This is a genomic window from Agrobacterium sp. LMR679 (genome assembly GCF_027157905.1).
Lineage (GTDB): Bacteria > Pseudomonadota > Alphaproteobacteria > Rhizobiales > Rhizobiaceae > Agrobacterium > Agrobacterium leguminum.
Window position 1 is genome coordinate 732501 of sequence record NZ_JAPVOJ010000001.1, and the last position, 115343, is coordinate 847843.

Annotated in this window: 101 protein-coding genes, 1 tRNA gene and 2 pseudogenes (1 of these 104 only partly in view); 47 read left to right on the top strand and 57 right to left on the bottom strand. The window is 60.5% G+C overall.

Annotated elements, in window-relative coordinates:
- Positions 1-265: 265 nt before the first annotated feature.
- A complete protein-coding gene (locus O3W47_RS03455) occupies positions 266-2212 on the top strand; it encodes a M23 family metallopeptidase (protein ID WP_269312996.1) in 1947 nt (648 codons plus the stop codon).
- Between the two features lie 87 nt (positions 2213-2299).
- Here O3W47_RS03455 and clpB read toward each other — a convergent pair whose 3' ends face one another.
- From clpB to O3W47_RS03485, 6 genes are all read right to left on the bottom strand, one after another.
- Positions 2300-4924: an ATP-dependent chaperone ClpB gene (gene clpB / locus O3W47_RS03460; RefSeq protein ID WP_269312997.1), complete on the bottom strand. Its 2625-nt coding sequence runs from the start codon at positions 4922-4924 to the stop codon at positions 2300-2302.
- A gap of 367 nt (positions 4925-5291) precedes the next feature.
- Positions 5292-6080 (bottom strand): DUF4167 domain-containing protein, encoded by a 789-nt coding sequence (locus tag O3W47_RS03465; protein WP_269312998.1) that lies wholly within the window; start codon positions 6078-6080, stop codon positions 5292-5294.
- A gap of 396 nt (positions 6081-6476) precedes the next feature.
- Complete coding sequence (gene prmC, locus O3W47_RS03470; RefSeq protein ID WP_269312999.1) at positions 6477-7346, bottom strand: peptide chain release factor N(5)-glutamine methyltransferase; 870 nt, start codon at positions 7344-7346, stop codon at positions 6477-6479.
- Entirely contained in the window at positions 7343-8422 is a 1080-nt protein-coding gene (gene prfA / locus O3W47_RS03475) for a peptide chain release factor 1 (RefSeq protein WP_065657303.1), read from the bottom strand. Before prfA ends, prmC begins: the two co-directional genes overlap by 4 nt.
- A 130-nt stretch (positions 8423-8552) precedes the next feature.
- Positions 8553-10820: a phosphoenolpyruvate--protein phosphotransferase gene (gene ptsP, locus O3W47_RS03480; protein WP_065657304.1), complete on the bottom strand. Its 2268-nt coding sequence runs from the start codon at positions 10818-10820 to the stop codon at positions 8553-8555.
- Between the two features lie 174 nt (positions 10821-10994).
- Positions 10995-12272: an aspartate kinase gene (locus O3W47_RS03485; RefSeq protein ID WP_003522538.1), complete on the bottom strand. Its 1278-nt coding sequence runs from the start codon at positions 12270-12272 to the stop codon at positions 10995-10997.
- 390 nt (positions 12273-12662) lie between these two features.
- On the opposite strand from O3W47_RS03485, the gene O3W47_RS03490 reads away from it, so the two are divergent.
- Positions 12663-14510, top strand: a complete 1848-nt coding sequence (locus tag O3W47_RS03490) for a DEAD/DEAH box helicase (protein WP_080820071.1) — start codon at positions 12663-12665, stop codon at positions 14508-14510.
- A gap of 101 nt (positions 14511-14611) precedes the next feature.
- Here the strand turns inward: O3W47_RS03490 and O3W47_RS03495 are convergent, their stop codons facing one another.
- Entirely contained in the window at positions 14612-15061 is a 450-nt protein-coding gene (locus tag O3W47_RS03495; protein ID WP_269313000.1) for a hypothetical protein, read from the bottom strand.
- Between the two features lie 104 nt (positions 15062-15165).
- Here O3W47_RS03495 and O3W47_RS03500 point away from each other — a divergent pair, with 104 nt between their 5' ends.
- Positions 15166-15669, top strand: coding sequence for a TetR/AcrR family transcriptional regulator (locus tag O3W47_RS03500; protein ID WP_269313001.1), 504 nt, complete (start codon positions 15166-15168; stop codon positions 15667-15669).
- 201 nt (positions 15670-15870) lie between these two features.
- Here O3W47_RS03500 and O3W47_RS03505 read toward each other — a convergent pair whose 3' ends face one another.
- Positions 15871-17109 (bottom strand): saccharopine dehydrogenase family protein, encoded by a 1239-nt coding sequence (locus O3W47_RS03505; protein ID WP_135398514.1) that lies wholly within the window; start codon positions 17107-17109, stop codon positions 15871-15873.
- A gap of 60 nt (positions 17110-17169) precedes the next feature.
- Entirely contained in the window at positions 17170-18267 is a 1098-nt protein-coding gene (gene nspC, locus O3W47_RS03510) for a carboxynorspermidine decarboxylase (RefSeq protein WP_080820065.1), read from the bottom strand.
- Between the two features lie 273 nt (positions 18268-18540).
- Between nspC and O3W47_RS03515 the strand changes: the two genes are divergently transcribed.
- From O3W47_RS03515 to galE, 3 genes are all read left to right on the top strand, one after another.
- On the top strand, positions 18541-18885 hold the full coding sequence (locus tag O3W47_RS03515; RefSeq protein WP_120947720.1) for a DUF883 family protein: 345 nt from the start codon (positions 18541-18543) through the stop codon (positions 18883-18885).
- 10 nt (positions 18886-18895) lie between these two features.
- Positions 18896-19333, top strand: coding sequence for a hypothetical protein (locus O3W47_RS03520; RefSeq protein WP_003508754.1), 438 nt, complete (start codon positions 18896-18898; stop codon positions 19331-19333).
- Between the two features lie 181 nt (positions 19334-19514).
- Positions 19515-20498 (top strand): UDP-glucose 4-epimerase GalE, encoded by a 984-nt coding sequence (galE, locus tag O3W47_RS03525; RefSeq protein WP_269313002.1) that lies wholly within the window; start codon positions 19515-19517, stop codon positions 20496-20498.
- 103 nt (positions 20499-20601) lie between these two features.
- Here the strand turns inward: galE and O3W47_RS03530 are convergent, their stop codons facing one another.
- The gene (locus tag O3W47_RS03530) at positions 20602-21174 is read right to left on the bottom strand and encodes a PRC-barrel domain-containing protein (protein WP_269313003.1); all 573 of its coding nucleotides are present in this window, start codon (positions 21172-21174) and stop codon (positions 20602-20604) included.
- A 236-nt stretch (positions 21175-21410) separates the two neighbouring features.
- Here O3W47_RS03530 and O3W47_RS03535 point away from each other — a divergent pair, with 236 nt between their 5' ends.
- Complete coding sequence (locus O3W47_RS03535; RefSeq protein ID WP_269313004.1) at positions 21411-23135, top strand: sensor histidine kinase; 1725 nt, start codon at positions 21411-21413, stop codon at positions 23133-23135.
- A 293-nt stretch (positions 23136-23428) separates the two neighbouring features.
- Here the strand turns inward: O3W47_RS03535 and O3W47_RS03540 are convergent, their stop codons facing one another.
- Both O3W47_RS03540 and O3W47_RS03545 read right to left on the bottom strand, forming a co-directional pair.
- Positions 23429-24412: a sensor histidine kinase gene (locus O3W47_RS03540; RefSeq protein WP_269313005.1), complete on the bottom strand. Its 984-nt coding sequence runs from the start codon at positions 24410-24412 to the stop codon at positions 23429-23431.
- Between the two features lie 101 nt (positions 24413-24513).
- Positions 24514-25308 carry a response regulator gene (locus O3W47_RS03545; protein ID WP_003522529.1) on the bottom strand — a complete coding sequence of 265 codons (795 nt, stop codon included), beginning with the start codon at positions 25306-25308 and terminating at the stop codon, positions 24514-24516.
- Positions 25309-25445: 137 nt separating this feature from the next.
- Here O3W47_RS03545 and O3W47_RS03550 point away from each other — a divergent pair, with 137 nt between their 5' ends.
- Positions 25446-25652, top strand: coding sequence for a NepR family anti-sigma factor (locus O3W47_RS03550; protein WP_080820056.1), 207 nt, complete (start codon positions 25446-25448; stop codon positions 25650-25652).
- Positions 25652-26218: an RNA polymerase sigma factor gene (locus O3W47_RS03555; protein ID WP_003508744.1), complete on the top strand. Its 567-nt coding sequence runs from the start codon at positions 25652-25654 to the stop codon at positions 26216-26218. The genes O3W47_RS03550 and O3W47_RS03555 overlap by 1 nt, the downstream gene beginning before the upstream one ends.
- Positions 26219-26278: 60 nt before the next feature.
- Here O3W47_RS03555 and O3W47_RS03560 read toward each other — a convergent pair whose 3' ends face one another.
- Positions 26279-26749 (bottom strand): Lrp/AsnC ligand binding domain-containing protein, encoded by a 471-nt coding sequence (locus O3W47_RS03560; RefSeq protein ID WP_003522526.1) that lies wholly within the window; start codon positions 26747-26749, stop codon positions 26279-26281.
- A gap of 176 nt (positions 26750-26925) precedes the next feature.
- On the opposite strand from O3W47_RS03560, the gene putA reads away from it, so the two are divergent.
- Entirely contained in the window at positions 26926-30600 is a 3675-nt protein-coding gene (gene putA, locus O3W47_RS03565) for a trifunctional transcriptional regulator/proline dehydrogenase/L-glutamate gamma-semialdehyde dehydrogenase (protein WP_269313006.1), read from the top strand.
- Positions 30601-30641: 41 nt separating this feature from the next.
- Here the strand turns inward: putA and O3W47_RS03570 are convergent, their stop codons facing one another.
- The 4 genes from O3W47_RS03570 to amaB form a co-directional block, all read right to left on the bottom strand.
- Positions 30642-31463 (bottom strand): ABC transporter ATP-binding protein, encoded by an 822-nt coding sequence (locus O3W47_RS03570; RefSeq protein WP_269313007.1) that lies wholly within the window; start codon positions 31461-31463, stop codon positions 30642-30644.
- Positions 31464-31471: 8 nt separating this feature from the next.
- Entirely contained in the window at positions 31472-32251 is a 780-nt protein-coding gene (locus O3W47_RS03575) for an ABC transporter permease subunit (RefSeq protein ID WP_269313008.1), read from the bottom strand.
- A 21-nt stretch (positions 32252-32272) separates the two neighbouring features.
- Positions 32273-33226 (bottom strand): aliphatic sulfonate ABC transporter substrate-binding protein, encoded by a 954-nt coding sequence (locus O3W47_RS03580; protein WP_269313009.1) that lies wholly within the window; start codon positions 33224-33226, stop codon positions 32273-32275.
- 240 nt (positions 33227-33466) lie between these two features.
- Complete coding sequence (gene amaB / locus O3W47_RS03585) at positions 33467-34996, bottom strand: L-piperidine-6-carboxylate dehydrogenase (RefSeq protein ID WP_269313010.1); 1530 nt, start codon at positions 34994-34996, stop codon at positions 33467-33469.
- A 202-nt stretch (positions 34997-35198) separates the two neighbouring features.
- Here amaB and O3W47_RS03590 point away from each other — a divergent pair, with 202 nt between their 5' ends.
- Positions 35199-36101 (top strand): LysR family transcriptional regulator, encoded by a 903-nt coding sequence (locus O3W47_RS03590; protein WP_269313011.1) that lies wholly within the window; start codon positions 35199-35201, stop codon positions 36099-36101.
- A gap of 12 nt (positions 36102-36113) precedes the next feature.
- Here the strand turns inward: O3W47_RS03590 and O3W47_RS03595 are convergent, their stop codons facing one another.
- Both O3W47_RS03595 and O3W47_RS03600 read right to left on the bottom strand, forming a co-directional pair.
- Positions 36114-37094, bottom strand: coding sequence for a glutathione S-transferase family protein (locus O3W47_RS03595; RefSeq protein ID WP_269313012.1), 981 nt, complete (start codon positions 37092-37094; stop codon positions 36114-36116).
- A gap of 104 nt (positions 37095-37198) precedes the next feature.
- On the bottom strand, positions 37199-38086 hold the full coding sequence (locus O3W47_RS03600) for a DMT family transporter (RefSeq protein ID WP_065116377.1): 888 nt from the start codon (positions 38084-38086) through the stop codon (positions 37199-37201).
- A 383-nt stretch (positions 38087-38469) separates the two neighbouring features.
- Here O3W47_RS03600 and O3W47_RS03605 point away from each other — a divergent pair, with 383 nt between their 5' ends.
- Complete coding sequence (locus tag O3W47_RS03605) at positions 38470-39801, top strand: UDP-glucose dehydrogenase family protein (protein WP_269313013.1); 1332 nt, start codon at positions 38470-38472, stop codon at positions 39799-39801.
- Between the two features lie 86 nt (positions 39802-39887).
- Positions 39888-40910: an NAD-dependent epimerase gene (locus O3W47_RS03610; RefSeq protein WP_269313014.1), complete on the top strand. Its 1023-nt coding sequence runs from the start codon at positions 39888-39890 to the stop codon at positions 40908-40910.
- 2 nt (positions 40911-40912) lie between these two features.
- Here O3W47_RS03610 and O3W47_RS03615 read toward each other — a convergent pair whose 3' ends face one another.
- From O3W47_RS03615 to O3W47_RS03625, 3 genes are read right to left on the bottom strand one after another with little or no spacing between them, the layout of a single operon-like run.
- The gene (locus O3W47_RS03615) at positions 40913-41959 is read right to left on the bottom strand and encodes a glutathione synthase (RefSeq protein WP_269313015.1); all 1047 of its coding nucleotides are present in this window, start codon (positions 41957-41959) and stop codon (positions 40913-40915) included.
- A gap of 10 nt (positions 41960-41969) precedes the next feature.
- Complete coding sequence (locus tag O3W47_RS03620) at positions 41970-43847, bottom strand: flavohemoglobin expression-modulating QEGLA motif protein (RefSeq protein ID WP_269313016.1); 1878 nt, start codon at positions 43845-43847, stop codon at positions 41970-41972.
- Complete coding sequence (locus tag O3W47_RS03625; protein ID WP_125146731.1) at positions 43844-44674, bottom strand: N-formylglutamate amidohydrolase; 831 nt, start codon at positions 44672-44674, stop codon at positions 43844-43846. Before O3W47_RS03625 ends, O3W47_RS03620 begins: the two co-directional genes overlap by 4 nt.
- Before the next feature lie 292 nt (positions 44675-44966).
- On the opposite strand from O3W47_RS03625, the gene O3W47_RS03630 reads away from it, so the two are divergent.
- From O3W47_RS03630 to O3W47_RS03655, 6 genes are all read left to right on the top strand, one after another.
- A complete protein-coding gene (locus O3W47_RS03630; protein WP_078052649.1) occupies positions 44967-45188 on the top strand; it encodes a hypothetical protein in 222 nt (73 codons plus the stop codon).
- Between the two features lie 18 nt (positions 45189-45206).
- Positions 45207-45767 carry a type 1 glutamine amidotransferase domain-containing protein gene (locus tag O3W47_RS03635; RefSeq protein WP_269313017.1) on the top strand — a complete coding sequence of 187 codons (561 nt, stop codon included), beginning with the start codon at positions 45207-45209 and terminating at the stop codon, positions 45765-45767.
- A gap of 62 nt (positions 45768-45829) precedes the next feature.
- Entirely contained in the window at positions 45830-46270 is a 441-nt protein-coding gene (locus O3W47_RS03640) for a PPC domain-containing DNA-binding protein (RefSeq protein WP_078052647.1), read from the top strand.
- A gap of 53 nt (positions 46271-46323) precedes the next feature.
- Entirely contained in the window at positions 46324-47184 is an 861-nt protein-coding gene (locus O3W47_RS03645; protein ID WP_078052646.1) for a TIGR02587 family membrane protein, read from the top strand.
- 7 nt (positions 47185-47191) lie between these two features.
- Positions 47192-47602, top strand: a complete 411-nt coding sequence (locus O3W47_RS03650; protein ID WP_269313018.1) for a TIGR02588 family protein — start codon at positions 47192-47194, stop codon at positions 47600-47602.
- An 18-nt stretch (positions 47603-47620) separates the two neighbouring features.
- On the top strand, positions 47621-48847 hold the full coding sequence (locus O3W47_RS03655) for an NAD(P)/FAD-dependent oxidoreductase (RefSeq protein ID WP_269313019.1): 1227 nt from the start codon (positions 47621-47623) through the stop codon (positions 48845-48847).
- Between the two features lie 6 nt (positions 48848-48853).
- On the opposite strand, the gene O3W47_RS03660 is transcribed toward O3W47_RS03655, so the two are convergent.
- Positions 48854-49339, bottom strand: a complete 486-nt coding sequence (locus O3W47_RS03660) for an MgtC/SapB family protein (RefSeq protein WP_035239298.1) — start codon at positions 49337-49339, stop codon at positions 48854-48856.
- A gap of 172 nt (positions 49340-49511) precedes the next feature.
- Between O3W47_RS03660 and O3W47_RS03665 the strand changes: the two genes are divergently transcribed.
- On the top strand, positions 49512-50012 hold the full coding sequence (locus O3W47_RS03665) for a YciE/YciF ferroxidase family protein (RefSeq protein ID WP_065657331.1): 501 nt from the start codon (positions 49512-49514) through the stop codon (positions 50010-50012).
- Between the two features lie 71 nt (positions 50013-50083).
- Here the strand turns inward: O3W47_RS03665 and O3W47_RS03670 are convergent, their stop codons facing one another.
- From O3W47_RS03670 to O3W47_RS03725, 12 genes are all read right to left on the bottom strand, one after another.
- Positions 50084-52420, bottom strand: a complete 2337-nt coding sequence (locus tag O3W47_RS03670; RefSeq protein ID WP_269313020.1) for a glucose/quinate/shikimate family membrane-bound PQQ-dependent dehydrogenase — start codon at positions 52418-52420, stop codon at positions 50084-50086.
- Between the two features lie 103 nt (positions 52421-52523).
- Entirely contained in the window at positions 52524-52865 is a 342-nt protein-coding gene (locus O3W47_RS03675) for a hypothetical protein (RefSeq protein ID WP_174022516.1), read from the bottom strand.
- 491 nt (positions 52866-53356) lie between these two features.
- On the bottom strand, positions 53357-54400 hold the full coding sequence (locus O3W47_RS03680; protein ID WP_174022517.1) for a helix-turn-helix domain-containing protein: 1044 nt from the start codon (positions 54398-54400) through the stop codon (positions 53357-53359).
- Between the two features lie 118 nt (positions 54401-54518).
- The gene (locus O3W47_RS03685; protein ID WP_080820020.1) at positions 54519-55304 is read right to left on the bottom strand and encodes a 3-hydroxybutyrate dehydrogenase; all 786 of its coding nucleotides are present in this window, start codon (positions 55302-55304) and stop codon (positions 54519-54521) included.
- A gap of 4 nt (positions 55305-55308) precedes the next feature.
- Positions 55309-57261 carry an acetoacetate--CoA ligase gene (locus O3W47_RS03690; protein ID WP_269313021.1) on the bottom strand — a complete coding sequence of 651 codons (1953 nt, stop codon included), beginning with the start codon at positions 57259-57261 and terminating at the stop codon, positions 55309-55311.
- A complete protein-coding gene (mmsB, locus tag O3W47_RS03695; protein ID WP_269313022.1) occupies positions 57258-58142 on the bottom strand; it encodes a 3-hydroxyisobutyrate dehydrogenase in 885 nt (294 codons plus the stop codon). The genes O3W47_RS03690 and mmsB overlap by 4 nt, the downstream gene beginning before the upstream one ends.
- 13 nt (positions 58143-58155) lie before the next feature.
- On the bottom strand, positions 58156-59751 hold the full coding sequence (locus tag O3W47_RS03700) for a GMC family oxidoreductase (protein ID WP_174022520.1): 1596 nt from the start codon (positions 59749-59751) through the stop codon (positions 58156-58158).
- A 74-nt stretch (positions 59752-59825) separates the two neighbouring features.
- Entirely contained in the window at positions 59826-60833 is a 1008-nt protein-coding gene (locus tag O3W47_RS03705; protein ID WP_269313023.1) for a branched-chain amino acid ABC transporter permease, read from the bottom strand.
- Position 60834: 1 nt separating this feature from the next.
- Positions 60835-61722, bottom strand: coding sequence for a branched-chain amino acid ABC transporter permease (locus tag O3W47_RS03710; protein WP_003522496.1), 888 nt, complete (start codon positions 61720-61722; stop codon positions 60835-60837).
- 2 nt (positions 61723-61724) lie between these two features.
- A complete protein-coding gene (locus tag O3W47_RS03715) occupies positions 61725-62426 on the bottom strand; it encodes an ABC transporter ATP-binding protein (RefSeq protein WP_269313024.1) in 702 nt (233 codons plus the stop codon).
- A 1-nt stretch (position 62427) separates the two neighbouring features.
- Entirely contained in the window at positions 62428-63213 is a 786-nt protein-coding gene (locus O3W47_RS03720; protein WP_269313025.1) for an ABC transporter ATP-binding protein, read from the bottom strand.
- A gap of 25 nt (positions 63214-63238) precedes the next feature.
- Complete coding sequence (locus O3W47_RS03725; protein WP_059756891.1) at positions 63239-64447, bottom strand: ABC transporter substrate-binding protein; 1209 nt, start codon at positions 64445-64447, stop codon at positions 63239-63241.
- A gap of 231 nt (positions 64448-64678) precedes the next feature.
- Between O3W47_RS03725 and O3W47_RS03730 the strand changes: the two genes are divergently transcribed.
- The gene (locus O3W47_RS03730) at positions 64679-65596 is read left to right on the top strand and encodes a LysR family transcriptional regulator (RefSeq protein ID WP_080820005.1); all 918 of its coding nucleotides are present in this window, start codon (positions 64679-64681) and stop codon (positions 65594-65596) included.
- A gap of 134 nt (positions 65597-65730) precedes the next feature.
- On the top strand, positions 65731-66753 hold the full coding sequence (locus tag O3W47_RS03735; protein WP_269313026.1) for an LLM class flavin-dependent oxidoreductase: 1023 nt from the start codon (positions 65731-65733) through the stop codon (positions 66751-66753).
- 189 nt (positions 66754-66942) lie between these two features.
- Here O3W47_RS03735 and O3W47_RS03740 read toward each other — a convergent pair whose 3' ends face one another.
- On the bottom strand, positions 66943-68061 hold the full coding sequence (locus O3W47_RS03740; protein ID WP_269313027.1) for a mandelate racemase/muconate lactonizing enzyme family protein: 1119 nt from the start codon (positions 68059-68061) through the stop codon (positions 66943-66945).
- A gap of 231 nt (positions 68062-68292) precedes the next feature.
- Here O3W47_RS03740 and O3W47_RS03745 point away from each other — a divergent pair, with 231 nt between their 5' ends.
- Complete coding sequence (locus O3W47_RS03745; RefSeq protein ID WP_269313028.1) at positions 68293-68967, top strand: GntR family transcriptional regulator; 675 nt, start codon at positions 68293-68295, stop codon at positions 68965-68967.
- 109 nt (positions 68968-69076) lie between these two features.
- The gene (locus O3W47_RS03750) at positions 69077-70546 is read left to right on the top strand and encodes a mannitol dehydrogenase family protein (protein WP_137453358.1); all 1470 of its coding nucleotides are present in this window, start codon (positions 69077-69079) and stop codon (positions 70544-70546) included.
- A 50-nt stretch (positions 70547-70596) separates the two neighbouring features.
- Here O3W47_RS03750 and O3W47_RS03755 read toward each other — a convergent pair whose 3' ends face one another.
- The 8 genes and pseudogenes from O3W47_RS03755 to O3W47_RS03790 form a co-directional block, all read right to left on the bottom strand.
- A complete protein-coding gene (locus O3W47_RS03755; protein ID WP_269313029.1) occupies positions 70597-71442 on the bottom strand; it encodes an ATP-binding cassette domain-containing protein in 846 nt (281 codons plus the stop codon).
- Complete coding sequence (locus tag O3W47_RS03760) at positions 71439-72278, bottom strand: ABC transporter ATP-binding protein (protein ID WP_003522485.1); 840 nt, start codon at positions 72276-72278, stop codon at positions 71439-71441. The genes O3W47_RS03755 and O3W47_RS03760 overlap by 4 nt, the downstream gene beginning before the upstream one ends.
- Positions 72279-72281: 3 nt before the next feature.
- A pseudogene (locus tag O3W47_RS03765) lies at positions 72282-73197 on the bottom strand (ABC transporter permease subunit).
- Positions 73194-74201 (bottom strand): ABC transporter permease subunit, encoded by a 1008-nt coding sequence (locus O3W47_RS03770; RefSeq protein WP_003522483.1) that lies wholly within the window; start codon positions 74199-74201, stop codon positions 73194-73196. The pseudogene O3W47_RS03765 and the gene O3W47_RS03770 overlap by 4 nt, the downstream one beginning before the upstream one ends.
- Positions 74202-74262: 61 nt before the next feature.
- Positions 74263-75867 (bottom strand): ABC transporter substrate-binding protein, encoded by a 1605-nt coding sequence (locus tag O3W47_RS03775; RefSeq protein ID WP_080819995.1) that lies wholly within the window; start codon positions 75865-75867, stop codon positions 74263-74265.
- 119 nt (positions 75868-75986) lie between these two features.
- A complete protein-coding gene (locus O3W47_RS03780; protein WP_269313030.1) occupies positions 75987-77174 on the bottom strand; it encodes a M24 family metallopeptidase in 1188 nt (395 codons plus the stop codon).
- 552 nt (positions 77175-77726) lie between these two features.
- A complete protein-coding gene (locus O3W47_RS03785; RefSeq protein WP_003522480.1) occupies positions 77727-78476 on the bottom strand; it encodes an SDR family oxidoreductase in 750 nt (249 codons plus the stop codon).
- Entirely contained in the window at positions 78473-79087 is a 615-nt protein-coding gene (locus tag O3W47_RS03790; protein WP_269313031.1) for a nucleoside 2-deoxyribosyltransferase, read from the bottom strand. Before O3W47_RS03790 ends, O3W47_RS03785 begins: the two co-directional genes overlap by 4 nt.
- Positions 79088-79263: 176 nt before the next feature.
- On the opposite strand from O3W47_RS03790, the gene O3W47_RS03795 reads away from it, so the two are divergent.
- The 4 genes from O3W47_RS03795 to O3W47_RS03810 all read left to right on the top strand — a co-directional run bounded on the left by O3W47_RS03795 (position 79264) and on the right by O3W47_RS03810 (position 83363).
- Positions 79264-79890 carry a ribonuclease D gene (locus O3W47_RS03795; protein WP_137453363.1) on the top strand — a complete coding sequence of 209 codons (627 nt, stop codon included), beginning with the start codon at positions 79264-79266 and terminating at the stop codon, positions 79888-79890.
- Positions 79891-79974: 84 nt separating this feature from the next.
- Positions 79975-81204 carry a hypothetical protein gene (locus tag O3W47_RS03800; RefSeq protein ID WP_137453364.1) on the top strand — a complete coding sequence of 410 codons (1230 nt, stop codon included), beginning with the start codon at positions 79975-79977 and terminating at the stop codon, positions 81202-81204.
- Positions 81205-81252: 48 nt separating this feature from the next.
- Positions 81253-81561 (top strand): hypothetical protein, encoded by a 309-nt coding sequence (locus O3W47_RS03805; protein ID WP_080819987.1) that lies wholly within the window; start codon positions 81253-81255, stop codon positions 81559-81561.
- A gap of 254 nt (positions 81562-81815) precedes the next feature.
- A complete protein-coding gene (locus O3W47_RS03810; RefSeq protein ID WP_269313032.1) occupies positions 81816-83363 on the top strand; it encodes a hypothetical protein in 1548 nt (515 codons plus the stop codon).
- Between the two features lie 96 nt (positions 83364-83459).
- Here the strand turns inward: O3W47_RS03810 and rpsA are convergent, their stop codons facing one another.
- Together rpsA and cmk are read right to left on the bottom strand one after the other, a co-directional pair.
- Positions 83460-85160: a 30S ribosomal protein S1 gene (rpsA, locus tag O3W47_RS03815; protein WP_003522474.1), complete on the bottom strand. Its 1701-nt coding sequence runs from the start codon at positions 85158-85160 to the stop codon at positions 83460-83462.
- Between the two features lie 171 nt (positions 85161-85331).
- Positions 85332-85991: a (d)CMP kinase gene (cmk, locus tag O3W47_RS03820; protein WP_167857113.1), complete on the bottom strand. Its 660-nt coding sequence runs from the start codon at positions 85989-85991 to the stop codon at positions 85332-85334.
- 199 nt (positions 85992-86190) lie between these two features.
- Between cmk and O3W47_RS03825 the strand changes: the two genes are divergently transcribed.
- Together O3W47_RS03825 and O3W47_RS03830 are read left to right on the top strand one after the other, a co-directional pair.
- Complete coding sequence (locus tag O3W47_RS03825; RefSeq protein ID WP_269313033.1) at positions 86191-86577, top strand: TIGR02300 family protein; 387 nt, start codon at positions 86191-86193, stop codon at positions 86575-86577.
- 152 nt (positions 86578-86729) lie between these two features.
- Positions 86730-86805, top strand: a tRNA-Ala gene (locus O3W47_RS03830).
- A 76-nt stretch (positions 86806-86881) separates the two neighbouring features.
- Here O3W47_RS03830 and O3W47_RS03835 read toward each other — a convergent pair.
- The 3 genes from O3W47_RS03835 to O3W47_RS03845 form a co-directional block, all read right to left on the bottom strand.
- Positions 86882-87382, bottom strand: a complete 501-nt coding sequence (locus O3W47_RS03835; protein WP_059756926.1) for a hypothetical protein — start codon at positions 87380-87382, stop codon at positions 86882-86884.
- A 74-nt stretch (positions 87383-87456) separates the two neighbouring features.
- Entirely contained in the window at positions 87457-87699 is a 243-nt protein-coding gene (locus O3W47_RS03840) for a PAS domain-containing protein (protein WP_331283556.1), read from the bottom strand.
- Positions 87621-88058, bottom strand: coding sequence for a hypothetical protein (locus O3W47_RS03845; RefSeq protein ID WP_269313034.1), 438 nt, complete (start codon positions 88056-88058; stop codon positions 87621-87623). The genes O3W47_RS03840 and O3W47_RS03845 overlap by 79 nt, the downstream gene beginning before the upstream one ends.
- Here O3W47_RS03845 and O3W47_RS03850 point away from each other — a divergent pair.
- The 7 genes from O3W47_RS03850 to O3W47_RS03880 all read left to right on the top strand — a co-directional run bounded on the left by O3W47_RS03850 (position 88038) and on the right by O3W47_RS03880 (position 93444).
- Positions 88038-88940: an NUDIX hydrolase gene (locus tag O3W47_RS03850; protein ID WP_003522469.1), complete on the top strand. Its 903-nt coding sequence runs from the start codon at positions 88038-88040 to the stop codon at positions 88938-88940. The two genes, O3W47_RS03845 and O3W47_RS03850, sit on opposite strands and share 21 nt — an antisense overlap.
- Positions 88941-89009: 69 nt before the next feature.
- Positions 89010-89981, top strand: a complete 972-nt coding sequence (nadA, locus tag O3W47_RS03855; RefSeq protein ID WP_269313035.1) for a quinolinate synthase NadA — start codon at positions 89010-89012, stop codon at positions 89979-89981.
- Positions 89978-91549: an L-aspartate oxidase gene (locus O3W47_RS03860; protein ID WP_269313036.1), complete on the top strand. Its 1572-nt coding sequence runs from the start codon at positions 89978-89980 to the stop codon at positions 91547-91549. The genes nadA and O3W47_RS03860 overlap by 4 nt, the downstream gene beginning before the upstream one ends.
- A gap of 1 nt (position 91550) precedes the next feature.
- Positions 91551-92408, top strand: a complete 858-nt coding sequence (gene nadC, locus O3W47_RS03865) for a carboxylating nicotinate-nucleotide diphosphorylase (RefSeq protein WP_137453369.1) — start codon at positions 91551-91553, stop codon at positions 92406-92408.
- A gap of 150 nt (positions 92409-92558) precedes the next feature.
- Entirely contained in the window at positions 92559-92810 is a 252-nt protein-coding gene (locus tag O3W47_RS03870; RefSeq protein WP_003522465.1) for a GlsB/YeaQ/YmgE family stress response membrane protein, read from the top strand.
- A gap of 12 nt (positions 92811-92822) precedes the next feature.
- On the top strand, positions 92823-93233 hold the full coding sequence (locus tag O3W47_RS03875; protein WP_127757849.1) for a DUF3597 domain-containing protein: 411 nt from the start codon (positions 92823-92825) through the stop codon (positions 93231-93233).
- Positions 93234-93255: 22 nt separating this feature from the next.
- Positions 93256-93444, top strand: a complete 189-nt coding sequence (locus tag O3W47_RS03880; protein WP_003522463.1) for a hypothetical protein — start codon at positions 93256-93258, stop codon at positions 93442-93444.
- A 148-nt stretch (positions 93445-93592) separates the two neighbouring features.
- Here the strand turns inward: O3W47_RS03880 and cydX are convergent, their stop codons facing one another.
- From cydX to O3W47_RS03915, 7 genes are all read right to left on the bottom strand, one after another.
- Positions 93593-93715 carry a cytochrome bd-I oxidase subunit CydX gene (cydX, locus tag O3W47_RS03885; protein ID WP_003508602.1) on the bottom strand — a complete coding sequence of 41 codons (123 nt, stop codon included), beginning with the start codon at positions 93713-93715 and terminating at the stop codon, positions 93593-93595.
- Between the two features lie 22 nt (positions 93716-93737).
- On the bottom strand, positions 93738-94895 hold the full coding sequence (cydB, locus tag O3W47_RS03890; protein WP_269313037.1) for a cytochrome d ubiquinol oxidase subunit II: 1158 nt from the start codon (positions 94893-94895) through the stop codon (positions 93738-93740).
- 6 nt (positions 94896-94901) lie between these two features.
- The gene (locus O3W47_RS03895; RefSeq protein ID WP_269313038.1) at positions 94902-96479 is read right to left on the bottom strand and encodes a cytochrome ubiquinol oxidase subunit I; all 1578 of its coding nucleotides are present in this window, start codon (positions 96477-96479) and stop codon (positions 94902-94904) included.
- 67 nt (positions 96480-96546) lie between these two features.
- On the bottom strand, positions 96547-98238 hold the full coding sequence (gene cydC / locus O3W47_RS03900; protein ID WP_269313039.1) for a thiol reductant ABC exporter subunit CydC: 1692 nt from the start codon (positions 98236-98238) through the stop codon (positions 96547-96549).
- The gene (gene cydD, locus O3W47_RS03905; protein ID WP_269313708.1) at positions 98235-99941 is read right to left on the bottom strand and encodes a thiol reductant ABC exporter subunit CydD; all 1707 of its coding nucleotides are present in this window, start codon (positions 99939-99941) and stop codon (positions 98235-98237) included. The genes cydC and cydD overlap by 4 nt, the downstream gene beginning before the upstream one ends.
- Before the next feature lie 17 nt (positions 99942-99958).
- On the bottom strand, positions 99959-100537 hold the full coding sequence (locus O3W47_RS03910; RefSeq protein WP_003522458.1) for a GbsR/MarR family transcriptional regulator: 579 nt from the start codon (positions 100535-100537) through the stop codon (positions 99959-99961).
- A gap of 508 nt (positions 100538-101045) precedes the next feature.
- Positions 101046-102077 (bottom strand): L-idonate 5-dehydrogenase, encoded by a 1032-nt coding sequence (locus O3W47_RS03915; RefSeq protein ID WP_269313040.1) that lies wholly within the window; start codon positions 102075-102077, stop codon positions 101046-101048.
- Between the two features lie 220 nt (positions 102078-102297).
- Between O3W47_RS03915 and O3W47_RS03920 the strand changes: the two genes are divergently transcribed.
- From O3W47_RS03920 to O3W47_RS03930, 3 genes are all read left to right on the top strand, one after another.
- Positions 102298-103053, top strand: a complete 756-nt coding sequence (locus O3W47_RS03920) for an SDR family oxidoreductase (protein WP_137453373.1) — start codon at positions 102298-102300, stop codon at positions 103051-103053.
- Positions 103054-103141: 88 nt separating this feature from the next.
- Positions 103142-104035, top strand: a complete 894-nt coding sequence (locus O3W47_RS03925) for an NAD(P)-dependent oxidoreductase (RefSeq protein WP_127757892.1) — start codon at positions 103142-103144, stop codon at positions 104033-104035.
- A gap of 158 nt (positions 104036-104193) precedes the next feature.
- Positions 104194-105177, top strand: a complete 984-nt coding sequence (locus O3W47_RS03930) for an aldose 1-epimerase (RefSeq protein ID WP_269313041.1) — start codon at positions 104194-104196, stop codon at positions 105175-105177.
- A gap of 18 nt (positions 105178-105195) precedes the next feature.
- On the opposite strand, the gene O3W47_RS03935 is transcribed toward O3W47_RS03930, so the two are convergent.
- Positions 105196-105657: an Lrp/AsnC family transcriptional regulator gene (locus O3W47_RS03935; protein ID WP_003522155.1), complete on the bottom strand. Its 462-nt coding sequence runs from the start codon at positions 105655-105657 to the stop codon at positions 105196-105198.
- Positions 105658-105824: 167 nt separating this feature from the next.
- Between O3W47_RS03935 and O3W47_RS03940 the strand changes: the two genes are divergently transcribed.
- The 7 genes and pseudogenes from O3W47_RS03940 to O3W47_RS03970 all read left to right on the top strand — a co-directional run.
- A complete protein-coding gene (locus tag O3W47_RS03940; protein WP_269313042.1) occupies positions 105825-106538 on the top strand; it encodes an aspartate/glutamate racemase family protein in 714 nt (237 codons plus the stop codon).
- Positions 106539-107308, top strand: a pseudogene (locus O3W47_RS03945) (class II glutamine amidotransferase). It abuts the gene before it with no gap.
- 453 nt (positions 107309-107761) lie between these two features.
- Positions 107762-110224, top strand: coding sequence for a glycogen/starch/alpha-glucan phosphorylase (locus tag O3W47_RS03950; RefSeq protein ID WP_269313044.1), 2463 nt, complete (start codon positions 107762-107764; stop codon positions 110222-110224).
- Positions 110224-112431 (top strand): 1,4-alpha-glucan branching protein GlgB, encoded by a 2208-nt coding sequence (gene glgB / locus O3W47_RS03955; protein ID WP_080819957.1) that lies wholly within the window; start codon positions 110224-110226, stop codon positions 112429-112431. The genes O3W47_RS03950 and glgB overlap by 1 nt, the downstream gene beginning before the upstream one ends.
- 21 nt (positions 112432-112452) lie before the next feature.
- Entirely contained in the window at positions 112453-113715 is a 1263-nt protein-coding gene (glgC, locus tag O3W47_RS03960; RefSeq protein ID WP_003522150.1) for a glucose-1-phosphate adenylyltransferase, read from the top strand.
- 5 nt (positions 113716-113720) lie between these two features.
- Entirely contained in the window at positions 113721-115163 is a 1443-nt protein-coding gene (glgA, locus tag O3W47_RS03965) for a glycogen synthase GlgA (protein WP_269313045.1), read from the top strand.
- A 4-nt stretch (positions 115164-115167) separates the two neighbouring features.
- Positions 115168-115343, top strand: the start of a protein-coding gene (locus O3W47_RS03970) for an alpha-D-glucose phosphate-specific phosphoglucomutase (RefSeq protein ID WP_127757840.1). It continues 1453 nt past the right edge of the window; the window shows 176 of its 1629 coding nt (coding positions 1-176); its start codon is at positions 115168-115170; the stop codon falls past the right edge of the window.

Consider the following 115343-nt stretch of genomic DNA (forward strand, 5'->3'; position numbering starts at 1 on the left):
GCAAAAGACCCCACAGCGCTGCCGGTTTTGCACAGGAGAACGGAGCCCGCGACATCAAGTCGAGCCCCGCGCCTTCTTTTGGCCCGGTTCCTCACTAATTGCTTTGCCAACGAAGCGTTAATGCGGGCATGCGTGCGCGTGTCCTTATGTAGGCTGTTGCGACATATCTTTCGATGCGTCGATCAAATTTGACTCATCGCTTTGAAAGTTGCACACCTTCGCCTGAAGTTTCTGGAGAGCGCATGACCGACGGGGCACAGCTGGTATGACTGCGGATCGCAATGTGATCCGGTCGCTAGGCACGGAACCGCCAATTCTGGCGGAAGGGCGCCGTGCACCCGATCGTCGCGAAATTTCGCTGCGATGGCTTTCCGGCACGTTTCTCACCGGCATTACCTCTTCCATATTGATGGGCGTGGCTCTTTTCGCGGCCCTTGACGGCCGCCAGCAGTTGGCCATTCCCGCCGAAGCCTTCGCCAAGGCGGATATGGGCAACAATGCCACGGAAGCCGCCCGTCGCGGCACGCGCCTCGTCGCACCGAATATTGCAGCCCGGCCGTCCGACCGGTCGATCATGGAAGTCTCCACCGTCATCAATGAAGGCGACAAGGAAGTGGTCCGCAAGGTTCCCTTCTCCCACGTCAAGATTCCGCTGGCGTCAAATTACGCCAAGCAGGATGACTATCCCGCCTTCGATCCCCTGAATATTTTTGCCAGCAACGAGGACAAGGACGCATCGGCACCCGCACCAAGCCGGACGGGAACGATCTATGGCTCCGAGGTTGAATCCGAAGTCAGCCTGAAGACTGTCGCCTTTCCCGTCCAGCACTCCAAATATGCCTTCGCCGGCTCCTTGAGCTTCGACGAGGTCGAGGAGGCGGTTCGCTCGAACGGTTCGATCCTGACGGATGGCAACGAGCAGCTGGCCGCGCTCTATTACATCGACCCACGCCGTTTCGATAATGACGACGGCGATGTCGACATTACCGCTGGCCTTGCCGCCCGTGTCGTCGAACAGAACATGTCGGTCTCGACGCCGCAGTCCGCCTCGGTGCCTGCCAAGGAATATGCCGACGACGTGATCCCTGCCCGCCAGACCGAAACCATCGAAGCCGCCCTCTTCGGCGCCGGCTATTCGAAGGTGCAGTCCTCGGAGATCGCCGGGCTGCTATCGCCGCAAATCCAGTCGAACAATGTCGAAAGCGGCGATGTGCTGCGCGTCGGCATTATTCAGGAAGACGAGAAAAGCGACATCGTGCGCGTCAGCCTTTATCGCAAGGGCCGGCACATGGTCACCATGGCCATCGATGACAGCAAGCGTTTCATCAAGGCCAGCGAACCGCCGAAGCTCGATGCCGTGGCGACCGCCTTCGACAGCACCCCGGCGCCTGCCGCCGGACGCGATCTGCCGAGCGTTTATGACGGGGTCTACCGTGCGGCTCTGGCCTACGGCATGAACCAGGGCATGGTTTCGCAGCTCATCAAGCTTCTGGCCAGCAGCGTCGATTTTCAGGCGCAGCTCAAGCCGGCGGATACGCTGGAGGCCTTCTTCTCCGTGGAAGACGCGGATGGCAAGGCGACGGACAAGTCGGAACTGCTCTACGTCAATGCCAAATTCGGCGACAACGAGACACGCTTTTACCGGTTCCAGAACCCGGACGACAACAGCATCGATTATTTCGACGAGAACGGCAAAAGCATCCGGCAATTCCTGTTGCGCAACCCGGTTCCGAACGGCCGCATGACATCCGGTTTCGGCATGCGCCGCCATCCGGTTCTGAAATTCAGCCGCATGCATACCGGCACTGACTGGGCCGCCGCCCGCGGCACGCCGATCATCGCGACGGGCAACGGCACTGTCGAGAAGGCCGGATGGGCCTCCGGTTACGGCAACCAGACGCTGATCCGCCATGCCAATGGCTATGTCTCTTCCTATAACCACCAGAGCGCCATCGCCAAGGGTGTCACGGAAGGCGCAAAGGTCCGGCAGGGCCAGGTCATCGGTTACGTAGGATCGACCGGTCTTTCGACCGGCGCGCATCTGCATTACGAGCTGATCGTCAATGGCACCAAGGTGGATGCGATGAAGGTGCGCCTGCCGGGCGGCAAGTCGCTTTCCGGCGAGGCGCTGGCGCGTTTCTCCGACGAGAGAAAGCGCATCGACAATCTGCTGAATATTGACGAAAAGCCCAATCAGGTGGCGAGCCGCTGATCTGCGGGCAGACCCGAACGATAATCCCGGTCATGTGAAAAGGGCCCGGTCATATGAAAAGGGCTCCGTTTCCGGAGCCCTTTCATTTTATGCCGCATCGGCTGTTTCAGCTTCGGCCTCACTCTTCGCGGGCTTGACCTTGAACAGCAGCCGGTCCGTGCCCGAGGTCACCTTGACCCGCGATCCATCCGGCACTTCGCCGCCGAGGATCATTTCGGCAAGCCTGTCCTGAACCGCTTTCTGGATCACCCGCTTCAGCGGACGCGCGCCGTAAGCCGGATCATAACCCTTATTGGCAAGCCAGCTGCGGGCATCCTCATCCAGTTCGAGCGAAATCTTGCGATCGCCGAGCAGCGAGATGAGACGCTTCAGCTGGATTTCGACAATTGCACCCATTTCGTCGCGCCGCAGGCGGTGGAAGAGGATGATATCGTCGATACGGTTGAGGAATTCCGGCCGGAAATGCGACCGGACCCGCTCCATCACCAGATCGCGAACCGAATCCACATCGTCATTGTCGCCCATCTGCGTCATGAATTCCGAACCGAGGTTCGAAGTCATGATGATGATGGTGTTCTTGAAATCGACGGTGCGGCCCTGGCCATCCGTGAGGCGGCCATCATCCAGCACCTGCAAGAGGACGTTGAACACATCCGGATGCGCTTTCTCGATCTCGTCGAACAGCACGACCTGATAGGGCCGGCGGCGAACCGCTTCCGTGAGCGCCCCGCCCTCTTCGTAACCGACATAGCCGGGAGGCGCACCGATCAGCCGGGCAACGGAGTGTTTCTCCATATATTCCGACATGTCGAGGCGAACCATCGCGGTTTCGTCGTCGAACAGGAAGCGGGCGAGCGACTTGGTCAGCTCGGTCTTGCCCACACCCGTCGGGCCAAGGAAGATGAACGAACCGATCGGCCGGTTGGGATCCTGAAGACCGGCGCGCGAACGGCGAACCGCCTTGGAAACCGCCTGAACGGCCTCGCCCTGCCCGACAACGGACTTGGCGAGCTCGTCTTCCATGCGCAGCAGCTTTTCGCGCTGGCCTTCCAGCATCTTGTCGACAGGAATACCGGTCCAGCGGGAAACGACATGGGCGATATTGTCCGCCGTCACCACTTCCTGAACCATCGAGCCGGCACCGCTGCTATCGCGGGCTTCCGCCGCAGCCAGTTCCTTCTCGAGACCGGGAATGATGCCATAGGTCAGCTCGCCGGCGCGCTGGAACTGACCGTTACGCTGGGCAATTGCCAGTTCGTTACGGGCTTCGTCCAGCCGCTTCTTGAGGTCGGCGGCATGGCCGAGCTTCTGCTTTTCCGCCTGCCAGCGGGCCGTCAGCGCATCCGCCTTTTCTTCCGTATCAGCCAACTCGTCCTCGAGCTTCTTCAGCCGGTCGGCGGAGGACTGGTCCGTCTCCTGCTTCAAGGCTTCGCGCTCGATCTTGAGCTGAATGATGCGCCGATCCAGTTCGTCCAGTTCTTCCGGCTTGGAATCCACCTGCATGCGAAGACGCGAAGCGGCCTCATCCATCAGGTCGATTGCCTTGTCGGGCAGGAAGCGGTCGGTGATATAGCGGTTGGAAAGCGTCGCAGCCGCAACCAGGGCCGAATCCGAGATACGGACCTTGTGATGCTGTTCGTATTTTTCCTTCAATCCGCGCAGGATCGAGATCGTGTCCTCAACGGTCGGCTCATCGACGAGCACCGGCTGGAAACGGCGGGCAAGGGCCGGGTCCTTTTCCACATGCTTGCGGTACTCGTCGAGCGTGGTGGCGCCGACGCAGTGCAGCTCGCCACGGGCAAGCGCGGGCTTCAGCAGGTTGGACGCATCCATCGCGCCGTCGGCCTTGCCGGCACCGACCAGCGTGTGCATCTCATCGATGAACAGGATGATGCCGCCATTTTCGGCCTGCACTTCATTGAGCACAGCCTTCAGACGCTCTTCGAACTCACCGCGATATTTCGCACCGGCGATCAGCGCGCCCATATCGAGCGCCATCAGCTTCTTGTCCTTCAGGCTTTCCGGCACGTCGCCATTCACGATGCGCAGCGCAAGACCTTCGGCAATCGCCGTTTTACCGACGCCCGGTTCACCGATCAGCACGGGATTGTTCTTGGTGCGGCGCGAGAGCACCTGAATGGTGCGGCGGATTTCGTCGTCGCGACCGATCACCGGATCGAGCTTGCCTTCGCGGGCCTCTTCCGTCAGGTCGCGCGCGAACTTCTTCAGCGCATCGAAGCCCTGTTCGGCATTGGCGCTGTCAGCCGTGCGGCCCTTGCGGATATCGTTGATGACCTGATTGAGCGCCTGCGCCGTTGCGCCGGCCTTCTTCAGGGAAGCCGAAGTGGTGGCGGAACTTTCAATCGCAAGCGCCTGCAGCAGACGCTCGACAGTGACAAAACTGTCGCCGGCCTTCTTGGCGAGATCTTCCGCAGTCGAGAACACTTTGGCGAGCGGCGCGGTGAGCGAAAGCCCGCCATTGCCGCCGGAAACCTTGGGCAATTTCGCAAGCGCCGCATCATTGGCAAGACGCGCTTCCCTGGCGTTGCCGCCGGCGCGCTCGATCAGCGATGCCGCCATGCCCTGCTCGTCATCGAGCAGAACCTTCAGAACGTGTTCGGGCGAAAACTGCTGATGGTTCTCCGCCAGCGCAAAGGTCTGCGCCGATTGCAGAAAACCGCGAACGCGCTCGGAGTATTTTTCAATATTCATAGTCGAACCTCCATAAACCGGCCCGCCCGCTTTCGGCACGGCTCCGGGTGTTAGGGTTGAGGCTCCCTCAAAGGCAAGCCCCGCTACGACAGTCGCGTTTTAAAAGGATTTCACGATCGTCGCCTCTTGAAGATCGGTTGCCGGCGAATGCGGCTTCCGTCCTTCCTGCACGAATATGGGAGGCATTTTCATCGGTTTAAAGGGGAGAAAATCCACCGTCCGGGAAATTTTCACATGATTTGACAGGCATCAATTCGACATCTGAAATCACGTGGATTGCTGGCGGAATGTTCATAACCAAGTGCCAAAAGCAAAAAACTCCGGCAAGCCGGAGTTTTTCGATCACAGAGTGATTTGCAGAAGCTGCTTATTCGGCAGCATTCTCAAGCGTGGCAGGTGCAGCGTCTTCACCGGCCGGCGCATCTTCGCCTTCGGCGCCTTCCGCAGCGGCGGTCCGGCGCGGGCGGCGCTGGCGCGGTCCGGTCGCACGGCGCGTCTTCGGTGCGCGTTCGCCCGCCGGAGCTTCCGCCTGCTGCTGCTCTTCCTCGACGGCCACTTCCATGGGCGTGCCTTCGATGACGGGTTGCGGCGCCTGGCTGGCGTCATAGACCGGCGGCTGCTGTTCGGCGGCTACCTGCGGCTGGCGCGGCTGACGCTCCTGCCGCTCGCGGCGGTCCGGACGCTCACGACGCTCCTGGCGCTGTTCGTTCCGCTCAGTACGCTCCTGACGTTCCGGCTGCTGCGCGCGCTCGGCCTGCTCGGCCTGCTGCTGCGGTGCAGCGACGCCTTCATCGCCGTCGTTCACATCCATATCGTCGCCATCGGCAGCATTGTACTCGCCGCGGTCGTCGCGCTGGAAGCGTTCCTGCATCTGGGCCTGAGCCGAAGCGATGATGCGGTTATAGTGTTCAGCGTGCTGCAGATAGTTCTCAGCGATCACGCGGTCGCCGGAACTCTGCGCGTCGCGCGCCAGAGCCGCGTATTTTTCCGCTATGTGCTGGGCTGTGCCACGGATTTTAACATCGGGGCCGGAACTGTCATAAGTCCTGGTGAGCGGGTTGCCGCCCTTGCGGTTGAAGTTGTTGTTACCGCCACCATTGTTATTGTTGTTGTTTCCACGCCCCCGGCCGCGCTTGTTTTGCTGTCCTGGCCTCATCAATTGCTCACCTGAATTCTGTTTTGCTGACAATCTGGTTGTTTTCATGCAATTCCGGGCGGAAAACCGCTGGAAATTTTTCCTGAAATTGCTCCATCACGCGTCTTGCCGAAGATAACCCTTGGGCAAGACCTCGCGTATGACGACCGGCTGCGCAAATGCTGCACCGAGCCGCCTGCGAACAAAGTTTACTGATTCACATGCCGGAAACGCCCAGCCTTTCAGGGCTCTTTAAAGAACCCGCTTCGGGACTGACCCATACCCTGACGAATCTGTGTTCGTCCTCAGCCACCCGGCATGTGGCCGCAAACTATCCCGCTTCCCGCGGAAATCCAAGCCTTTTCTTTTGCTGTGCAAAATATCCTTGCAAAAAATCCGTAGACATATCGCGAACAACTATCTCCGGAAGGTCAAAACTCTGTCGTTACCGCCATAATCCTTCACGGCGTCCAGAAGAGAGAAGCCGTGGGAAACAAATATAGCGGAAACATCAAGCCTTTGATCGAAACCGATCTCCACACCGACAATCCCGTTTTCCACAAGAAAGCGGCCTGCATCGGCAGCGATGAGGCGGTACGGTGCAAGGCCGTCCTGACCTCCATCCAGCGCCGCCATCGGGTCGTGGTTACGAACCTCCTGGTCAAGCGTTGCGACGATATCGGTCCTTATATAAGGCGGATTCGACACAATTATGTCAAAGCGGCCGGCGATTTTTTCAAACCAGTCGCTGTGGATGGCCTCGAAGCGCCCGCCGAGATCGTTTCGGGCCGCATTCCGGACCGCCGTTTCGAGCGCATCGGCGGAAATATCGCTGCCGATACCGGTTGCTTCGGGGCACTCCTTCAACAGCGCCAGACAGATCGCGCCGGTCCCCGTGCCCATATCCAGAATGCGGGCGCTGCCCTTGGCGGAAACGGCTTTTTTCAGCGCCGGCAACAGGGTATCAACAAGAACTTCCGTGTCCGGCCGAGGCTCGAGCGTCTCCTTAGACAAAAGAAGGTCGAGGCCATGAAATTCCCGGTGGCCGAGAATGCGGTGCGCGGGCTCGCCATTCGCCCGCCTTTCGATCATGACGGCGATACGGGCGCTTTCTTCCGGCGTAACGGCACGATCAGGTTTCATCACGAAATCGGTCAATGAAAAACCGACGACCTCCGCAATCAAAAGCCGCGCATCGAGAAGCGGATCGGCGATCCCCGCCGCCTGCAGCCTTTTGCGGGCTGCGGCAAGCGCACTCACAACACTCGCTTCAGCGGCCGTGCTCAAAGCTGTTCGCCGAGCTGTGCAAGCTGCCCCGCCTGATAGTCGGCGATCAGCGCATCCACAAGCTCATCGATCTCGCCTTCGATCATCCGGTCCAGCTTGTAGAGCGTGAGGTTGATGCGGTGATCGGTAACGCGGCCCTGCGGGAAGTTATAGGTGCGGATGCGCTCGGAACGGTCGCCGGAACCAACCTGGCTCTTGCGGTCGGCCGAACGTTCGCTCTCCACCTTCTGGCGCTCGATGTCGTAGAGACGCGAGCGCAGGACCTGCATGGCCTTGGCGCGGTTCTGATGCTGCGATTTCTCCGAGCTGGTAACGATCAGGCCCGTCGGCAGATGGGTGATGCGAACGGCGGAGTCGGTGGTGTTGACGTGCTGGCCGCCGGCACCCGAAGCACGCATCGTATCGATGCGAATGTCTTCCGGGCGGATTTCGATATCAATATCTTCCGCTTCCGGCAGGACCGCAACGGTGGCAGCAGACGTATGGATGCGGCCGCTCGCTTCCGTTTCCGGCACGCGCTGCACCCGGTGCACGCCGGATTCGAATTTCAGCTTGGAGAACACCCCTCGCCCGCTGATCGTCGCGATGATTTCCTTGTAACCGCCCGCTTCGCCCTCGCTTGCGGAAAGCACTTCCACCTTCCAGCCCTTGGTCGAGGCGAAGCGCTCATACATGCGGAACAGATCGCCAGCGAAAAGGGCTGCCTCGGAGCCACCAGTGCCTGCGCGAATTTCGAGAATCGCGCTTTTTTCGTCCGCCGCATCCTTCGGCAGCAGCAGAACCTGCATGTCCTTTTCAAGCTCACCGATGCGGACCTCGACATCCGGCAGCTCCATTTCCGCCAGGTCGCGCATATCCTTGTCGGTCGACTTGTCCGCAAGCAGCGCCTCCAGATCGGCGGCTTCGGAAACCGCCTTCTCGTAGTCGCGGATTTTCTTCACCACCGGCTCGAGTTCGGAATATTCCGAAGCCAGTTTCACATAGACATCCGCAGCGGGCCCGGCCGACATACGCGCTTCGATCTCACCGAAACGCCTTTCCAACTCGCGCATTTTTTCGACGGGAAGCTTCGCCACCAGTCACTCCAATAATGAAACAGGTCTTTTAGAGGGTTTTCGCTTTTCTTCGAAACGCGAAAACGCTTTAACCTTTTGCTTTAACGCATTTCCGGACGGAAAACCGGGATCCACTTTTCCTGGAAATGCTCTAAATGGGGATGGAATGCGTCGCGGCAAAGCGTAACAACACCTCGCGCGCGCTTTCCAGCGAATTATGGTCGTCCAGCGCCGCGTTCAGCTCTTCGGCGAGGCGCGCGGCATCGAGCCCGAGCAGCATGGCCTTGACCGGACCGATGGCCGTCGGCGACATGGAAACAGAACGGAAACCGAGGCCGATCAAGGCCATGGCCGAAAGCGGCTTGCCCGCCATTTCGCCGCACAGCGTGACCGAGGTGTGGTGCCTTTCGCCAGCGCGGACGATATCGCGCAGAATGCGCAGAAACGGCTTGCCGAGATTGTCGAAACGATCCGAAACACGCGCATTGCCGCGGTCTACCGCCATCGAGAACTGGAACAGGTCGTTCGAACCGACGGACACGAAATCCACCTCCTGCATCAGCTCATCGAGCTGCCACATCAGCGATGGCACTTCCAGCATGGCGCCGAATTGCAGCTTTTTCGGCAACGCATGGCTGAATTTCGAAAGATGCTGCACTTCCTTCTGCAAAAGGTCGCGAGCGGCGCGGATTTCCGACACTTCCGTCACCATCGGCAGCATCATGCGCAGTTCGGCACCCGAGGCGGCGCGCAGCAGCGCGCGCATCTGCGTTCGCATCAGGCCCGGCCGGTCCAGCGACAGGCGGATCGCCCGCCAGCCCAGCGCCGGATTTTCCTCTTCCTGGCCGCGCATATAAGAAACGACCTTGTCGCCGCCGATATCGAGCGTGCGGAAGGTGACGCTCTTACCCTTCGCCTGCCGCAGGACGGAGCGATAGAACGCCTCCTGCTCCTCGCCCTTCGGCATGTTGGAGGCGATCATGAATTGCAGCTCGGTGCGGAACAGGCCAATGCCGTCGGCGCCGGATTCGTCGAGCTGCGGCAGGTCCACCAGAAGGCCCGCATTCATCTTCAGATTGACCTTCTGGCCATCCTTGGTGATCGGCTCGACATTGCGCAGCGCCCGGAACTGCTCCTGCCGCCGGGCCCGCAGGCGCACCTTTTCTTCATAAGCACGCTGCAAATCCGACATCGGGCGCAGATGCACCTGGCCGTCATCGCCATCGATAATGATGGGATCGTTGTTTTCCGCCAGAGCGACGATACCGGTCGCCTGTCCGATGATCGGAATGCCCATGGCACGGGCCACAATGACGACATGGCTCGTCACCGCGCCATCTTCCAGCACCAGACCACGCAGTTTTTCACGCGGGTAATCCAGCAGTTCGGCAGCACCCATGGCGCGCGCCAAAACGATGGCGTCGAGCGGGAAATCCTGCTCCGGCCCACGACCGCCAAAACCGATCAACTGCCGCAGCAGCCGGTTGGCGAGATCGTCGAAATCATGCATGCGCTCGCGCAGATAGGGATCGGTCAGGCGCATCATGCGCGCCTTGGTGTCGCTCTGCACCTTCTCGACCGCCGCCTCCGCCGTCAGGCCGTTTCGGATCGCCTCTTCCATGCGCCGCACCCAGCCCTGGTCGTGAGCGAACATGCGGTAGGTTTCCAGAACCTCGCGGTGCTCACCCTCGGTCGGCACATCGCGACGCTGCAGCATGTCGTCGATGGACAGACGCAGCGAACCGATGGCATCGGCAAGACGCCGGATTTCCGTATCGGCATCTTCATTGAGCAGGTTGGTGACGACGATGCGCGGATCGTGTAGCACGACATGGCCAAGACCGATGCCTTCGCCATAGCCGTCACCATCGATGGAAACGGCGCGCGTCAGGTCCAGCTCCACCCCGGGGCGGGTGATCTTCTTCAACTCGCCGCTCGCCACTATTTCGGCAATGAGCATCGCGGTTGTCTCAAGCGCTTCCACTTCATCCTCCCGGTATGTTCGGCTGGCCTTGTTCTGGACCACAAGAACGCCAAGAGTGCGACCGGAACGCAAAATCGGCACGCCGAGGAAGGAATGATAAATTTCCTCACCGGTTTCAGGAAGATAGCGGAAAGCGGGATGCGCCTGCGCATCGGAAAGATTGAGAGGTTGGGCGGAAGCGGCGATGGTGCCGACAAGACCCTGCCCCATTTTCAGCTGGGCGAGATGCACGGCATCCTTGTTCAGACCTTCGGTCGCGTAAAGCTCGAGCACGCTGTCGGAGCGCAGCACATAGACCGAGCAAACCTCCGCCACCATGTTGCTGGCAATCTGACGGACGATCTGGTCCAGACGGTCCTGCGGTTCAAGGTGCTCCGCCATCATTTCGCGCAGCCGCTTGAGCAGGACGCGCGGACCTGCGGAAAGGTCTCTCATCGCGTTTGCTCCCCGACACTTCCGATCCGAATGTCATAATATTCGGGAATCAAAAGGTCATTTAAAAATTTATAGCGCGAGAAGCGCGTCCCGCAAGGGACACGCTTTCATGAAACGCCACATCGGAAGAACGCAACTCCGAAGAATCGGAGCATCGGGAACCGATGTCTCGGCTTAGCTCTTATCGAGACCGTAGGCGGAATGCAAAGTGCGAACCGCAAGTTCGGCATAGGCGCCGTCGATCAGGATCGAAATCTTGATCTCGGAGGTGGTGATCGCCTTGATGTTGATGTTCTTCTCGGCAAGCGCCTTAAACGCGCTGGCGGCAACGCCGGCGTGGCTGCGCATGCCGATACCGATGACCGAAACCTTTGCGAGACCGGTCTCGTTCTGCGCGACGTCGAAGCCGATCTGGGCCTTGTTGTCTTCCAGAAGCTTGATCGCCTTGGCAACGTCGCCCGAAGGAACGGTGAAGGTCATGTCGGTGCGCGAACCGTCTTCAGAGATGTTCTGCACGATCATGTCGACGTTGATATGCGCTTCGGCAAGCGGCCCGAAGATCGCGGCGGAAACGCCCGGACGGTCGGCCACGCGGCGCAGCGAGATCTGTGCTTCATCCTTGGCATAGGCGATGCCGGTTACGACTTCCTGTTCCACGATTTCATCCTCGTCACAAATCAAAGTACCGGGCGGGTTGATGAGGTCGCCCATGCCCGGCGCATCGGGATCCTCGAAACTGGAGCGAACGAAGGTGCGCACCTTGTGTACCATGGCAAGCTCGACCGAGCGAACCTGCAGAACCTTCGCGCCGAGAGACGCCATTTCGAGCATTTCCTCGAAGGCGATCTTCTTCATGCGGCGAGCCTTGGGCTCGATGCGCGGATCGGTCGTATAAACGCCGTCGACATCGGTATAGATGTCGCAACGATCCGCCTTGACGGCGGCAGCGATGGCAACTGCGGACGTATCCGAACCGCCGCGGCCGAGCGTCGCGATGCGGTTGTCAGGACCGATGCCCTGGAAACCGGCAACAACGGCAACCTGGCCTTCACCCATGCGATGGATGATATCCGAACCGTCGATTTCGAGAATGCGGGCGGCGCCATGCGCATTGTCGGTGCGGATCGGGATCTGCCAGCCCTGCCAGGAGCGCGCATTGATGCCCATGGATTGCAGCGTGATCGCCAGCAGACCTGACGTCACCTGCTCACCGGATGCGACGACCGCGTCATATTCACGCGCATCGAAAAAGGAGGCGGCGTTGGCGCCGGCCACCTTCGCGGCGTTCTGCACCCAGTCCACCAGCTCGTTGGTTTTGCCGGACATGGCGGAAACGACCACGGCCACTTCATGGCCGGCATCCACTTCGCGTTTCACATGCCGCGCGACATTGTGAATGCGTTCGAGGTTCGCGACGGACGTGCCGCCGAATTTCATGACAATGCGAGCCATAGCCTTGACCAGTACCATCCCATTTTCCCGCCGGCTCCTTCAAAGAGCGGACGGACAAGAACAAACCCAGTCGGCTCTTCCTGACAAAGAGCCTCAAGTTGCGGGTCTCTTAGCGAAAAGGCGGGGGGCACGCAATGCCGTTTATGAACCATGCGGTACGCCTTTTCCGCAACATCGCTCCGGAACAATGGCGGGATGAAAACGTCGACGGGATAAAGCACCCGCAAAAGAGCGTACCGCAGTGCACTGTACAAATGGGCCCATTCGCAGTATGAGCGCGGCAATGCAACCGGCCAGATGGCCGAAATGGCCTGTATCGGCTGCCCCGGAGACTTTAGGATCTATTGGTTTCGGGCGGATGCGGGCGGCTTCATATCCGAAAGACGGTAGATGACAGACACCCAGGGTATCGCCCCGGCGATCGCGCAGGCGTTGGAAAAACGCGGCTATAAAGATTTGACCCCCGTGCAGCAGGCGATGCTTGCGCCGGAACTCGCCGACAAGGATGCGCTGGTTTCCGCGCAGACCGGTTCCGGCAAGACGGTCGCCTTCGGCATTGCGCTTGCGCCAACGCTGCTGCCGGAAAATGGCCGCTTCGGTCAGGCTTCCGCACCCTTGGCGCTCGCCATCGCGCCGACCCGCGAACTGGCCATGCAGGTCAAGCGCGAGCTGGAGTGGCTCTATGAATTCGCCGGTGTCTCGATTGCCTCCTGCGTCGGCGGCATGGATGTGCGCAACGAGCGCCGGGCGCTGGAGCGCGGCGCTCACATCGTCGTCGGCACGCCGGGGCGTCTTTGCGACCACATCAAGCGCGGCGCGCTCGATCTGTCGTCCATCCGCGCCGTGGTGCTGGATGAGGCGGACGAGATGCTCGACCTCGGCTTCCGTGAAGATCTGGAATTCATTCTGGAAGAATCGCCGGAAACCCGCCGCACGCTGATGTTCTCGGCCACCGTTCCGCGCAGCATCGCCAAGCTTGCGGAAAGCTACCAGAAGAACGCCGTGCGCATCGCCACCGCTTCCGAACAGAAGCAGCATGTGGATATCGAATACCGCGCCATGCTGGTGACGCCGGCCGACCGCGAGAATGCCATCATCAATGCGCTGCGCTTTTATGAAGCCCGCAACGCCATCGTCTTCTGCTCCACCCGTGCGGCTGTGAACCATCTGACGGCGCGGCTCAACAATCGCGGCTTTGCCGTCGTGGCCCTTTCCGGCGAACTGACCCAGAACGAGCGCACCCATGCGCTGCAGGCCATGCGCGACGGCCGCGCCCGCGTCTGCGTGGCGACCGACGTTGCCGCCCGCGGTATCGACCTGCCGGGTCTCGAACTCGTCATCCACGCCGACCTGCCGACCAATTCCGAAACGCTTCTGCACCGCTCCGGCCGTACCGGCCGCGCCGGTCAGAAGGGCGTCAGCGCCATCGTGGTGCCGATCAACCAGCGCCGCAAGGCCGAGCGCCTTCTGGAAGGGGCCAAGGTCAGCCCGGCATGGGTACGTCCGCCTTCCGCCGAAGAGATCGTCGAGCGCGATGGCGCCCGGCTTCTGGCCGATCCGTCGCTGACCGAGGCCGTGGCCGAGGACGAGCGCGATTTCGTCACCAGGCTCTTGGAACAGCACGGCGCGGAAAAGGTCGCCGCCGCTTTCGTTCGCCTGTACCACGCCGGACGTTCCGCGCCGGAGGACATCGCCGAAGTCTCGCTCGACAACAACCGCAAGCCGCGCCGCGACAGTTTCGAAACGGTCGAGAACAACGCGCCGCGCCGCGAACGCTCCGATTTCGCCGACAGCGCCTGGTTTTCGCTTTCGGTCGGCCGCAAGCAGAGCGCCGAACCGCGCTGGCTGATCCCCATGCTCTGCCGTTTCGGCAAGATCACCCGCCAGGATATCGGCGCGATCCGCATGCAGCAGACGGAGACCTTCGTGGAACTGGCGGCCGATGCCGTCGACCGTTTCACCTCCGCCATCGGCAAGGACATGACGCTCGAAAAGGGCATTCGTCTGAAGGCGCTGGAAGGCAAGCCGGAAATGACCGGCGGCTTCCGCGAAGACACGCGCCCGGCCAAGGCACAGCGGAAATTCAGCAAATCGGACAATGCAAGCGGCCCCCGCGACGACCGCAAGGGCGACGACAAGCCCTGGAAGAAGAAAAAGCCCTTTGGCGACAAACCGAAATACGAGGGCAAGAAGGACAAGCCTTTCGAGAAGCGCGGGCCGAAGCCGACGAAGGGCTGAGGACGCCCCGGCTTTCGGGCTTATCGAGATAAAGGTCCCGTTTGCGCGGGACCTTTTTATTGCACCATTCTGCGACATGTCCGCTGCTACCGCTCCTGCGGTCAGTCTTTGGTCGTCACTTCGACAAGCGCCGTGACCGGCTTGCCGTTGATCAGAACAGGCCGATGGTGGTCATCTGCCAGCAGAATGCCGATAACGTGCCGGCCGTCCGGGTTTGGGCAATGTCCGAACCGCGCCTTGATGAGATCACCGCCGAAGTCGCTGTTCATGCTGTTATAGGCACGACCGGGAATGTTGCATGTATCGCCCGAAGGGTCGATTTTCATATGCACATGGCCACATTGGCCGTCTCCTCCACACTGCCCGGCGGGAAGCAGCTTGAAGCTGCTCTTGACGACGACGCCAATAGCCCGTTCGGGATCATTGCCCAATTCGATGACGTCACCAGCCTTCGGCCACACGATTTCCAGCTTTGGGCTGTCCTGCGCATGAGCGGCGACGATCGGAAAAAATGCGAATGCGAGAGTGATTTTTAGAACCGGGTGCAACATTGAAATCTCCATATCTCAATGTAATCGATGATTACATAAAGCTTCATTTCGACGCAATAAAATAATCAGTGATTACATCCCAGTTTGGTGCTACCCGATGGCCTATGGAAAAAGCTCAGGACAAGAAGACGGGACGCGACAGGCCCTACCACCACGGCAACCTTGTCGATGAACTTGTCGCAGCAACAATCGCAATCATCGAGGAACGGGGTGCTGAAAATGTTTCCGTCCGTGAGGCCGCCAAACGTGCCGGCGTCTCGCCGGGAGCGCCTTTCAGGCATTTCCGTTCAAAAACGGCCCTGATGACTGCTGTCGCGGAGCAGGCGATGAACCGGCTGACCGAATCCGTCGAAATCGCGAGAGCGCAGGCCCGCGGTGAGGACCCGCTTGTCGCCTTCGAAGCCATTGGCCACGGTTATCTGCGCTGGGCACTGGCCAACCCGACGCATTTTGAAGTCATAAGTTCGCGAACGCTGATCGACTTCAATTCGTCCGATATTTTACGCGAACAGAACGATGCCATAAGGCGCTTGATGATAAATCTGCTAATGCAGGCGCGTGAAAACGGCCAGCTCCCCACGGCCTCGATCTGGATCAGCTCGTATTGAGCGCCCGCGCACTGGTCTATGGCCTTGCCCGCATGGCAATCGATGGACATTTTCCGGAATGGCATGTTGCCGAGCCCCCTTCGGAGGCAATGCATAAAACGCTGCATCTGTTCATAGGGCAACTCACCAAAGGCTGAGGCTGCCATTAAAAAGCCCCGCTTACGCGGGGCTTTCTATTTAACGCAATAACAACACCGGCAATCAGAACTCCAGCGCGCGGTCGCCGTTTTCGTCCTTGATGCGGTTCGGAAGGCCGATCTTGTTCAGGATGTTCAGGAACGGCTTCGGCGGCAGTTCTTCAACATTCGCCATCTGCTTCACGTCCCATTCGCCGGACGCGATGAGCATGGCAGCGGCGACCGGCGGAACGCCAGCGGTGTAGGAAATGCCCTGCGAGCCGACTTCTTCATAGGCTTCCTTATGATCAGCCACGTTGTAGATGAAGACTTCGCGCTCCTTGCCGTCCTTGATGCCCTTGACGATATCGCCGATGCAGGTCTTGCCGACATAATCGGGCGCCAGCGAAGACGGATCGGGCAGCACGGCCTTGACGACCTTCAGCGGCACGACTTCAAGGCCTTCAGCCGTCTTGACCGGCTTTTCGGACAGGAGGCCGAGGTTCTTCAGCACCGTGAAGACGTTGATATAGTGATCGCCGAAGCCCATCCAGAAGCGCACATCGGCGCCGTCCATGTTCTTGGACAGCGAATGCACTTCGTCATGGCCGGTCATATAGGCCTTCTGCTTGCCGACGACAGGCAGATCGAATTCCTGGCCGACTTCGAACATCTGGTTCGTCTGCCACTCGCCATTCTGCCAGGAGTAGACGACGCCCGTGAATTCGCGGAAGTTGATTTCCGGATCGAAGTTGGTCGAGAACCAGCGGCCGTGGCTGCCGGCATTGATATCGACGATATCGACCGAAGTGACCTTGTCGAAATAATCATCCTTGGCGAGACGCGCATAGGCGTTCACCACGCCCGGATCGAAGCCGACGCCGAGAATGGCGGTAATGCCCTTTTCCTTGCACTCTTGCGCGCGCTTCCACTCGTAGTTTCCGTACCACGGCGGCGTCTCGCAAATCTTGGTCGGATCCTCGTGGATCGCCGTATCCATATAGGCAACACCCGTGTCCATGCAGGCACGAAGAACGGACATGTTGACGAAAGCCGAACCGACATTGATGACGATTTCCACGCCGGTCTGTTTGATCAAGGCTTTCGTCGCCTCGATATCCATAGCGTCAAGCGCATGGGCCTCAAGTTTCACATCTGTCTTGAGGCTCTTCTTTTCGCGTACGGACTCGACAATCTTGCGGCACTTTCCCAAAGTCCGTGACGCAATATGAATGTCTCCCAATACATCGCTGTTCTGGGCGCATTTATGCGCCACGACCTGTGCTACGCCACCGGCGCCGATGATCAGAACGTTCTTCTTCATTTCAGGTGATGCCTCCTTTTCCCCGCAGGGATGAGCTTCGTTTCATGTTAAAAACAGGGTTTAAGACAGGCTTTGCTCGAAATCGGCAAAGTCGAATTCACGAACGGCGCGAACGGTGCCGTCCAGTTCCTTGATGGCGATGGTCGGCATCTTCACGCCGTTGAACCAGTTCTTCTTGACCATGGTGTAGCCGGCCGCGTCCTGGAAGGAGATGCGGTCGCCGACCTTCAACTCCTTGTCGAAGCGGAAGTCGCCGAAAATATCGCCCGCAAGGCAGGATTTGCCGCAGACCATGTAGGGATGCTCGCCTTCGTTCGGCGAAACCTTGGCGGTTTCGCGGTAGATCAGAAGATCGAGCATATGCGCTTCGATGGAGCTGTCGACGATGGCGAGGTTCTTGCCGTTGAACAAAGTGTCGAGAACCGTCACCTCAAGCGTCGTGCTTCTGGTGATCGAGGCTTCGCCCGGCTCCAGATAGACCTGCACGCCGTATTTTTCCGAGAACGCCCGGAGGCGATCGCAGAACTGGTCGAGCGGATAATTGTCGCCGGTAAAGTGAATGCCGCCGCCGAGGCTCACCCATTCCGCACGCGACAGCAGCGATCCGAATTTCTCCTCGATCTGCGTCAGCATACGGTCGAACAGGGAAAAATCGCTGTTTTCGCAATTATTATGGATCATGAAGCCGGAAATACGGTCCATGACCTTGTCGACCTTGGCGACATCCCATTCGCCAAGGCGGCTGAAGGGGCGCGCAGGATCGGCAAGATCGAAGCTCGAAGAGCTGACCTGCGGGTTGAGGCGCAGACCGCGCGTGATGCCGGAGGCCTTGTCGGCAAAACGCTCGAGCTGACCGATGGAATTGAAGATGATCTTGTCCGCATTGGCAATCACCTCGTCGATTTCATAATCGGCATAGGCAACGGAATAGGCGTGGGTCTCGCCGCCGAATTTCTCACGGCCGAGACGCACTTCATAGAGCGAGGACGAGGTGGTGCCATCCATATATTGCGACATGAAATCGAACACCGACCATGTGGCGAAGCACTTCAGCGCCAGGAGCGCCTTCGCGCCGGATTTTTCCCGCACATAGGCAATCTTCTCCATGTTGCGGAGAAGTTTTGTCTTGTCGATGAGGTAATAGGGCGTCTGGAGCATGGCGTTTCACATATTGATTGAAGTCAAGGTACGTCTCGATGATGGGCCTTATAGGATGCTTGTGACAGGAAAACAAATGTCCGGCACCGAATTCCTCGAAAATCGCCCCCGACCCGAAGTGCCATCAAGAAAACCCGTCCCGTTGCGGAACCAAGCCGGCATCGGCGCGTTTGACTGACGGACAGGCGGGTGTTTCGGCCGCCTAAACGAAGCTTCACGGACGGCGCTGACGTGTCGTCGTCCCATCAATGATGTTCAGGAAGGACCTCCCCTATGGCAAGCGTGCGTAGCAACGTCAGCGACAAGATCCAGCAATCCCTCGAAAACGGCGATGCGGCCGATGTGGCAGCGCAGCTCGCCCAGCTTCGCGAAGATCTGGCTAGTCTTGCCAAGAGCGTGAAGGCGCTCGGCGTCGGCGCTTCGCATGAGCTGAAGGCGCAGGCTGCCCGTGTGGCCGATGACGCCCTTACCGCATCCGGAGAAATGGCCGACAGCGTCCGCAATGAAATCTCCACGCTCAACGATAACCTCACCGACCACGTCCAGAAGAACCCGCTCCAGTCCCTCGGCATCGCCGTCGGCGTCGGTTTCGTGCTCGCCCTTCTGACGCGTCGATAAGGCCGCGCTCATGCTTGAGGCATTGCTGGTCTATCTGGGGGAGACCCAGCGCGAAGGACGCGTCGTTACACGGCGATTGCGCGCGACCATAATCCTGTCGGTTCTGACCGGGATATTTTTTCTGATCGCCTTCATCGCCGCCGTAGTGGCTGGGTCCATCTATCTTGCCCGGCACGTGGGTGCAGGCCCTGCGGCGCTCGTCGTCGCCGGGACCGCCTTCCTGCTCGGCGTCATCATGCTGGTGGCGCTGGCGATCGTCAAACGTCCGAGGGTCTATGCCGCACGGCCCGCTGTCGCGCCTTTGACGGCGGCGCCGCTTGCCGCAGCGCCGCTCGCCCTGCAATCGCTGCTGACGCTGGCGATCCAGGCGCGTCCCTATGCGACGCTCGCCGTGGCTGTCGCGGCCGGTTTCCTGGCCACCAGGGTCAATACGAAAAAGTCCAAGTAATTTCTTGGCGACACGACAAGGCAAACCGCGCGTCCAGACGATGGATGCGCGGTTTTTTTTATGTTACCCGCGAAGGATAGACTGGTTGATGGCGTTACCCGCCACACCGCCCTTATTTGAACAAAGTGACATACAGTCTCGGGCAGTCTCGGCGCGTCCGTAATTTTCTGAAAGGCAATTGATGAAGAAGAAAGTCCTTGTCGTCGGCGGTGCCGGCTATATCGGTTCGCACACCTGCCTTCTCCTGTCTGAGCGAGGATATGAACCGGTCGTTTTCGACAATCTGTCCAACGGGCATGAGGAATTCGTCCGCTGGGGGCCCTTCGAACAGGGCGATATCCGCGACCGGGCGCGGCTGGATGAGGTCTTCGCCAAACACCGGCCGGAAGCCGTTCTGCATTTCGCCGCGCTGATCGAAGTCGGTGAATCGGTCAAGCAGCCCGTGGCTTTCTACGACAACAACGTCATCGGCTCGCTCAACCTCCTCTCCGCCGCCATCGATGCCGGCGTCACGGCCTTCGTTTTCTCCTCCACCTGCGCAACTTACGGCTTGCCGGAACAGGTGCCGATCGACGAAACGCACCGGCAGGCGCCGATCAACCCCTATGGCCGCACCAAATGGGTGGTGGAGCAGGCGCTGAAGGATTACAGCACCTATAAAGGGCTGCGCTCGGTGATGCTGCGCTACTTCAATGCCGCCGGTGCTGATTTCGAAGGCCGCATCGGCGAATGGCACAAGCCGGAAACCCACGCGATCCCGCTTGCCATTGAGGCCGCACTCGGCCGGCGTCAGGGTTTCAAGGTATTCGGCACGGATTACGACACGCGCGACGGCACCTGCGTGCGCGACTATATCCACATTCTCGATCTCGCCGATGCGCATGTGCGGGCGGTGGACTATCTGCTGGATGGCGGAGAAACCGTCGAACTCAACCTCGGCACCGGCACTGGCACCACGGTGAAGGAATTGCTGGCGGCGATTTCGGACGTTTCCGGCCGCCCCTTCCCCGTCGAATATACCGGACGGCGCGACGGCGATTCCACGACGCTGGTCGCCAATAACGACAGGGCGAAAGAGGTTCTGGGCTGGGAACCGCGCTATTCCCTTTCGGACATCATCAAATCCGCCTGGGCGTGGCATTCCTCCCGCAATGCCGGGGATTGAACAGCCGGCGAACAATCATAAAAAGACACCGGCCTGTTGGCCGGTGCCTCCCGCGGGACAGCTGATTGAAGCCGGTCCCGCTCCTGCCTCCCAGGGATGGGAATTAGGGCTTGGTGGCGGACGTCGTCGTGCTGTCGGGAGCCGCAGGTGTTGCCGCATTCTTCTCGCTGGCCTTCTGTTCCAGCGTCTTGAATTCGGGAGCGGCCTTCAGCGTTTCCGCCGTTTCCGTCGTTGTCAGGCGGATGGTGCCGTCCTGCGCGTTGCGCGTCATCGTCACCTTGTCCATCGGAACGGCAACGTCCTTTGCGCCGATACCCAGGAAGCCGCCCACACCGATCACGGCCGCAACCAGACCACCGTCTTCTTCCATGATCAGGTTGGTGACGTTACCGATGCTTTCATCGGCCGCAGTATAGACCGACTTGCCGATATAATCGTTAGCGCTGACCTGCGTTTCGCCCTGTTCGGTCAGATAGGCGCCGCCCGTCGTTGTGGCCGCGCTGTCATTGGTCGAAGGAGCGGCAGGCGTCATCGGGGTGGCAGGGGTTGCCGGCTCCGTCTGCGTACTCGGATTTGCCGGCGCAGGCTGGGTGGTGCCCTGAGCGATGGCCAGCGGCGCGAAAGCCGTCGTGCCCATCAGAGCGGCAGTGACGAGGATCGTAAGTTTCTTAGCCATTTCGTACCTTCCTTTCATCGTTCTCAACTGGCCGGCGGCGATGAATTTCATGTCCGCTCCTCGGCCGGTTCGTCTGGCAAACGGGTTGGTCGTTGAAATAGTTCCGATTTTTTCAATTACGCCGACGCAATTGTGGCCTGCCGCAACAACCGAAGGTAAAAATCAGGCATTGCTAAAGGGGGACGGCACGGTATTATCCGTGTCGTAACAATGCCATAACTGCCGGAGTTTTTTGTATGCCTCGACCCGGCGACAGACTGAAAGACATGATCTCGGCTTTGCGTCGGCGCAGTGCGAATTTTTTCCCAACCGCCTCCATCGGTACTTATCTGGTGGTGATGGCTACCGTCATTACCCTGCCGCTCATTCTTTTCGGGGGCTATCTGATGCTGCGCCTCGAGGCGGAAAAACGCGACGACCTGCAACGGGAAACCATCGAGGATGTGCGGGTGGTCTCCCGCAATATCGACCGCCGCCTGCAGGAAATCGCCACCTCGCTCAATCTCCTGTCGCAATTCCCGGAACTTGAGAGCGGCAACCTCGCCGCGTTTCAGGGGCGCGTCGCCGACAGTCTGAAACGGGAGGGCCTTTACGCCATTCTCGCCACCAAAGATGGCCAGCAGCGTCTCAATACGCGCGTGCCCTATGGCCAGCCGCTCGGCAAAGTGCCGGCGGAAGCCAATCTGACCAGGGCGATCGACTCCCGCCGCATCACCGTCTCGGACATGTTTTTCGGCTCGACCAGCAAGGAATGGGTGTTCAACGTCACCATGCCGCTCGGCCCGGACCTGGACCCCGCGGGAGACGCCCTCATCCTGACGCAGAATACCAGCGACCTGAGCCGGCTTATCCCCACGGAAAACCTGCCGCGCAACTGGGCGGTCGCCATCATTGACGGCAACAACCGCGTTGTCGTCTCAAGCGCGCCCGAAGAGGCGGAAGTGGGCAAGCCGTTTGTCACGCCCGATGTCCTTTCGGAAATGCAGGCCTTCAGCGGCAATTTTTTCGACGGCAAGGGTAATCTTTATGCCTATGCTCAATTGCCCGGCTGGCAATGGAAGACGGTGATGTGGGGGCCGCTCGCCGCAAGCCAGGCCGCCCTGATAGACACCTGGCGGCAGATGATGATCGGCAGCCTGATGCTGGTGCTGATTGCCATTGGCGGCGCCTATCTGGTCGGCCGGCAATTGCGCAGCTCCATTCGTGACCTGACCCTGATGGCCGAGCGCATCGGCGAGGGCGAGATCGTCGCACCCGTCGATACCAAGATAAAGGAGGCCAACCAGGTCGCCATCGCGCTCTCCAACGCATCCTTCGACAGAAGCCAGTCGGAAGAGCGGCTGCAATTGCTGCTGCACGAGCTGGTTCACCGTTCCAAGAACATTCTGACGCTGGTTCAGGCGATGATACGGCAATTGGGACGCGAAAATAAAAGCATTCCGGAATTCCAGAAGGAGGTCGATCACCGCCTGCGCGGCCTTGGAATGTCGATCCGGGCGCTGGCGGAGGTACAATGGCAGGGTCTGCCGATCCGCAAGCTGATCGAAACCCACCTCGATGTTTTCGGAACCGTGGCACAGCGCATCGTGCTGGTGGGGGACGATTTCATGCTTTCCCCGGAAGCGGCACAGAATTTCGGTCTGGTGATCCATGAGCTGACGACGAATTCCATCAAATATGGCGCATTATCGGTTCCGCTAGGACAAATCACAGTGCGCTGGCAGTCGCTTGAGAAAGACGGGCGGCAGATGATCCATCTCGTCTGGACCGAAACGGGCGGACCGCCGGCGAGAGAGCCGAGCCGCAAAGGCTTCGGCACCACGGTCATCAAAAGGCATGCGGAAGGCGCCTTCGGCGGGCAGGTGCTGACGGAATATCGTGAATCCGGCTTCGAGTGGTCGCTGGAAGCGCCGATGCGTTATTTCACGCCCAAACGGTCGGAACAGACAGGCACGCATTGAGGCCGAGACTTGCGGACCTATCCGCCGTGCAGACCGCAAAAAACCGCAAAATGGCCGGTATTTTGCGTAATGTTAAAAAAACGCATTTTTTGGGAACCGAATCCGGTCGGGCGTGTTTTTACTGCAGGCCAAGCAATTCCCCCGTCCCCGCCTGAGGCTTGGCTGAAAATAAACAGGTTTCGCCCCTGAAAACCTGTCATAAAAATAGCACGGCTCTTTCATGAGCCGTGCTTTTTGTTTTGGTTTTCATGAAATGAAAAGATGAAGCCGGCGCTGCGCGCGATCTTGAGATTTCAGGCATCCGCGCCGTCGCCGGAAGGAAATTTCAGCCGGTAGACGATCCGCTCCGGCGTCAACTCGTATTCCGCGCTTCCCCCCAATGCGGACGGAACCACCTTTTCCAGCACCACACTGCCGAAGCTGCCGCGCCGGGTCTCCGCAGGCTCCTTCGACGGCACCATCGGCTCAATCCATTCAACGATGTAAAAACCGCCCTCCTGACGACATTGCAGGGATATGGGCGGGTGATAGGCAAGATTGCCGCTATGGCTGACGGTGTTGACGACCAGCTCGTGGAACGCGAGCCCGATATAAAGCGCGCCATTCGGGTTGAGCAGCAGGTTTTCGCCTTCCATATGGATGAGGTTCGGATATTCCGGCACGTAAAGATCGAATTGCTGGCGCAGCAACTCGAATATGCGTGCACCCCGCCAGTCCGAATCCGTGATGAGATCCTGACTCTGGGCGAGAGCATGCAGCCGGCCGCGGAACTTGCGCAGAAAATCATCCTTGGTCAGGCTGAAACGGGCCGTCTGGCCGGCAAGGCTCTGGATGATCGCCAGGAGGTTCTTGGAACGGTGGCTGACCTCGCGCAGCAACGAGCGCAGAAGCTGCTCGCGCCGCCTTTCCGCCGTCACCTCGCGAATGGTGGTCTTCATCACCACCTGGTTCGTCTGGTTAAGGGTGGAATGAACCTGAAACTGGAAGACGCGGTCGTTGCCGGCATTTACTTCCAGCATGCCGCGGCTGCCCGCCGTGTTCATGTCCTTCTTGAGATCGGCCAGCCGGGCGGAGAGATCGTTGCCGAACAGAGTTTCATCAGTCGGGCGGGAGTCTGCCGGAATTTTCCATACATCCGGCAGATTGGCCACGAATATATAGTCGCGGTTCCAGTCCTGCAGCATGACTGTCTCGCCCGAATCGAGCAAGGCGAGGACGAGCGAATCGTGAAGTTCGCTTTCGTCCCTCTCCGCGTTATGCCATGCCAGCCGATGCAAATTCGTCTCCTTGCAGAAAGCCGCGGGGCAGCCCCACGACCGTAACCGCCAACGCCCGGGCACCAGACTGGTTCCCGGTCAGCCTGCGGTTTCGGCAAAATTCACGCCGCGACGCGTGAGCTTTCGTTGAAAAACAGGGCCTGGCTGATAAGCGCTTTCACCATGTCCGGATTAAACGGCTTCGTCACAAGGAAGGTCGGCTCCGGCCGCTCGCCCGTCAGAAGGCGCTCGGGGAAAGCCGTGATGAAGATCACCGGCAGCGTGGTCATCTGCAGGATGTCCTTCATCGCATCGAGACCGGAACTGCCATCGGCGAGCTGAATATCGGCAAGGATCATCTTCGGCTGGGTGCGATGGAAGAGATCGAGCGCTTCCGTGTGGGTGCGGGCGATGCCCGTGACGCGGTGGCCGAGATCGGTGACCATCTGCTCGATATCCATGGCGATCAGAGGTTCGTCCTCGATGATCATGATATCGGTCGCCACCTGCCGGGCGATTTCAGACGCTGCCTCGTCGATCAGCTTGCCGACCTGATCCTCGGAGACTTTCAGAACCTCTGCGGTTTCCGAAGGTGTGAATTCTTCGACCGTGGTCAAAAGAAACGCCTGACGGGCCAGCGCCGGCACGGCGGAGAGGTTGGCCGAGGCGCGTTTTTCCCATCCCGACAGGTTTTCGTCGGTCTTAATATTGATCGTGACGGAACTAAAGATCGATACGAACAATTGATAGAGCGAAACGCGATCGCTGCTTGTCTGCGGAAAAATGCTGATATCGGCGATCAGAGCTTCGAGTGTTGCCGCAACATAGGCATCGCCCGTGGATTGTGAGCCGCAAACGGCACGCGCGAACCTGCGCAGATATGGCAGGTGCGGTGCGATGCGTGTAGAAACTGACATGGAATTCTCCCCTTTCATGCGGTCTGCAACGCAAACCCACGATAGCAACGTGCGCATCGCAAAAAAGTTCCGGACCGCCGGAACTATTTTTTTCACCGCGCATTCTTTGCCACGACGAAAAAGGAATACCGGACGTTATGAGCATATTTCAATCGGACCAAGATCAGCCGGACAATTCGGCCGCCCCCCAGGTTCCACACTCCGGGCGGGCGGTGATTTCCCGTAAGCTCAGGGAGCTTTATGATGCCGTTCAGGATGAAGGCATCCCTGACAAATTCCTCGACCTTCTCGAAAAACTCGATGAAGCCGAAAGCAAAGCCAAAATAAAGGCTTCGGAGGAATGATGGCGAAAGAGCCGGAGCAGACAGAATACAACTTCAAACGGGAAATGCTGGCGGCGCTGCCGAACCTGCGCGCCTTCGCGATCTCGCTCATCCGCTCGCGGGACCGTGCCGACGACCTCGTGCAGGACACGATCATGAAGGCATGGGCAAAACAGGACAGCTACCAGCCGGGCACCAATATGCGGGCATGGCTGGTGACGATCCTGCGCAACGAGTTCTACAGCCAGATTCGCAAATCCGGCCGTGAGGTGCAGGACACGGACGGCGTCTATACCTCGCGCTTGTCGGTACCGCCGGAACAGCATGGATCGGTCGACCTTCAGGATTTCCGCGCAGCACTGGCAAAGCTGCCGGACGACCAGCGTGAAGCGATCCTGCTGATAGGCGCTTCGGGTTTTGCTTACGAGGAAGCCGCCGAAATCTGCGGATGCCCGGTCGGCACCATCAAGAGCCGCGTGAGCCGCGCAAGGCTGCGCCTGCAGGAGCTGCTCGGCATCGAAAACGAAAACGAGTTCGGGCCGGACGCGCAGATGAGCGCGGTCACCGCCGCCGCCACGGCGCGCTGAGGAAATTGAACGGCAGAAACGGGCAGGCAAACGTCTGCCCGTTTTTTTCATGGCCGCTTTTCAGATGCCGGTTTCCTTGACCGATTGCATGACCACGAAGGTCGAGGTGTTGGCGACGGATGGCAGGCTTGAGATTTTCTCGCCGAGTACCCTTCGATATTTGCGGATATCGCTGGTGCGCACCTTCAGAAGATAATCGAAGGCGCCGGCGATCATGTGGCACTCCTCCACTTCCTTGATCTTGCGCACCGCCGCGTTGAACTCCTCCAGCGCCTTTTCGCGCGTATCGGAAAGCTTTACCTCGGCGAAGGCGATGTGATCGACACCGAGCTTCTGCGGATTGAGCATGGCGCGGAAGCCGAGAATATAGCCCTCATCCACCAGCCGCTTCAGCCGTGTCTGGCACGGCGTCTTGGAGAGACCGACCCTTTTCGAGAGCTGCAGCACGGACATGCGCCCGTCTTCGCTCAGCGCCTCGAGAATCTTGAGATCGAAGTGATCCAGATCGTCTGTTTTTTGACTATTTGCCATGTGATTTAACGCCATATCTCAAAAATAAAAGTTCATATTGCCTGTTTTATCCTGAAAATAGGGCCATAGCAATTTCTGCGGTGATGATATTGTCTGCGACAGGATGACAAGCGGCGGGCGGAGGACACGCTGCCGCCGACGGTCTGTCTTCAACAGCGTTTTCAGGATTTTTCAGAATGGCCGATGGTGCAAGCAACGCCGGTGTAGTGGCGAACGGTATCTTCCAGAATTTTGCGCCGCCGGTGCGTGAGCAAAGCCTGCTGCGCAAGGCGATCACCGCCGCCTATCGTCGCCCGGAGGAAGAATGCATGGCGCCGCTGATCGAGGCGGCGACGGTAACGGCTGAAGAGACGAAAGCCATTCGCGACACCGCCCGCAAACTGATCGAGGCATTACGCGCCAAGACCAGGGGCACCGGCGTCGAGGGGCTGGTGCAGGAATATTCGCTCTCCAGCCATGAGGGCGTGGCGCTGATGTGCCTTGCTGAAGCGCTGCTGCGCATTCCCGACACTGCAACGCGCGACGCGCTGATCCGCGACAAGATCGCGCGCGGTGACTGGAAGTCCCATATTGGCGGCGGGCGCTCGCTCTTCGTCAATGCCGCCACCTGGGGTCTCGTCATCACCGGCAAGCTGACCTCGACGGTAAACGATAGCGGCCTTTCGGCAGCGCTGACCAAGCTGATCGCCCGCGCTGGCGAACCCGTCATCCGCCGTGGCGTCGATATGGCCATGCGCATGATGGGCGAGCAATTCGTCACCGGTGAGACCATCGGCGAAGCCATCAAGCGTTCGAAACCGCTGGAAGAACAGGGCTTCCAATATTCCTACGACATGCTCGGCGAAGCCGCGACAACCGCCAAGGATGCGGAACGTTATTACAAGGACTACGAAAACGCCATCCACGCCATCGGCAAGGCCTCTGCCGGCCGTGGCATCTATGGCGGTCCGGGCATTTCCATCAAGCTTTCGGCTCTGCATCCGCGTTACGCCCGTGCGCAGGCGGAGCGCGTGATGGCAGAGCTTCTGCCGCGCGTCAAATCCCTGATGCTGCTCAGCAAGAAATACGATATCGGCCTCAATATCGATGCTGAGGAGGCCGACCGGCTGGAACTATCGCTCGATCTTCTGGAGGAGCTGGCGCTCGACAGGGACCTCGCCGGCTGGAACGGCCTCGGTTTCGTGGTGCAGGCCTATGGCCGCCGCTGCCCCTTCGTTCTCGACTACATCATCGATCTCGCCCGCCGCTCGGGCCGCCGCATCATGGTGCGTCTCGTCAAGGGCGCCTATTGGGATGCGGAAATCAAGCGCGCGCAGGTGGAGGGACTGGAAGACTTCCCGGTCTTCACCCGCAAGGTCCACACGGACGTCTCCTACATCGCCTGCGCCCGCAAGCTGCTCGCCGCGCGCGATCTGGTGTTCCCGCAATTTGCGACCCACAATGCGCAGTCCATGGCGACGATCTACCATCTCGCCGGCCCCGGCTTCAAACTCGGCGACTATGAGTTCCAGTGCCTGCATGGCATGGGCGAACCGCTTTACAGCGAAGTCGTCGGCAAGAAGAAGCTCGACCGCCCCTGCCGTTTCTACGCGCCCGTCGGCACCCATGAGACGCTGCTGGCCTATCTCGTCCGCCGCCTGCTGGAAAACGGCGCGAACTCTTCCTTCGTCAACCGCATTGCCGACCCCGCCGTGCCGGTGGATTCCCTGCTGGAAGACCCGGTCGCGGTGGTCAAGGCCTATGCCGTTCCCGGCGCGCGTCACGACCGCATCGCCGCCCCTGAAGGCCTGTTCGGCCCGGAACGCAAAAATTCCGCCGGCCTCGATCTTTCCAGCGAAACAACGCTCGCCGCACTGGACAAAACCCTGAAGGCAGGTGCTGCAACGGAATGGAAAGCCACAGCGCCGCAGGCAGGTGGCAACACGCGCCCGGTTCTCAACCCCGGCGACCGCAACGATATCGTCGGCCATGTGACGGAACCGACTGAAGGCGATGTCGAAGCGGCCATGCAGCGGGCGGCAGCCTCAAGCTGGCCTTCCACCCCGGTGGATGAACGCGCCGCCTGCCTGGAGCGCGCCGCCGATGCGATGCAGGCTGAAATGCCCGCCCTGCTCGGCCTCATCATGCGCGAGGCGGGAAAATCCATGCCGAACGCCATTGCCGAGGTGCGCGAGGCGATCGACTTCCTGCGTTATTATGCGGCGGAAGCCCGCAGGAATTTCAAATTCGGCGAAACGCCGCTCGGCGCGGTCGTCTGCATCAGCCCGTGGAACTTCCCGCTCGCCATCTTCATCGGTCAGGTAACGGCGGCGCTGGTTGCCGGCAATCCGGTGCTGGCGAAGCCCGCCGAAGAAACGCCGCTGATCGCGGCGCAGGGCGTGCGCCTGTTGCATGAGGCCGGCGTTCCGCAGGATGCCGTGCAGCTTCTGCCGGGCGACGGCAAGACGGGTGCCGCACTTGTTGGCTCACCCCTTACAGCCGGCGTGATGTTCACGGGTTCGACGGAGGTGGCGCGGCTCATTCAGGGCCAGCTTGCCGGCCGGGTTCTCGCCAATGGCCAGCCGGTGCCGCTGATTGCCGAAACCGGCGGCCAGAACGCCATGATCGTCGATTCCTCCGCACTTGCCGAGCAGGTCGTCGCCGATGTCATCGCATCTGCCTTCGACAGCGCCGGCCAGCGCTGCTCGGCATTGCGCATTCTCTGCCTTCAGGAAGATGTGGCGGACCGCACGCTGACCATGCTGAAAGGCGCGCTGCATGAATTGCGCATCGGCCGCACCGACAAGCTTTCCGTCGATGTGGGCCCCGTCATTACCGCCGAGGCGAAAGGCATCATCGAAAAGCACATCGAGGGCATGCGCGGGCTCGGCCATCGCATCGAACAGATCACGCTTGCGGGCGAAACCGGCAAGGGCACCTTCGTGCCGCCGACCATCATCGAGATGAAATCGCTCGCCGATCTGAAGCGTGAAGTCTTCGGCCCGGTGCTGCACGTCATCCGCTTCAAGCGCGACAATCTCGACCGGCTGATCGACGAGATCAACGCTACCGGCTATGGCCTGACCTTCGGCCTGCATACCCGTCTCGACGATACGATCCAGCATGTGCTGTCCCGCGTCGCGGCCGGCAATCTTTATGTGAACCGCAACATCATCGGCGCGGTGGTTGGCGTGCAGCCCTTTGGCGGGCGCAGCCTTTCCGGCACCGGTCCCAAGGCGGGTGGGCCGCTCTATCTCGGCCGCATGACGCAGACCGCCCCGAAGATCGACCGCATCGCCAGCCAGCAGGATCAGGCCGCAGTCGATCTCGCCCGCTGGCTGGATGAAAACGGCGAGACAGTCGCCGCCGAAGCCGCGCGGCAGGCGGCGGCACTTTCCGGCCTCGGCTTCGAAACCGAGCTGGCGGGTCCTGTCGGCGAGCGCAATGTCTATGCGTTGCATCCGCGTGGAAAGGTTCTGCTGGTTCCGGCAACCGAACAGGGGCTTTACCGCCAGCTTGCGGCAGCGCTCGCGACCGGAAACGCGGTTGTCATCGACAATGCTTCGGGACTGGAGAAATCCATTTACGGACTGCCGGCAACCGTGACCTCGCGCATCGTCTGGGCCGATGACTGGGCGAAGTCCGGTCCCTTCGCCGGCGCGCTGGTCGAGGGCGATGCGGAGCGTATCGTGGCGGTCAATAAAAAGATCGCCGCCCTGCCCGGCCCGCTGGTTCTCGTTCAGGCCGCGGCAACGGAAGCGCTTTCCGGGGAAAGCCAGCCCTATAACCTCGACTGGCTGGTCGAAGAAGTCTCCGTCAGCGTCAACACCACGGCCGCCGGCGGCAATGCCAGCCTGATGAGCATTGGCTGATAATATCGTCCGGCGGGGTCTCGGCCCTGCCGGTTCATGCCTTATCCGTTGGTCTCGCCACGGCCGAAGAGCTGGTTCAGAACCTGCTCTTCCAGCCTTGCGAATTCCGCAGTGCCATGACGGCGCGGACGCGGCAGTTTCACATCGAGATCGAGCGCGATGCGCCCTTCATCGATGACGACGATGCGATCCGCAAGCGCCACGGCCTCGGAAACATCGTGGGTGACGAGAACGGCGGTGAATTTCTGCTTGCGCCAGATGCGCTCCAGCAGAAGCTGCATTTCAATGCGGGTGAGCGCATCGAGCGCGCCGAGCGGCTCATCCAGCGCCAGAATCTGCGGATGGGCCACAAGCGCGCGCGCCAGCGCCACGCGCTGCTTCTGGCCACCGGAAAGCACATAGGGCCATTCGCCAGCCCGGTCCTTCAGCCCGACCTCTTCGAGAATTGTAAGCGCCTGCTCCTGCGCCGCCTCACCCTTGGCGATGCCGGTAAGCCCCACGGAGACGTTGCTCGCGATACGCTCCCACGGCAGAAGACGCGGCTCCTGAAACATCATGCGGGTGCGGCTCGATGCATCTTTCGAGACGGTTCCGGTCGTCGGCGTGTCGAGGCCGGCCAGAATACGTAAAAGCGTGCTCTTGCCGCAGCCGCTCTTGCCGATGATGGCCAGAAACTCGCCTTCCCGCACATCGAGATCGATGCCGCGCAGAACCGGTTTGTCGCCGAAGCTCTTCGCCACATTGCGGAAGCTGAAGGCGACCTTGCCTTCACTCGTCTTCTCGCGTTGTTCGATTTTCCCCTGCGACGGGAGGGATGGCGGGGCATCCGGGCGTCTCAGCGTCGTAACATTGCCGGTCGACATGGGTTACCTCAGACTTTCTTGAAGGCTGGATGCCATTGCAGGAAGATGCTTTCGAGGAAGCGGGCGAAACTGTCGGCCAGCTTGCCGAGAAGCGCATAGATGAGGATCGACAGAACCACGACGTCGATCAGCAGGAACTCGCGCGCCTGCATGGCCATGTAGCCGAGGCCGGACGAGGAAGAGATGGTTTCAGCCACGATGAGCGTCAGCCACATGATGCCGAGCGCATAGCGCAGGCCGGTGAAAATGGCGGGCAGCGCGCCGGGCAGGATCACCCGCCGGAACAGCGTGAAGGGCGACATGCCATAAGTGCGGCCCATTTCCACCAGTTGCGGATCGACACCCTGAATGCCGAGCAGCGTGTTGATGTAGATCGGGAAAAACACCCCGAGCGCAACCAGAAAAAGCTTCGCCTCCTCATCGATGCCGAACCAGAGGATGACCAGCGGAATGAGCGCCAGATGCGGAATGTTGCGGATCATCTGCAACGTCGTATCGGTGAAGCTGCGGGAAAATTTCGAGAGGCCATTGGCCAGCCCGAAGATGAAACCGATGGTGCCGCCAATGGCGAAACCGGCGAGTGCGCGGGCGGAACTGACGCCGATATTGGCGACAAGCTCACCCGAGAGCAAAAGCCGCCAGAAGGCTTCCGCGACAGCCGAAGGGGCCGGCAGCACATTGGCGGAAATCAGACCGGCACGCGCCGCCGCCTCCCAGCCTGCAAGAATGAGTGCGGGGAGCAGCCAGCCTGTGATGCCGCCAATCTCGATACGTTTTCCGGTGCTCATGGCATGCCCTCCGGCTCTTGCTCAGTTCGTCGCGCCCGACCAGACGGCATCCTTGATGCTGATCTGTTTCGGGATCAGGCCGAGACGATAAAAGCGGTCGGCGGTTTCCTGCTGGCTGGCGACGATCTTGTCGTCGATCCTGGTAATGCCGAATTCCGAGCGGTTCGCGGCTAGCGTCTGCGCCTCCAGCGGCACGCCCGTCACCTCATGCAAAGCTGCGGCGACCTTGTCGCGGTTGGCGGCGGACCATTTCGCCGCCTCGCCCAGCGCATTAATCGTGGTGTTGATCGTGTCCGCATTGGATTTGGCATAGTCGCGATTGGCGAGGAAATAGGTGCTGACATTAAGAACATCGCTGGTGCGGGCAAGCGTCACCGGCTTGTAGCGAGTCTCCGCAATCGCATAGAACGGATCCCAGACAGCCCAGGCGTCGATCTTGTCGCTGGCGAAGGCGGCCGAGGCATCGGCGGGGCTAAGATACACCACCTCGATATCGCTGAATTTCAGGCCGTTCTTCTCCAGCGCCGCCACCAGCAGATTGTGCGCGCTGGTGCCCTTGCCGACGCCGACCTTCTTGCCCTTGAGATCGGCAACCGACTTGATGCCGCTTTCGGGCTTGGTGAAGATCGCTTCACCCTTGCCGTTCGAGGGAAGGGCCGCGACATAGACGATGGCCGAACCTGCCGCCTGACCGAAGATCGGCGGCGCATCGCCCGTCCAGCCGACATTGATGGAGCCGACATTCAGGGCCTCCACCAGCGGCGGGCCCGCCGTGAATTCGACCCAGGAAACCTTCACGCCCTTGGCCTCGAGCGCCTTTTCGATGACGCCCTGCTGGCGGGCTATCACCGGCAGGCCGGTTTTCTGATAACCGATCTTCAGCTCTTCCGCCGCCTGCGCCTGCAGCGGCAGGACCGAGAATGCGGCGGCAACAAAAAGGCTGGCGGAAAGCGCGCGGCGGGTGATGGCTGGCATTTCATCTCCTTGTCACCAGCCCCTCTGGCCGGTTCACGATATGGAGCAATGCTAGGGTTTTCTATTAAAACGATAGAGAGACGATAATTCAATATGAGCAATATTGCGGGAATAAAATTCCGCGCAAATGCCTCTTTTCCGCAAATCGTCGCGGACGCCCTCGTCCGGCCCATCGAATAGAAATGCCGGCGCGGATGGAGCCGCGCCGGCATGATGGATCAATTTGTCTAAAGGACGCGATTATTCGATATCGAAGGAAACGCCCTGCGCCAGCGGCAGCGCCTTGGAGTAGTTGATGGTGTTGGTGGCGCGGCGCATATAGGCCTTCCACGCATCCGAACCGGATTCACGTCCGCCGCCGGTTTCCTTCTCACCACCGAAGGCGCCGCCGATTTCCGCACCCGAGGTGCCGATATTGACGTTGGCAATGCCACAATCGGAACCTTCCGACGACAGGAACCGTTCCGATTCCTGCATGTCGCGGGTGAAGATCGACGACGAAAGACCGGCAGCGACCGCGTTATGGTCGTCTATCGCCTGATCGAGATCGCTGTATTTCATGACGTAGAGGATCGGTGCGAAGGTTTCTTCCAGCACAGGCCCCGCCTGCTTCGGCATTTCGACAAGCGCCGGCTTGACGTAATAGGCATCCGGCGCACCCGTATCCACGCGGCCGCCGCCATTCACCACACCATCATGCGCTTTCGCCGCTTCGAGGGCCTTCTGCATGCCGTCGAAAGCCGCCTTGTCAACCAGCGGGCCGACGAGGGCCGATGTTTCCAGCGGGTTGCCGACGGAAACGGAGGCATAGGCCTTTTTCAGACGCGGCACGAGCTGGTCATAAACGCTGTCATGCACGAAGAGACGGCGAAGCGTGGTGCAGCGCTGGCCGGCCGTGCCCATGGCGCCGAAGGCGATGGCGCGCAGCGCCATGTCGAGATCGGCGGACGGGCAGACGATGCCGGCATTATTGCCGCCAAGTTCCAGAATGGCGCGGGCGAAACGTTTCGACAGACGCGGACCGACATCGCGGCCCATGCGGGTGGAGCCGGTGGCCGAGACGAGCGGCACCTTGGGATTATCCACCAATGCTTCACCCACGGCGCGGTCGCCGATCAGAAGCTGCGAAAGACCTTCCGGCGCATCGCCGAAGCGGGCGGCGGCGCGTTCGAAGATGCCCTGAACGGCAAGCGCCGTGAGCGGCGTCTTTTCCGAAGGCTTCCAGACGACCGAATTGCCGCAGACGATGGCGAGCGCCGCATTCCACGACCACACTGCGACCGGGAAATTAAAGGCCGAGATGACGCCGACGACGCCGAGCGGATGCCAGGTTTCCATCATGCGGTGGCCAGGGCGTTCGGTGGCGATGGTGAGACCATAAAGCTGGCGGGAAAGGCCGACCGCGAAATCGCAGATATCGATCATTTCCTGCACTTCACCGAGGCCCTCGGAGGGAACCTTGCCCGCTTCCAGCGAGACGAGACGGCCGAGATCGGCCTTGAAGGCGCGCAGCTCTTCGCCGAGCAGCCGGATCAGCTCACCACGGCGGGGTGCCGGCACATTGCGCCATGTCTTGAAGGCGGCATCGGCCCGGTCAATCACGGCTGCTACACCTTCGACCGAAACGGTCTTCAGGCTCGCAACCTGTTCACCCGTCACCGGGCTGAAGGAGGCCATATCGCCGTCGGTATAAAGATCGCGGGCAACACCCATCCTGTCGAGCAGGGCCGCGGCTTCCTGTTTCACGTCGAGCTTCGTGGTCGCATCCATGTCCATTGTCCTTTTGGCTTAAAAGGGGAGGAAAGGCCGTTTCGATACGGCGCTTTCAACTCCCGTCACTCTTCTTTCCCCGAATTTGCCATTCGTTCTGCGAAACTGGCGTTTTACACCGTTCCATTCTTTCCCGTAATCATATATGGCCATAATGACCCTTTTCCAATGAGGAAAGCGGGTAAGTTGATGCGAGAATGGAATGGATCCGCGCAGAAGACTGGTCCCTGACATCGTTACCCTGCAAGCGTTCGAATGCGCGGCACGGCACGGCAATTTTACGCGTGCGGCGGAAGAACTCAACCTCACGCAGAGCGCGGTGAGCCGGCAGATCGGCGAACTGGAAGCGCAGACGGGAATGCAGCTTTTCGAGCGCATCCGCAGGCGGGTCGTGCTTTCGGAGGCGGGGCGTAAATTCCTGCCCGATGTGCGGCGCCTGTTGCAGCAATCCGAACAATTGATGGTGCGCGCGGTCTCAGCCGGAACAGCGCACGCGTCCCTGTCAGTCGCGACCCTGCCGACCTTCGGTAGCCGCTGGCTGATGCCGCGTCTCCATCGCTTCATCGACGCCAATCCGGAGATGACGATCACCATCGGCTCGCGCTCGCATCCCTTTGATTTCGACGAAGAAGGGTTCGATCTCGCCATTCACTATGGTCAGCCGGTCTGGGCGCATGGCACCTGCACATTCCTGTGCAACGAGGTGATCGTGCCGGTCGCAAGCCCCGCCCTTGTGCGCCGCGCCGACGTGAACCAGCCGCAGGATCTGACCCGCCAGCCGCTCCTGCATGTGACGACGCGGCCGAAACTATGGACGGAATGGCTGGAAATGAACGGGGTGACGGCGGAGAATGCCTATCAGGGCAGCCGTTTCGACCAGTTCTCGATGATCATCGAGGCCGCCGCAAGCGGCATCGGTTTTGCCCTTCTGCCGAAATATCTCATCGAGGCGGAACTTGCCTCCGGCCGCCTCGAAATCGTCTTCGACATTCCCCTGCAGACCGACAAGAGCTATTACGTCGCCCTGCCGGAAGGACGGCAGGACAATGCGCTGGCCCGCGCCTTTCAGGCCTGGCTGCTCGATCAGGTCGGCAAACCGGTATAATCCATCATCCGCTCAGTTCGAAGGGCGGAGGGAAACATCGTCAAGTCCCGGAAGATCGGGGCCGACCGGCACGATCCGGGTCGGGTTGAGCGCCTTGATGGAATAATAACCGCGCTTGATATGGTCGATACTGACCGTATCGCGCACGCTCGGAAAGTTCAGCATCCGCATCATATAGGCCTGCAGCGCAGGATAATCGGCGATACGGCGAAGATTGCATTTGAACAGGCCATAATAGGCGGCATCGAAACGAACCAGCGTCACGAAAAGCCGAACATCCGTTTCGGTCAGCAGATCGCCGAAAAGGAAAGGCCCGCCTGAGACCAGGCGCTTTTCGAGTTCCTGAAGTGTTTCGAACACATCGGCGAAGGCCTCTTCATAAGCAACCTGCGTAGTGGCGAAACCGGTTCTGTAAACGCCGTTGTTGAGGCGCGGATAGATGCGATCATTGAGAGCATCGATCTCATCCCGCAGCGCTTCCGGATAGAGGTCCAGGCTATTATCGGCCAGATCGCCGAAACCGGAATTCAGCATGCGCAGAATATCGGCGGATTCGTTGTTAACGATAGTTTTCGTCTTTTTGTCCCAAAGCACGGGCACGGTGGCGCGGCCGGTATAATGCGGATCCGCGCTGGTATAGACCTCATGCATATAGGTGAAGCCGTTGAGCGTATCGCGATCCGAACCCGGATAGCCGCCGAATTTCCAGCCCTCGTCGGAAAGGGCGGGCTCGACAACGGAAACGGAAATCACCTCTTCCAGCTTCTTCAGCTTTCGGCCGATCAGCGTGCGCGATGCCCAGGGGCAAATCAGCGCGACGTAAAGATGATAGCGACCGGGCTCGGCCGCAAAACCGCCCTCACCCGTCGGCCCCGCCGAACCGTCAGGCGTCACCCAGTTGCGGAAGCCGGAGGTCTGGCGAACGAAGCCGCCTTTCTTGTCGGTCGCCTGCACCGGATGCCATTCGGCGGTCCATTTTCCATCCACGAGCATCTGCGGCTCTCCGTTCATCTAAAGATGAAAGCCTTATGGGCCGGGTTGCCGCCGCTTCACAAGCCGCTCTTCGGTTGACGCACTGTTTCCGATCAAGGGTGAATTCAGAGGCGATTGCGGAAAAACGGGTTCCAGCGCACGGTGCCAAGCCTCACCTTTTCGCGGATCATCGTCAGCAGTCCCGACGCGGCGATGACGGCCAGACCAAGCACGGCGACCGCATCCGGATATTCGTGGAAGAAGGCCATGCCGATCGCCACGGCCCAGAGGATTTGCGAATAATGCGACGGCGCGATCTGGCTTGCCGGCGCGATGCGGGTGGCGACCAGCAGGGTAATCTGCCCAGTCGCCGTGCAAAGGCCGATGAAGGCGAAGGCCAATAGCTGATGCAGGTTTGGCATGACGAAATCGGGAATGGCGGCAATACCGTTGAAAGTGAGGCCGTAGATCAGCAGCACACCCATGATCGAGGTGCGCTTTTCCTTGCCCGCAAGCGAGCGCAGCAAAACGATGGTCATCGCCGCGAGGAACGCGACGCCGATGGCGGCGAAATGCCCGAGTTCGAGTGTCTTGAAGCCCGGCCGCACGACGAGGATGACACCGACGATGCCCGCCAGAACCGCCGCCCAGCGCCATGGGCCGATATTCTCCTTCAGCACGACGGCGGAAAGCACGGTCACGAAGAGCGGCGACAGGAAGATCAACGCATAGGCCTCCGCCAGCGGAATGGTGGTGAAGGCATAGATGCCGAAAATACCGGCGAAAAGGCCGGAGATGGCGCGCCCGTGCACGGCGAAGGGCCGGCTCATGCGCCAGAATTCACGCCACCTTTCCTCACGCGGCTTGCTGAAGAAAATGAAGATGCCGGAAAACAGAATGCTGAAGAAGCCGATTTCGAAAACGCTGATCTGCGATCCAAGCGACTTGATGGTGGCATCGCCCATGGAAAAGGTCGCATAAGCGAACAGACCGAGCAGAAAACCCTTTTGCATTTGAACTTCCCCGAACACCGACCGCAACGCAAAGCTTCTCCCGGCCGCGTGGAACGCGACCCGGACGCCCCTTGAAGGGACAGACAGTCTGGCAGATTTGATCCTCACCCCTATGGCTAGACCCGGCTACCTATGAGTGCAAGCCGGAAAAACCGCAAAATGACCCGATTGAACACGACCGGTGCAAATGGCGGCAAGGTGCGGCAAATTTGTCCCGCCATGGCCATCACATCCCCGTCATGGAAAGAGGTTAGCCGGTGTTGATCGTGGCGCTTGGCGACGGGCATGAAGGCGGCTAAATATTATCATGCGATTTTCACCCGCCGATTTCCCCGGCCGGTATTGCCGCGTTAACATGGCCTCGCTAACCGAAAGGAAAAAGAATGCGGATTGTGATGATCGGTTCGGGTTATGTCGGCCTCGTGTCCGGCGCGTGTTTTGCGGATTTCGGCCATGACGTGGTCTGCGTCGACAAGATGCCGGAGAAGATCGAAGCCCTGAAAAATGGCCATATCCCGATCTTCGAGCCGGGTCTCGATGTCATCGTCGCCAACAATGCCAAGGCCGGGCGGTTGAGCTTCACCACCGATCTTTCCGCAGCCGTCGCCAATGCCGATGTCGTCTTCATCGCGGTCGGCACGCCGTCGCGGCGCGGCGATGGCCATGCCGATCTCGGTTATGTCTATGCTGCGGCGAAAGAGATCGCCCATGCGCTTGACGGTTTCACGGTCATCGTCACCAAATCCACCGTTCCCGTCGGCACCGGCGACGAGGTGGAGCGTATCATCCACGAGGAAAACCCCTCGGCCGATTTCGCCGTGGTCTCCAACCCCGAATTCTTGCGCGAAGGTGCCGCCATCGAGGATTTCAAGCGGCCGGACCGCATCGTCGTTGGCCTCTCGGACGAACGCGCCCGCCCCGTCATGACCGAAGTTTACCGCCCGCTTTACCTCAACCAGTCGCCGCTGCTCTTCACCACAAGGCGCGCTTCCGAACTGATTAAATATGCCGCCAACGCCTTTCTGGCGATGAAGATCACCTTCATCAACGAGATGGCTGACCTCTGCGAAAAGGTCGGCGCCAATGTGCAGGACGTGTCGCGCGGCATCGGTCTCGATGGCCGCATCGGTTCGAAGTTCCTGCATGCCGGCCCCGGTTATGGCGGCTCCTGTTTCCCGAAGGACACACTGGCGCTCGCCAAGACCGCGCAGGATTATGACGCGCCGGTGCGGTTGATCGAGACCACCATCGCCATCAACGACAACCGCAAACGCGCCATGGGCCGCAAGGTCATCAATGCCGTGGGCGGCGATGTGCGCGGCAAGAAGATCGCCGTGCTTGGGCTGACCTTCAAGCCGAATACCGACGACATGCGCGACAGCCCGGCAATCGCCATCATCCAGACCCTGCAGGATGGCGGTGCGAAAGTGGTCGGTTACGATCCGGAAGGCATGGCGAATGCCCGCCATCTGATGGAAGACATCGAATACGCGGCCGGCCCCTACGAGGCGGCGGAAGATGCCGACGCCGTGGTGATCGTGACGGAATGGAACCAGTTCCGCGCGCTCGACCTTCCGCGCCTGAAGGCGATCATGAAACATCCGGTGCTGGTGGATCTGCGCAATATCTACCGCACGGATGAGGTCGCCGCGCATGGTTTCATCTATGCCGCCGTCGGCCGTCCGCATGAAGGCGGTTCCGACAAGGGCGCATAGAGGTTTCGTTTTCGCCATTTCATTAAAAGGTTTTCTGCGCTTCGGTCAGACCGCAAACGCACCAACGAATTCGGGATATAATCATCATGCGTTATCTGGTTACCGGCACGGCTGGCTTCATCGGCTTTTATGTTGCCAAGCGGCTGTTGGACGCCGGCCACTTCGTGACCGGTTTCGACGGCATGACGAAATATTACGATGTCAGCCTCAAGGAAAAACGCCACGCCATTCTTTCCCGCTCCAACGGCTTCCGTGCCGAAATCGGCATGCTGGAAGATACGGATGCGCTGAAGCGCGCGGCAGAGGCCGCCGAACCTGAGATCATCATCCACCTCGCCGCACAGGCGGGCGTCCGTTACAGCCTTGAAAATCCGCGCGCCTATGTCGATTCCAATCTCATCGGCTCGTTCAACATGCTGGAGCTCGCGAGAAGCTTGCAGGTCAAGCACCTGATGCTGGCATCGACCTCCTCAATCTACGGCGCCAACGAAAAAATCCCCTTCGCTGAGAGCGACAAGGCCGACGAGCCGATGACGCTTTACGCCGCCACCAAAAAATCGATGGAGCTGATGGCGCACAGCTATGCCCATCTGCACAAGCTGCCCACCACCGCCTTCCGTTTCTTCACGGTCTACGGCCCGTGGGGACGGCCGGACATGGCGCCGATCAAATTCGTCGACGCCGTTTCCAACGGCCGGGCGATCGATATTTACGGGCAAGGCAATATGAGCCGCGATTTCACCTATATCGACGATCTGGTGGAGGGCATTGTCCGGTTGAGCGCGGTCATACCCTCCGAGGAAAACCGTGTTACGCAGGAAGGCGTCACCGACACGCTGTCGCACCACGCACCCTTCCGCGTGGTCAATATCGGCGGCGGCCAGCCGGTGGAGCTGATGCATTTCGTCGAAACCGTCGAAAAGGCGGTCGGGAAACCCGCGATCCGCAATATGCTGCCGATGCAGCAGGGCGATGTTCCCCGCACCTTCGCCTCTCCCGATCTTCTGAGGGCATTGACCGGTTACGTGCCGCAAACCCCGGTCGAAGAGGGCATCAAGGCCCTCGTCGCCTGGTATCGCGAGATGCACCCGGCCGAATTACGGGAATAACCTCACAGCGTCGCCAGCAGGCGGTTGGAGATGGTGCCGCCGGAAGCGCTCTGCATGGTGATCTTGGTTTCCACGGCCTCGATGATCGTGTCGCTGAAATCCATCTCCGTGAGATCGCGGATATTGGAAAGGCCACCCGGGGAAAACACGTTCACTTCCAGTATCTTGTCGCCAACGATATCGAGCCCGACGAGGAACATGCCGTCCTCCACCAGCTTCGGCCGCACCATTTCGGCAAGCGCCACGATCTCATCCGTCACCTTCACGGCTTCCGCCGTGCCATGGGCATGGATATTGGAGCGCAGGTCGCCCTTGGCGGGCACACGGCGAAGGGCGGCATATTTGCCTTCACGCATCAGCGGACGGCCATTCATCATGAAGAAGCGGATGTCGCCATCCTGGGCGGCCGGCAGATAAGCTTGCGCGATCAGATATCCCTCAAGGCTCACCGCCTCGAAAATCTGGTTGAGATTGGTCTCTTTGCTGGAGCCGATCTTGAAGACGTTCTTGCCGCCCGAGCCCTGCAGCGGCTTGACGATGACACCCTTGGGGTGCGCGTCGGCAAAGGCGCGGATCTCCTCGACATTGCGCGAAATGATCGTGGTCGGGCGGACGATTTCGGGAAAGCTCTGGAAATAGAGCTTGTTCTGCGCGAGCGCCAGACCTTCGGGATCGTTCAGCACGACGACGCCCCGCTGTTCGGCCAGCCGCCCGAACAGGATGCCGGCATGCACCGCCCATGGCCGCGTCGTCTGGTCGAGCGAGGGGTCGTTGCGGAGCATCAGCGCATCGATTTCCTCCACATCCATGGTTCGCCGCTCCAGCGCCTTGTCCTGAAGTGTGGAATGGAACGTCTCGCCTTTCTTGATTTTGCCCTTCGGCAGCACGGTGGCGTGAATGGTCAGGCTGTCGTCCGAGCGCAATGTGAAATCGCCGGGCGTCAGATAGACCACCTCGTGGCCGCGATTGAGCGCCGCCATGGCAAGCAGCCCGGTCGCGTAGTTCGGTCCCTCTGTTTCGATGGAATTGACGAAAAATGCGATACGCATGAAGCCCCTCCTATAATGTCGCCAGTTCGGCAATGGATAATCCCGCCCGTATTTTTTCCAGCCGTTCATTGGCCTTGGCGGGCAGCAGAAATGCGGGCCTGACGCCCGGCGGCCGCAACAGGCCGCGCAGGGCAAGCTCCTGCATCACCGGAAAATGGGCGGCGGCGATCTTGCCCATCCAGAACGGATCGAGCGCTCCGCCCCTGCGCAGATGGTCCAGCACCTCCGCCAGCCCGCGCAGATAGATCGCGTCCTTGAAGAGACCGCCGCCGCGATAGATGCGCAGCACCATGTTGAAGGCCCCGGCTTCATCGAAACCGTGATCGCGGGTCATGGTACGGAAGGTCTCCACGAAGCTTGCCCCATCCAGCATGGCGGCGCAGCCGATAACGCGGCCGGCGATCAGCCGCAGGCGCTCACGCGTCATGCCGCCGGCCAGGTGTTCCGCCAGCACCGCCAGCCCTTCCTGCACGCCCTCATAACCGGAAAGGCCGGTGCGGAAGAGACGCAGCCCCTGAAACGAGCCGTTGAAATAGGTGAGAAGATGCACGCCGATCTCATGCGACAGCAGCGCCTCGACACGGCGCTGTTCCATGACAGTGTGGCGCGAAATCAGAAGCTTCTCGCCCGTCACCATCAGACCCGGCGGCAGGTCGTCGCGGATTTCAACGCGCGCCTTGAATTCCGGGGCTTCCGCAAGATAGGTCTCGACCATCTCCCGCGACTTCTTGGCGACCGCGTAACAATCGACCATGGCGATTTCGCTGCTTTCCTCCCGGCGCGGGCAATCCGCAAGCACCCGCAGCGCCAGCTGAAGAAGGGCCGGTTCGACAGCGCCATAAAGGGCGCGCGAAAAATCGGTGAAGGTGGGATGGTGCAGATTGGCGAGCATCGTCAGCTGCAGATCGATCTCCTGCTGTTTCTCCCGATAGAGATTATAAAGCACCGGGTCTTCCAGATGATCGAACACGACGGAATAAAGCTTGCGTTTCTGCTCCTCGACATCGACGCCGAGCGGCCGGTAGAGCAGGCGCGGCGCGAACTGAAAGCCGCCATCGCGAAACTCCTCGAAGGCCCGGCGGGCATTGATGGGCGTGACGGAAAGCAGAAAATCGAAGGATGAAACAATATCGTCGACGGACCGGTCGGCACGCCTGACGGCGTCGACGAAGGCCTTGCGCCCCAGCGCACGGTGGCTGGTAACCTTGAGCGCGTCCTTGCCCGAAGCGAAGGATGAAAAAGCCTGCAGACCGGCATCGAAAAGATCGGCGATCATCGTCACCCGCAGGCCCGGATAATCCGCACCGGATTCCGGCTGGCGGTAGATCGGCGCAAAACGCACGCTGATACAGGGAAAATCGAGGCCGGCTTTTTTGAAGCGCAGAACGGGATCGGCATCCGATTCCGGCCGGGTGATGCGCGGCGTGCGAAAACGCACTTCGGCATCGCAAACCGCCTTGATGAAGACCCGGCGGGCATTCTGCGTTTCTGGCTCAGCCGTCGCCGAGACGGAAACCTCATAATGCGGCAGGAAAGGCGAATCGTCGGCCAGCAGAATGTCATGCTCCAGCTCACCGATATCGAGGACGATGAATGCGCCGAAGCGCTGCCGCATGACCGTGCCAACGGCCTCGATCAGCGGCGCTGCCTCCTGAATGGTCGACGCGATCAGATAGGAGGCGTGGGCGGCGGCGATATCGCGGGCGGCGAGATTTTTCGTGCCGCCCGTCAGATGCAGGCAGAGGAACGGCAGCGGCCGGTCGATATGCAGACGACCGTCTTTGCCGACATCGCGGCGGATGGCCTTGCCGGCCTCGAGGCAGGACACGACATCATCGACCAGATCGGCGATGGGAGACGGTGCGCTGCGGGCGGGAGAGAGGTTCATCGCCGCGACCTCAGGCACTCTTCGATTACTGGCTGAAGTGCTGTTATCGCTTGGCGAATATCCGCCACCACACGCGCATCCGGCTTTCCCGTCCACTCGTCCATGAAGAATTTCTTGAACTCGATTGCGATGGCGCAGCCATTTTCGGCGAACCTTTCGTGGATGAAACGGGTCTGCTCCCCTTTGCCCTGAAACGCCACGTTCTCGCGAACATCGAGGCGGCGTCCGCCGATGGTCGCTGACGCGAAATGGTGCCCGACCGCGCTCACGATATCGCCCCAGCGGCTGCGATCCATGGAAAAGGTGCCGATATTGATATCGGGCGCCTCCGCCTGCGCCGTCGGCGGCGCAGCGGCGCCCTGCCGACGATGGTTATAGCTGTGTACATCCAGCACGACGAAGGCGCCGTGCCGCCTTTCGATTGCAGAGAGCACGGTCTCCAGCATCGCATAATAGTCGGCATGAAAATCGAGCGATTGCCGGATAGCCTCCTGCGCCGGCTCCTCTTTCCAGACCTCAAGCCCCCAGGATTGTTCCGGCTTCAGATAGATCGCCTGATCGGCCGCACGGTTGAGATCGATTTCGAAACGCGAATGGTGAACGACGAGACGGTTCGTCAATCCGGCGATCATTTCACCGGTGAAAGGGTCTTCCTCCCGCAGCCGCTGTTCCGGGGAAAGGGCGATGAGCCCGGATACGTCCGGTCTAATGCGATGACCGTCGTGAATGGCCGTGCCGATAACCGGTGAGTTGCCGAAATCGATCGACCAGAAACCCTTGTTGTCGTTGTTACCGTGGTGTTCGCCGTCGCTCTGTCTGGCTGCCATGCTGCCTCCCCTGCATCGGGGATAAAACAGCGGGACATGCCCGTTTGTTCCGGTAAAAAATTGCGCGCGATATATTCGGCTTCGGCAACGACGCCGCGGAAAAAACTGCGGAACCATACGGGAAAGCTCACGTTGTTCCAGCAGGAGGGGCCGCCGTGTCAAACGGACGCGATGGCGCTGAAGAACATCGGGATTTTTCCGTTTTCTCCCGGTGGCCAACGAAATGGCAGCCGAGCTTCTTACCCATCCGGCACCCCTCCGTTCCCGCTTTCCACGCACAAGGAGCCGCGACATGGAAAAGACCGAAACACGCAAACTTGCGGAAGAATATTTGCGTCTCGGCGGCACGCGTCAGGTGATGATCGACGACAACAAGACCTTCGTGCGCCAATGGCAGCACGAACCAGCGGAAGCCGAACGGTTCTGGCAAACGCATATCGAAAATCTCGACGCGGAGCGGCTCAAGGACGTGGAATTTTTCCTGCCCTCCATCAATTCCGACAAAGAAGACTGAACCCGAAAGGAGACAGACATGACTGCCATCAACGCTGCAAAAATCCTCATTCTCGCAACGGACGGCTATGAGCGTTCCGAATTGCGCGTGCCCTATGACCAGCTGAAGGCCAAAGGTGCAGACGTGAAGGTCGCCTCCATCAAGGAGGGCGAGATCAAGAGCTGGGACAAGAAAGACTGGGGTGACAGCATCGCCGTCGATCTATCCGCCAAGGCCGTAAAAACCGAGGATTTTGACGCGCTGGTTCTACCCAGCGGCCAGATCAATCCGGACGTTCTGCGCCATGACGAGGATGCGATGCGGGTGGTGCGTGATTTCGTAAAGTCTGGCAAGGTGGTCGCCGCCATCTGCCACGCGCCATGGCTCCTCATCGAAGCAGATGCACTACGTGGCCGCGACGCCACCTCTTATTGGTCGATCAAAACAGACCTCAAGAATGCCGGTGCAAACTGGAAGGACGAAAAAGTGGTGACCGACAAGGGAATCATTACCTCCCGCAGCCCTGACGATCTTGACGCCTTCGTCGCCAAGATCGTGGAAGAGGTCGAGGAAGGCCGCCACGAACGCCGCGCCGCTTAAGACACACACCCCTATTCCCGTGCCGCCGGTTTTCCGGCGGCGCTTCTATTTGGGAGGAACACATGAAAAGCAGATTGCTGGCAAGCGGCGCGGAGCGTACCTTCATCCTCGTCATCGATCCCGAGGAAGAAGCCTTCGAGGCCATCAGGCGCTTTGCCAGGGCCGAGAATATCAACGCCGCCTCAGTTACCGCGATCGGCGCCTTCGCCACGGCAACACTCGCCTTTTTCGATCTTTCGACGCAGGACTATAAGGAAATACCGGTCACCGACCAGAGCGAGGTCCTAAGCCTGCTTGGCGATATCACCCTTGACGAGAACGATACGCCCAATCCGCACCTGCATGTGGTTCTGGGCTTTGCCGATGGCTCCACCAGGGGCGGCCATTTTCTAAAAGGGGTGGTGCGGCCCACGCTGGAAGTCGTTATCCGCGAAACACCGGCGGAATTGCGGCGCAGCTATCGCCCGGAATTCGGCATCGCTCTCATCGATCCCGCGAAATAAACCCACGGAACCGGAAAAACGCCATTGCGTTATCGCTGTGGACAGGGGGCGGCATGGTGACAGCGATCAATCGAAGAGATGCGGACGATGACGAGGTCGGGCAATTTCTGATCGGCCTCGCGCGCGGCACGGCGGGTGCATTGCTGTTTGCCCTGCCCATGCTGATGACCATGGAAATGTGGTTTCTCGGCCTTTACGTCAATTCCTGGCGGCTTCTCCTGCTCTGCATCCTCAACCTGCCGCTGCTGCTTCTTCTCGCCCGCCGCATCGGTTTCGAGAATATTCACTCCTGGAGCCAGGCGCTGCGCGATGCGATAACGGCCTATGGGCTGGGCATTGCTGTCAGCGCCGCCGTGCTGCTGCTGTTCGGCATTCTGAACGACCAGATCACCGCCTCCAACATCGTTGCCAAGATTGCGCTGCAATCCGTTCCAGCCAGCATCGGCGCACTGCTTGGGCGCAGCCAGCTCGGTCAGCATTCCGACGCGGAGGATGAAGAGGAGGGCGAATATTCCGGCGAGACGGGTTATCTGCACGAACTGTTCATGATGGTGGTCGGCGCGCTTTTCCTCAGCCTCAATGTTGCGCCGACGGAAGAAATGATCCTGATCGCCTATAAGGTGACGCCCTATCACATTCTGGCGCTCTGCCTGCTGTCGGTCGCCATCATGCATGGCTTTGTCTACGCGCTTCACTTCAAGGGCTCGCACCAGCTGCACGAAGGGCAGAAGTGGTGGCAGTCCTTCATCCGCTTCACCCTGCCCGGCTACGTCATCGCCATCGCCATCAGCATCTATACGCTCTGGACCTTCGAGCGCCTCGACCACACATCGCTGTCGCAGATCATGAATGCCGCCGTCATTCTCGGCGTTCCCGCCTCGATCGGCGCGGCCTCTGCCCGACTGATCCTGTGAGGACAAGATGACGATATCCAAGGGCCGCAAACATACGGAAAGCCCCGAGCCCCATTGGGTGGAATGGCTGACGGGCGCCATCTGCACGCTCCTTGTCGCCGCCATGCTCAGCTGGATCGGTTATGACATTTATCGCTACAGGCCGGAGGATGCCCGCTTCGAAATCGCCGTTACCGGTGTGCAGGCGCAGGCCGGGCAATACCGGGTGCGGTTCGACATCCGCAACCTGTCCATGACGACGGCGGCGCAGGTGCAGGTGCGCGGCGACCTGCAGCAAAACGGCGCGACGCTGGAGAGCGCCGATGTGACATTCGATTACGTCGCCTCGGAGTCTCGCGATACCGGCACGCTTTTCTTCCGCAACGATCCCCGCAGCGCAACGCTCACCATCAATGTCGCCGGCTATACCGAGCCGTGACACTTTCAGGATGATTTCATGCCGACATCGGAACTGACGAAAGAACGCGACCTCAGGGATTCAAAGCCCGTGTGGGCGGATACGCCCCGCATTGGCGTCCGCAGCAGGCGCACGCCGGAGGCCGGCCATTACGACACGATCGTCGTCGGCGCCGGTATCAGTGGCGCGCTGGTGTCCCACGCCCTGCAGCGGACAGGTCAATCCATGTTGATCGTCGACCGGCGCGAACCGGTCATGGGCAGCAGCGTCGCCAGCACCGCGATGATCCAGCACGAAATCGACACGCCGCTGACGCAGCTTCGAAAGATGATCGGCAGGCACGCGGCTGACAGGGCATGGCAGCGTTCCGCCCGCGCCGTCCTGCGGCTGGAGGAAATCGTTTCTTCGCTCGGCATCTCCTGCAGCATGAGGCGCAAACAGGCCCTTTATCTGGCTGGAGACGAAATGGGATCGCGCGCATTGAAGGCTGAAGCAGAAGCCCGCAAAGAAGCGGGCATCGAGGCCCGCCTCCTCACCGCCGCGGAACTGAGAGAGCAATACGGCTTGCACCGGACCGGGGCCATCCTCAGCGATATTTCGGCCTCCGCCAATCCCGCACAGCTGACGGCCGGCCTGCTGCGCCACACGGCGGGCGCCGGCGCCGAAATCGTCTCCCAGCTTGAGATCACCGATCTCAGGAACCTCGGCGACGAGGTTGTCCTTGCCACCGCCGGCGGCAAAATCCTTTCAGCGCGCAATGTCGTTTTCTGCACCGGCTATGAATTCCTGAAAGTGCTGGAGAGCCCGAAACACCAGATCATTTCCACCTGGGCGCTGGCGAGCCGAAAGGGGCTCGACCTACCCGACTGGCTGGAGAACCATATCGTCTGGGAGGCCTCCGATCCCTATCTCTACCTGCGCACCGACCGGGAGGGGCGGATGATCGCCGGAGGCGAGGACGAGGAAAACCCCACCGCCTACCAGTCGGAGCGCAAGCTCGCCGCCAAGGCGGAGACGATCCGCCGCAAGATCGAGAAGCTTCTCGGTATCGATATGGGAAAGCCGGAATATCGCTGGGCGGCGGCCTTCGGCTCGACCACCACCGGCCTGCCGCTGATTGGCGCGGTGCCCGGAATGAACAACGTCTATGCCGTGATGGGTTTCGGCGGTAACGGCATCACCTTCAGCCAGATCGCCGCTGAAATCGTGGCCGCCGCCATCAATGGCGGCAAGGACCCCGACGCCGATCTTTTCCGCTTCGGCTGATGTCGTTCATTCCTCCTTGATGCCCGCCGCCACCTGTATGCGGCGCAGCGTCCAAAGGACGACAATGCCCATTCCCGAAGCAAGAAAAGCAAGCGGCCACATGCCAAGACCGGCCGAGAGGCCGATTGCCGCCGAAAGCCACATGCTGGCGCCCGTCGTCAGGCCTTTGACATCGCCCCTGGTATATACGACCACACCTGCCGCGAGAAAGGCGATGCCCGCCGTCACCGCCTCAACCAGCCGGATGGGATCGAGCCGTGCCGCCTCATGACCTTCCGCCATCGTCTCCATCATGTGGATGGTGATGACGCAGAAGGTAACGGCGGCAAGGCCGATCAGCATGTTGGTGCGCAGGCCGGCGGTGTTCTTGTGAAACTCCCGCTCCAGACCGATCAGGCCGCACAGGATGACCGCGCCGAACACACGCACCAGCAGCACCTCGAAGGGGATGGAAATGTTCATGGAAAATTCTTCTGCAAGGCTCTGGGGCACTGTCGCGTCTCCTCCCGAAATTTCTTCACACTAAGTTCGCAGAGGCGTGTTGGTTCCGCACGGCAATATAAACGTTGCGCGCAACCGAGCCGGAACCATGGGCGCAGCAAAGGGTTTGTCTCCCGTGCGCGTGGGCGCACGTCATGTATTTTCACACATGGGAGAAGGACCAATGGCCGAGAAGAAACTCGATGATCTGTTCTACGACACGCTGAAAGATATCTATTACGCCGAACGGCAAATCCTGAAAGCCCTGCCGAAGATGGCAAGGGCGGCGACCGATCCGAAGTTGAAACAGGCTTTTGAAAAACACAAGGAAGAAACCCAGGGGCACGTCGAACGCCTGCAGGAGGTGTTCGAGATCATCGGCAAGCGGGCGCAGGGCAAGACCTGCGAAGCCATTCAGGGCATCATCGCCGAGGGCGAGGAAATCATGGAGGACTTCAAGGGCACGCCCGCCCTCGACGCCGGTCTGGTTTCCTCGGCACAGGCGGTCGAGCACTATGAGATCGCCCGTTACGGCACGCTGAAGGCATGGGCGGAAAAGCTGGGCCACACGAAAGCAGTTTCGTTGCTGGATGCCACGCTCAAGGAAGAAGCGAAAACCGATGATGCGCTGACCGCGCTCGCCAAGACTTCGGTTAACGCCGCCGCCGAGAAAAAGGCGGCTTGATACCCTCTTTTGCAGCAAAAACCGGAATGGTCGCCCATTCCGGTTTTTTTGTATCTTGAAACCTGCAGAGATTACGGCAGGGTATAAGCGATCACATAGTCGCCCGGTTTGGTTCCGACGGAGCCGTGGCCACCCGCAACCATCACCACATATTGCTTGCCGTCATCCAGCGCATAGGTCATCGGCGTTGCCTGGCCGCCGGCCGGCAGGCGCGCTTCCCAAAGCTGTTTGCCGGTCGTCAGGTCATAGGCGCGCAGATAGTTGTCGACGGCCGCACCCAGGAAGGCGACACCGCCCTTGGTGATCATCGGCCCGCCAATGCCCGGCACACCCACCTTGAAGGGCAGCGGCAGCGGCGTCATGTCATGGACCGTGCCGTTCTTGTGCTTGTAGGCGATATCGCCGGTGCGCAGGTCAGCACCCGCGACATAACCCCATGGCGGGGCCTGGCAGGGAATCTGCAGCGGACCGAGGAACGGCCCCATGAAGACGCCATAGGGTGCGCCGTCATTGCGGTTGAGGCCCTGTTCGCTACCCTTTTCGTCCTGACCCTTCGGCGGAATGTCGGCGCGCGGCACGAGCTGCGAGGTGAAGGCGAGATAGGTCGGCATGCCGAACATCACCTGGCGTTCGGGATCGACCGCCACGCTGCCCCAGTTGAAGGTGCCGAAATTGCCGGGATAGATGATCGAGCCGGTGAGCGAAGGCGGCGTATAGCGGCCCTTGTAGTTCAGCTGATGGAAGCGGATGCGGCAGGCGAGCTGATCGAACATGGAGACGCCCCACATGTCCTTTTCCTGCAACGGCTCCGGTTTGAAGGACAAGGCCGTCGTCGGCTGCGTCGGGGAGGTGAAATCCTCCGGGATGGCGCCGCCCGGTGCGGGCTCTTCGGTGATCGGCAGAAGCGGCTCGCCGGTGCGCCGGTCGAGAACGTAGATATCGCCCTGCTTGGTGGGGCCGACGAGGGCCGGCACGGTCTGGCCGTCCTTGGTGATGTCGAGCAGCACCGGCTGGGCCGGCACGTCCATGTCCCAGAGATCGTGATGAACCGTCTGGCGCACCCAGCGATCCTCGCCGGTGTTTATATCCAGCGCGACGATGGAGGAGGAATATTTCTCCACATTCTCGCTGCGGCCCATGCCGAGCTGATCCGGCACCTGATTGCCAAGCGGGATATAAACGAGCCCGAGGCCCTCATCATAACTGAAGACCGACCAGCTGTTGGGCGAATTGGTGGTGTAGGTTTCACCCGCCGCAATCGGTTCGGTTTTCGCCGGGTTGCCGGAATCCCAGTTCCAGACGAGCGCGCCGCTGTTCACATCGAAAGCGCGGATGACGCCGGACTGTTCCTGCGTGGAATAGTTGTCGTTCACCGCGCCGCCGATGATGATCTTGCCCGCCACGATGACGGGCGGCGAGGTCGAATAATAATAACCGGCAGGATTGTATTTCATGCCCTGCTCAAGATGCAGCACACCCTGATCGGCAAAGGACGTGCAGACCTGACCGGTGGCGGCGTCGAGCGCGATCAGCCGCGCATCCGAGGTCGGCAGGTAGACGCGCTCGGCGCAGGCCGTGCCCTGAGCGGCATTCGGCTCGGCATAATAGGAAACGCCGCGGCATGTCTGGTGCTGGCGGTCCGGATTGAGACCGACATTGGGGTCGTATTTCCACTTTTCCTTGCCGGTGGCGGCATCGATGGCAATCGCCCAATTATGCGGCGTGCAGATATAAAGCGTATTGCCGATCTTGAGCGGTGTCACCTGATAGGTGGTTTCACCCACATCATCGGGCAGCTTCACATCACCCGTCTGGTAACGCCAGGCTTCCTTGAGCTGCGAGACATTGTCGACATTGACCTGGGTCAGCGGCGAATAACGCTGGCCATAGGGCGTGCGGCCATATTGATGCCAGTCACCGTCAGGCACATTGCCGCCATAGGCGGGCGTGGCCGAGGCCGTTTCCTGAGGCAGGGAACCTGCCGTATCGTGCGGATCCTGCGCCATGGAATATCCGGCCACGACGATGGAGGCGAGGACGGAAAGGGCAAGCGGCCAGGCGTTCGGCCCGTAGCTAAGCCCGGTCGGGCTCGAAAAACCAAGCGGCTTTCTGACCCATGGAACCAGAAGCCAGAGGCCGATGAGAATGATGATGCCGCCGCGCGGGCCAAGCTGCCACCAGTCGAAACCGACTTCCCAGATGGCCCAGGCGAGTGTGGCGACAATGAAGACGGCATAGACGTGAAGGGCTGCGCGATTGCGCCTGAACAGCAGAATGGCCGTCAACAGAAAGGCCAGTCCGGAAAGCACGTAATAAAAGCTCCCGCCCAGCATGACGAGCTGAGAGCCGAAACCGAACAGCGCAAGACCGATCAGCGTGAGAACAACTGCAGTGACGGTGACTGCCATGAATGAAACCCCCGATTCCTGTCACTTTGCGTGAAATGAAATCGGGCGCGATCTGGTTCCATGAAAATCATCATCATCGCGAAAAAACTTCACGCCATGGTGGTCATGGGTTTTGCGGTGCTCCGGTCGAACCCTGCGGCGTGGGATTTGTTTCTGTCGAGGACGGCGGTTGGGGACGGCCATTTGCCGGATTGTTGTCGAAGCTTCCCGGTCCGGACGGCTGCTGCGGCACGGGCGCTGTCTCGGTCTGGGGGTTCTGCGGCAGGTTCTCGTCGGGTTCGAAAACCGAATATTCGACAACGGCCCAGACCACCAATGCAAGAAACACGCTGACGATCAGAATGACAAGGACGGGACGTCCGCGCGATCCCTGCCGCGCGCGCGTTGCCGTTTCGCTTTTTGGAGCATCCCGACTGTCGGGATAGCTGGCATTTTCTCTGGCCATGTCTTTCACTCCCTGTAACCCTGTTGATCTAATCCCCGGGGTCAGGGTTTTGTTCCAGATCGCCGGAGAACGGCTTTCACCTCACTCGGCCGGCAAACGCGCCCTGTCACAGTCCGCTACATCCACCGCGCTGAAGCTTTGCCCGAGGCCGAGCCAGGAAACCGGCCGCCGCGCTCCATCATCCGTTTCCGATGGATCGTCTGCTGGGCTGTCAAAATTCGCCGACGGCAGGGGTGATGGCCGCCTGTGAAATCCGGCGCCGGAAAAGGAGAGGTGTTGTTTCAGCTCATGGCGCCATTGGCGACACAGGTTCAGAAAAGCGAGGATTCTCAACATCATGATTGTCAGGCAATATATTGATAAAAATAACCTGCCCTGTTTGGCACGTCTGAAAGACATGCGCATCCCCATCGCGCCGCAACCGCAGCAAATGGTCGGATTGTGCCAACAAACCGTCATAAAGTGTCAGAAGGGCACCCCTAAAAGCATGGTCAGCGGCCGAGTTGCACGATCCAGCGGGTCCATTCCGCGCTGTCCGGCTTCAGAATATCCGACGTGAGGTCACGGTTTTCCGAAGCGAAATGCCGCATCTGACGCGGCGAAAGGCCGAAGGCCTTCTTGAAGACGCGGCTGAAATTTTCCGGATTGGTGAAACCATAGGACGCCGCCACCTCCGCAATCGTCATATGCGCCGACTGCGGTGCCCGCAGGAAATCCATCGCACGCTCGAGACGCCGATGGGTGATGCAGGCCGAAAACCCGCCCAGCGGCTCGAAGAGCCGGTAGACGGTGCGTCGCGACACGCCAAATTCGCCCATGACCTTTTCCACCGACAGGGCCGGATCGAGAAGGTGATTGTCGATATAACGCCGGATGGATGCCCTGAGCGCCCGCTGCACGCCCTGCGCATTGTCGTGCCCGACATGATTGTTGATGGCGGCCGCAGCCAGTTCCAGAAGCGGCAAGACCGTCGCTGCGCCCTCGCTGGCGTTCATGACATCGAAATGGCGATAGATGCTCGTCATTGTTTCGCGCAGCAGCGATACCAGCGGCAAACCGGCCGGCAGCACACGTTCATGATGATTGCCGGAACCGCCAAGCCTGCCTTCCAGCAGCCGGCGCGGCACGACGAGGCTGAGATGGTCGTGGTCGGTCGTGGCGGTGGCAAGCGGCTGCGCCATGTCGATGAGATAGAGGTCGCCGGGCCCTGCGGTCTCACCCGATCCGCGCCGCGACATGCTCTGTCCGCTGGCGTAAAATTGCAGCAGAAAACCGTCCATGCCGTCGCGGGCAAGCTTGTGGCGCGAACGGTCGAAATCCTGCGCCGAGGACTGGGTGCGGCCGAGCGCGACATTGCCGATGAAAGCGGCATCCACGCTGGCGAAGAAGCCGTCATCCTGCGAGCGGCGCAGGCGGGCATCGAAAAGCACGTTGATCGAATCCCGCCACAGCCCCATGGCGTCGCGTTTCGGCACCTGGCGCGTATCGAAGCGCGAACGCGCCAGCGGCGCTTCAAAAGACCCTGTGTTCATCATGACGCTTTTCCATGGACACGGCGCTGACCCCGCCGTCCACGAAAACTATACAGGATTGAAACCGCTCAACAATGCCGGAAGCCGGTGAGACAGTTCGCTTAAAGCGCGTGCGTGAAAATTATTTCGCGGTCCAGCCGCCATCGATGGAAATGGTGGTGCCGGTGATGGAGCGCGCCATATCGCCCGCGAGATAAAGCGCCATTTCCGCTACTTCTTCCGGTTGCACAAACCGTCTGGTCGGCTGCGGCGCGAGCATCACCTTTTTCACCACCTCCTCCTCGCTCATGCCATGCACGCGCGCCTGATCGGCAACCTGGGCGGCGACAAGCGGGGTCCAGACATAACCGGGGCAGATGGCGTTGCAGGTGATGCCGAGTTCGGCCACTTCCAGCGCCACGCTTTTCGTCAGGCCCACCACCGCATGTTTGGTCGCCACATAAGGCCCCTTGAAGGGCGAAGCGCGCAGGCCATGCGCGGAAGCGATGTTGACGATGCGGCCCCAGCCCCTTTCCTTCATGCCCGGCAGGGCCGCATGGATGGTGTGAAACGCGCTGTCGAGCGAGATGGCGACGATGCGGGAGAAATCGGCGAAATCGAACTCGTCGATCGGCGCGACCTTCTGAATGCCGGCATTGTTGACGAGGACGTCGATATGACCGAATTCGGCGATGACGGTTTCCGGCAGATGGGCGCTTTCATCATAATTGGCGAGGTTGGCGGCAAAATAGACCGGCCTGTGACGCGCCACCTGCGCAACCATCTCCAGGGCCTGCGTCGCCTCCTCCGTCGTCTCTATGCCATGTACCGCGACCAGATACCCCGCCTCGGCGAAACGCTTGGCGATGGCGAGCCCGATGCCGCTGGTGGAACCCGTGACAAGCACGGTCTTCGGTTGATCCTCCATCGGCCTAGTCCTTCAGCTGCGGCAGGTTGCGGAAAAGTTCGAGCGCTTCGGGATTGGCGAGCGCATCGGCATTCTTCACCGGCCGGCCGTGGATGGTGTCTCGCACCGCGATTTCGGAAATCTTGCCCGAACGGGTGCGGGGAATGGCGCTGACGGCAACGATCCTTGCCGGCACATGCCGCGGCGTGGCCCCGGAACGGATGCGGCTGCGGATGGTCTTTTCCAACTCCTCCGTCAGGGCCGCACCTTCCTTCATGCGCAGGAAGAGAATGACCCGCTGGTCGCCGTCGATATCCTGCCCCACGGCAATCGCCTCTTCGACTTCAGGCACGGTTTCCACCTGCCGGTAAATTTCCGCAGTCCCGATGCGAACCCCGCCGGGATTGAGCGTCGTGTCCGAACGCCCATGAATGACATAGCCGCCGGAGGGGCGCATTTCGGCGAAATCGCCATGCGCCCAGATGCCGGGGAACCGGTCGAAATAGGCTGCCCGATAGCGCGAACCATCCTCATCGCCCCAGAACTTCACCGGCATGGAAAGGTGCGCATTGCGGCAGACGAGCTCGCCGGCAACGCCGCGAACGGAACGGCCCTCATCGTCCAGCGTGTCGATATCCATGCCGAGCATCGCACCCTGCAATTCGCCGCGATGAACCGGCTGCAAAGGGTTGCCGCCAAGGAAACAGGCGCAGATATCCGTGCCGCCGGAAATGGAGGCAAGGTGCACGTCTGCCTTCCAGTCGCGATAGATATAATCGAAGGATTGCGGGATGAGCGGCGAGCCGGTGGAGAGAATCGTCCTCAGCGACGAAAGATCGTGGCTTTCGCGCGGTTTCAGCCCGGCCTTCAGGCAGGCATCGATAAACTTCGCCGACGTGCCGAAAGTGGCGATCCGTTCGGCGTCGATGAGATCGATCAGCCGCGCGGATGTCGGATAACCGGGATTGCCGTCATAGGTGACGAGCGTTGCGCCGAGCGCCAGACCGGAGACCTGCCAGTTCCACATCATCCAGCCGCAGGTGGTGAAATAGAAGAAGCGCTCGCCCTCCTGAATATCGCATTGCAGCTTCAGTTCCTTCATGTGCTGTAGAAGCAAACCGCCGCCGGAATGGGTGATGCATTTCGGCTTGCCGGTGGTGCCGGAGGAATAAAGGATCGCCAGCGGCGCCTTGACGGGCAGACGATTGAAGGCAATCTCGCCCGCCGCATAAGGCGCGACGAAATCCGTAAGCGTCACGCAGCCGAGATCGGCAAGACTTTCGGGAACGGCATCGCCGATCAGCACGATCCTTTCAGGAGCCGCACTTTCCGCCACGGCGCGGATGGTCGGGCCGACATCGATGCGTTTGCCGGCATAACCATATTCCGGCACGGCGATGAAGATTTTCGGGCCGATCTGCGACAGGCGGTCGGAGGCTCCCGCCGGGCCGAAATCCGGCGAGCAGGACGACCAGATCGCCCCGATGGCGCTGACAGCCAGATAGCTGACGATCGCCTCGATATCATGGGTGACGATGGCACCGACGCGGTCGCCTTCGCTCACACCTGCATGGGTAAGCGCCTGCACCATGCGGGACACTTCGTCGTAAAGCTCTCTGCGGGTAATCTCCCGCCTGGTGCCGTCGTCGCGATGGGCGATGATGGCCAGCCGCCCGTCGGCATCGCGCAGCAGGTTTTCGGCGTAATTGAGACTTGCGCCCGGATAGAACTCGGCCTCCCGTATGGTCTTGCCGGGCTTGAATGCCGTATCGCCGCGCGTGCCGATAATGCCGAGTTCGTCCCACAGCGCATCGTAAAATTCATCCGGCGCGTTGATGGACCAGCGCAGCAGGCCGGCATAGTCATCGGCGGCCTGCCCGTGCAGCTTTGCCGTTTTCGTCGCGAAGGCGAAAAGCGCCGAGCGCTCCAGCCTCTTCTCCGGCGGTACCCATAAGATGTCGGATGGCGCGTCCGTCATGCCTCGCCCCCGCGCAGCATTTCGACGATGGCGGAGAAATCACGCCCGCCGCTTCCTTCGCCGACGAAGTTCTCATAAAGCGCCGCCGCCGCCGCACCGAGCGGGGTGGAAGCCCCGGCGCCCTTCGCCGCCTCCTGCGAAAGTTTCAGATCCTTCAGCATCAGGGCCGCCGCGAATCCGGGCTGGTAATCCTTGTTGGCGGGCGATGTCGGCACCGGCCCCGGCACCGGGCAATAGGTGGTGAGCGACCAGCATTGCCCGGAAGAGGTGGAGGCGACATCGAACAGCGCCTGATGCGAAAGCCCGAGTTTTTCGCCCAGCACGAAGGCCTCGGAAACCGCGATCATGGAAATGCCGAGGATCATGTTGTTGCAGATCTTGGCCGCCTGGCCGTTACCGCCCTTGCCGCAATGCACGATCTTCTTGCCCATCGCCTCCAGCACCGGCTTTGCCACAGCGAAAGCCGCAGCCTCGCCGCCGCACATGAAGGTCAGGGTGCCCGCCGCAGCCCCGCCCGTCCCGCCGGAAACGGGTGCATCGACCGAGGGGCAACCGGCGGAAGCGGCCAGTTCATGCGCCTTCAGCGCGCTTTCCATATCCACCGTCGAGCAGTCGATGAGCAGCGTGCCGGCAGGAATTTTCCGAACCAGATCGTCATAGACGGAAACCACATGTTCGCCCTTCGGCAGCATGGTGATGATCACCTCAGCCGCTTCGATAGCCTCGGCGGAATCCGCCGCTACAGGAATGCCCGCCTCTTTCGCCGCCACGCGGCAGGCTTCGGAAAGATCGTGCCCCCTGACGGCATATCCGGCCTTGACGAGATTTGCGGCCATGGGCAGGCCCATATGTCCCAGCCCGATAAAAGCGACGGTCTTCATCGGAGCGCTCCTTTCAGCGATTATCCGCAAGGATCATGTCGGCGGCCTTTTCGGCAATCATGATCGTCGGGGAATTGGTATTTCCGGATGTGATGCGCGGCATCACCGATGCGTCGGCGACGCGCAGCCCGGCGAGCCGGCGGAATTTCAGCCGCGCATCGACCACGCTTTCCATGTCCGAACCCATGCGCAGCGTGCCGACGGGGTGGAAGATGGTGGTGCCGATATCCCCCGCCGCCTTGGCGAGATCGTTGTCATTCTCGAAAGACGGGCCGGGCCGGTATTCCTGCGGCTTGAAGCGCGCGAAGGCCGGCTGGGCGACGATACGGCGCGTCAGCCGCATGGCGTCGATGGCCACCTGGCGGTCGCCTTCGGTGGAAAGATAGTTCGGGCGGATTTCCGGCTGCATGGCGAAATCCGGTCCTTTCACATGCACTGAGCCCCGGCTTTCCGGCCGCAGATTGCAGACACTTGCGGTAATGGCCGGAAAAGTGTGAACCGGATCGCCGAACTTGTCGAGCGAAACCGGCTGGACATGATATTCCAGATCGGCGGTTTCCTTTTCCGGCGAAGAGCGGGTGAAGACACCGAGCTGGCTCGGCGCCATCGACATCGGCCCGGAGCGCGTCAGCGCATATTCGAGGCCGATCCTAGCCTTGCCGAACAGGGTGGAGGCCCTTTCATTCAGCGTCAGGACGCCGGAGACCTTGTAGACCATGCGCAATTGCAGATGGTCCTGCAGGTTTTCACCCACACCCTGAACCTCCGCCACCGTGTCGATACCGGCCGCCTGCAGCACATCGCCACGGCCGACGCCGGAAAGCTCAAGAACATGCGGCGAGCCGATGGCGCCGGCGGACAGCACCGTCTCGCGCCGCGCCCGCATCTTTTTCAAGACGCCGTCATGGTGAAACTCGACGCCGGTGACACGGCCTTCCTCGATGATGAGACGCTTGACATGGGCCTTGGTCAGAACCGTCAGGTTCTTGCGGCCGAGCGCCGGTTTCAGGAAGGCTTTCGCCGTGTTCCAGCGCCAGCCGGCCCTCTGGTTGACATCGAAATAACCGGCGCCTTCATTGTCGCCCCGGTTGAAATCATCGGTTGCGGGAATGCCGGCCTCGCCCGCCGCCTTCTGGAAGGCGTCCAGCACATCCCAGCGCACACGGGCCTTTTCCACGCGCCATTCGCCGCCGGCGGAATGCATCTCGTTCTTGCCGCGATAAAAGTCTTCCGACTTCAGGAAATAGGGCAGGATATCGTTCCACCCCCAGCCCTCGCAGCCGAGCTGCCGCCACATATCGTAATCGCGCGCCTGACCGCGCATATAGATCATGCCATTGATGGAGGAGCAGCCGCCAAGCACCTTGCCGCGCGGATAGATCAGCGAACGGCCGTTCAGCCCCGGCTCTTCCGCCGTCTTGAAACACCAGTCGGTTCGCGGGTTATTGATGCAATAGAGATAACCGACCGGAATATGGATCCAGTGGTAATTGTCGTTGCCGCCCGCTTCCAGAAGCAGCACGCGGTTGTTCGGATCTTTCGAAAGGCGGTTGGCGAGAACGCATCCGGCACTCCCCGCTCCGATGACGATATAGTCATATTCGCCCATGCTCTTCTCCATGCGCCGCCCTTGCCGCACCGTCCCGGACGCGGAGGAGGCCTTGTCTGTGTTTTCAAAAATGTCTAGCTGCGGTGCTGAAAGCCGAGTTTTCTCCCGAGCCGCGACGCGTAAAATTCGCCGATCAGACCGCGCCGGAACACCAGAACGCAGGCCATGAATACGAGGCCGGTGATGATGGTGACCGGGAAATCGGATGTCGCGAGATAGTTCTGCAAGGTGACGACGAGACCCGCGCCGAAAATCGGGCCAATCATGGTGCCGATACCACCGAGCAGCGTCATCAGGATCACTTCGCCGGACATCTGCCAGGTCACGTCAGTCAACGTCGCGAACTGGAAGACCAGCGCTTTGAGGCCACCCGCAAGACCGGCCAGCGTCGCCGACATGACGAAAGCGCCGAGCTTGTAGCGCTGCACGCTGTAGCCCAGCGAAATGGCGCGCTGCTCGTTTTCGCGGATGGATTTCAGGATCATGCCGAAGGGCGAGTTGACGAAACGCCAGATGACCAGCAGCGCGATGACGAAGGCGGCCAGCACCGTGTAATAGATATTGAGCGGTGCATTGAGGTCGAGAAGACCGAAGAGATGACCGCGCGGCACACCTTGCAAGCCGTCCTCACCATGGGTGAAGGGCGCCTGAAGGCAGAAGAAATAAAACATCTGCGACAGCGCCAGCGTGATCATGGCGAAATAGATGCCCTGGCGGCGAATGGCGAAGAAGCCGATGACGAGACCGAGCAGCGCCGCCCCCGCCATGCCGATGACAAGGCCGATCTCGGGGGTAACGCCCCATTCCTTCACCGAATAGGCGGTGAAATAGGCGGCACCGCCGAAAAACGCCGCATGGCCGAAGGAAAGCAGCCCGGTGTAACCGATCAGGAGGTTGAAGGCGCAGGCAAACAGCGCAAAGCACAGGAGCTTCATCAGAAAGATCGGGTAGACGAACATCGGCGCGGCGATCAACACGGCGAGACCCGCCAGTATGAGCACGGTCTTGATTGTTCCGGCGGCCGCCGAAACTTCCGTCTGCGGCAGCGTGCCGGCGGTGGGGCTATGGGTGGCTTTGGACATATCAGGCGTCCTTTCCGAAAAGTCCGGCGGGGCGGATGAGCAGCACAAAGGCCATGATGACGAAGATGACGATGTTGGAGGCTTCCGGGTAGAACACCTTGGTCAAGCCTTCGGCCACGCCCAGCATATAACCGGTGACGATGGCGCCCATGATCGACCCCATGCCGCCGACCACGACCACCGCAAAAACGACGATAATGAGGTTCGTGCCCATCAGCGGCGAGACCTGATAGATGGGGGCGGCGAGAACCCCGGTGAAACCGGCAAGGCCGGCGCCCAGGGCGTAGGTCAGCGTCAGGAGAACAGGCACATTGATGCCAAAGGCCTGCACCAGCGTCGGGTTTTCGGTGGCAGCGCGCAGATAGGAGCCAAGCCGCGTCTTTTCGATCAGCGCCCAGGTGGCGATGCAGACGATGAGCGAAATGACGACGACGAAAGCGCGGTAATTCGGCAGGAACATGAAGCCGAGATTGGTGCCGCCGGCAAGCTCGCGCGGCACCGAATAGGGTTGGCCCGCCGCGCCATAAAGCCAGCGGAACGTGCCTTCCACCACCAGCGCCAGGCCGAAGGTGAACAGCAGCCCGTAAAGCGGATCGAGATCGTAAAGCCGCGACAGCAGGAAGCGTTCGACGATCGCACCGAACAACGCCACGACGAAAGGTGTGACGATGAGCGCCACCCAGAAATTGATGCCGAAATATTGCAGGCCAAGGAAGGCCACGAAAGCGCCGAGCATATATTGCGCGCCATGGGCAAAATTGATGACGCGCAGCAGGCCGAAAATGACGGCAAGGCCAAGCGACAGCAGCGCATAAAACGAGCCATTGATAAGGCCCACCAGCAATTGCCCGAGCAGTGCCTGAATTGGAACGCCGAAGATCATCGTCATCGTTAAACCCCCAGCACCTTGTTGAGCTCGCCCATGCGGCCGGAAAGCTCGCCGACCGGAAAATTGCTGACCATCTGGCCGTGATCCATCAGGTAGAAACGGTCGGCGATGCGGCTGGCAAAACGGAAATTCTGTTCGACCAGAACAACGGTCATGCCGCGGCTCTTCAGCTTTTGCAGCACCTCGCCGATGCGCTGCACGATGACCGGGGCAAGCCCTTCGGTCGGTTCGTCAAGCAGCAGCACCTTGACCCCGGTGCGCAGGATGCGCGCCATGGCCAGCATCTGCTGCTCGCCGCCGGAAAGCTTGGTGCCGGGGCTGGTGCGGCGTTCGTAAAGATTGGGAAACAACTCGTATATCTCATCGAGCGTCATGCCGCCGGATGCGACGACGGGCGGCAGCTTCAGGTTTTCCTCGACGCTCAGCGTCGCGAAGATGCCGCGCTCTTCCGGCACGAAACCGATGCCGTATTTCGCCGTGCGATGCAGCGGCACCGGCATCATATCCTTGCCGCCCAGCTTGATGACGCCCTTGCGGTTGCGGATGATGCCCATGATGGTGCGCAGCGTCGTGGTCTTGCCCACACCGTTGCGGCCGAGAATGGTGATGGTTTCGCCCTCGCCGACCGTCAGATCGACACCGTGCAGCGCCTGGCTTTCGCCATACCAGGATTTCAGGTTGGAGACTTCGAGCATTGCCGCCATATCAAGCCTCCTCCGTGCCCATATAGGCCGTGCGCACACGCGGATCGGCGGAGACAGTGGCATAATCGCCCTCCGCCAGAATTTCACCCCGTTGCAAGACCGTGACGTGGTGGCAGATATCGGCCACGACTTTCAGATTATGTTCGACCATCAGCACCGCGCGTGTCTTTGCCACCTCGCGGATGAGTTCGGCGACGTGGGAGACATCCTCACCGCCCATGCCGGCCATCGGTTCATCCAGCAGCAGAACCTTCGGATCGAGCGCCAGCGTGGTGGCGATTTCAAGCACACGCTTGCGGCCGTAAGAAAGATCGGCCGCAAGCGCATGTTTTTCCCGTGTCAGGCCAACCGTTGCGATCAACTCCTCGGCGCGGGCGTTCAGCCTGTCGAGCGAGGAGAGCGGCAGCCAGAATTGCGTTGCGAGGCCATTCGGCCGCTGCAACGCCACCCGCACGTTTTCCAGAACCGTCAGATGCGGAAACACCGCCGATATCTGGAAAGACCTGACGAGGCCCAGTCGCGCCACCTTGTCCGGCGGCGTCCTTGTTATGTCCGTTCCCATGAAGGTGATCGCCCCGCCTGTCGGCTGGAGAAACTTGGTCAACAGGTTGAAGACCGTGGTTTTTCCGGCGCCGTTCGGACCGATAAGCGCATGCACGCGGGCATGGTGGACGTCGAGATCGACGTTTTTCACGGCCGCGAATGCGCCGAAGGTCTTGAAGAGACCGCGCGCCGAAAGAACGACGCGAGGTTCCGCCTGCCCGGCAAGGGCGGGAGCGATCGTCATCAAGCTTTCCCCTTTTTATTCTTCTTTACTGCGTTACCAGCGGGCAACCGCTCTTTGCGGGGTCCATGAAGGCTTCCTTGCCGGGGATGGTGGCGAGAACCTTGTAATAATCCCACGGCTGCTTGCTCTCATCCGGCTTCTTCACTTCCATGAGATACATGTCGTGGATCATGCGACCGTTGGCGGCCACATGGCCGTCCTTCGAGAAGACGTCGTTGACGGGCATTTCCTTCATGGCCTTGGCGACGGCATCGGCATCGTCGGTGCCAGCCTTTTCGATGGCCTTCAGGTAATGCAGCACGGCGGAATAGGTGCCGGCATGAACCATGTTCGGCATGGCGCCGGTGCGTTCCTTGAAGCGTTCGCCGAACTTGCGCGATTCATCGTCGCGGTCCCAATAAAAACCTTCCGTCAGCGTCAACCCTTGAGCCGCCTCAAGACCGAGGCCGTGGACTTCGGCAAGCGTGAAGAGAAGCGCGGCAAGCCGCTGGCCGCCGGCGACGATGCCGAATTCGGCCGCCTGCTTGATGGCGTTGGAGGTATCGAGACCGGCATTGGCAAGGCCGATGACCTTCGCACCCGAGGACTGCGCCTGCAGCAGGAAGGAGGAATAATCCGTCGTGGCGAGCGGATGGCGCACGGAACCCAGAACCTTACCGCCATTGGACTTGACGAAATTGGCGGTATTTTCTTCCAGCGAATAACCGAAGGCATAGTCGGCGGTCAGAAAGAACCAGCTGTCGCCGCCCTGCTTGACGAGCGCGCCGCCGGTGCCGACCGCCAGCGAATAGGTGTCATAGGCCCAGTGGAAACCATAGGGGCTGCACTGCTTGCCGGTCAGTTCGGTGGTTGCCGCACCCGTATTGATGGTGATCTTCTTCTTGTCCTTCGACAGCGCCTGCACGGCAAGACCGACCGACGACGAGGTCAGTTCCATGATCGAATCGACCTGTTCGGTATCGTACCATTGGCGGGCGATATTGGAGGCCACATCCGCCTTGTTCTGGTGGTCGGCGGTCACCACTTCCACCGGCGCATCGAGCACCTTGCCGCCAAAATCCTCGACCGCCATCTTCGCGGCTTCATAAGAGTATTTGCCGCCGAAATTGGCGTAGACGCCCGACTGGTCGTTCAGAATGCCGATCTTGACCTTGCCGTCCGAAATCTCGGCGGCATAGGCGGCGGTGCCAGCGGCCAGCGCCATGGCCGTGGATAAAACGATACTCTTGCGCATGACTTCTCCTCCCAGAGATGATTGCGAGCCTCAGATGGTCTGTGCAACGGTGAACGAAACCGCCTGCGGGCTTCCATGCCATTGCACCTGAACGGTCACACCGCCCTCCTCAAAGCGATGCATCCTGAGCCTAGACTTCTCGAATTCGGCCGTTGACACAAGAGCGGGGCATCATCAAATTGCGAACAGGAACTGTTCATTTTTGAACAGAACTCTTGATGGGAGACAAATATGGCCACCCCTTTTACCTGGGACGACCTGCAATATTTTCTGGCCGTGGCCCGCACCGGACAGCTCTCATCGGCAGCCAGAAGCCTGCGCACCAGCCACGCCACCGTCTCCCGCCATATCGACCGGCTGGAATTTTCCCTGAAAACCAAGCTGTTCGAGCGAAACCCGCGCGGTTATGAACTGACGACGGTGGGACGGCGGCTGGTCGATACGGTCGAGCGCATCGAGGCGGAAGCCGAAAGGCTGCAATCGGATATTTCCGAAAGCGGCAGCCTGCTGCGCGGCGTGGTGCGGCTCAGCGCGCCTGAAGGTTTTTCCAATTTTTTCTTCGTGGAGAGGCTGAAAGACTTCGCCGTCACCCATCCCCACATCATGGTGGAGATGGTGACGATCCAGCAAATCATGGCGCTGTCCAAAAAGGAGGCGGATGTGGCGGTAACGCTCGATCCGCCAAAGGCCGGTCCCTACATCAATGAACAGATCATCGACTACACGCTGCATATCTATGCCTCGCGTTCCTATCTCGCCGGGCGGCCGAAAATCGTAAAGCGCGAGGACCTGCTCGACCACTTCTTCATCGGCTACGTGCAGGACCTGATCTTTTCACCGGGCCTCGATTATATGCGTGACGTGCTGCCGGGTCTGCGGCCGAGTTTCCAGTCCTCGAGCATTTTTGCGCAGCTGACCGCAACGCTGAGCGGCAGGGGGCTGTGCATCTTGCCGAATTTCATCGCCGCCCGCTTTCCGGATCTGCAAATGGTGCTTCCCGGTGAAGTGGAGCTGCGGCGAGGCTATTGGCTGACGAGCCACCAGGACCTTGCCAACGTGCCGCGGGTGCGCTCGCTCATGGATTTCATTCTTACCACGGCCCGCGCCCACCAAAATCTCTTCGTGCTCGACCGAAAGACGACCGCCTGAGCGGCATCGTTCACATTTCGGCGACACCGTGTCTACCGGTGGCGAATTGGAGAACGCGCTCAACTGCTTATATGACTGACAACAACGAAGCCGGTTTGTGAAAGCCGGCATCCTCCGACATCTGGAAGGTCATCATGAAAAAGATCGGATTCCTGTCCTTCGGCCACTGGACGCCCTCGCCCCAGTCGCAGACCCGCTCGGCTGCGGACACGCTGCTGCAATCGATAGACCTCGCCGTCGCGGCGGAAGAGCTGGGGGCCGACGGCGCTTATTTCCGCGTGCACCATTTCGCCCGCCAGCTTGCCTCGCCCTTTCCGCTGCTGGCCGCCGTCGGCGCGCGCACGAAAAAGATCGAGATCGGCACCGGCGTCATCGACATGCGTTATGAAAACCCGTTCTACATGGCGGAGGACGCCGGTTCGGCCGACCTCATCGCCGGCAGTCGCCTGCAGCTCGGCATCAGCCGCGGCTCGCCGGAACAGGTGATCGATGGCTGGCGTTATTTCGGTTACCGTCCGGCCGAGGGCCAGAGCGAAGAAGACATGGCGCGTCAGCACACCGAAGTCTTCCTCGATCTTTTGAAGGGCGAAGGTTTCGCTGAACCGAATCCGCGCCCGATGTTCCCCAACCCGCCGGGCCTTTTGCGGCTGGAGCCGTATTCCGAAGGGCTGCGCGAGCGCATCTGGTGGGGTTCGAGTTCCAATGCAACGGCGGTGTGGGCGGCAAAGCTCGGCATGAATTTGCAAAGCTCCACCCTGAAGACGGATGAAACGGGCGAGCCTTTCCATGTCCAGCAGGCGCAGCAGATCCGCATCTTCCGGGAAGCATGGAAAGAAGCAGGCCACACCCGCGAGCCGCGTGTATCGGTCAGCCGCAGCATCTTCGCTCTCGTCAACGATCGCGACCGGTCCTATTTCGGTTACGGCAACGAAGGCGACGACAAGATCGGTTATATCGACGACAAGACACGCGCGATCTTCGGACGCAGCTATGCCGCCGAGCCGGAAAAACTGATCGAACAGCTGAAAGCCGACGAGGCCATCGCCGAGGCCGATACGCTGCTCCTGACCGTGCCGAACCAGCTGGGCGTCGATTACAACGCCCATGTGATCGAGACGATCCTCAAGCAGGTGGCGCCGGCTCTCGGCTGGCGCTAAATTTGGAAAAATTGCATCACCCACACTCCGTCGTCACCCCGGACTTGATCCGGGGTCCAGCGCGATCAAGTCCTTGATTGCGAAAGACTCTTTTCACGGCGCAGACGCGCCGTGGCTGGATGCCGGATCTAGTCCGGCATGACGGAGGACGGGCTACCCTCCCTTAAAATCCGGGCTGTGTACCGCTGCTCATTTTACCGATTTGCCATAACGGGCGAAGCTTTCAGCCAGCGGCGTGGTGCTGGCGCCGGGGTGCTCCGGACGTTTGTAAACGCCATCCCGCACATGGATCGGCTCTTCGAAATGATCCTTGATCCAGGGAATATATTCGAGAATGGTCGAAGCCGGGTGCCAGTAGCTCAGATGCACATGCACCTGGCTCATCTCGCCGGCATGCGGCACCACGGGCAGGCGATGGGCGAGCGCGAGATCGGCAACCTGGATATATTCGGTGATGCCGCCAAGCCGGGTCACATCCGGCTGGACATAGGCAACCGCGCCGGCATCGATGAATGAGCGGAACGCGTCCACCGTGTAGAGCTGTTCCCCCAGCGCAATCGGAATGGACGTATTGCGCGCCAGCCGCGCATGGCTCGTCACATCGTCATACCAGAGAGGCTCCTCGAACCAGTAGATATCCAGATCTTTCGCCGCCGGGCAGAAACGCTGGCATGTGGGCAAATCCCACTTGCCGTTGCCGTCGATGGCGATGCGGATGGACGAACCGACACGCTTGCGCACGGCCGCAAGGCGGGCAATATCGATATTCGGGTCGTCATGCCCGACCTTGATCTTCAGCCGGTTGAACCCGTCTTCCTCCACCGCCCTTGCACTGCCCGCCAGCAAATCCTCCAGCGTGAAAGAAAGCCAGCCGATATCGGTATTATAGGCCTCCACCGCCGCCGTGCGCGCGCCGCCGAGATAGTGCCAGAGCGGCACGCCCGCCTTTTTCGCCTTCAGGTCCCAAAGTGCAACGTCAATTGCCGCCAGCGCCAGATGGGTGATGCCGGCCCTGCCGACCCATTGCAGCGCCGGATAACGGGCCAGTTTCGTCCACAGCCTCGAATGCTCCGATGCATCCTCACCCAGAAGCAAGGGCGCGTAACAATCGCTGATGCAGGATGTGATCAGCCTGTCCGACGGCAGATGCGCGTGGGTGCCGGTAAAACCATAGCCCTCAAGGCCATCGCTGGTGGTGATCTTTGCACCGACGACGCCCCAATGGGTGATGCTGTGGGTGGAATCGGAAATGGACTCCGATGTCAGCGGCAGATGCAGGATGAAAGGTTCGACGGCAGTAATTTTCATGATCGGTCATTCCTCGATGCTGATTGCTTGCGGGGAGGAATAGACGCCGCGTCCCCGCGACCACGGGCCGCGCAGATGGGCTTTCGGGAAATTGCCAGACCGCCCTCCTCCAGCAGCCTGCTTCCGCTGACGGATAGAGCTAAAGGAAAAACGCCTCTTGTAAAATAAAAAATTTTTTATTTTTAATATTCGGCCATTGCCAGTCCTTCGAAGCTGGGCAATGATGCCGCCATGAACTCGCTGGTCAAAGTCACGCTCGCCGAACAGGCGCATCAGGAACTGCGCGCACGCATCGTCAGCGGCAGATTGCGCGGCGGCGAACGCCTGCTGCCCAATGAGCTTGCGGCCGATCTCGGCATCAGCCCCACGCCGGTCAAGGAAGCCTGCCTGAAACTCGAGGCCGATGGGCTGGTGGTCAATTCCTCCCGGCGCGGCATGGTGGTGCGCAATTTCACCGTGGAGGATGTGGAGGAACTTTACGCCGCCAGAATGCTGCTCGAAAAAGGTGCCGTGGAAGTGGCCTTCGACGCCGGGCAACTGGATGGAGCGCTGCACGCGGAACTGCTGGAAAGCCTTGCGAAACATCGTAAATTCGCCAAAGGCTCGACGCTCGACGAACTGTCGAAAGCGCTTTTTTACGACCGCAGCTTCCATACGACCCTTGTGTCGGCGGCGCGCATTCCCGTCATTTCCGGCTCGCATGAGCGCATTCTCGACCAGACCCACACGGTTTTCGTCTCGATCCTCGGCGACTACGCCCGCTCGGTCGAGGAGCACCAGAATATCGCCGATGCCATCGCCGCAGGCAGCAAGGCCCAGATCGTCGATGCCCTGTGGCGGCATCTCGAGCGCAGCCGCCAGAATACGCTGCGCCAGGTCCGGCTGCTCAAAGAGGCCGGCGCCTGATCATTCCGCATATAAGGGGAGGAACTGACATGATGCGCCACAAGCCGGACGCCGCAATGAGAGCGGCGAGAGCCCCAACCGTCCCGTTCCACATGGGGATTTCGCATCGATGACAGACCGGCTTTCCGCTGCAACGCTACCCCGCCTGCCGCAATCCGTCACGACACCCGCCTATGACCGCCAAAGCGTCACGCCCGGCATCGTGCACCTCGGCGTCGGGGCCTTTCATCGGGCGCATCAGGCGGTTTTCATCGACGATTGCCTTAATCGCGGCGAAACCCGATGGGGCATCGTCGCGGCATCGCTGCGCAGCCCGGATACGCGCGACGCCATTAAGCCGCAGGATAATCTCTACACCTTTTGCCTGCGAGACGGTGAGAGCGAGCGCCTGCGCGTCATCGGTTCGATTCTGGAAACCATAGTCGCCCCGGAAGAGCCCGAACGGCTGGTGGAGCGGATGGCCGATCCGCGCGTCCTCATCGTCACCCTGACCGTGACGGAGAAGGGTTACCTCACCAATCTCGCCTCCCGCAGCCTGCTGCGCGATCATCCCGATATCGTCCATGATCTCGAAAACCCTGAGCGGCCGCGCTCCATCTTCGGCTTCATCCTTGCGGCCACACGGCGCAGGCGCAGGCAAGGTTCTCCGCCCCTGACGCTCCTTTCCTGCGACAACCTGCCCGCCAACGGCCATGTGCTGCAAAAGCTTCTGCTGGAATTTGCGGAACTGGTCGATCCGGAACTGGCATCCTTCATCGAAACCAATATTGCCTGCCCCTGCTCGATGGTGGATCGGATCGTTCCCGCCACCACGGATGCGGACCGCGAGGCGATTTCGGCCGCACTCGGCCTCAGCGATGCCTGGCCGGTGGTGGCCGAGCCCTATTTCCGTTTCGTCATTGAAGATCGTTTTCCGCATGGAAGGCCGGCGCTCGAGAAATCGGGCGTGGAATTCGTCGGCAATGTCGAGCCATACGAGCATATGAAGCTCAGAATGCTGAACGGCTCCCACAGCGCCATCGCCGCCATCGGCCAGATTGCCGGCCTTGCGACGGTGGCGGATGCCTGGGGTGAAAAACCCGTGCGCGATTTCATCGACGCCTATTGGCGCGAGATCGAACGGACGCTCGACCCCGCCGTCGACGGGGCGGAATTCGCAGCCGGCCTGCGGGAGCGTTTCGCCAATCCCTCATTGCAGCACAAGACCATGCAGATCGCCTCCGATGCATCGCAGAAAGTACCGCTGCGCATTCTCGCCCCGTTGCGCGAGCTGCTGGAGGAGAAGGCTGAAAGTCGGACGGTCATTTTCGCCGTCGCGCTCTGGATCAGGTCCTGCGCGGACAAGAATGAAAAGGGGCAGCCGATCACCATTCTCGATCCCGCTTTCAAGGAGTGGGATGCGCCGGATCAACTGACAATGGCGCCGGATGCGGTTGTCGACCGTTTTCTGACTTTCGAGCGCACATTTGGCAGCGACCTGCCCAGGAACGAAACCTTCGTCACAACCCTGAAAGCCGCCTATCGCGACATTCGGGAACACGGCGCGCTTGCGGCAGTCCAGCGTTTCCTGAAGTCCTGAAAAAGAACAGGCCGGAAATCCGGCCTGTTCCTAACCTCGGTCGTCAGCCTTCAGGCTGTCGCTGCCAGCCGTGCCGCCTTGCGGCGCTCCACGCGGGCGCGGATGGCATCGACATCCGTGATCGGTGTCGCAGCGAAAAGCTGGCGGGTATAGGGATGCTTCGGATCGGCGAAGAGTTCCTCGCGCGTGCCCTGCTCCACCGCTACGCCCTTCGAAATGACCATCACATCGTCGGCGATGTAACGCACCACCGAAAGATCGTGGCTGACGAAAATGTAGGTGAGTTCGAATTCTTCCTGCAAATCCCGGAGCAGGTTCAACACCTGCGCCTGCACCGAAAGATCGAGCGCGGAGACCGGCTCGTCCAGCACCAGCAGCGCCGGGTTCAGCATCAGTGCGCGCGCAATGGCGATGCGCTGGCGCTGGCCGCCGGAGAACATGTGCGGATAACGGTTGAAATGCTCAGGACCGAGACCGACCTTCACCAGCATGGCTTCGGCCCGCTCGCGGCGCTCGGAAGCCGGTATTTTGGTGTTGATGACCAGCGGTTCCATCAGCACGTCGCCCACCTTCTGGCGCGGATTGAGGCTGCCATAGGGGTTCTGGAACACCATCTGCACCTTGGAGCGCATCTCCGTATCGGGACGGCGTCTGGCGATATCGACGGGCTTGCCTTCGATCTTCAGTTCGCCGCCGGATGCCGGATCGATCAGCGCGATGATGCGGGCCAGCGTCGATTTACCGGAGCCGGATTCACCGACGATAGCGAGCGTCTTGCCGCGCTCGACGGCAAAGTCGATGCCCTTCAGGGCCTGCACCGTCTTGGCGCCGCCGAACAGGCCGCCGGGAACGTGATAGTCGCGGGTAATGCCCTTGCCTTCGACAACGATACTCATTGAACGCCCTCCTTGCCGAAGAAATCGGAAACCGTGGGCAAACGGTCGCCGGTGGCATTTTCCGGCAGGGCCGAAAGCAGTGCCTTGGTATAGGGATGCTGCGGAGCCTCGAAGAGGCTCAAGACATCCGCCTCCTCCATCTTGCGGCCCTTATATTGCACGACGACGCGGTCTGCGGTTTCCGCCACCACGCCCATGTCATGGGTGATGAGGATCAGCGCCATGCCATATTCCGCCTGCAGGTTCATCAGCAGATCGAGGATCTGCTTCTGGATCGTCACATCAAGGGCAGTGGTCGGCTCGTCGGCGATCAAGAGGCGCGGCTTGGAGGCGATCGCAATCGCGATCATCACACGCTGGCACTGGCCGCCCGACATCTGGTGCGGATAGGCCTTGAGCTTGGTTTCCGGCTCGGGAATGCCGACAGCCCGGAACAGTTCCAGGGCGCGGGCACGCGCGGCAGCGCCGCTCATGCCGAGATTGAGGCGCAGAACCTCCTCGATCTGGAAACCGACCGTGAAGGACGGGTTGAGCGAGGCCACCGGCTCCTGGAAGATCATGGTGATCTCGCGGCCGATCACCCTGCGGCGTTCCTGCGGCGACATGGCCAAAAGGTTCTTGCCATCGAAGGTCATCTCGTCGGCGGTGATCGTCGCCGTGTCGGGCAGAAGCCCCATGACGGCGAGCATCGATACCGACTTGCCGGAACCGGACTCGCCGACGATGGCCAGCACCTCGTGCTTGTCCACGGAAACATCGATGCCGTTGACGGCCGTGAAGGCGCCGGTGGCGGTGGCGAACTTGACGGTGAGGTTCTTGATTTTCAGCAGGCTCATCGCTCAGCTCCGCTTCAGTTTGGGATCGAGCGCATCGCGCAGCCCGTCACCCATGAGGTTGATGGCGAGCACCGAGATCAGGATCGTCAGGCCCGGAAGGGTCACGACCCACCAGGCGCGCAGGATGAATTCACGCGCTTCCGCCAGCATCGTGCCCCATTCGGAGGCGGGCGGCTGCGCGCCCATGCCGAGGAAGCCGAGAGCGGCGGCATCGAGAACCGCGGACGAGAAGGAAAGCGTCGCCTGAACGATCAGCGGCGCAAGGCAGTTCGGCAGGATGGTCTTGAACATCAGCCGGATATTGCCGGCGCCGGGCCACGCGGGCGGCGGTGACATATTCGCGCCTGAGTTCGCTCATGACCGCAGCACGTGTCAGACGCGCGAAATGCGGCTGGTAGACGATGGCAATCGCGATCATGGCATTGGTGAGACCCGGCCCGAGGACCGCAACCAGAACCAGCGCCAGAAGCAGGGACGGAAACGCCAGAATGACGTCCATCACGCGCATGATGACGGTATCCACCCAGCCGCCGAAGAAGCCGGCGACGAGACCGATGACGATACCGCCGACAAGGGCGATGGAAACGACGACAACGCCGATGAACAGCGAATATTGCGCGCCGTAGATCAGGCGGGACAGCATGTCGCGGCCGACCGCATCGGTGCCGAAGAAGAAGCCGGCACGGCCGCCTTCCTGCCAGACCGGCGGGACGAGGAGCGCATCGCGATATTGTTGTGTCGGATCATGCGGGGCAAGGATCGGCGCGAAGATCGCCACCAGTACAAGCAGGATGAAGACGGCAAGCCCGATGACGGCGCCGCGGTTCTGGCGGAAATAGAACCAGAAATCGGCAAGCATCCGGCGGCGGATGGCGGCGTCCGAAAGGCGGACGCCGGGAGTGGTGGTCACATCGGTCATTTGTGACGGATCCTCGGATTGATGAGGCCATAGGTCAGATCGACGAGCAGGTTGACGATCATCACCAGACCCGCGATCAGGAGCAGGCCGCTCTGCACGACCGGATAATCACGGCGCGAGATGGAATCGATCATCCACTTGCCGATACCCGGCCAGGAAAAGATGGTTTCGGTCAGGATGGCGCCCGCCATCAGCACGCCGATCTGCAGGCCGATGGTGGTGATGACCGGGATCATCGCGTTGCGCAGCGCATGGATACCGACGACGCGGGCGGACGACATGCCCTTGGCGCGGGCGGTGCGCACATAATCCTCACCCATGACTTCCAGCATGGCCGAGCGCGTCTGGCGCGCAATCACCGCCAGCGGAATGGTGGCGAGCACGACGGAGGGCAGGATGAGATGCGAAAAGGCCGACGCGAAGGCGCCCTTCTGGCCCGAAATCAGGCTGTCGATCAGCATGAAACCGGTGACGGAGGGGAAGAAATACATCAGCGAGATGCGGCCCGACACCGGCGTCCATTGCAGGATGCCGGAGAACATGATGATGAGCAGCAGCCCCCACCAGAAGATCGGCATGGAGAAGCCGACGAGCGCGGTCGTCATGGAAATCTGGTCGAACCAGGAACCGCGACGGATGGCGGCGATGACGCCGACCGGCACGCCGATCAAGGTTGCGATGATGATGGCGACGAGACCAAGCTCGACCGTCGCGGGGAAGAGCGACAGGAACTCGGTGAGAACCGGCTTCTTGGTGACCAGCGAATTGCCGAGATCGCCCTGAAGCAGCCGTCCGAGGAAATGAAGATATTGCTGCCAGATGGGCTGGCTGAAGCCGAGCTGTTCGGCAAGCTGCGCATGCCGTTCGGGTGAAATGCCGCGTTCGCCCGCCATCAGCAGCACGGGATCTCCCGGCAGGACGCGCACGAAGGAGAAGGCGACAAAGGTGATCCCGAGAAATGTCGGAACGAGGTAGAGAAGTTTGCCGAGAATGAACCGGATCATGGCTTTTTCCTGAAAAGACGCGCGGAAGAACAGGGTCCTTCCGCGCGTCCGTTGTTTGGGATTATTCCGCGATGTCGACGTTTTCGAAGGTGAAGTCGCCAAGCGGGCTCATGGTGAAGCCGGAAACCTTGGCGGACATCGGAACGAACTGCGTGGAATGCGCAAGCGTCGCCCACGGAGCCTGTTCCTTGAAGATCACCTGCGCCTGCTCGTAAAGCTTGGTGCGCTCGGCAACGTCCGTCGCCTGCTTCGCCTTGGAAATCAGCTCGGAGAACTCCTTGTTGCACCACTGCGCACGGTTCGTGCCGCCTTCACCTGCCGAAGCGCAGGAGAGCAGAACGCCCATGAAGTTGTCCGGGTCACCGTTGTCACCGGTCCAGCCGAGGATGACGGCGCCGTCGCGGTTCACTTCGGTCGACTTCTTGAGGTATTCACCCCATTCATAGGAGACGATCTCGGCCTTGACGCCAACCTTGGCGAAATCCGCCTGGATGAGTTCGGCGGTGCGGCGTGCGTTCGGCATGTAAGGACGCTGAACCGGCATCGCCCAGATCTTCATCGAAAGATCCTTGACGCCAGCGGCTTCGAGAGCCTTCTTGGCCGCTTCCGGATCGTACGCATCGTCCTTGATGCTGTCGTTATAGGACCACATGGTCGGCGGGATCGGGTTCTTGGCAACCTGACCGGCGCCCTGGAACACGGCGTCGATGATGGCCTGCTTGTTCATCGCCATGTTCAGCGCCTTGCGGACTTCCGGCTTGTCGAAAGGCGCAACGGTGGTGTTATAGGCGAAGTAGGCGACGTTCAGACCCGACTGTTCATCGAGCTTGAGGTTCTTGTCGGCGCGGATGGCGGCAAGATCGGCCGGTGCCGGGTAAGGCATCAGGTGGCATTCGCCGGCCTTCAGCTTCTGCAGACGAACGGCCGCGTCCGGCGTGATCGCGAAGATCAGGTCGTCGATCTTCGGTGCTTCACCCCAGTAGTCGGCGTTCTTCTGGTAGCGGATGACCGCGTCCTTCTGATAGGCGACGAACTTGAACGGGCCCGTGCCGATCGGCAGGTTGTTGAAGTCTTCCTTGGTGCCGGCCTTTTCCAGCGTATCGGCATATTCCTTCGACACGATGGAGGCGAAAGGCATGGCGATATTGGCGAGGAACGGCGCTTCCGGACGCGTCAGCACGAACTTGACGGTGTAATCGTCGACCTTGACGATTTCCTTGATCAGCGACGGCATTTCCATGGAGTTGAAATATTCGTAGGTGATGCCTGCGATATACTGGTTCCACGGGTTCTTCGCATCGCGCTGGCGGTCGTAGCTGAAGATCACGTCATCGGCGTTGAATTCGCGGCTCGGCGTGAACTTGTCGTTGGAGTGCCACTTCACGCCCTTGCGCAGGTGGAAGGTGTATTCCAGACCGTCGCTCGAAACTTCCCATTTTTCGGCAAGGCCGGGCTCAACTTCTGTCGTGCCCTTCTTGAACTCGGTCAGGCGGTTGTAGACCGGATGCGCGGAAGCGTCGAAGGTGCCGCCAGCGGTGTAGGGCGACGGATCGAAGCCTTCCGGCGATGCCTCGGAGCAATAAACGAAGGTCTTCGCCATGGCGGGCATGGCGGAAGTGATCGCAATCGCAGAGGCGATAAGCAAACTGCGGGTCAGCGTTTTCATCTGGTGGTCCTTTCCCTCTTTTTCTGAGTTCCTGCGGCCCCGTCCGGGGGCCTACCTCTTCTGGTCAGCAGCGACGCGGGAGCCCCATGTCGCCGTTCGGTCCTTTGCCTCCCGACCAATTACCCGGCGACCGGTTGAAACAACCGGTCGAGGTTCTTCTCCGGTGGGCAGAACCAGCGTGGTCCCGCCTCCGTCATATAGGCTATATCCTCGAGACGGACGCCGCATTCGCCATAAACGCACAGCATCGGCTCGATGGAAAAACACATGCCCGGCTCCAGCGCCGTGGCATTTCCTGCAACGATATAGGGTTCTTCGTGAATATCCAGCCCAAGCCCGTGGCCGGTGCGGTGCGGCAGGCCGGGAAGCTGATAATCCGGGCCGAAACCGGCCGCTTTCAGGCTGTCGCGCGCGGCCCTGTCCACATCCGAGCAGGCAGCGCCGACCTTTGCTGCGGCAAAGGCCGCCGCCTGCGCGTCGCGCTCGGCGTTCCAGAGGAAACGCTGCCGTTCCGTCGGTTTGCCGAAGACGTAGGTGCGGGTGATATCGGAACGATAGCCGTGAAGAATGCCGCCGAGATCGACCAGCACCATATCGCCTTCGCTGAGCGTCTGCGCATTGGGCACGCCATGCGGATAGGCCGTCGCCTCGCCGAACTGCACCGCCACGAAAAGCGGCTTCAGGCCAAGGGCAATATGCGCCGCATTGACGAAATCAGCGACTTCCGTAGTGGAAACGCCGGGACGCAGCCCCTCGAACACGGCCTTCTGCACGCCGTAACTCGCGTCCATCGCCGTCTGGATGATGGCGATCTCGGCTGCGGATTTGACCTGCCGCTGGGCGACGATCATCGGCTGGGCGGAAATGATGCGCCCTTCAAGACGCTGCATGAGGGCCGATGCGAAGACAAAGGGGGTGGCGGGATCGATGGCGACAAGATGGCCGGGACAGGTCAGCGCCTCAATGCGCCTTGCCATCAGGTCGAAGGGGCTTTCATCCTCTTCCCAGACGGCAACCTCACCCGCAATGCGGATGAGCGTCTGAAGCTTCGGCTCCTCGAAGGTCGGGCTGACATAGACCGGCACGCCTTCCGCCGGCACCAGCGCGCCGTGAATGCGCTCGGAAAGACCAAGCGACAGGCCGGTATAATAGGTCAGCGACGATGATGCATCGAGCCAGACCGCCTTGATATTTTGCTGGATCATTCGCGCCTGCAGGCCGCGTAGTCGCAACCTGAACTCGTCTTCAGCGATCGATGAAACCGCGATCGGCTGAAACCGCTTCAGCGCCTCTTGAAAGTCTGCCATTCTCTCCCCGCCGCTTTCGGGCCGCAGACACAGGCGTGCCGGCAACCTCCCAAGCGTTCTTTTGCCCATGCTTAAACACAGGGCGGGGGTAAGCAATGGCCCGGCAGGGCACGCCACCACAAAACTGTGCAAATTTATCTAGACATAACGAAAATGTGATCGACGCACGCCTGATTTCAACGCTCGTTGCCTTGACGCAGAAATTCAAAATCCCCCGGAAATCCAAGGGGAGACCGCGGACCGTCTTCAGCACTAAGCCGGTGCGCTGAAAGTCGACAGCCCAAAATATTCAAGGAATAAACGCCCAGAAAAGGAAAAAGCCTGCCGCGGGAGGAGGTGCGGCAGGCTTCAAACTTGATCGGTGATTGGGAGGAGGAGTACCACCGATCCACATCGAGCGACGCTGGGAGGAGGAGTGCGTCGCTTCGATGATTTGAATATAGCGGTATCCGTGATTTTTAACAGAGCAAGTCTCGCAATGCAGCATTGCATTTCTGCATAGCTCGAAAATTCCTGCCCGGTTTTTCAGCACTCCCCAAAATCGCGGGAAAATCAGCTTTCCCGATAGACCTGGAAACCGGCGAAGGACTGGTTGACCGGCATGAGTTCGAGGCTGTTGATGTTGATATGCTTGGGCTGCGAGGCAACCCAGTGGATGGTGTTGGCAATATCGTCCGCCGTGATCGGATTGACGCCCTTATAGAGATTGTCCGAGGCTTCCTGATTGCCGCCGGTGCGCACCAGCGTAAATTCCGTTTCGCACATGCCGGGCTCGATGGATGTCACCCGCACACCCTTGCCGTGCAGGTCGGAACGCAGGCCGAGCGAAAACTGCCGCAGGAACGCTTTGGTACCGCCATATACATTGCCGCCCGTATAAGGGTAATGTGCGGCCACAGACGAGAGGTTGACGACAATACCCTTGCGCCCGATCAGCGTCGGCAGCAGATGGTGGGTGATGTTCAGTAGACCGGTGATGTTGGTGTCCACCATGGTCTGCCAGTCTTTCAAGGGCACCTGCGGTGCGGGCGCGGTGCCGAGTGCGAGGCCGGCATTGTTGACGAGAACGTCGATATCCCGGAAGCCTTCCGGCAATCCGGACAGCGCCTTGCCTGTCGCCTCCTCGTCGGTGATGTCGAAGGCGAGGCCATGAAAGGCGGAACCGAGCTCGGCTGAAAGCGCCTCCAGCCGTTCCGCCCGCCGGCCCGTGCCGATGACCTTCCAGCCCTCCTTGACGAAGCGCCGCGCCGTGGCCTGTCCGAAGCCGGATGTCGCGCCGGTGATGAGGATGGTTCCGCTCATGATGATGCCTCCACTCTATTGGTTTTTTCAGGGTCAATCGGTGTCAGTAATTTTTCGGCCGCCGCCGCGAGACAGCGCCTGTAGGCCTCGAGATCCGTATACAAAGCCTCTTCGGGAGCATCGCCAACGATGATGACGCCGCCGCGCCGCAAAATCCCGCCATGCAGCATGAGATTGTCGACCATGTCGAAATTCTCGATCGACAGCCCGTCCGGCCCGCGATAACGGCCCGTTTCATCCAGGGTGGCGACGCCGCCATAATGCGCCTTGATGCGGGTGAAGTGATTGGCCGCGACATTGGTATAGGCGAAAACCGGCTTGCCCAGCGCGCACATGAAGCCCAGCTCATAGCTGGTTCCCGTATCGGCGGCGATGCCGCGGAACGGCGTGAGATTGGCGATCACCGCATCCGCTTCCAGCATCATCCGCTCATCGACGGCATTGATGTTGCAACCGTGACCGATCCTGGTATCCGCCGGCGGAATTTGCAGATCGCCAGGCGAAAGCGGCGTGAAACCGGCTTCCCGCGCCAGCGAGGCCTTGAGATCGAGCATTTCGCGCGCGTTCGGGAGGAAGACTTCCGGTCCGGCGAGATAGATTTTCTTTGTCATCGGGAATTCATGCGATTTGTCAGGAAAGGATTTCCCGACCCTAACCCGGGGACTTTCGCAAAGGCAAGTGCCAAGGGCATACGGCGTGACGCACTGGGCGAGCCGATAAAACGGTATCGTCCCGCTGCTCTTTCCGTTATAGCCGGAGCAGGAAACTGGAATTTCTGGAGCAGGACATGGCAGCACCCATCCGTTACCACGAGGGCGATATTTCCGCCGAAGATGCCGCGCGTTACATCGGCGCCATCGCAATCGATACGGAAACGCTGGGACTGGTGCCGCGCCGCGACCGCCTCTGTGTCGTTCAGCTTTCGCCGGGCGACGGCACGGCGGACGTCATTCGCATCGCCGCCGGCCAGAGGCAAGCACCGAACCTCGTGCGGATGCTTGCCGACCCCGCCCGCCAGAAGATCTTTCACTATGGCCGTTTCGATATCGCCGTTCTGTTCCACACCTTCGGCGTGACGACAACGCCGGTCTTCTGCACCAAGATCGCCTCGCGGCTGACCCGTACCTATACGGACCGGCACGGGCTGAAGGATAACCTCAAGGAAATGCTGGAAGTCGATATTTCCAAGGCCCAGCAATCTTCCGACTGGGCGGCCGAGACCCTGTCGCCGGCGCAGCTCGAATATGCCGCCTCCGACGTGCTGCACCTGCACGCGCTGCGCGACAAGCTGACAGGTCGTCTCGTGCGTGACGGCCGCCTCGAGCATGCCGACGCCTGTTTCGCCTTTCTGCCGACGCGCGCGAAGCTCGATCTCCTCGGCTGGGAAGAAACCGATATTTTCGCCCATAGTTGAGCGAGCTCGCATCTGCTTTAAGCACTGATTTACCAGAATTGCCTATTCTCGGCCGCAACTTTGGGCGGCCGGGGACTTTGAGGGATGATTACTCCGCTACAGCAGACGGCGGGCATTGCAGTCAGCGACCTCATGCGCTCGATGGTCGAAACCATCGAGGAACGCCAGCGCGAAGAGCAGGAAAAGGCCAACGGCACCAAAAAGGACGATGCGGTCAAGACGAACCCGCAGCCGGACGAAAGCCAGCGCGCCGCCAATGAGAAGATAAGCGCCTATCTCTTCGGCGTCATGAAGCCGGATGCCGATGCCTTCGCCTCGCTTGTCTCCCGTTTTTCCTCCGCGCTGGGCATCACACAGGAAAAGGACGAATCGAGCTTTTCCTTCGCGCGAAGACTTCAGGATGCGCTGACCCTGACCGACAGTTTCGAAAAAACCGATGCGCAGGGGAAAGCCACGAAGATTTCCCTGAAATCCTTCGGTGTTTCCGAGGCTGAGGTCGTGGACGTGCTGAACAATGGCGTCAACAGCAAGACCGATCCGATGGCCGCCCTTGCCGCCCGCATCGCAAAGGGTGCAGGCCTCACAGGCACGGAAGAGGATTTCGGCGAGCAGATGTCGAAAGCCATCATGGCGGCGCGCGCGACCCTGCCGAAAAACGTCGACGATCTGGAAGAATCGACCGGCCTCAAACAACTGGGCGTCTCCGCCCGGCAGATGATCTCCGCCATCGCCAACCCCTATGGCGATGAGGCGCGCGCCGTGAAGGATGCCTTGGACGAACAGGCGCAGGGCACCCGCTTCATGACGCGTGAAACCCTGAAGGTCATCCAGCGTCTCGAAGATGTCGCCGATCCCAAAACCAGGGAAGAGTTGCAGGCCGAACGCGGCAAGGATCGTATCGGCGAAATCAACGATGCCGAGGTGAAGGCCGAGCGGGAACAGGATATCCAGGCGCGCGATGCGCAGGGCAAGCTTGAAGACGTGCAGGAGCTTCAGGACGTCGTGAAGGAGCATATCGATGCTTCCGGCGACGAAAAAATGGAAGGCGTCGATCCGCAGGCGCCGGCCGACACATCGTCGGAAACGGCCCTGATCACCGTGCTTGCGGCTGCGCCTGCTGAGCAAGCCGCCCCGGCGGAAAACGAAAATGAGCCGACGGAGACAGACGCGGGCACCAATCCTGCCGATGCGGAAGACGACGGCGAAAAGCTGCTCGATGCGCAGGCGCTTGTCGAAGACACCCGCAACGCCATTTTGCCGATCTCGATCGACGACAATGGCCTTTATGAACTGCTGAAGAAAAAGGCGGCATGATTGCCGCTTCCGATCGTCACTTGAGCGAAACATGATGTGAGTTCAGACATGAACGATATTTCCGGCCTATCCGGCAACGCCGTTTACGACACGGAACCCAATGCGGGGCAGGCGCTGCTATCCATGGCCGCCCCGTCGCTCGTTCCGGATGACGCGGCCTTCACCGCGCCCGCTGAGGAAGACAGCCTCATCGACCCCGTCAACATTCAACCGGAACGAAACCTTCCCAAGGCAAGCTGGCTCGATGCCATGCCGCCGGAAGCTTTTGAGACGGCGCCCAGCGATCCCGACCATATTTCCTCGGTCAATTCCGACGATAACGGCCTTTACCGCATGTTCATCGGCGTTTCGCCCTGACCGGACGCGCAATTCCTTGGTTAGCCAAATCTTAATATCTGCAAGCCAAGATTGAGCCTGATGATTCTGTATGCGCTGCAACCGGCATTGCGGCGAGAAGCGTATACGGCGCTCCCGCATGAGCGGGCGAGATGACACCTGTCCATCACCGGCGCGGCGATTTTTCAACATTCAAGCCAGAAGCGGATCACAGAGCCAATGGGGATTGGCCCTTTCGCAGCCAGCGGCGGTCACCGATAGAAACGGAGCGCAGCATGTTACCGCCTGTACCGAAAATTGCGGCAACCGATGCCGCCTATGGAACCACGGTTTCACTGACACCGCGCGAGCAGGTGAAACAGACTAAGCCGCCGCAACCGAACGCTCCCGCCCCTGAAAACAGCAGCCTTTTTGCCCGCGCGGCAATCGCCTCCCTTACCAGCGAATTTCAACTCTCGCGCAGCACCGCCGTTCTGGCGGAAGCGCTCGGCAAGCTGATGAACCTGCCCCGGCGGGACGGCGAAGCGATCGAAACCTATGTGACGCGGCTGACGGAGGCGCTCCGCACCCTGCCCGCGCCACAACGTCTGGCGCTGGAACAGCAGGTCGGCAAGGCCCTGCAGGGCCTGACCCTTTCAATGCTTGCCGAAATCCTGAAACAGCCGACCGGGCCGGATGCTGCCCGCCTCGCGCTGCTGATCGAGCTTTCCCGTTACAAGGGAACGGACCTTGCGGCAAAGGCGGTGGTTTCCTCCTATCAGCAGAACAATTCCTCCAATTCCGCCCCCACGCAATCCGCCCAGCCGAAACAGCAGAACGCACCGGGCCAGAATGCGGAAGCTCGCCCGTCTCCGGCCGCGACAGCGCAGGCGGCAAATTCCGCCACCGTCAGCCGGCTCCTGCCGCTGCTCATCGGGCCGCTCGCCCTCAGTGGCGCAGCGATGAAAGCAACGGTGGCGGCGCTGACGGCGCAACTGGACCCCCGGCCCACGCTCTCCACCCCGCCTGCCGACACACATGATACGCAGACCAATGCCGCAAAGCCGGATGGAAGAGCCGAAAACGCGGCACGTCCGCTTCCGACACAAACCGGCAGCGCGATGAAGGAAGTATCGGCCGAGGCCCGCGCAGCAAATCCGCCCCGCGCCGAAACCGGCGAAGCCCGCCCTGCCCTTCCGCATCGGGAGACGATGAAGCCGGAGCAGAAAGAAATCCGCACGGGCCTTACCCCGCCATCCGGTTTGTTCGCAGACGAGGCCGAGACCGTGAACAGCCTGCTGCTTGCCGCCACCGCCGGCAAACTTCCGCTCAAGCCGACCGGCACGCAAGAGCCTCCGCCCGCGCCGCAGGGTGTTGCGCAGCAACCGCCCGATGATCAGCCCGCCGAAAAATCGGACCTCGCAGCAGCCGCCGCCCGCCCCTCGGGTGAGGAAACGGAAACTGCGACCCATCGCCCCGAAGCCCAGCCGCTGCCGCGGGCCATGCTGGACCCGGAAGCGAGGATGGCGATGCTGGAGCAATCGGCTTCGCAATCATTGATCGCCGCGGCTCTGGTAAAGGACGGCACACCGCTGCCGCTCGTCGCCTATCCGCCGGCGGATGAGGACTATGAATCGGAAACGCCGCCGCGCGGAGGCGGCCCGTTTTCCGAGGATGAGACGGACGGCGAGGCCGAGGCCGGCGCTGATAATTCCGACGCTCAGGACGAAAAAGAGGAGCGCATCGCCGCCAATGACGGGATCGACACGCAGGAAAGCCCGACGACGGTGGCTTCCGACGACAGCGCGGAAAATTATTATCTGAAGATGAGCGGCATGCTCTGAGAAACGCGCCGCTGCCCGTTCGCCGGTGCGAACTGAAACCAATAAAAAACCCGCCGGAAAATTCCGGCGGGTTCTTCATTTCAAAGATCGAAGCGATTATTCGCCGCGGTTCTTCAGAGCCGCGCCGAGGATGTCGCCGAGCGAAGCGCCCGAGTCGGACGAACCGAACTGTGCGACGGCTTCCTTCTCTTCAGCGATTTCCAGAGCCTTGATCGAAAGCATGACCTTGCGGTCCTTCTTCGAGAAGTTGACGACGCGGGCGTCGACAACCTGGCCAACCGAGAAGCGCTCAGGGCGCTGCTCGTCGCGGTCACGGGAAAGGTCAGCGCGACGGATGAACGAGGTGAGGTCTTCGTGGTTGACGAGCTTCACTTCGATGCCGCCATCGTTGACGCCGATGACTTCAGCGGAAACGACTGCGTTCTTGCGCAGGTCGCCGGAAGAAGCGGCTTCGCCGACAGCATCCTTGCCGAGCTGCTTGATGCCGAGCGAGATGCGTTCCTTCTCAACGTCAACGTCGAGAACGACAGCCTTGACGACGTCACCCTTGTTGTACTCTTCGATGACCTGCTCGCCCGGACGGTTCCAGTCGAGATCCGACAGGTGAACCATGCCGTCGACATCGCCTTCGAGGCCGATGAACAGACCGAATTCGGTCTTGTTCTTGACTTCGCCTTCGACTTCAGTGCCGGCCGGATGGCTGTAGGCAAATGCCTGCCACGGGTTTTCCAGCGTCTGCTTGAGGCCGAGCGAGATACGGCGCTTGGACGGATCGACTTCGAGAACGACAACGTCGACTTCCTGGCTCGTGGACAGGATCTTGCCGGGATGGACGTTCTTCTTGGTCCAGGACATTTCGGAGATGTGGATCAGGCCTTCGATGCCCGGCTCCAGCTCAACGAATGCACCGTAGTCGGTGATGTTCGTGACCGTACCGGAGATCTTCTTGCCAACCGGGTACTTGGCGGAGATGCCATCCCACGGATCGGACTCGAGCTGCTTCATGCCGAGCGAGATGCGGTGGGTTTCCTGGTTGATGCGGATGATCTGAACCTTGACCTGCTGGCCAATGTTGAGGATTTCCGAAGGATGGTTGACGCGGCGCCATGCCATGTCCGTGACGTGCAGCAGGCCGTCGATGCCGCCGAGGTCAACGAACGCACCGTAATCGGTGATGTTCTTGACGACGCCGTCAACAACCTGGCCTTCTTCGAGGTTCTGAACGATTTCAGAACGCTGCTCGGCGCGCGACTCTTCGAGAACCGTACGGCGCGAAACAACGATGTTGCCGCGACGCTTGTCCATCTTGAGGATTTCGAAGGGCTGCGGGTTGTGCATCAGCGGGGTAACGTCGCGGATCGGACGGATGTCGACCTGCGAACGCGGAAGGAAGGCAACAGCGCCGTCCAGATCGACGGTGAAACCACCCTTGACCTGGTTGAAGATAACGCCTTCGACGCGCTCGCCAGCTTCGAACTTGGCTTCGAGCTTGACCCAGCTTTCTTCGCGGCGAGCCTTCTCGCGCGACAGAACGGCTTCGCCGAGAGCGTTTTCGATGCGCTCGACGTAAACTTCGACTTCGTCGCCGACCTTCAGCGTGCCGTCCTTGGACTTCGCGCCGAATTCCTTCAACGGTACGCGGCCTTCAACCTTGAGGCCGACGTCGACGATGGCAACGTCCTTCTCGATTGCCGTTACGATACCCTTGGCAACATAGCCTTCGGCAAGATCGTTAGAGGCAAAGGATTCTTCGAGAAGCGCTGCGAAATCTTCGCGCGTGGGGGTAGATACTGACATGAAATCTCCTGGTTGCATCCGCACTAGGGCGAATACAAAAGCGCCGGTGGGCTAGTGTTGTTGATACCCGAACCCATGCCCGCCTTTTCAAAAGGCTTTCCGGCGCAAGGACATGTCTTCAGGCAATTCCGGACTAAACGCGGACCGAAATGAAGCGGTTCCGCGAAAAACCTATTTCCTCAGGGCGGCGTCGATGATCGCCCGCGCGGCCTGAAACGCCGCCTCTATACTCATTTCCGACGTATCTAGCAAGTGCGCGTCTTCAGCCGGCTTCAACGGGCTGTCGGCGCGGCCCATGTCGCGCTCGTCGCGTTTTTTCACCTCAGCGAAAATGGCATCATAATCGCCGCTGCCGCCATTGGCCAGAATTTCATCGTAACGGCGTCGCGCCCGCACATCCGCAGAGGCCGTGACGTAAAGCTTCACCGGCGCCTCAGGGCACACCACCGTGCCGATGTCGCGGCCGTCGAGCACCGTGCCCGGCTCCTTTGCGGCAAAACGCTGCTGCGCCTTCACGAGCGCGCGCCTCACCGGCGTCATCACCGCGATTTTGGATGCGGCCTCACCGATATCGTGCCGGGAAAGAACGGCGCGATCCAGCCCCGCAAGATCGACTTCCAGCGCGATCTTCTCAGCCACGGCCTCATCATCGAGCGGCAGGCCGGCATCCAGAAGCGCCTTGGCGGTTGCCCTGTAGGTCAGCCCGGTATCGAGATGGTGGAAACCATAGGTCTCGGCAATCCTGCGCGACAGGGTTCCTTTGCCCGCCGCAGCCGGCCCGTCTATGGCGATCGTGAAGGTCATGAAGCTTTCCGCCTGTGCATTCGTCATTCATATAATAGAGTGCGCAACGCCTTCCTATTTATATCAGCATCCCCGCATCGGGGTTGCGCCGAGGCGGGCGGCACCCGAAGTTTGTCTTTGACACGAAAGAGCGCAACGATTAAGGGGACCGGCTATAAATTTTACCGTCTATGCCGGTTTTACGGCGTACACACCGAAACTCATTCGACAATTTGAGGCTTAGACAGTGGCAAAAGCGGAACTTGGTACCAAGCGCACAGACCCCGATACCGGCAAGAAGTTCTACGATCTGAACCGCGATCCGGTCGTTTCTCCCTACACCGGCAAGTCCTGGCCGCTCTCCTTCTTCGAGGAAAGCACCGCCCAGGCCAAGATGGAGCAGGCTGAAGAAGAAGAAGTGGCGGAAGTCGATACCGAAAACACGGAAGTCGAACTCGTCTCGCTGGAAGATGCCGATAGCGACAGCAACGGCGACGATATCCCCGATCTCGGCGACGACGATGACGTCGAAATCGACGATGACGACGACACCTTCCTCGAAACCGACGACGAAGATGACGACGACGACATGTCCGGCATCATCGGCGTATCGGGCGACGACGAAGAAGCTTGATTTTACTTGATAATTCGGCCCGACGACAAAAAAATGACGCCGGGCCGTTTTTTATGCTTGCACTCGTCGGAAAGCCGCAGTAGTAAGCCGCCACCGAACGGAACAACAACCGCTTCGGTTCCCGGAACCGGAAGAAATGCCGGAACCCTTATGGGGCTATAGCTCAGCTGGGAGAGCGCTTGCATGGCATGCAAGAGGTCAGCGGTTCGATCCCGCTTAGCTCCACCAAACCTTGCAGGACAAAAAATAGCCTCCCTTCGGCCAGTCGCTTGCGCGCATCTTACAAGCCGTTCGAGCCGATCGCCTATTGCAGCAGCGCCCGCACATCCTGCCCGTTGATCCGGCACTCCACGGAACCGCCAGCACCACCCTCCTCCACCGTCCGACATTCCAGATATCTGCCGCGCAGCCGGTTCTCCAGCGCTTTGAAAGCGTTGAGGCCGCAGGCGTAACGGCGGCCGTCGGGGCCGGTGCAGACGCGGTTGCGCTCAACATCCTCCACGCCGGCGAGGCGGAATTCCTTACCCTTGAAGGTGAAGCGGCTGCTGGAAATCACGCGCAGGCGCTGGTCCGCATGCATTTTCAGCGGATAAAGATCGGGAGGCGTCGGAATGCGCTCGTAATTTTGGCTACGCGGATCGACCCGCACCGGTGAGGTCGTCCACAGCAGTTCCGTATTGGCAGCAAGGCCTGCTGGCGCCGGGGTCGCCTCACCATTGACGAGCGAGGCGATGCGGATGCCGGCTATGCCGAGGCCGATGGCCAGGACGATCTGAAACAGCAAAATTGCGATCTGCCGGACCATGTCACCGCGACATCAAAACAATGAACGACATAAAATAAACTGGCCGTCTCGCTACGAAAGAGAACGGCCGCATGTCACATCAACAAAACCTTGCCTGCACTCACATCCCGCACCGTACCCATGGCCATGATCGGAATCCGGTCGCTGTCCAGGATTACCCGTCCCGTTGTCCGCAGCCAGCGAAAACCGCCTGCCTTGAGTTGAATGCGGTATTCCTGGTCATAAAACACGCCATTTGTCAGCGAATTATAAACCGCCTTGGCGACACGCGCCCGCGAGCCGCTTTCGATCTGCGCGATGAAATGTTCGACGGGAATGCCGCAGGCGGCCTTATCGGGGAAACTTCGCGCAGGTGAGCGGCCACGGCATCGAGATAAATCAGGTTTTGCCCGATGTTCCAGCTATAATAACCTACAAGTGTCTCTTCCAGCGATATATTCTCCAACATCGGCCTTCTACCCGTCTGAAATGCTTGTGCGGGTCTGTAACATACCAGACGATAGACGGCTAACCACAAGAATTCATCCTTTTGTCTGATGCGACGCGGTTTTGCGGTCGGCGGATTATCGACAACCCTTTTCGGTCGCCATGTTGGCGAAGCAACCTTCCTGTGCCAAAGAAGATTGATCTTGCGCCAACGACCAGAGGAGCCGCCGTGACCATCGGGCTTGCCCATGCCGAACTCATCGCCGTCGTCACCGCCATCACCACGGATGAGCCGCGGGTCATGACCGTTCGGGAAGGTGCAGCGCTTCCGTCGGGACCATTCGAATTCGGGCACAGAACGCTCCAGAGCGGCTTGCGGGAATGGATTCACGAACAGACTCATCACCCCGTCGGTTATCTCGAACAGCTCTATACTTTCGCCGATCGCGACCGCAATAACGACATTTTAGGCGGCAGAACCATCTCCATCGGTTATCTCGGGCTGGTTCGCGAACAGGAAGCCTCCGGCGGCAAACGCCCGCTCTGGCACGGCTGGTACGAATATTTCCCCTGGGAGGATCATCGCCAGGGACGCCCGGAAGTTCTGGACAGCATCATCGACAGGCTGCGCGCCTGGGCGGATTCCGATCCCGCCTCCAAAAGCCAGCGCCATTTGCGGGCCGATTTCACCTTCGGCCTCGATGGCGGCGGCTGGAACGAGGAGCTGACCCTGCAGCGTTACGAGTTGCTGTATGAAGCCGGGCTGGTCGAAGAGGCGCAGGGCGAACCGCGGATCAATTTCGGTAGGCCGATGTTTGCCGATCACCGCCGCATCCTTGCCACCGGCATCGCGCGTCTGCGGGCCAAGATCAAATATCGTCCCGTGGTGTTCGAATTGATGGCCGACGCCTTCACGCTCCTGCAGCTACAGCGCGCCATCGAGGCGCTGGCCGGGCTGACCCTGCACAAGCAGAATTTCCGTCGGCTGATCGAACAGCAGCAGCTGGTGGAAGAGACCGGCGAGATGGCGACCGAAACCGGCGGACGCCCGGCAAAGCTTTTCCGCTTCCGCCAGACCGTTCTCGATGAACGCGCCCTTTCCGGAACGAAACTGCCACTCTCCCGCAATTGACATATGCTCACTATGAGAATATGTCTTTGCCCTAGATATACTCAAAAAGAGTATAAATGGGAGAGCACCGTGAACGAGCAGATTTCCGCCGCAAGCCTTTACGACCGCGTTGCCCGCGTCATTCCCAAGGCCGAATGGATGGGCTTTCAGGACGATGTGGAGGCGATCCTGGAGCTGAAGCGCAAGCGCAACGCCGTCATCCTCGCCCATAATTACCAGACGCCGGAAATCTTCCACGGCGTCGCCGATATTGTCGGCGACAGCCTCGCCCTTGCCCGCAAGGCGATGGAGGTGGAAGCGGATGTCATCGTTCTGGCCGGCGTGCATTTCATGGCCGAGACGGCAAAGCTGCTCAATCCGGAAAAAACCGTGCTCATTCCGGATATGGCCGCCGGTTGTTCGCTGGCCGATTCCATCACGCCCGAGGACATCTCGCTTTTGCGCAAGGCCTATCCCGGCGTTCCGGTCGTAACCTACGTGAACACGTCTGCGGCGGTGAAGGCGGCGTCTGATATCTGCTGCACCTCCGGCAATGCCCGCCAGGTGGTGGAATCGCTCGGCGTGCCCCGCGTGCTGATGTTGCCGGATGAATATCTGGCGAAGAACGTGGCGCGGGAAACCAATGTCGAGCTGATCGCCTGGCGCGGCCATTGCGAGGTGCACGAGCTGTTCACCGCCGATGATATTCGCGAATTGCGCGAAAGCCATCCGGGCGTCACCGTGCTGGCGCATCCGGAATGTCCGCCCGATGTCGTCGAGGCTGCGGATTTTTCCGGCTCCACCGCCGTCATGTCGGATTATGTCGGCCGCGAGCGCCCCGCCCGCGTGGTGCTTTTGACGGAATGCTCGATGAGCGACAATGTCGCCGTGCATCACCCGGATGTCGAATTCATCCGCCCCTGCAATCTCTGCCCGCATATGAAGCGCATCACGCTTGGCAATATCCGCACGGCGCTGGAGGAAAACCGCCACGAAGTGACGGTCGACCCCGCCATCGCTGTCGCCGCCCGCCGCGCCGTGGAAAGGATGCTGGAAGTATGAGCGAACGCCTCCCGTCGCATACGGGCTGGACGGTCATTGTCGGCAGCGGCATTGCGGGCCTGATGGCGGCGCTGACGCTTGCGCCGCAGCCCGTGCTGCTTCTCACGCGCGGCGTTCTCGGCGGCGAGACGTCCAGCGCCTGGGCGCAGGGCGGCATTGCCGCCAGCCTTGGTCCAGATGACCGCGCGGCCCTGCATCTTGCCGATACGCTCGCTGCGGGCGATGGCCTTTGCGATGAAGATCTGGCAGTTGAGATTATATCCGCTGCCCCCGCCGTCATCGATGCACTGGAGCGGGCGGGCGTTCGCTTCGACCGTGACGCCTCAGACAACTATGTGTTCGGGCTGGAAGCCGCCCATAGCCGACGACGCATTCTCCATGCCGAAGGCGACGGGTCGGGTGCGACGATTGTGAGGGCACTTGCAGCCGCCGTTCTTCGCACGCCGTCCATTACAGTTCTGGAAGGCACGGAGGTTCGCCGCCTGCTGACGGAAGACGGCGTCATCACCGGTCTTGCCTGCATCGGGCCAAAAGGCTGCTTCACTTTGCCGGCAAGCCAGGTCGTTCTCGCCACCGGCGGCCTCGGCGGGCTTTATGAGGCGACGACCAATCCTTCCGGCAATTTCGGGCAGGGCATCATGCTCGCCGCCCGCGCCGGCGCCATCCTCGCCGATATGGAATTCGTGCAATTCCATCCGACGGCGCTTTCCTCGCCCAGACGGCCGCTGGCGCTGGTGAGCGAAGCGGTGCGGGGCGAAGGCGCGCTGCTTCTCAATGAAAACGGCGAACGGTTCATGGCTGCCGTTCCGGGTGCGGAACTCGCCTCGCGCGATATTGTCGCCCGCGCCATCGACCGCGAAATCCTGCGCGGCGGCAAGGTCTTTCTCGATGCCCGCAAGGCGCTCGGCTCCGGCTTTTCCGCCCGCTTCCCCTCGATCGACCTGCTCTGCCGCGAAGCCGGGATAGACCCGGCCCATGAGCTCGTTCCGGTGCGCCCGGCGGTGCATTACCATATGGGCGGCGTCGCCACCGATGGCAGAGGCCAAAGCTCGGTGCCGGGCCTTTGGGTTGCCGGCGAAACCGCCTGCACGGGTCTGCATGGCGCAAACCGGCTTGCCAGCAATTCCCTGCTGGAAGCGGCGGCCATGGGCATGCGCGCGGCTGAAGACATTGCCGGCAGGCAGACATATGCGGGAAAACAGGCAGCGGATATCGCAACGCTCCCCGTACCCGATTTCCCGGCAGCCGACCTCTCCCCCGTCCGGCCCATCGTTTCCCGCCATCTCGGCATCGTAAGACATGCGGAAGGGTTGACGGGCGCGATCCGCGATCTTCTGCCACTGGCTGAGCGGAACGGGCCGGCATCCGATCCTGCCCTTGTCGCGCTGGCCATCGCCGTCTTTGCAGCGCTGCGCACGGAATCGCGCGGTGCGCATTTCCGCGACGATTTCCCTGAAAAACATGCGACGGCGACAAGGCGCAGGCTGAACCTCAGCGACGTCCTCGCCATCGCCCATGAATTTTCCTCTTCCAGCCATTCTTCGGCCAGCCTCGCGCGGAGCGCCTGACATGACCCTTTCACCCCTGCCACGCCTCATCATCGAACCGCTCGTGCGCAACGCCCTTGTGGAAGACCTCGGGCTGGCGGGCGACATCACGTCCGCCGCCGTGATTCCAGCCGATCATCGCTCGGTCGTCGTCATGGCCGCGCGCGAACCGGGCGTTATTGCCGGTCTCGACGCGGCGGAACTCGCTTTCCAGCTCGTGGATCCGGCCATCGTGATGAAACGGCATCTGCAGGATGGGGCCGCCGTAGCACCCGGCGATATCATCGCAACGATCGAAGGCCCCTCGCGCGGCCTTCTGACGGCGGAGCGCACGGCGCTGAATTTCCTCGGCCACCTGTCGGGCATCGCTTCCGTCACCGCAAAAATCGTTGCCGCCATTGCCGGCACCAGGGCCTCGGTCGCCTGCACCCGCAAGACGACGCCGGGGCTGAGAGCGCTGGAAAAATATGCCGTGCGCGCCGGCGGCGGCACGAACCACCGTTTTGCGCTTTATGACGCTGTTCTCATCAAGGACAACCATATCGCCGTGGCCGGCGGCGTGCGCGACGCCATCCGCCGCGCCCGGCAGGGCGTGGGGCATCTCGTCAAGATCGAGGTGGAGGTCGATACGCTTGCGCAGTTGCGCGAAGTCATGGATGAGGGCGTCGATGCGGTCCTTCTCGACAATATGACGCCCGAACAGCTACGCGAAGCGGTGGGGATCGTCGCCGGTCGCGCCATTACCGAAGCGTCGGGCCGTATCAATCCGCAGACGGCCGCAGCCATCGCCGCAACCGGCATCGATCTCATCTCCGTCGGCTGGCTGACCCACAGCGCGCCGGTTCTCGATATCGGCCTCGACTTTCAAAGCCAGAGCTAAAGAATATGCGGCGCATGGTTCGCCGCACGGAACCAATCGCCCATATCGTCGTTATTGCTCCGCCTGAGGTCTATTCAAGGCGGGGGGATCAGTGCGCGCAAAAGCCTGTCCATATGCCTGCGGACCTCTCTCACAAAGGAAAGGCTTGTTATGGAAGACGCACAAGTTGGCTGGATTGCAGCAATCATCATCGGCGGCGTAGCCGGTTGGCTCGCCGAACAGTTCATGAAAAGCAATATGGGTCTTTTCATGAACATTATCCTCGGCATTGTCGGCGCCATCGTCGCCAATTTCCTTCTGGGGCTCGTGGGCATTTCGCTCGGAGGCTGGATTGGCTATCTCATCGCCGGTTTCATCGGCGCCTGCATTCTCATCGCCGTCGGGCGGGCATTTCGCCGCTAAGGAGAGGACACCATGAGCTTTTTCGACAAGATCAAGAACGCTATTTTCGGCAAGGCCGAGGCCGCACCGCAGACTTCGGCTCCGGCCGGCACGCCGGCACCCACGGCAAGCCCGGCCGCACCGGCAGCACCTGCTCCGACAGCCGCGGCTCCGGCTCCCACCGGCAATGTCGACGTCGCTTCGATTCTGGATGCGGCGGTCAAGCAGAACGGCCAGAAACTCGACTGGAAACATTCGATCGTCGACCTTCTGAAAGCGCTCAATCTCGACAGCAGCCTCAGCGCCCGGAAGGAACTGGCCGGCGAACTCGGCTATACCGGCGACACCTCGGATTCGGCGACCATGAACATCTGGCTGCACAAGGCCGTCATCAAGAAACTGTCCGAAAACGGCGGCAAGGTTCCAGCCGACCTTCTGGATTGAACCGATAAACGGGAGCGCCGTGATGGACGACTATTCCAGCCTTCGAGAGCAGATCGGCCAGGACCTCGACACCCTGCACAGGACCGAGAATCCGAAATCGATCTTCGAGATCGCCGACGACTATCTTCTGGGAAATCCAAATCTCAAGAGGGCCATCGTTGAAGACATCATCAAGGAAGAAGCGGACAAGCGCGGCATCGCGATCCACTGACGCCGCGCATCGCACGCACGGCTGTGTACCCAAAAGGGCGGCATCCCAACCGGATGCCGCCCTTTTATATCTGGCGGAGTTACATCATCCGCACTCCGTCACCCCGGACCGGATCCGGCATGACGGAAGAGAGGCTTCCGCCAAAGCCCTATTTATCCAGCTTCGCTTCGGCCTTTTTCGCGTTTTCTTCCATCAGCTCATACCACATGGCGTTCATGACGGCGAAGATGGCGGCGAGAGGCAGGCCGAGCAGCCAGGCAAAATACCACATGTTCGATCTCCTTCTTTCTCAATCAATAAGCATGACCGCTGTCGTCGCGGATCGCCTTTTCATCCACCTTGCCCCACAGCACGCGATAGACCCATGACGTATAGGCGACGATGATCGGGATGAAGATGAGGGCGACGACCAGCATGATGAACAGTGTCATATGGCTGGACGACGCATCCCATACCGTCAGGCTCGATTTCGGATCGACCGAAGACGGCAGGATGAAGGGAAACATCGTCAGCCCCACCGTTGAAATGATGCCGAAAATCGCGAGCGAGCTGGAAAGCAACGCCAGCACTTCCCTACAGGCCCGGAGCAAGACGAAAGCGACGAGCGGAAAGACAAGACCGAGCGCCGGCGCCAGCATCATCCAGGGATGCGCCGCATAATTGGCAAACCAGACACCGCCCGCAACCTCCACCGTCTTCGACAGCGGATTGGACGGACCGTCGGTCACGACCTCCGAGGTGAAGCGATAGCCATCGACACCGAGCCACAGAAAGACGCCGCCGAGCGCAAAAAGAACGGTGGTGGCAAGGGCCGCAATGCTGCCGAAACTGCGCGCGCGGGCCGCGACCGGACCATCCGTTTTCAGCACCAGCCATGCCGCACCGTGCATGATGAGCATGGCGACGGATACGAGGCCGCAGAGGATGGCGTAGGGGTTCAGAAGCTCGAACAGCGTCGTGCCGTCATAGAAAATTCTGAGGTCGTCATTGAGGTGGAAGGGAGCGCCCTGCAGCACATTGCCGATGGCCACGCCGAAGATCAGCGCGGGAACGAAGCCGCCGATGAAGAGCGCCCAGTCCCAGCCAGTGCGCCAGGCGGTGCTTTCACGCTTGGAGCGATATTTGAAACCGACCGGCCGCAGGATAAGCGCAAACAGGGTGGCGAACATCGCCAGGTAAAACCCTGAAAACGACACCGCATAAAGCGGCGGCCAGGCGGCGAAGATCGCGCCGCCGCCAAGGATGAGCCAGACCTGATTGCCTTCCCAGACCGGGCCGATGGAATTGATGACGACACGCCGCTCGATATCCGTTTTCGCCACAAAGGGCAGCAGCGCGCCCGTGCCGAGATCGAAACCGCCGGTCACGGCAAAACCGATCAGCACCACGCCAAGCAGCAGCCACCAGATGACACGGAGAATTTCGTAGTCGATGAGTTGGTGCAATATCATGATCGTTTACTCCGCAGCGACGAGTTTTTCAGGAACGAGCGGCGCTTCCGGCTCATGGTCCGGCTCGGGCCCCTTGCGGATCGCCTTCAGCATCAGCCCCATTTCGACGATGAACAGCACCGTGTAGATGGCGATGAAACACAGGAGCGTGATGAGGACCGTGGAAGCGCTGAGGCTGGAGACGGCCGCGGCCGTGGGCAGCACGCCCTCGATGATCCATGGCTGACGGCCGAATTCGGCCACCACCCAGCCCATTTCCGCAGCGATCCACGGCAGGGGAATGGCGAAGACCGCCACTTTCAGCAGCAACGGATAATGATCCAGCCGGCGGCGGGCCGAAAGATAAAAGAACGTCGCCGTCAGCAGGATGAAGAATATGCCAAGGCCAACCATGATACGGAACGACCAGAACAGGGTCGGCACATGCGGAATGGTATCTGCCGCCGCCTTGGCGATCTGCTCTTCATTCGCCTGGCGCGGATCGTCGACATATCGTTTCAGCAGCAGGGCATAACCGAGCTCATGGCCGAGTTCGGCAAAGGTGCCGCGCACCTCTTCCGGCAACGCCGCGCCCTTGCCGGTGGCGCGTATCTGCATCAGCGCATCATACGCCTTGATGCCGTCGCGGATGCGGGTCTTGGCCTGCTCCACCAGATCGTTGATGCCCGGAATTTGCGTGTCGAGCGAGCGGGTGCCGATGAGGCCCATCACCCACGGAATCTTCACGGCGAAATGCGTTTCGCGCGCTTCCTGATCCGGAAAACCGATGGCCGTGAAGGGAGCCGGGGCCGGCTCGGTTTCCCACATGGCCTCGATGGAGGCGAGCTTCATCTTCTGGTGTTCGGTGGAGAGATAGCCGCTTTCATCACCCAGCACGACGACCGACAGCGCGGACGCCAGACCGAAGGAGGCGGCAACCGTCATCGAACGCTTGGCGAGATCGACATGACGGCCTTTCAGCACATACCAGGCCGAAACGCCGAGCACGAAGATGGAGGCCGTGACATAACCCGCGGAAACCGTGTGGACGAACTTCGCCTGCGCAACCGGGTTGAACAGGACCTCGAAGAAGTCAGTCACTTCCATGCGCATGGTCTGGGGATTGAAAGCGGAGCCCGTGGGGTTCTGCATCCAGCCATTGGCGATCAATATCCACAGCGCCGAAAAATTCGAACCGAGCGCCACGCACCATGTCGCAACGAGATGGCCGAGTTTCGACAGCTTGTCCCAGCCGAAAAAGAACAGCCCTACGAAGGTGGCTTCCAGGAAGAAGGCCATCATGCCTTCGATCGCCAGCGGCGCACCGAAAATATCGCCGACATAATGGCTGTAATAACTCCAGTTCATGCCGAACTGGAATTCCATGACGATGCCGGTGGAAACGCCGAGCACGAAGTTGATGCCGAACAGCGTGCCCCAGAATTTCGTCATCTGCCGCCAGACCGTGCGGCCGGTCATGACATAGACCGTTTCCATGATGGCGATCACCACCGACAGTCCGATCGTCAGGGGAACGAACAGAAAGTGATATAAAGCCGTCACTGCAAATTGCAGGCGCGACAGCGCCACTATGTCGAGTTCCATAGTCCTATCCACCTTTTCCGGAAGGCCGGCCTTCCATTTTCAAGACGACGCCGGCTCTCAAAAAATCTCAGTCCGGGCGCAGTGTCTCCAGCACTACGCCGTATTCCGGGGTGCCGCTTTGACATTCATCAAATTGACGCCCCTCTTTCAGCACGATGATGCGATCGGCAAATTCAGCCTCGCGGCGATTATGGGTGATCATCACGACTGTCTTTCCTTCTGCCCTCGCAAACAGCCGGGTGAGCACGTCGCGGGCGGTTTCGCCATCCAGCCCTTCCGTCACCTCGTCGAGAAGCCAGAGCGGCCGGTTAGCCAGCAGGAAACGGGCGAGCGCCAGCCGGCGCGACTGACCACCGGAAAGCCCCTGGCCCGCCTCGCCAAGCCTTGTCTCCAGCCCGGCGGCCAGGGATTTGACGTGTTCGGCAAGGCCTGCCGCCTCAAGCGCGTCCCATAACTCGGCCCCGGTTGCGGCGGGTTTCGCAAGCCGCAGATTGTCGGCGATGCTGTCGCGGAAAAGCTGGCTGCGCTGCGTCATCAGGGTGGACGGCAGGGCGTTGACCGTGCCCGCAACCGGCCGCAATTCACCCGCCAGAAGCTGGATGAGGCTTGTCTTGCCCGCGCCGCTCTGGCCGATGATCGCAACCCGTTCCCCGGAGGCGATTGCAAGATTGATATTCGTCAGGACCGGATTGTCGTTCCCTTCCCGCTCCAGACGCACGTTTTTGAGCTCTGCCGCCATGCCGTTGACCGGCGCGACGGGACAGCGGCCCTCAGCCGTTGCTGAAAGACGCGGCGCGATGCGCCTTGCGGAAAACAGCGTGCGCCCAAGCTCCATCGCCCCACGACGAAGCGCCGTAAAAGGCTCCAGCGCGGCAAAACAGACGAGCAGCCCGAGCGCCGCGGCCGGCGCGCTCACCGCCCCCTGTTCCGCAAGCCAGGCCATGCCGAGAAGGGCGGCGCTCAAAAGAACGGCCGCTGAAACCCCGAAGGAAAAACCGGCACTGGTCTCGATGCGGTTCAGGGTATCATCGCAGGCAGAGAGGTAATCATCCGCCCGTTTCACCGCCGCGACCTGCGCGGAAAGGCGGCCGGTGGTCAAGAGCTCCGTCTGCCCGCTCATGAGATCGGCCGTGCGGGCTCGAAGGGCTTCCAGCCCGATTGCCCGGCGGCGCGAGAATGTTTCCGCCCGCAAGGCGGCGCGAACCGAAATTCCAAGCCCCGCCGCGATGAGGAAAACCGCCGCCAGAATGCCCGCCAGAGGATGGAGAAAAGCAAGCCCGAGACCTGTCGCAATTGCGGCAAGGACCGCCACGGCAGCGGGAACCAGCACCCGCAGATAGAGCGAATCCAGCGCATCGATATCCGCCGTCAGCCGGTTCAGCAGGCGCGCAGGCCTCGCCTCCAGGGATTTCGCGGCCTGCGGCGCGGCAAAGCCGCGAAACAGCTTTTCCCGAAGGGCTGCAAGCACGGAAAGCGTGGCGTCATGGGTCGTCATGCGTTCGCCGTAACGGGCGGCGGTGCGCGCCAGCGCCAGAAGGCGAATGGCGGCCGAAGGCGCAAAGACATCGAAAGCATAGGCCGTTGCCGGCAGAAGACCGGCAATCGCCGTTGCGGTGATGAACCAGCCGGAAACGCCGAGAAGACCGATGCCCGCCAGCACCGTCGTTACCGCCAGAGCCGCGCCCGCCATCAACATGCCGCGCCGTGCCGACCAGAACAGGCCGATAATGGGTTTCAATATCGCAAAACGCGCGATCATGGCTGCCCCCTCGAATGGATCGCCGTCATATCCACGATCCTGTCCATGCGCGCCGCAAGCACCGGATCATGGGTCGCGACGATCAATGTCCTGCCATTTGCCAGTTGCAGCAGGTTATCCGTGACGAGAGCAGCCGTTTCCCGGTCGAGATGGGCTGTCGGCTCATCGGCCAGAACAAGCTGCGTTGCGGGGTCAGCGAAAGCACGCGCAATGGCAAGCCGCACCGCCTCCCCGCCCGAGATTCCATATCCGCCATCGCCGATCTGCAGATGCCGGCGCGCATGTGACAAGCCATCGAGCCCGGTGCGACGCAGCGTCTCTTCCACCATGCCCTCAGTGACAACCGAACGGCCGAAGCGAATATTCGCCTTCAGCGAACCGGCAAAAAAGAACGGCTTCTGGCTGACCCAGCCAATCGTCCTGCGCAGCCCATCCGCCGTCGCATTATCGAGCTTGACGCCGCCGATCCTGATCGAGCCCTCTCCAGCCTCGGCCAGCCCGGCAATCAAGGAGAGTACAGTGGATTTGCCACAACCAGAAGGCCCAAGAATTGCTACCCGCTCACCCTGTTGAACCGTCAGGTTGAGATTTTGGATGACAGGTGGGTTGCTCGGATAAGCGAAGGAGAGATTAGCTATCTCCAGCAGGCCGGGCGTCGGGGATGGGACAGAGGCCCCGTCCACGCCCTCGCCCGCGATGGTCGCACCGCCGGCCGTCAATTTGCCGAGCGCATCAAGCGCCGCTTCACCGGCCGCGCGGTCGTGCCAGACGGCGGAGAGTTCCCGCAACGGTTCGAAAAAGGCCGGCGCCAGCAGCAGGATGAAGAGGCCTTCGGCAAGCGTCAGCTTGTGGCCCCAGGCCCCGAAATCGAGAAAACCGAGCAGATGAAAACCGATATAGACGGCGGTCATGGCAACGCCGAGCGCTGCGAAAAGCTCCAGAACCGCCGAGGAGAGAAAGGCGATCCTGAGCACCGCCATCGTCCGCTTCTTGAGGTTCTGCGCATCGGCGCTGAGACGCTCCGCCGTCAGATCGACGGCTTTAAGCGTGCGGATTGTCTCCAGCCCGCGCAGGCGATCGAGCAGGAAGGCATTCATATTGCCCGTCTCGGCAAGCTGCTTCTCGCTGGCGGCCTTGGCCTGCCAGCCGATGAGCGCCATGAAAAGCGGGATGGTTGGCATGGCGAGCAGCAACACCAGCGCTGCAATCCAGGTAAAGGGCAGGATCGCCAGCACAAAAACCAGCGGCACGACGGTCGCCTTCATCCGCGCCGGCTGGAAACGGGAAAGATAAGGCACCAGCGCTTCCAGCCGCCGCTGCGACAGCGCCGCGCGAGCGGCACGAAACGACAGCCGCGCCGCGATCTTTTCCAGCCATGCCTTGATGAGGCCGAGGATGAGAACCGCAGCCGCAGCCGGCACGATCGCCATCATCGGCGCGCCATCGGCAATTCTTCCGACTGAAAAGGCAAGCAAACCTGCCTGCGGCAGCCAGAGCAAAGCCGCCAGGACATGTAGCAGAGCCACGGATCTCCCAACCGCCGGCGAGCGTGTCATTTTCACCCGACCGGCGGCCCTGTCGTGGGAGGTTTTGCGATTGCGGTTGCCGAAGAAGCGCCGACGCGTTGCACCGGGCAAGACTGTAACCGGTGCAGGACAGGCTGCGCCGTCACCATCGGCCCCCTGGCGGATTTCCACGGACATGCTCACGGCCGATCTCCTCACCCGTCCTTCTTCGCGCCACGGGGTCTGGCGAGGGAAACGATCTTGTCCTTGGCCTCCAGAAGCTTCGTGACCTTCGAACCGAGCGCCAGAAGCGAGGCCAGCCTTTCCGTCTCCAGCCGCTTCACATCGTCATACCAGCCGGTCAGCTGCTCGATCAGCGTCTTCATCTCGTCGATGCGCTTTTGCGCATGCCGCTCATCTTCGTTTTCCGGCGTTTCCATCAGAATTTCGCGCAGCACGCTGAGCGTGGGATCGATCTCGCGCTTCTTGCGCTCTTCGGCAAGGGTGCGCAGAATTTGCCAGACATCGTCAGGCGTCGTGAAAAAATCGCGCCGGTCGCCGGGAAAATGCTTGAGAATTGCAAGGTTCCAAGCCTGCAACTCCTTCAGGCTCATCGACACGTTGGAACGGGAAATACCGAGCGCCTCCACAATCTCGTCCGCACACAGCGGCTGCGGCGAAATATAAAGCAAAGCATAGACTTGACCGACGGTGCGGTTGATGCCCCAGCGGCTGCCCATCTCACCGAAATGCAGCACGAAGGACTGAACGAGCGGGGACAGGCTGGTTGGCATTTCTTCACTTCCTGAATTTTCAGTAATTTCTGAAATTTCGATAACGCAAAAAACAGCAGGCGGCAAATCACCTTTTTGACCTGCGTCAAAATGTGCAAATGGGCAGAGACGACGCCCGTAAAGACGGTCGTGGGTGCAGCCTGGGGCAAAATATGCGGTGATCGTGTTGGGGCTTTGTGACAGGCTGGGCGTTTTCTGGGGTCCGTCACTCTTCGTCCGTCATTCCGGCCCTGAGCCGGAATCCAGCCGACGCGCGTCTGCGCGGCGAGAGGAGTCATTTCAGCCCAAGGACTTGGGCTGGCTGGATACCGGCTCAGGGCCGGTATGACGGCAATCAAGCGTGGACTTGATGGAATTACCGCCTTGCGTCCATACCTTCATACTCATCGATGATATCGATAACATCGCCATCGCATGGAGGCGGGCGGAAAACCGCCCATAAAAAATCGGCGGCGGGATGACCCGCCGCCGATCGAAACGTCGGCACATTCGCGCGTAGAAACCTTGCTTACGAAAAAGCGATCTGCACCTTCATTGCGCGGCTGCGGTCCGAGGCGAATTCGAAGGCCGAGATGGCGTCGGCGAGATCGACGGTCTGGGTGATGAAGGGCTTGACGTCGATCAGGCCCTTGCGCATCAATTCCACACCGGTGGCGAATTCCTCGTGGAAGCGGAAAGAGCCGCGCAGATCCAGCTCCTTGGCGGTGATCGCCATCATCGGCAGGCTCATATCGCCGCCAAGACCGAGCTGGACGATGATGCCGCGCGGACGAAGCGCCGCAATACCGCCGGCAAGCGCCACGGCGGCGCCAGAGCATTCATAGAGAACATCGAAAGTGCCCTTGTTCGCGCCGTAAGCGGCAAGCGCATCGGGTTCCTCCTTGCTGTTGATGACACGATCCGCACCCGCTTCTTTCGCCTTGGCGAGCGTGAAATCCGAAAGGTCTGTGGCGACGATCTCAGCCGCGCCGGCACGGCGGGCCGCCAGAATGGACAGAATGCCGATAGGGCCGCAACCGGTGACGAGCACGCGTTTCCCCAGCAAATCGCCGGCGCGGCGCGTGGCATGCAGCGTCACCGCCAGCGGCTCCGCCATGGCGGCCTCGCCGGCGCTGAGCCCATCGGCCGGCACGCATTGCAGGGCGTCCGCCACCAGAACCTCGCGAAAAGCGCCCTGAATATGCGGGAAAGGCATGGCACTGCCATAAAAGCGCATGTTGAGGCACTGGTTGTGCAGGCCCTCCTGGCAGAAACGGCAGGTTCTGCATGGGCGCGACGGCGAAACGGCAACCAGACCGCCGACCTTCAGCCCTTCCACGCCCTCGCCCAGTTCTTCGATGACGGCGGAGACCTCATGGCCGAGCACCATGGGTTCACGAAGCCGCACCGCGCCGAAACCGCCATGGTTGTAATAATGCAGATCGCTGCCGCAAATTCCGCCCCGGACCAGACGAAGCCGCACCTCTCCCGGCCCCGGCGCTTCCTCCGGCCGCTCCTCGATGCGCACATCCTTTGCCCCATGGGCAACAATCGCTCTCATAAATATCTCCCGTTCGACATCGTGCCTGAGCGGCGCGACAAAATAATCCGCATCCCTGTCACACCCGCCTGCCGCGCATTTGCACGTCGTGCGGCCTCCCCAACCGCCCGATCCGTACCGATACCGGGCGTTTAAGCCTTGACATCCACGTCTGAAAGGGATGAATGTTATCGATAACATAAACCTGTATGAATGCAATGTCGAGAGACTGGAGGAAACAGTGGGCCTTAAATTGTTCGATCTTTCCGGCCGCCGCGCCCTGATCACGGGTTCGTCCCAGGGCATCGGCTTCGCGCTGGCGCAAGGGCTGGCGGAAGCGGGAGCGGAAGTGGTGCTGAACGGGCGCGACGAGGCGAAGCTGAAAGCCGCCGCCGCCGGCATCAAGGGCGCCAAAACGCTTGCCTTCGACGCCACCGATCATGAAGCGGTGCGCAAGGCTATCGACGGTTTCGAGGCGGAAGTCGGCGCCATCGATATTCTGGTCAACAATGCCGGCATGCAGCACCGCACGCCGCTTGAGGATTTTCCGGCGGATGCCTTCGAGCGCCTGCTGCAGACCAACATCGCCTCGGTGTTCCACGCCGGACAGGCGGCCGCGCGCCACATGATCAGCCGCGGCCGTGGCAAGATCATCAACATCGCCAGCGTTCAGACCGCGCTTGCCCGCCCCGGCATCGCGCCCTACACCGCCACCAAGGGCGCCGTCGGCAACCTGACGAAAGGCATGGCGACGGACTGGGCCAAATACGGCCTGCAATGCAACGCCATCGCACCCGGTTATTTCGATACGCCGCTCAACGCGGCCCTGGTGGCGGACGAGACCTTCTCGGCATGGCTTGAAAAGCGCACGCCCGCCGGTCGCTGGGGCAAGGTCGAGGAGCTTGTCGGCGCCTGCATCTTCCTGTCGTCCGATGCCTCGTCCTTCGTGAACGGGCATATTCTCTATGTCGACGGCGGCATCACCGCTTCGCTTTAAAAACACCGAAACCGGATGGCCGGCTGCGGCCGCCATCCGGTTTTGAACCGACGACACCACGACACTTTGGGAGGAGGCCGTGAACACCATGACCGAGAAAAACAAAGTCGCCCTGATCGGTGCCGGCGCCATGGGCGGGGCAATCGGCACACGGCTCATCGAGACCGGAAATCAGCTGACGGTTTTCGATCTGGATGCGGAAAAGGTGGCGGCGCTGACGAGCCTTGGCGCGCAGAGCGCGGGTACGGCGGCGGAAGCGGCTTCGGTTTCCGATGTGGTCATCCTCAGCCTCAATTCGCCGAAAATCGTCCGCATCGCCGTCTTCGGCAAGGATGGCGTCGCGGCGGGGGCGAAGCCCGGAACGCTCATCATCGACATGTCCTCCATCGACCCGGAAGCGACGAAGGAACTGGCGGCAGATGCCGCGGAAAAAGGCCTGCGCTGGGTGGACAGCCCGCTTTCGGGCGGCGCGCCCAAGGCGCTCATCGGGCAATTGACGCTGATGGCCGGCGGCAGCGAAACGGATGTGGCCGATGCCCACCGCGTGCTGCAGCATGTGGCCAGCAATTACACCCACATGGGACCCTGCGGTGCGGGGCAGACGACGAAACTCATCAACCAGGTTCTGTGCGGGCTGAACTTCCTTGCGGTGGCGGAAGCAACGCAGCTTGCGCTGGATGCCGGCGTCGATGCCGCCAAAATCCCGCAGGCGCTGAAGGGCGGCCGCGCCGACAGCGCCATCCTGCAGGAATACATGCCGCGTTATGTGGCCAAGGATTACCGCCGCACCGGCCGCATCGACAATATGGTGAAAGACCTCAACGGCGCGCAGGATCTCGCGCGGCGCACCAACACGGCCATGCCGCTGACGGCGGTTTGCGCCGAGGTGCACCGCATGCTGACGGCGGCCGGGCTGGGTGGAGAGGACCAAGCCGCGCTGATGGAATATTTCAGCGGCGCGAAACGGACCTTTCCGGACTGATTGCCCGACAGACATGGATGGCAGGAGCCTGTTGATACAGCCCTTGCGGACCCTTAACGGCCATTGCGAAATTGTCCTTCAGCGAAGATGATCGGGCGAATCGGCACGGCAGCTGCCCCGATTGCCGCAGACGCATGCATGCAAAGGACAATTTCCCGATGACACCCTCCACCACAGGCACGGGAATTGCCGGTCTGACCGTTTCTGGAAACGGTTTCATTGCCGAAATCGCTTACGAGGGCGCGACGCTTTTAAGCTGGAGGCCGGTCTCTGCCGATGGCGTTGAAGGCGAAAATCTTGTCGACGGATATTCAACGCCTGCCGAAATGCAGTCGCAAAACGGCGTGAGAAACGGCATTCTCGCACCCTTCACCAATCGCATCCCGGATGGTCGGTTCAGTTTTGGCGGGCAGATGCACCGCATTGAGCCGGTGCTTGCCCATGAAGCCCTCGTCTTCCACGGATTTGCCAGAGCCCTGCCCTTCGCGCTTGCGCAGTCTTCCGAGAAAAACGGCGCTCACATTCTCGTCTTCCGCGCCGAAATAGCGCCTGCGGATTTCAAGGGTTATCCCTACCGTCTCGCCATCGAGGTGGAATATCGTTTCGCCGGCCATGAGGTCACCATCGACATACGCGGCATCAATCGCGACGACCGGCTCCTGCCTTTCGCCGCCGGCTGGCATCCCTATTTCCGCCTGCCCGGCACGACGTCTATCGACGATCTTCTCCTCACGCTCCCCTCGCGAACGGCGATTGAAACAGACGAGGACCTGATCCCCCTGCGGGACCCGCAGGGCGGGATAGTCAAACGGGACGACACCCGCTTTCTCCATGCGCCGCTGGCCGGCCATGTGCTTGATGTCTGCTTCACCGACCTCATCGCATCCGAAAACGGGCTTTACGAGACGAGGCTCGAAAACCGGCACGACGGTTCGAGCCTGACGGTATGGCAGGAGCGCGGGCACATGCATGTCTTCACCGGCGATACGCTCGCCCGCGACAGGCGCCAATCCATCGCGCTCGAACCGGTGGAAACGCCGACCAACGCCTTCAACCAGCCGGAATTCGCGGATGCGATTGCGCTGCAACCGGGCGAGACGCGAAGCTTCCGCTTCGGTGTTCTTTTCGAGACGGGGCGCTGATCAAGGCTCGATGATCGCTCAGATATGTGTCGTCGGCAGCGAAGACGACAGCTTCACCGTCTCCATGGAGATATAGGCGGACATGTCGTAAAGCTCGACGCGGCGCAGGATCTGTTTGTAGATCGTGTCGTAATATTCGACATTCGGCAGTACCAGTTTCAGAATATAGTCGAAATTGCCGGTCAGCCGGTGAACCTCGACAATTTCCGGTATGGTGCTGACGGCGGCATGGAACCGGTCCAGCCAGTCCTCCGCATGCAGGCCGGTTCTGACCAGCAGGAAAACCGTGGTCGGCAGGTTGATCTTGCGCCGGTCGAGCAGCGCCATCGTACCCGTCACATAACCTTCCGCCCGCAGCCGCGTGATGCGGCGCGAACAGGCGGATAGCGACAGCGACACTTCCTCCGCAATGTCGGCAAGCGGCGTTTCAGCATTTTCCTGGAGAATCGCAAGGATTCGGCGGTCCCGATCATCAATCATCGGTGAAGAATGCACAGGTTAACGCAAGGGCGCAAGAAGTTTGCGATATTTTGAAAAATAGCGCCTCAATTTTGCATATATGCCGCGAAATCCCTGCAAAAACGCATGCCGTTTTCGCCCCGACGATGGCATTCTTATTTCTAATCAAACTTGATAAGGGAACTCTTATGAAACGGATCGGCCTGATCGGCGGCATGAGCTGGGAATCCACCGCAACCTATTACCGCATGATCAACGAGGCCGTGCGCGACAGCCGCGGCGGGCTGGTTTCGGCCGACATCGTCATGCATTCGCTCGATTTTTCCGAAGTCGTCGCTCTTCAGAAGGCCGACCGCTGGGATGAGGCCGGTGCGCTTCTGGGCGCTGCCGGCGCGCGCCTTGCCAATGCGGGCGCCGATTGCGTGCTGATCTGCACCAACACCATGCATCTGGTCGCGGACACCGTGGAGAAGATGTCCGGCGTGGCGCTGATCGACATCATCGATGAAACCGCCGCAGCCCTGAAGACGGACGGACGCCGCAAGCCGCTGCTGCTCGCCACCCGCTACACGATGGAACACGGTTTCTACACCGACCGCATGCGTCGCCACGGTGTCGAGGTGGTCGTGCCCGATGCGGAAGACCGGGTTGCGACCCACGACATCATCTTCGGCGAACTCTGCCAGGGCGAAATCAAGTCCTGTTCGCGCGAGCGCTATCTCGCGGTCATCGAGAAGGCCCGCGCACTCGGTGTCGATTCCGTCATTCTCGGCTGCACCGAGATTTCGCTGCTGATCGATCCCGATGCCCTGCCGCTGCCGGGTTACGATTCGACCGCCATTCACGCGAAGGCCGCCGTCGGCTTCGCGCTCGGAAACAAGGCCCTGAACAGAGCCGCATGAATGTGCCGCCTCTTTGCCTATTCCGGTAAACCGGTCTGGCTCGACAGTCTGCTGATCGAGCCGGAAGCATCGCTGGTCAGCCAGTCCATGGCCGCAAGGGAAGCGAAAACCGTCGTCAATGGCGATGGTTGCGGCCTTGGCTGGTATGGCGAACGCGGAACGCCCGGCGTTTTTCGCGATACGAGGCCCGCGTGGTCCGATGCCAATCTAGCGGCGCTTTGCCACCAGCTCCGCTCGGGCATGTTCATGGCCCATGTCCGCTCCGCCACGTCAGGCGAAGTGTCCCGCGCCAACTGCCATCCCTTTGCGCATGGGCGATACCTGTTCATGCATAACGGCCAGATCGGCGGTTACGAGCAGATCAGGCGCGATATCGATTCCCTCATTCCTGACGATATCTATGCGTCCCGGCGCGGCACCGGCGACAGCGAAGCAATCTTCCTCATCGCCGCCGGGCATGGCCTCGACACCGAGCCGGTTCGCGCCATTTCCACCGCGCTGCGGCTCTGCCAGGAAAAGATGACGGCGGCAGGCGTGTCTTCCGCGCTGCGATTCAGCGCCGTTCTTATGGATGGCGATTGCCTGCATGCCTTCCGCTGGTCGAGCGACGACAAGCCGCCGACACTCTACTGGCGCGGGCTCGATGACGGCATCGCATTGAGTTCCGAACCCTTTTCCTTCGATTGCGCACCCTGGTGCGCTGTTCCCCGAATACCAGGGTGACGATCCGCGCCGGCGAGATGGCGATGGAACCTTTTCTCCTGCCGTAAACAGCGCCATTGGCGACAATCGCAGCCGGTTTTTACGCCCGTGCCACCACGGGTCGGCGCAGCAGTGGCGCTGCCCTGTTTATTTTCCCTGTTTATTTTCATTGAATTTTCGCAACCGCGAAGGCTAGTGTGTGATCCGATAGTTCGAAACAGATTTCAGGACCGGTGAACCATTTCAGAAGTATTGCAGCCTCTTCCCCTTTTCCGCGCGATGCCCCGCATCGCAAGGACCAAGAAAATCCGCTGAAGAACGGCGCAGACAGGGCGATCAATGCCTTCGGCGATCCTTTGGACGCCGAGAAAAACACTTATTTTTCATTGCGCTAAGCTGTTCAATTTTCCGAAAAAATTGCTGTTGCCACGCCTCCATATCGATGCATAAACTGGCATCAGCAAAGGCAAACCGGATCGACCTCTCAGACCCTCTCCTCCCACCAAGGTGCTGACCGACCAATGATCAATAATCTTAACGCCGCCGATCTTCCCCGTCCCGCCCCGCGCAGTTCCAACCCGGAAATCATGGCGTCGGAAATCATCGAACGCCTCACCTACCGTATCGGCAAGGATGTCAAGGTTGCCAAGCCCCATGACTGGCTGACCGCAACCATCCTCGTCGTGCGCGACCGCATCATCGACAAGTGGATGGAATCCACCCGCAAGGCCTATGCCAACAATTCCAAGCGCGTTTATTACCTGTCGCTCGAATTCCTGATCGGCCGCCTGATGCGCGACGCCATCTCCAATATCGGCCTGATGCACGAAATCCGCGATGCCCTGTCCTCGCTCGGCGTCGATCTGGATGTCATCGCCGGGCTGGAGCCGGATGCCGCGCTCGGCAATGGCGGTCTCGGCCGGCTTGCGGCCTGTTTCATGGAATCCATGGCAACGGTCGACATTCCCGCCTATGGCTACGGCATTCGTTACGTGCACGGCCTCTTCCGCCAGCAGATGGCGGATGGCTGGCAGGTGGAACTGCCGGAAACCTGGCTGGCGCACGGCAACCCCTGGGAATTCGAGCGCCGCGAAAGCTCCTATGAAATCGGCTTCGGCGGCTCGGTGGAAACCATCGGCGGTTATGAAGATCCGCAGCGTTTCGTCTGGAAACCGGCCGAACGCGTGATCGCCATGGCTTACGATACGCCGGTCGTCGGCTGGCGCGGCACCCGCGTCAATACGCTGCGCCTGTGGTCGGCGCAGCCTATCGACCCCATTCTGCTGGCCGCCTTCAACGCCGGCGACCATATCGGCGCATTGCGGGAAAGCAACAAGGCGGAAAGCCTGACGCGGGTTCTCTATCCTGCGGACGCGACGCCCGCCGGTCAGGAACTGCGCCTCAGACAGGAGTTCTTCTTCTCCTCCGCCTCGCTGCAGGACATTCTGCGCCGTCACCTGCAGCAGTACCCGGATTTCACCTCGCTGCCCGAGAAGGTCTCGATCCAGCTCAACGACACGCATCCGGCCATTTCCATCGCCGAAATGATGCGTCTTCTGTGCGATGTGCACGGGCTGGAATTCGAGGAAGCGTGGAAGATCACGCAGGGCACGTTCTCCTATACCAACCACACGCTTCTGCCGGAGGCGCTGGAAAGCTGGCCTGTGCCGCTGCTCGAGCGTCTTCTGCCAAGACATATGCAGATCGTCTATGCGATCAACGCCAACACGCTGGTCTACGCCCGCAAGGAAAAGAAGATGGCGGATCAGCAAATCCGTTCGATCTCGCTGATCGATGAAGGCGGCGAGCGCCGCGTGCGCATGGGCAACCTCGCTTTTATCGGCTCGCATTCCATCAACGGCGTTTCCGCCCTTCATACAGACCTGATGAAGGAAACGGTCTTTGCCGACCTGCACAGCCTTTATCCTGACCGTATCAACAACAAGACCAATGGCATCACACCGCGCCGCTGGCTGATGCAGTGCAATCCGAGCCTCACCAGCCTGCTGCGCGAGGCGATTGGCGACGATTTCCTCGACGATGCGGAAAAGCTGACAGCGCTCGACCGTTTTGCCGACGATGCCGGTTTCCGCGAAAAATTCGCCGAGGTGAAGCGTCTGAACAAGGTGCGGCTTGCCAATACGGTGGCGCAACGCATGGGCATCCGCGTCGATCCCTCGGCCATGTTCGACATCCAGATCAAGCGTATCCATGAATATAAGCGCCAGCTTCTGAACCTCGTGGAGACGGTCGCGCTTTATGACCAGATCCGTTCTCACCCGGAACTGGATTGGGTGCCGCGCGTTAAGTTCTTCGCAGGCAAGGCGGCGCCGAGTTATCACAACGCGAAGCTGATCATAAAGCTTGCCAACGATATTGCCCGGGTCATCAACAACGATCCGGCCGTGCGCGGGCTTCTGAAAGTGGTGTTTGTTCCGAACTATAACGTCTCGCTTGCGGAAATCATGGTTCCCGCCGCTGATCTTTCCGAACAGATATCGACGGCCGGCATGGAAGCTTCCGGCACCGGCAACATGAAATTCGCACTCAACGGCGCGCTCACCATCGGCACGCTCGATGGCGCCAATGTCGAAATGCGCGATCATGTCGGCGCGGAGAATATCGTCATCTTCGGAATGACGGCGGATGAAGTGGCCAAGGCGCGTGCCGAAGGCCACAATCCCCGCGCGATCATCGAAGGATCGGCGGAGCTGTCGCAGGCGCTGTCTTCCATCGCCTCCGGCGTCTTCTCGCCGGATGACCGCTCCCGTTTCGCCGGCCTGATCGACGGTATTTACAACAGCGACTGGTTCATGGTCGCCGCCGACTTCGACGCCTATGCCAATGCACAGCGTGAGGTGGACGCGATCTGGAGCGATCCGGACAGCTGGTATGCCAAGACAGTGCGCAACACGGCGCGCATGGGCTGGTTCTCGTCCGACCGGACAATCCGCCAATATGCCACCGAGATCTGGAGAGCCTGATGAAAAAACCGCTCAATTCGGCCGAAGAGAAAAAGACTGGCGAAATCACGAAGGCTGAAATCGAGGCGATCAAGAGCGGTTTGCATTCCAATCCCTTTGCCCTTCTCGGCGTTCACGAAACGCCGGAAGGGTTTTCCGCCCGCTGTTTCATTCCGGGCGCCGAGGAGGTTTCCGTCCTGACGCTGGACGGAAATTTCGTGGGCGAATTGAAGCGGCTCGATCCGGACGGCTTTTTCGAAGGCCGGATCGATCTTTCGAAGCGCCAGCCGGTGCGGTATCGCGCCAGCCGCGACGATGCCGAATGGGCGGTGACCGACCCTTACAGTTTCGGCCCGGTTCTCGGCCCCATGGACGATTATTTCGTCCGCGAAGGATCGCATCTGCGGCTCTTCGACAGGATGGGCGCGCATCCGCTGAAGCTCGAGGGCGTCGAAGGCTTCCACTTCGCCGTCTGGGCTCCCAATGCGCGGCGCGTTTCCGTCGTCGGCGATTTCAACAATTGGGATGGCCGCCGGCATGTCATGCGGTTCCGCAAGGATACCGGCATCTGGGAAATCTTCGCGCCCGACGTCTATGCCGGCTGTGCCTACAAGTTCGAAATCCTCGGCGCAAACGGCGAGCTTCTGCCGTTGAAGGCAGACCCCTATGCCCGCCGCGCCGAGTTGCGGCCGAAGAACGCTTCCGTCACCGCGCCGGAGCTCACCCAGAAATGGGAAGATCAGGCTCACCGGGAACATTGGGCGCAGGTGGACCAGCGCCGCCAGCCGATCAGCATTTACGAGGTGCATGCCGGCTCCTGGCAGCGCCGCGAGGACGGCACGTTCCTGAGCTGGGACGAACTGGCCGCCCAGCTTATTCCCTATTGCACGGATATGGGCTTCACCCATATCGAGTTCCTGCCCATCACCGAACATCCCTATGACCCTTCCTGGGGTTACCAGACGACTGGGCTTTATGCGCCATCCGCCCGTTTCGGCGATCCGGAGGGCTTTGCGCGTTTCGTCAATGGCGCCCACAAGGTCGGCATCGGCATCCTGCTCGATTGGGTTCCGGCGCATTTTCCAACCGACGAGCACGGCTTGCGCTGGTTCGACGGCACGGCGCTTTACGAGCATGCCGATCCGCGCCAGGGTTTTCACCCCGACTGGAACACGGCCATCTATAATTTCGGCCGCATCGAGGTGATGTCCTATCTCATCAACAATGCGCTTTATTGGGCCGAGAAATTCCATCTCGACGGCCTGCGCGTCGATGCGGTCGCCTCGATGCTCTATCTCGATTACTCCCGCAAGGAAGGCGAGTGGATTCCCAACGAATATGGCGGGCGGGAAAATCTCGAATCCGTCCGCTTCCTGCAGAAGATGAATTCCCTCGTCTACGGCACCCATCCGGGCGTCATGACCATTGCCGAGGAGTCCACCTCCTGGCCGAAAGTATCGCAGCCGGTCCATGAGGGCGGCCTCGGCTTCGGCTTCAAATGGAACATGGGCTTCATGCACGACACGCTGAGTTATTTCTCGCGCGAGCCGGTGCATCGCAAGTTTCACCATCAGGAGCTGACCTTCGGTCTGCTTTACGCCTTCAGCGAAAATTTCGTGCTGCCGCTTTCCCATGACGAGGTGGTGCACGGCAAGGGATCCCTGATCGCCAAGATGTCCGGCGACGACTGGCAGAAATTCGCCAATCTGCGGTCCTATTACGCCTTCATGTGGGGTTATCCCGGCAAGAAGCTGCTGTTCATGGGGCAGGAATTCGCACAATGGAGCGAATGGAGCGAAAAGGGCTCGCTCGACTGGAACCTGCGCCAATATCCGATGCATGAGGGCATGCGCCGCCTCGTGCGCGATCTCAACCTCACCTACCGTTCAAAACCCGCTTTGCACGCCCGCGACTGCGAACCGGAAGGTTTCCGCTGGCTTGTGGTGGATGATCACGACAATTCCGTCTTTGCCTGGTTGCGCATGGCGCCGGGTGAAAAGCCGGTGGCGGTCATCTGCAATCTCACGCCGGTCTATCGGGAAAATTATTATGTGCCGCTTCCGCTTGCGGGGCGGTGGAGGGAGATTCTCAACACCGATGCCGAAATTTATGGCGGCAGCGGCAAGGGAAATGGCGGACGCGTTCAGGCGGTCGATGCCGGGGGAGACATCGGGACAATGCTCGTGCTGCCGCCACTCGCAACGATCATGCTCGAGCCGGAAAACTGACAGACAGAGAGGGAGGACACCATGTCGGAAAAAAGAGTTCAGCCTTTGGCACGCGATGCAATGGCCTATGTCCTCGCAGGCGGCAGAGGAAGCCGCCTGAAGGAATTGACGGACCGCCGGGCAAAACCCGCCGTCTATTTCGGCGGCAAGGCGCGCATCATCGATTTTGCGCTCTCCAACGCGCTCAATTCCGGCATTCGCCGCATCGGCGTCGCCACGCAATACAAGGCGCACTCGCTCATCCGCCACCTGCAGCGCGGCTGGGATTTCTTCCGTCCCGAGCGTAACGAAAGCTTCGATATTCTGCCGGCCTCCCAGCGCGTTTCCGAAACGCAATGGTATGAAGGCACGGCCGACGCCGTCTACCAGAACATCGACATCATCGAGCCCTATGCGCCGGAATATATGGTCATCCTCGCCGGCGATCATATCTACAAGATGGATTATGAATACATGCTGCAGCAGCATGTCGATTCCGGCGCCGACGTAACGATCGGCTGCCTTGAAGTGCCGCGCATGGAGGCGACCGGCTTCGGCGTGATGCATGTGAATGAAAAAGACGAGATCATCGATTTCATCGAAAAACCGGCCGATCCGCCGGGCATTCCCGGCAATGAAGGCTTCGCCCTCGCCTCGATGGGCATTTACGTCTTCCACACGAAATTCCTGATGGAAGCCCTGCGCCGCGACGCCGCCGACCCGACTTCCAGCCGCGACTTCGGCAAGGATATCATTCCCTATATCGTCGAGCACGGCAAAGCCGTCGCCCATCGCTTCGCCGATAGCTGCGTGCGTTCGGATTTCGAGCATGGCCCTTACTGGCGCGACGTCGGCACCATCGACGCCTATTGGCAGGCCAATATCGACCTGACGGATGTGGTGCCGGACCTCGATATCTACGACAAGTCCTGGCCGATCTGGACCTATGCGGAAATCACGCCGCCAGCGAAATTCGTGCACGACGATGAAAACCGTCGCGGTTCGGCCGTGTCTTCGGTCGTCTCCGGCGATTGCATCATTTCCGGCGCCTCCCTGCAGCGCAGCCTGCTGTTTACCGGGGTGCGCGCTAATTCATACTCCCGCCTTGAGAATGCCGTAGTACTGCCGAGTGTGAAGATCGGGCGTCATGCCCAGCTCAGCAATGTCGTCATCGACCATGGCGTGGTCATTCCGGAAGGACTGATTGTAGGAGAAGACCCAGAACTGGATGCCAAACGTTTCCGCCGCACCGAAAACGGTATTTGCCTTATCACCCAATCGATGATCGACAAGCTGGACCTGTAGAGCCCATGAATGTCCTTTCGGTTTCATCCGAAATCTATCCCCTGATCAAGACCGGAGGGCTCGCCGACGTTGCCGGCGCGCTCCCCATCGCGCTGGAAGCCCATGGCGTCAAGACGCGCACATTGATACCCGGATATCCGGCGGTGAAAGCCGCCGTGACGGATCCCGTCAAATGTTTCGAATTTACCGATCTGCTCGGCGAAAAAGCCGATGTGCTCGAAGTGCGGCATGAGGGGCTCGATCTCCTCATTCTCGATGCGCCCGCCTATTACGAGCGCTCCGGCGGCCCCTATCTCGACCAGACCGGCAAGGATTACCCTGACAACTGGAAGCGTTTCGCGGCGCTGTCGCTGGCTGCCGCCCGCATTGCCGCCGGCGCGCTCCCCGGCTGGCGGCCGGATATGGTGCATGCCCATGACTGGCAGGCCGCGATGGCGCCGGTCTATATGCGTTATGCCGAAACGCCCGAGATTCCGAGCCTTCTCACCATCCACAACATCGCTTTTCAGGGCCAGTTCGGCGCGAATATCTTCAGCAAACTTGCATTGCCCGCCCATGCCTTCGGCATGGAAGGCATCGAATATTACAACGATGTGAGCTTCCTGAAGGGCGGCCTGCAGACGGCAACGGCGCTCAGCACTGTCAGCCCGTCCTACGCCGAGGAAATCCTCACCCCGCAATTCGGCATGGGGCTGCACGGCGTCATCGGCAGCCGCGCCCATGTGCTGCACGGCATCGTCAACGGCATCGATGCCGATGTCTGGAACCCGGCGACGGACCATCTGATCCACGACAATTATTCGGCGGCCAATCTCAAGAACCGCGCCTTGAACAAGAAGGCTGTCGCCGAACATTTCCGCATCGACGATGATGACAGCCCGCTTTTCTGCATCATCTCCCGCCTCACCTGGCAGAAGGGCATCGATCTCATGGCGGAAGCCGTGGACGAGATCGTTTCCCTCGGTGGCCGCCTCGTGGTGCTGGGCGCAGGAGAAGTGGCGCTGGAAGGTGCGCTTCTGGCGGCCGCATCCCGCCACCATGGCCGCGTCGGCGTTGCCATCGGTTATAACGAGCCGCTGTCGCATCTGATGCAGGCGGGTTGCGATGCGATCATCATTCCCTCGCGTTTCGAACCCTGCGGGCTTACCCAGCTTTACGCGCTGCGTTATGGCTGTATTCCGGTCGTCGCCCGCACCGGCGGCCTTGCCGACACGGTGATCGACGCCAACCACGCCGCCATCGCCAATAAATCGGCGACCGGCGTGCAATTTTCACCCGTCACGCTCGATGGTCTGAAACAGGCGATCCGCCGGACCGTCCGTTATTACCACGACCCGAAACTATGGACACAAATGCAGAAACTCGGAATGAAATCCGATGTTTCCTGGGAAAAGAGCGCCGGTCTTTACGCCGCGCTTTACAGCCAGCTTATTTCGAAAGGCCATTGAAACAATGATCAAGACCGTTCAGACGAAGCCCTATCAGGACCAGAAGCCGGGCACATCCGGCCTGCGCAAGAAGGTGCCAGTCTTCGCCCAGGAAAATTACGCCGAGAACTTCATCCAGTCGATCTTCGACGCGCTTGAGGGCTTTGAGGGCCAGACGTTGGTAATTGGCGGTGACGGCCG

Bases quoted from the DNA above. Each gene is read 5' to 3' on its own strand.
- O3W47_RS03550 (WP_080820056.1), top strand. From the start codon at position 25,446: ATGAGCATATTTCAATCGGACCAAGATCAGCCGGACAATTCGGCCGCC.
- O3W47_RS03895 (WP_269313038.1), bottom strand. From the start codon at position 96,479: ATGGAACTCGACATAGTGGCGCTGTCGCGCCTGCAATTTGCAGTGACG.
- galE (WP_269313002.1), top strand. From the start codon at position 19,515: ATGAAGAAGAAAGTCCTTGTCGTCGGCGGTGCCGGCTATATCGGTTCG.
- O3W47_RS03650 (WP_269313018.1), top strand. From the start codon at position 47,192: ATGACGATATCCAAGGGCCGCAAACATACGGAAAGCCCCGAGCCCCAT.
- O3W47_RS03645 (WP_078052646.1), top strand. From the start codon at position 46,324: ATGGTGACAGCGATCAATCGAAGAGATGCGGACGATGACGAGGTCGGG.
- cydX (WP_003508602.1), bottom strand. From the start codon at position 93,715: ATGTGGTATTTTGCCTGGCTGCTCGGCCTGCCTCTCGCCGCCATCTTC.
- O3W47_RS03505 (WP_135398514.1), bottom strand. From the start codon at position 17,109: ATGAAGAAGAACGTTCTGATCATCGGCGCCGGTGGCGTAGCACAGGTC.
- O3W47_RS03485 (WP_003522538.1), bottom strand. From the start codon at position 12,272: ATGGCTCGCATTGTCATGAAATTCGGCGGCACGTCCGTCGCGAACCTC.
- O3W47_RS03530 (WP_269313003.1), bottom strand. From the start codon at position 21,174: ATGGCTAAGAAACTTACGATCCTCGTCACTGCCGCTCTGATGGGCACG.
- O3W47_RS03705 (WP_269313023.1), bottom strand. From the start codon at position 60,833: ATGTCCAAAGCCACCCATAGCCCCACCGCCGGCACGCTGCCGCAGACG.
- O3W47_RS03515 (WP_120947720.1), top strand. From the start codon at position 18,541: ATGGCAAGCGTGCGTAGCAACGTCAGCGACAAGATCCAGCAATCCCTC.
- O3W47_RS03790 (WP_269313031.1), bottom strand. From the start codon at position 79,087: ATGACAAAGAAAATCTATCTCGCCGGACCGGAAGTCTTCCTCCCGAAC.
- glgB (WP_080819957.1), top strand. From the start codon at position 110,224: ATGAAAAAACCGCTCAATTCGGCCGAAGAGAAAAAGACTGGCGAAATC.
- O3W47_RS03785 (WP_003522480.1), bottom strand. From the start codon at position 78,476: ATGAGCGGAACCATCCTCATCACCGGCGCGACATCCGGCTTCGGACAG.
- O3W47_RS03490 (WP_080820071.1), top strand. From the start codon at position 12,663: ATGACAGACACCCAGGGTATCGCCCCGGCGATCGCGCAGGCGTTGGAA.
- O3W47_RS03600 (WP_065116377.1), bottom strand. From the start codon at position 38,086: ATGCAAAAGGGTTTTCTGCTCGGTCTGTTCGCTTATGCGACCTTTTCC.
- O3W47_RS03915 (WP_269313040.1), bottom strand. From the start codon at position 102,077: ATGAGAGCGATTGTTGCCCATGGGGCAAAGGATGTGCGCATCGAGGAG.
- O3W47_RS03620 (WP_269313016.1), bottom strand. From the start codon at position 43,847: ATGAACCTCTCTCCCGCCCGCAGCGCACCGTCTCCCATCGCCGATCTG.
- O3W47_RS03605 (WP_269313013.1), top strand. From the start codon at position 38,470: ATGCGGATTGTGATGATCGGTTCGGGTTATGTCGGCCTCGTGTCCGGC.
- O3W47_RS03455 (WP_269312996.1), top strand. From the start codon at position 266: ATGACTGCGGATCGCAATGTGATCCGGTCGCTAGGCACGGAACCGCCA.
- cydB (WP_269313037.1), bottom strand. From the start codon at position 94,895: ATGATATTGCACCAACTCATCGACTACGAAATTCTCCGTGTCATCTGG.
- O3W47_RS03835 (WP_059756926.1), bottom strand. From the start codon at position 87,382: ATGGTCCGGCAGATCGCAATTTTGCTGTTTCAGATCGTCCTGGCCATC.
- O3W47_RS03560 (WP_003522526.1), bottom strand. From the start codon at position 26,749: ATGGCAAATAGTCAAAAAACAGACGATCTGGATCACTTCGATCTCAAG.
- O3W47_RS03805 (WP_080819987.1), top strand. From the start codon at position 81,253: ATGAACGATATTTCCGGCCTATCCGGCAACGCCGTTTACGACACGGAA.
- O3W47_RS03700 (WP_174022520.1), bottom strand. From the start codon at position 59,751: ATGGGCGAATATGACTATATCGTCATCGGAGCGGGGAGTGCCGGATGC.
- putA (WP_269313006.1), top strand. From the start codon at position 26,926: ATGGCCGATGGTGCAAGCAACGCCGGTGTAGTGGCGAACGGTATCTTC.
- O3W47_RS03940 (WP_269313042.1), top strand. From the start codon at position 105,825: ATGAAACGGATCGGCCTGATCGGCGGCATGAGCTGGGAATCCACCGCA.
- O3W47_RS03935 (WP_003522155.1), bottom strand. From the start codon at position 105,657: ATGATTGATGATCGGGACCGCCGAATCCTTGCGATTCTCCAGGAAAAT.
- O3W47_RS03735 (WP_269313026.1), top strand. From the start codon at position 65,731: ATGAAAAAGATCGGATTCCTGTCCTTCGGCCACTGGACGCCCTCGCCC.
- nadC (WP_137453369.1), top strand. From the start codon at position 91,551: ATGACCCTTTCACCCCTGCCACGCCTCATCATCGAACCGCTCGTGCGC.
- O3W47_RS03580 (WP_269313009.1), bottom strand. From the start codon at position 33,226: ATGCCAGCCATCACCCGCCGCGCGCTTTCCGCCAGCCTTTTTGTTGCC.
- O3W47_RS03800 (WP_137453364.1), top strand. From the start codon at position 79,975: ATGATTACTCCGCTACAGCAGACGGCGGGCATTGCAGTCAGCGACCTC.
- O3W47_RS03665 (WP_065657331.1), top strand. From the start codon at position 49,512: ATGGCCGAGAAGAAACTCGATGATCTGTTCTACGACACGCTGAAAGAT.
- O3W47_RS03950 (WP_269313044.1), top strand. From the start codon at position 107,762: ATGATCAATAATCTTAACGCCGCCGATCTTCCCCGTCCCGCCCCGCGC.
- O3W47_RS03810 (WP_269313032.1), top strand. From the start codon at position 81,816: ATGTTACCGCCTGTACCGAAAATTGCGGCAACCGATGCCGCCTATGGA.
- cydC (WP_269313039.1), bottom strand. From the start codon at position 98,238: ATGATCGCGCGTTTTGCGATATTGAAACCCATTATCGGCCTGTTCTGG.
- O3W47_RS03640 (WP_078052647.1), top strand. From the start codon at position 45,830: ATGAAAAGCAGATTGCTGGCAAGCGGCGCGGAGCGTACCTTCATCCTC.
- amaB (WP_269313010.1), bottom strand. From the start codon at position 34,996: ATGGATGCGACCACGAAGCTCGACGTGAAACAGGAAGCCGCGGCCCTG.
- O3W47_RS03690 (WP_269313021.1), bottom strand. From the start codon at position 57,261: ATGACGGACGCGCCATCCGACATCTTATGGGTACCGCCGGAGAAGAGG.
- O3W47_RS03795 (WP_137453363.1), top strand. From the start codon at position 79,264: ATGGCAGCACCCATCCGTTACCACGAGGGCGATATTTCCGCCGAAGAT.
- O3W47_RS03780 (WP_269313030.1), bottom strand. From the start codon at position 77,174: ATGGCAGACTTTCAAGAGGCGCTGAAGCGGTTTCAGCCGATCGCGGTT.
- ptsP (WP_065657304.1), bottom strand. From the start codon at position 10,820: ATGAGAGACCTTTCCGCAGGTCCGCGCGTCCTGCTCAAGCGGCTGCGC.
- O3W47_RS03720 (WP_269313025.1), bottom strand. From the start codon at position 63,213: ATGACGATCGCTCCCGCCCTTGCCGGGCAGGCGGAACCTCGCGTCGTT.
- O3W47_RS03740 (WP_269313027.1), bottom strand. From the start codon at position 68,061: ATGAAAATTACTGCCGTCGAACCTTTCATCCTGCATCTGCCGCTGACA.
- O3W47_RS03680 (WP_174022517.1), bottom strand. From the start codon at position 54,400: ATGATGAACACAGGGTCTTTTGAAGCGCCGCTGGCGCGTTCGCGCTTC.
- O3W47_RS03545 (WP_003522529.1), bottom strand. From the start codon at position 25,308: ATGTCAGTTTCTACACGCATCGCACCGCACCTGCCATATCTGCGCAGG.
- O3W47_RS03570 (WP_269313007.1), bottom strand. From the start codon at position 31,463: ATGTCGACCGGCAATGTTACGACGCTGAGACGCCCGGATGCCCCGCCA.
- O3W47_RS03615 (WP_269313015.1), bottom strand. From the start codon at position 41,959: ATGCGTATCGCATTTTTCGTCAATTCCATCGAAACAGAGGGACCGAAC.
- O3W47_RS03465 (WP_269312998.1), bottom strand. From the start codon at position 6,080: ATGAGGCCAGGACAGCAAAACAAGCGCGGCCGGGGGCGTGGAAACAAC.
- glgA (WP_269313045.1), top strand. From the start codon at position 113,721: ATGAATGTCCTTTCGGTTTCATCCGAAATCTATCCCCTGATCAAGACC.
- O3W47_RS03655 (WP_269313019.1), top strand. From the start codon at position 47,621: ATGCCGACATCGGAACTGACGAAAGAACGCGACCTCAGGGATTCAAAG.
- O3W47_RS03710 (WP_003522496.1), bottom strand. From the start codon at position 61,722: ATGACGATGATCTTCGGCGTTCCAATTCAGGCACTGCTCGGGCAATTG.
- O3W47_RS03555 (WP_003508744.1), top strand. From the start codon at position 25,652: ATGGCGAAAGAGCCGGAGCAGACAGAATACAACTTCAAACGGGAAATG.
- O3W47_RS03715 (WP_269313024.1), bottom strand. From the start codon at position 62,426: ATGGCGGCAATGCTCGAAGTCTCCAACCTGAAATCCTGGTATGGCGAA.
- O3W47_RS03520 (WP_003508754.1), top strand. From the start codon at position 18,896: ATGCTTGAGGCATTGCTGGTCTATCTGGGGGAGACCCAGCGCGAAGGA.
- mmsB (WP_269313022.1), bottom strand. From the start codon at position 58,142: ATGAAGACCGTCGCTTTTATCGGGCTGGGACATATGGGCCTGCCCATG.
- O3W47_RS03925 (WP_127757892.1), top strand. From the start codon at position 103,142: ATGACCGAGAAAAACAAAGTCGCCCTGATCGGTGCCGGCGCCATGGGC.
- O3W47_RS03575 (WP_269313008.1), bottom strand. From the start codon at position 32,251: ATGAGCACCGGAAAACGTATCGAGATTGGCGGCATCACAGGCTGGCTG.
- O3W47_RS03500 (WP_269313001.1), top strand. From the start codon at position 15,166: ATGGAAAAAGCTCAGGACAAGAAGACGGGACGCGACAGGCCCTACCAC.
- O3W47_RS03930 (WP_269313041.1), top strand. From the start codon at position 104,194: ATGACACCCTCCACCACAGGCACGGGAATTGCCGGTCTGACCGTTTCT.
- O3W47_RS03770 (WP_003522483.1), bottom strand. From the start codon at position 74,201: ATGATCCGGTTCATTCTCGGCAAACTTCTCTACCTCGTTCCGACATTT.
- O3W47_RS03610 (WP_269313014.1), top strand. From the start codon at position 39,888: ATGCGTTATCTGGTTACCGGCACGGCTGGCTTCATCGGCTTTTATGTT.
- nspC (WP_080820065.1), bottom strand. From the start codon at position 18,267: ATGCTCCAGACGCCCTATTACCTCATCGACAAGACAAAACTTCTCCGC.
- O3W47_RS03625 (WP_125146731.1), bottom strand. From the start codon at position 44,674: ATGGCAGCCAGACAGAGCGACGGCGAACACCACGGTAACAACGACAAC.
- O3W47_RS03535 (WP_269313004.1), top strand. From the start codon at position 21,411: ATGCCTCGACCCGGCGACAGACTGAAAGACATGATCTCGGCTTTGCGT.
- O3W47_RS03725 (WP_059756891.1), bottom strand. From the start codon at position 64,447: ATGCGCAAGAGTATCGTTTTATCCACGGCCATGGCGCTGGCCGCTGGC.
- O3W47_RS03745 (WP_269313028.1), top strand. From the start codon at position 68,293: ATGAACTCGCTGGTCAAAGTCACGCTCGCCGAACAGGCGCATCAGGAA.
- O3W47_RS03760 (WP_003522485.1), bottom strand. From the start codon at position 72,278: ATGAGCCTGCTGAAAATCAAGAACCTCACCGTCAAGTTCGCCACCGCC.
- O3W47_RS03675 (WP_174022516.1), bottom strand. From the start codon at position 52,865: ATGGCCAGAGAAAATGCCAGCTATCCCGACAGTCGGGATGCTCCAAAA.
- cmk (WP_167857113.1), bottom strand. From the start codon at position 85,991: ATGACGAATGCACAGGCGGAAAGCTTCATGACCTTCACGATCGCCATA.
- O3W47_RS03495 (WP_269313000.1), bottom strand. From the start codon at position 15,061: ATGTTGCACCCGGTTCTAAAAATCACTCTCGCATTCGCATTTTTTCCG.
- O3W47_RS03685 (WP_080820020.1), bottom strand. From the start codon at position 55,304: ATGGAGGATCAACCGAAGACCGTGCTTGTCACGGGTTCCACCAGCGGC.
- glgC (WP_003522150.1), top strand. From the start codon at position 112,453: ATGTCGGAAAAAAGAGTTCAGCCTTTGGCACGCGATGCAATGGCCTAT.
- rpsA (WP_003522474.1), bottom strand. From the start codon at position 85,160: ATGTCAGTATCTACCCCCACGCGCGAAGATTTCGCAGCGCTTCTCGAA.
- O3W47_RS03775 (WP_080819995.1), bottom strand. From the start codon at position 75,867: ATGAAAACGCTGACCCGCAGTTTGCTTATCGCCTCTGCGATTGCGATC.
- O3W47_RS03870 (WP_003522465.1), top strand. From the start codon at position 92,559: ATGGAAGACGCACAAGTTGGCTGGATTGCAGCAATCATCATCGGCGGC.
- O3W47_RS03595 (WP_269313012.1), bottom strand. From the start codon at position 37,094: ATGCTCGTGGATGGAAAATGGACCGCCGAATGGCATCCGGTGCAGGCG.
- O3W47_RS03860 (WP_269313036.1), top strand. From the start codon at position 89,978: ATGAGCGAACGCCTCCCGTCGCATACGGGCTGGACGGTCATTGTCGGC.
- O3W47_RS03875 (WP_127757849.1), top strand. From the start codon at position 92,823: ATGAGCTTTTTCGACAAGATCAAGAACGCTATTTTCGGCAAGGCCGAG.
- cydD (WP_269313708.1), bottom strand. From the start codon at position 99,941: ATGTCCGTGGAAATCCGCCAGGGGGCCGATGGTGACGGCGCAGCCTGT.
- clpB (WP_269312997.1), bottom strand. From the start codon at position 4,924: ATGAATATTGAAAAATACTCCGAGCGCGTTCGCGGTTTTCTGCAATCG.
- O3W47_RS03755 (WP_269313029.1), bottom strand. From the start codon at position 71,442: ATGAGTATCGTTGTCGAAGGCAAGGGCATTACCCGCGACTATCACGTT.
- O3W47_RS03845 (WP_269313034.1), bottom strand. From the start codon at position 88,058: ATGGGCAAGCCCGATGGTCACGGCGGCTCCTCTGGTCGTTGGCGCAAG.
- O3W47_RS03880 (WP_003522463.1), top strand. From the start codon at position 93,256: ATGGACGACTATTCCAGCCTTCGAGAGCAGATCGGCCAGGACCTCGAC.
- O3W47_RS03590 (WP_269313011.1), top strand. From the start codon at position 35,199: ATGGATCCGCGCAGAAGACTGGTCCCTGACATCGTTACCCTGCAAGCG.
- O3W47_RS03630 (WP_078052649.1), top strand. From the start codon at position 44,967: ATGGAAAAGACCGAAACACGCAAACTTGCGGAAGAATATTTGCGTCTC.
- O3W47_RS03670 (WP_269313020.1), bottom strand. From the start codon at position 52,420: ATGGCAGTCACCGTCACTGCAGTTGTTCTCACGCTGATCGGTCTTGCG.
- O3W47_RS03750 (WP_137453358.1), top strand. From the start codon at position 69,077: ATGACAGACCGGCTTTCCGCTGCAACGCTACCCCGCCTGCCGCAATCC.
- O3W47_RS03730 (WP_080820005.1), top strand. From the start codon at position 64,679: ATGGCCACCCCTTTTACCTGGGACGACCTGCAATATTTTCTGGCCGTG.
- O3W47_RS03910 (WP_003522458.1), bottom strand. From the start codon at position 100,537: ATGCCAACCAGCCTGTCCCCGCTCGTTCAGTCCTTCGTGCTGCATTTC.
- O3W47_RS03635 (WP_269313017.1), top strand. From the start codon at position 45,207: ATGACTGCCATCAACGCTGCAAAAATCCTCATTCTCGCAACGGACGGC.